Below are 114,632 nucleotides of genomic sequence, written 5' to 3' on the forward strand. Positions count from 1 at the left end.
ATGCCGCGCCGGTACGCCGACTACCTGGCCGCCGACGGCTTCACCGCGCTGAACACGGTGTCGACCATCAGCTCCTTCCTGCTCGGCCTGTCGATCCTGCCGTTCCTCTACAACGTCTGGAAGACGGCCAAGTACGGCAAGCCGGTCGGCGTGGACGACCCGTGGGGCTACGGCCGCTCGCTGGAGTGGGCGACTTCCTGCCCGCCGCCCCGGCACAACTTCCTCACCCTGCCGCGGATCCGCAGCGAATCCCCGGCGTTCGACCTGCACCACCCTGAGATCGCCGCGCTCGAACAGCTTGAGCACGCCGGTCACGGCACCGCCGTCGCGGGCAGCAAGGAGGCCGGCAAGTGAAGATTCAGGGTCGGATGTTCATCTGGCTGAGCGTCTTCATCCTGATCATGGCCATCGTGTATGGCGTGTGGTCGAAGGAGCCGGCCGGTACCACCGCGCTCTTCCTGGCCTTCGGCCTGAGCGTCATGATCGGCTTCTACCTGGGCTTCACCGCCCGGCGGGTCGACGCGGGCGCCCAGGACGACAAGGAGGCCGATGTCGCGGACGACGCGGGCGAGCTGGGCTTCTTCAGCCCGCACAGCTGGCAGCCGCTCATGCTGGGCTTCGGCGGCGCCGTCGCCTTCCTCAGCATCGCGGTCGGCTGGTGGCTGATCTACTTCGCCGCCCCGTTCATCGTGGTCGGCATCTTCGGCTGGGTGTTCGAGTACTACCACGGTGAGAACCGCACCCAGTAGGACGCGCAGCGACGCGCCGGGAGCCCGGACCCCCATCAGGAGGGTCCGGGCTCCCGGCTTTTCCGGCTGCTCCGGCGTGTCCTTCGCGCGCCCGTCGCCCGTCCTTCCTCTGGCGCAGCGTCGTTCGCTCGTAAGGGTTAGCTGCCATGCCAGTGAGCTCTTCATCTCATAGCGTGATCATATGAACCACACTCCGCGGACCCGCACCGTCGTCAGCTGCGCGCTGCTGGTGACCGCCCTCGGCGCGGGCGTCACCGCTTGCGGTTCGGACGGCAACCCCCTGTCGGCCAGGCCGTACGACGCAGCGGGCCTGATCTCCTTCAACGGCCCCACCGAAGCGGGGAAGCGGGCCGACCCGGACAAACCCCTTGAGGTGACCGCCAACAGCGACGAGGGCCGTATCACGGACGTCACCGCCCAGGACTCCACAGGGCGCCATGTGGCGGGCGAACTCGCCGCCGACGGCAGCCGCTGGCACAGCACCTCCCCGCTGGCCGCCAACGCCCACTACACGGTCACGGTGAGCACCGAGGACGAGGACGGCGCGCCCGGCCGCAAGGTCCTCACGTTCGACACCAGCCAGCCCACCAGCAAGCAGCGCCTGAACGTCACGTTCGGGCCGGAGAAGGGCACCTACGGCGTCGGACAGCCGATCACCGCCCAACTCGACCACGAGGTCAAGGACAAGGCGCAGCGCGCCGTCGTCGAGCAGGCCCTCCGGGTGGACTCCACGCCGGCCGTGCAGGGCGCCTGGCACTGGGTCGACAACAAGGAGCTCCACTACCGGCCCAAGGACTACTGGCCCGCTCACGCCACCATCCAGGTGCACAGCAACCTGGAGGGCGTCAAGATCGGCGACCGGCTGTGGGGCGGCGCGGCCAAGCCGCTGAAGATCACCACCGGTGACAGGATCGAGGCCGTCACGGACGCCGCCACCCACCAGATGACGGTCTACAAGAACGGCCAGGAGATCAACCAGATCCCCGTCACCACGGGCAAGCCCGGCTTCGAGACCCGCAACGGCGTCAAGGTCGTCCTGGCCAAGCAGTACTTCGTACGCATGCGCGGCACCACGGTCGGCATCGCCGAGGGCAGCGCCGACTCCTACGACCTGCCGGTCTACTACGCCACGCGGGTCACCTGGTCCGGCGAGTACGTCCACGCCGCCCCCTGGTCGGTGGGCTCCCAGGGGTACGCCAACGTCAGCCACGGCTGCACCGGTATGAGCACCTCCAACGCCGAGTGGTTCTTCGACACCGTCCGCGAGGGCGACATCGTCAAGGTCGTCAACTCCAACGGCGACGAGATGGAGCCCTTCGGCAACGGCTTCGGCGACTGGAACGTCGACTGGCAGAAGTGGCGCCAGGGCAGCGCCCTCTTCAACGGCAAACCGGACGGCCCGGCCCCGGGGGACGCGCTACGCGTCCAGCCGGCGGCGGCGTGATGAAGGGGCGCGGGGAACTGCGCGAGGAGGACCCACCGGCCCCCGCTCGCCCACGAACCCGGCGCCCCGCCCGGCGACAGGGCCTAGGCGCCCACCAGGCGCCGCTGACGCAGCAGGGAGGCCAGCGCGGAGGCGAACTCCACCGGATCCACCGGCAGGGTGACGGCCGCGTCGGCCCGGCTCCACGTGGCCAGCCACGCGTCCTGCGGCCGCCCCATGAGCAGCAGCACCGGCGGGCAGTTGAACACCTCGTCCTTGATCTGCCGGCACACCCCCATGCCGCCCATCGGCACGGCCTCGCCGTCGAGCACGCAGACGTCGATGCCGCCCTTGTCCAGCTCCCGCAGCACCGCCTGCGGAGTCGCGCACTCCACGAACTCGACGAGGGGGACGTCGGGCGCCGGCCGACGCCCGGCGGCCAGCCGTACTTGCTCGCGGGTGTTGGAGTCGTCGCTGTAGACCAGCACCGTGGCGGTCGGCTGCATTGTTCCTCCGAGACGTCAGCGTCGTACGGACAGGACGGGCGGGCCCGTTCCGGCGGATGTTACTCCCGCGATCGTCCCCATGAACACCACGTCAACACCGGTCCTGCGGGTGGCAACACTCCGAACGGCACCCCCCGGAGTGAGCGCGAGATAAGCGACCGACATAATGTCGGTCGTGGCGACAGCAACGACAGTAGAAACCGGGCACGCGCACCCGTCGGTCAACCGGCCGAACCTCACCAGCGTCGGAACCATCATCTGGCTGAGTTCCGAGCTGATGTTCTTCGCGGCCCTCTTCGCGATGTACTTCACCCTCCGGTCGGTGACCGGACCGGCTCACTGGAAGGAGATGGCGGAGGCACTCAACGTGCCCTTCTCCGCCACGAACACCACGATCCTGGTGCTCTCCTCCCTCACCTGTCAGCTCGGCGTGTTCGCGGCCGAGCGCGGCGATGTGAAGAAGCTCCGTGGCTGGTTCATCCTCACCTTCATCATGGGTGCGATCTTCATCGGCGGTCAGATCTACGAGTACACGGAGCTGGTGAAGAAGGACGGCATCTCGCTGTCCTCCGACCCGTACGGCTCGGTGTTCTACCTGACCACCGGCTTCCACGGCCTGCACGTGACGGGCGGTCTCATCGCCTTCCTGCTGGTCCTCGGCCGCACCTACATGGCCAAGAGGTTCACCCACGAGCAGGCGACCGCCGCCATCGTCGTGTCCTACTACTGGCACTTCGTCGATGTCGTCTGGATCGGCCTCTTCGCCACGATCTACCTGATCAAGTAGCCGGGACCGCTCCCGCACATCCAGAAGCACCGACGCAGAAGATCCTGACACCGGGGTAATCCGTGAAAAAGCTCTCCGCACGACGACGCCATCCGCTGGCGGCGGTCGTCGTCCTACTCCTCGCGCTGGCGGCCACTGGGGGGCTGTACGCCGCGTTCGCGCCCGCGGGCAAGGCACAGGCCGATGAAACCTCCCAGTCCCTGACCATCAAGGAGGGCCAGAAGCTCTACAAGGTCGGCTGCGCCAGCTGCCACGGTGCCGGTGGCCAGGGTTCCTCCGACGGCCCGAGCCTCGTCGGCGTGGGCGCCGCGGCGGTCGACTTCCAGGTCGGCACCGGCCGCATGCCCGCCGCGACCTCGCAGGGCGCCCAGGTCCCGCGCAAGAAGAACATCTACTCGCAGGCCCAGATCGACCAGCTCGCCGCGTACGTCGCGTCGCTGGGCGCCGGCCCGACCGTGCCCACGAAGGAGCAGTACGGTCCCGCGGGCGCGGACATCGCCAAGGGCGGCGAGCTGTTCCGCACCAACTGCGCGCAGTGCCACAACTTCACCGGCAAGGGCGGTGCCCTGACCAAGGGCAAGTTCGCGCCGAGCCTGGAGGGTGTCGCTCCGAAGCACATCTACGAGGCCATGCAGACGGGCCCGCAGAACATGCCGTCCTTCCCCGACACCACGCTGTCGGAGAAGAACAAGAAGGACATCATCGCGTACCTCAACGCGGTCAACGGCGACAAGACCGAGAACCCGGGTGGTCTGGAGCTGGGCGGCCTCGGGCCGGTCAGTGAGGGTCTGTTCGGCTGGATCTTCGGCCTCGGCACGCTCATCGTGGTCGCCGTCTGGGTCGCCGCTCGGACCGCAAAGGCCAAGAAGTCATGAGTAGCCAAGACATTCCAGAAGAGAACCTGCCCGCTGAGCAGGACCACGCGCACGGCGCGGTAGGGATCGCGGACGAGGAGAACCCGTTCGCGGACCCGGGGCTGCCGCCGCACGAGCACCGTATCCAGGACATCGACGAGCGGGCCGCCAAGCGGTCCGAGCGCGTGGTGGCCCTGCTGTTCACGGTGTCGATGCTGGCCACCATCGGCTTCATCGTCGCGTACCTGGCCATCCCGACCGACAAGCAGATCTTCGTCTTCCCGATCGGGCACATCAGCGCGATGAACTTCGCGCTCGGTCTGACCCTCGGTGTGGCGCTGTTCTGCATCGGCGTGGGCGCGGTCCACTGGGCCCGCACCCTGATGTCCGACGTGGAGATCGCCGACGACCGTCACCCGATCGAGGCTCCCTCCGACGTCCGGGCCAAGGTCCACGACGACTTCCGCCAGGGCGCCAAGGAGTCGGCGATCGGCCGCCGCAAGCTGATCCGCAACACGATGTTCGGCGCGCTGGCCCTGGTGCCGCTCTCCGGTGTCATGCTGCTCGGCGGTCTCGGCCCGGCGCCGGGGACCAAGCTCCGCCACACCATGTGGGCCAAGGGCAAGCGCCTGGTCAACATGAACACGAACCAGCCGCTGCGTCCCGAGGACGTCTCCGTGGGCTCGCTCACCTTCGCCAAGCCGGACGGCCTGGAGGAGCACTCCGAGGAGTTCCAGACGGAGATCGCCAAGGCCGCGCTGATGATCGTCCGGCTCCAGCCGGGCAACATCAAGGACAAGCGCGAGCTGGAGTGGTCGCACGAGGGCATCGTCGCGTACTCGAAGATCTGCACCCACGTCGGCTGCCCGATCTCCCTGTACGAGCAGCAGACGCACCACGTGCTGTGCCCGTGCCACCAGTCCACCTTCGACCTCTCCGACGGTGCCCGAGTGATCTTCGGCCCCGCCGGCCACGCCCTGCCGCAGCTGCGCATCGGTGTGGACAGTGAGGGTTACCTCCAGGCGCTCGGCGACTTCGAGGAGCCCGTCGGTCCTGCATTCTGGGAGCGCGGATGAGTACTTCAGCGAACGAGACCTCCCGCCCCCGCGGGAAGGCGCCGGCCGGCGAGCGTCTCGCCGACTGGGCCGACGGCCGGCTCGGGATCTACTCCCTGGCCAAGGCCAACATGCGCAAGATCTTCCCCGACCACTGGTCGTTCATGTTGGGTGAGGTCTGCCTCTACAGCTTCATCATCATCATCCTGACGGGTGTCTACCTGACGCTGTTCTTCCACCCGTCGATGAACGAGGTGGAGTACCACGGCTCGTACGTCCCGCTCCAGGGACAGCTGATGTCCGAGGCGTTCAGCTCGACCCTGCACATCTCCTTCGACGTGCGCGGTGGTCTGCTCATCCGGCAGATCCACCACTGGGGCGCGGTCGTCTTCATCGCCGGCATGTTCGTGCACATGATGCGCGTGTTCTTCACCGGTGCGTTCCGCAAGCCGCGTGAGGTCAACTGGCTGTTCGGCTTCCTGCTGCTCGTCCTGGGCATGTTCACCGGTTTCACCGGTTACTCGCTCCCGGACGACCTGCTCTCCGGCACCGGTGTCCGCTTCATGGAGGGCGCGATCCTGTCCGTGCCGATCGTCGGCACGTACATCTCGTTCTTCCTCTTCGGCGGCGAGTTCCCGGGCGGCGACTTCGTGGCCCGCTTCTACTCGATCCACATCCTGCTGCTGCCGGGCATCATGCTGGGCCTGGTGGTGGGCCACCTGATCCTGGTCTTCTACCACAAGCACACGCAGTTCACGGGTCCCGGCAAGACGAACAAGAACGTCGTCGGCATGCCGCTGCTGCCGGTGTACATGGCGAAGGCCGGCGGCTTCTTCTTCCTGGTCTTCGGTGTGCTCGCGGCCCTCGCGGCCATCGCGCAGATCAACCCGATCTGGGCCATCGGCCCCTACCGTCCGGACCAGGTGTCCACCGGCGCCCAGCCGGACTGGTACATGGGTATGGCCGAGGGTCTGATCCGCGCCATGCCGGGCTGGGAGATCAACTTCTGGGGCCACACGCTGGTCCTGGGCGTGTTCATCCCGCTGGTGCTGTTCGGCGTGATCCTCGGCGCGATCGCGGTGTACCCGTTCATCGAGGCCTGGGTCACCGGCGACAAGCGCGAGCACCACATCCTGGACCGCCCGCGCAACGCCCCGACCCGTACGGCGTTCGGTGTCGCCTGGCTGACCGTGTACTTCGTGATGCTGATCGGTGGTGGCAACGACATCTTCGCCACCCACTTCCACCTGTCGATCAACGCGGTCACCTGGTTCGTCCGGATCGCCTACTTCGTGGCTCCGGTCATCGCGTTCATCGTCACCAAGCGGATCTGCCTGGGCCTCCAGCGCCGCGACCGCGACAAGGTGCTGCACGGCCGCGAGACCGGCATCATCAAGCGGCTGCCGCACGGTGAGTTCATCGAGGTGCACGAGCCGCTCAGCCAGGAGCAGCTGCACACGCTCACCTCGCACGAGCAGTACCAGCCGGCCGAGATCGGTCCGGCGGTCGACGAGAACGGGGTCGAGCGCAAGATCCCGGCCTCGGAGAAGCTGCGGGCGAAGCTGTCCAACGCCTACTTCGGCGAGGACAACCAGATCCCGAAGCCGACCGTCGATGAGTACAAGGAGATCACGAGCGGCCACGGCCACCACTGATCCCCGCGTCGCCACGCCACGCTGAAGGGCCCCGTCCGGGTTACGGACGGGGCCCTTCGCCGTGCCGCCCGGCTGGATAGGGTGGTGTCGACGTAGCAGGAACCTGTTCAAGGAGCGGCTGATGAGCGCTGTGACCCCCGCTGGAGGCGACACCGCGGCGGGCCGCTCCTGGCCCGCCCTGCTGAACGGTCTGCTGGACGGCCGGGACCTGAGCGCCGACGACACCGCGTGGGCGATGGACCTGATCATGCGCGGGGAGGCGACCGACGCGCAGATCGCGGGCTTCATGGTGGCGCTGCGGGCCAAGGGCGAGACGGTCCAGGAGATCACCGGACTGGTCCGGACGATGTACGCGCACGCGAACGTCATCGAGGTGCCCGGCCCGGCCGTCGACATCGTCGGCACCGGCGGCGACGGTGCCAAGACGGTGAACATCTCCACCATGTCCTCGATCGTCGTCGCGGGCGCGGGGGCGAAGGTCGTCAAGCACGGCAACCGCGCCGCGTCCTCCGCCTCCGGCTCCTCCGACGTCCTGGAGAAGCTGGGCATCAACCTCAACCTGACCCCGCAGCGGGTGGCCGAGGTGGCCGAGGAGGCCGGCATCACCATCTGCTTCGCGGTGCGGTTCCACCCTTCCCTGCGTCATGTCGCCGCCGCACGCGGCCAGTTGGGCATCCGGACCACCTTCAACGTGCTGGGCCCGCTGACCAACCCCGCGCAGGTGCGGTCGCAGGCCGTCGGTGTCGCGGATCCCCGCATGGCGCCGATCGTCGCCGGCGTCCTCGCCGAGCGCGGCAACTCCGCGCTGGTCTTCCGGGGCGACGACGGCCTGGACGAGCTGACCGTCACCGCCCCCTCCCGGGTGTGGGTGGTGCGGGACGGCAAGGTCACGGAGGAGGTCTTCGACCCGCGGGACGTCGGCATCGACCTCGTCCCCGTGGACGCCCTGCGCGGAGCCGACGCCTCCTACAACGCCGGGGTCGCCCGCCGGCTGCTGGACGGCGAGAGGGGGGCCGTACGGGACGCCGTCCTGCTGAACTCGGCGGCGGCGCTGGTGGCCCTGGAGCCGACGGACGCGCCGCTCACCGAGCAGATCCGCGCGGGCATGGCGCGGGCCGCGGAGTCGATCGACTCGGGCGCGGCCAGACGCACCCTGGACCGCTGGGTCGCCGTCAGCAACGCCTAGGCGCGTGTCCGGCCGTTCGCGCGGCAGACGCGCATGGCCGGACATGCCCCAGTGCCCGGGAGTCGTCCCGCGATCCGGACACGGGTTGCGGGACGACGATCACTTCAGTACGTTCCTTTACCAGGTCATGAGTGACAGTCATGAGGCCCCGGCCGACTGTCCGGCAACCCTCCGTCCGTGGCGGGGTGCCCCGGGTGAAGACCAGGTCGTACGGCAGCAAGGCCTACGGCAAGCGCGGACCCCTCGCATACCAGGGGTCCTGGTCGTCCGAGGGAGTCCTCCGTGAGCAAGCGAATGCGTTAGGGCCGCAGAGCCCCGCCTCCGCACAGCCCTTCGCAGCCCTGTTCTGCACTTCTCCGCATTCCTGTCACGGGAGTTCCGCCATGTCTGTCTCCACCGCTGCCGCCGACCAGTCTGTTTGCACCCCTCTGCCCGTTCTGGGGCGAGATGTCACCGTCCCGCTGGTCACCGGCGGCGAAGTCAGCTACGCCGCCCTGGACTACGCGGCCAGCGCCCCCGCCCTCCAGCGCGTCTGGGACGACGTCGCCGCGTACGCCCCGTACTACGGCAGTGTCCACCGCGGCGCCGGCTACCTCTCCCAGCTCTCCACCGACCTGTTCGAGAACGCCCGCAGGACGGTCGCCGACTTCCTCGGCTGCCGCCCGGCCGACCAGGTGGTCTTCACCCGTTCGACCACCGACTCCCTCAACCTGCTGGCCCGGGCGATCCCGGCCGGCTGCCAGGTCTTCGTCTTCGAGACCGAGCACCACGCCTCCTTGCTGCCCTGGCAGGACGCACGGGTCACCTACCTCGACGCCCCGCGCACCCCGCGGCAGGCCGTGGAGACCCTGGAGCGGGCCCTGGCCGGCCGGGACCCCTACGGCCCGGCCCTGGTCTGCGTCACCGGCGCCTCCAACGTCACCGGCGAGCTGTGGCCGGTGCGCGAACTGGCCGCCGCCGCGCACGCCCACGGCGCCCGCATCGTCCTGGACGCCGCCCAGCTCGCCCCGCACCACCCGGTGGACCTCCGTGACCTGGACGTGGACTGGGTCGCCTTCTCCGGCCACAAGCTGTACGCCCCCTTCGGCTCCGGCGTCCTGGCCGGCCGCGCCGACTGGCTCCAGCAGGCCGAGCCGTACCTCGCGGGCGGCGGTGCCAGCCGGAAGGTCACCCGGCGCCAGGACGGCGGCGTGGCCGTCGAGTGGCACGAGACCGCGGCCCGGCACGAGGCCGGCTCACCGAACGTCATCGGCGCCTACGCCATCGCCTCCGCATGCAAGGCCCTCACCGAGGCCGGCTGGGACACCCTCGTCGCCCGCGAACAGCACCTGATCGCCAAGGTCCGCGAGGGCCTGGCCGAGGTGCCCGAGGTGCGCGTGCTGTCCCTCTTCGGCGACGACGCCCCGCGCGTCGGCGTCATCTCCTTCGTCGTCGAGGGCTGGAACAGCTCGCACTTCGCCGCCGCGCTCTCCGCCGAGTACGGCATCGGCGTCCGCGACGGCCTCTTCTGCGCCCACCCCCTGGTCCGCACCCTGCTCGGCAGCGACCCGCAGACCCAGGGCGAGTGCGGCGCCCCCGAGGCGGCCCCGGGCGAGAAGTCCCTCAACGCCATCCGCGTCAGCTTCGGCGCGGGCACCCCGGACGAGCACGTGGAGCGTTTCGTCAACGCCGTCAGGGAACTGGTGGCGCAGGGCGCGAAGTGGCAGTACCGCACGGAGGACGGCCGCTGCGTGCCGGCGGTCTGACGGCGCTATAACCTCCCCTTGACACCACGTCGGACAGGGGGAGCCCGTCAGTGCAGCCGCTGCGCGCCACAGACCCGCGCCACATCGGCCCGTACACCGCCACGCACAGGCTGGGCGCGGGCGGCATGGGCGAGGTCTACCTCGCCGAGTCGCGCACCGGGCTGCGGCTCGCGGTGAAGGTCGTACGGGCCGAGCACGCCGAGGACCGCACCTTCCGCGCCCGCTTCCGCCACGAGGTCCGCGCCGCCCAGACCGTCGGCGGCGCGGGCACCTACACCGCGCGGGTCGTGGACGCCGACACCGAGGCCGAACGGCCCTGGATGGCGACGGAGTTCGTGTCCGGACCGAACCTGCGGGACGCGGTGCTCGACCACGGAGCGCTGCCGCGCCCGGCGGTCCGGATCCTCGCCGCCGCGCTCGGCGAGGCGCTGACGGCCATCCACGCCAGGGGGCTGGTCCACCGGGACCTGAAGCCGTCGAACATCCTGCTGGGTCCGGACGGGCCCCGGGTCATCGACTTCGGGATCGTCCGGGCGCTGGAGGCCACCTCGCTGACCCGCACCGGTGCGGTGGTCGGCTCGGTCGGCTACGTCTCGCCGGAGCAGATCCGCAACGGCGGCCAGGTCGGCCCGCCCAGCGACGTCTTCTCGCTCGGCGCGGTCCTCGCGTACGCGGCGGCCGGCCGTGAGCCGTTCGGCGAGGGCCAGGACTCGGTGGTCCTGCTGCGCATCCTCACCCGCGACTTCGACCTGTCCGGCGTGCCGGAGGACATCCGCGCGCTGGTGACGGCCTGTCTGCGCGAGGACCCGCTGGAGCGTCCGGAGCCGGCCGAGGTGGTGGCGAGCGCCGGGTTCGCCCCGGACACCCTGCGCGCCGCCGTCCGCCCGGGCTGGTACGGCCCCGCGACCCGGCCCCGCCCCACCCCGGACGACCGCCCCAGCGGCGTCGAGTACCTGACCCCACACCCCACCACCGACGCGCCCGCCCCCGCCCCCGCCACCCCGGCCGGCGCTGAGGCCCCGGCTACCCGTGCCACCCCGACCGGCCCGGCGACCGTGGCTGCGAACGACCAGGCGACGCGTCCCACTCCGGCCGGCCCGGCACTGGCAGCCGCCGCCGGGAACCCCGGTGGCCCGGGGGTCGAGGCGACCCGGGGCGACTCGGCCGACCGTGCCACCCCGCTCGGCTCGGTGGCTCCCGCGGCCCCGGAGGACTCCGCCACCCCCGGCACGCACGGCGACTCGGCAGTGGCAGCCACCCGGCAGGGCCCGCCGACCGCTGCGGCCGGGAACGGCTCCGCCGGCCCCGCCACCTCCGGCGACTCGGTCCGGACGGCCGCTCCCACCGACTCGGCGGCGGGGTCCCTCACGGACTCGACTGGAACGGCCACCCCCACGGACTCGACCAGGACGGCCGCCCCCACGGACTCGACCAGGACGGTCACCTCCACCGGCTCGGACACCGTCATCGGCTCCACCGCCCCCGGCCGCCGCTCGGGTGCCGTGGCTCCCGGGCGGCGGCGGCTTCTGAAGGTTCTCGCCGGGGGAGCCGTCGCCGTGGCCGGGGTGGGGGTCGGCGGCCGGCTGTGGGGGTACGGGTTCGGTACCGGGAGCAGTGGCGGCAGCGACCGCTCACCAACCCCGTCCGCCGACCGCACGAACGGGGCGGCGGCGGTGCTGCGCTGGCAGTACGACCTCGGCGGCATCGGCGGCCTGGACGGGGCCTGCTGCGCGCTCTCCCCGGACGGTTCGGTCGTCTACGCGGGCACCTCCGGCGGCGTGCTGCACGCGATCTCCCGGGACGGCTCCAAGCGCTGGAAGGTCCGGCTCGGCGACGACGTCTCCACGCCCGTGGCCACCCGGGACGCCGTGTACTGCGTGGTGGGCCTGCACTCCGAGGACTCGCGCCGGCTGGCCGCGGTGAGCCCGTCCGGCAGCCTGCTGTGGACCCGCACCCTCGGTGACCAGCGGTACGACGTCCCCGTCCTGCTCGGCCAGGACGTCCTCGTCTCCGTCGGCGGCACGAGCACGGGCGGGCTGCGCCGCTACGCCTCCGACGGCAGCGAGAAGTGGACCGCCAAGACCCTGGCCGGCCCCACCGGCACCCCGCTCGTCTCGGGCGGGACCGTCTTCACGGGCAGCTACGGCGACTTCCTGCTGGCGCTGGACGCGCGGGACGGCTCGCGGAAGTGGCAGGTGTCCGGGGGTACCGACGCCACCGCGCTCGTTCTCGTGGGCACCACCCTGTTCACGGACTCCGCCGCCGAACTCCAGGGCTTCCGCGTCACGGACGGCCGGCGGCTGTGGCGCAAGGAGGACGACGGAGGCGTCCTGACCGGGGGCAGCCGTACGCTGGCCGTCGGCACCGAACAGGGGGGCGTGTACGCCGTCCGGGCGGCCGACGGCTCCCGTGCCTGGACGTACGGCTTCGAGGGCGGCTCGGCCTACCCCCGCGCGGTGGTGGCCGGCGACACCGTGTACGCGCATGCGGGCGAGAAGGTGTGCGCGCTGGACCTGAACGGGCGGAGGCGCTGGAACGCGGTCCTGGGCCGGGACGCGGGCGACGACCAGCACACCCCGGTCGCGCGCGGCGGCCGGCTCTACGTCCCCTCGGGCAGCGGGATCGCCGCGGTGGACGTGAGCGCGTAGCCGTCCCCGGTCGTCCCTAGTTGTCGAGGCCGATCGCGAACGCGGCCTCCAGGTCGTGCTGGGAGTAGGTGCGGAACGCGACGTGCGTGTCCGTGGCCTCCACCCCGGGGATCTTGCTGATCCGCCCCGGGATGATCTCGGCGAGATCCTCGTGCTCCCGCACCCGGACCATCGCGATCAGGTCGTACGTACCGGTGACGGAGAACACCTCGCTCACCGAATCCAGCGAAGCGATCCGCTCCGCGATCTCGGGGATCCGGTCCACGCTGGTCTTGATCAGGACGATCGCGGTGATCACGGCTGTCTCTCTCCCTCGGTGACCGGAGCTGGGGCGGCTTTCACTCTAGTCCCACGGCCGTAACGCACCCACGCGTAACCGAAGCCCAGCCCGAACCCCACCAGGTGCGCCAGGTACGCCACCCCGGGACCGTCGGAGGCCTGCCCCGCCGCCAGCCACTGCAGGGCCGCCCAGGACGGCAGCACCACCCAGGCCGGGAAGCGCAGCGGCAGGAAGAACAGGAACGGCAGGAGACTGGTCACACGGGCGCGGGGGAAAAGGTAGAGGAACGCTCCGAGGACCGCCGAGACCGCCCCGGAGGCGCCGACCAGCGACTGCTCGGAGGCCGCGTTGGCCGCCGCGTACCCCAGCAGGGCGAGATAGCCGCAGCCGACGTAGAACAGGGTGAACTCCACCCGGCCCATCCGTTCCTCGGCCATCGCCCCGAAGACGAAGAGGAAGAGCATGTTGCCGAGCAGATGCACCCAGCTGCCGTGCACGAACAGCGCGGTGGCCGGGGTGAGCGCGGCCCCGGCCGGGCCGTCGAACAGCTCGGCCGGGACCACGCCCCAGTGCCGGAAGTACGCCCGCTGCGCGGCGAGCAGCGCGTCCCCGGAGCCGTACCCGGGGACCAGCCCGGAGGCCGGGCCGAGGGCGAAGACCAGACCGCACAGGACGATGAGGCCGTACGTCATCGGTGCCGAGGTGCCCCGGACCGCTCTGAGTGCCCTGCCGGCCGCCGTGCTCCAGGTGCTGATCATGACTACAGAGCATGACGTAACGGGACGCTTGCTGACAGACCGCCTCGCCGCCGTGGACGGACGGGCGGCGGGCACCCGCCAGGCCGTAGGGTTACGGCCACACGCGTCGGGGGACGGCGCGGACCGACACGAGAAGGAAGAGAACAGTCACGATGACGGTTCCCCTGCCGACGGCCACGACACGATGGCGCTGCACCCTGTGCGGCAACCTCACGCGCTTCGACGTGACCCGCTCGTCCAAGGTCGTCGAGTACGTCCACCTCGACCTGGCGGGCGAGCCCACGGTGGAGGAGCGCGAGGTGGTCAGTGAGACCATCGAATCGGTGCGCTGCCGCTGGTGCAACGCGGTGGACCAGGTGGAACTCGTGGACAGGCCGGGCGCCGGCTCCTGAGCGGAGCGGCCCCCGGAGAGGCTTATTCCGGTATTGGGGTGTGACGGATGGTGGAGACCGCAGGCGGGGGGCCGGGCGACGGCACCGCTGAGGTGCTTGACCGTCCGCTGCCCGACGGAGTGCGCAAGCGGGTCGTACAGATCGTGTCGGACGGCTTCGGCGGGCTGACCGTGGCGGAACTGCCCGCCCAGCTCAGGCAGTACGCCCGGTTCGCCCCCAATCGCCGGGCGAAGTTCGCCGGGAACGCGATGGCGGCGGCGCTGGAGACCGACGCCCTGTTCCGGCAGCGGATCGGGGAGCGGTTCAGAGAGGCGCAGCCGGAACTCGCCGGTGCCCTCGACGCCGGCTCCCCGCCCCCGGCCGCGGACCCGCTCGACGTGGCGGCCGCGGCCTATGTGCTGCGCCCGGCGGGCTGGGTGAAGCTGGTCACCGCGGCCGGCGAGGAGGCCCAGCGCGCGCACGCCGAGCGCGCCGACGAGGAGAACCGGGCCGAGCTGGAGCGGCTGCGCGCGGAGCTGGCACAGGCCCGCGACCACACCCGCGCGGAGACCGAACGGCTGCGCACGGAGCTCGAATCGGCGAAGAAGGAAGCGGAATCGCTTCACCGCAAGCTGCGCGCCGCCCTCAGCGACGTCAAGCGGGGCGAGGCCGCGCTGCGCAAGGCGCAGGGCGAGATGGACGCCGTACGCGCCGAGACGCAGGCGCAGGTGTCGGCCGCGGAGAGCGAGTCCCGGCGGCTCAAGGCCCGCCTGGGCGAGGCCGAGGCCGCGCTGGAGGCCACCCGCCGGGCGGCCCGGGAGGGCCGCAGCGTGGAGGACATGCGGGTACGGCTGCTGCTCGACACCCTGCTGGAGGCGACCCAGGGGCTGCGGCGCGAACTGGCCCTGCCCCCGGTGTCCGTGCGCCCGGCCGAGACGGTGGACGCGGTCGAACCGGGCCGGATGACGCCGAAGGACATCGCAACGCGCGCCCTGTCGGAGAACGATCCGGCCATTCTCGATCAACTGCTCGCCCTGCCGCAGGCGCATCTGGTCGTCGACGGCTACAACGTGACCAAGACCGGCTATCCGCAGATGCCGCTGGAGAAGCAGCGGTTGCGGCTGCTGGGGCAGCTCTCCGCGCTCGCCGCGCAGACCGGGGCCGAGGTGACGTGTGTCTTCGACGGCGCGGAACTGGCCGCGCCGGTGCTGCTCGCGCCGCCGCGCGGGGTGCGGGTGCTGTTCTCCAAGCCGGGCGTCACGGCGGACGAGCTGATCCGCCAGCTGGTGCGCGCGGAGCCGCCGGGCCGTCCGGTGATCGTCGCCTCCACCGACCGCGAGGTGGCCGACGGGGTCGCGAAGGCGGGTGCCCGACCGGTGGCCTCTGCGGTGCTTCTGAAGCGACTGTCCTGAAGGTCCAACGGGCGTAGTGAATGCCCGAATTGGCCGCATCGTCACGCAACGTAGGGTCAACCCGCTCTCACTGCACGTGAGTTGTGTGCAAAGAATGCACTGTGTGACGAGATTTTTTGCTGTGGGATTTGAACTGATCACAACGAGGTCACTAGGGTCTGGGCTCGAACCTCCGAACGGGTGATCACTCACAAGAAGGAGTTCGTCCTCCGTGGCGTCCCACCGTCGACCCAAGCAGCCGAGTCGCACCCGTGTGACCGTGCTGACCACCGCAGCCGCCGCTGCCGTCGCGCTGAGCGCGAACGCCGCCAACGCCGCCCCCAGCGAGAAGCTGAGCAAGGACGAGGTGAAGGCGAAGGTCGACAAGCTCTACGAGCAGGCCGAGCAGGCGACCGAGAAGTACAACGGCGCCAAGGAGAAGCAGCAGAAGCTGCAGAAGGAAATCTCCACCATCCAGGACAACGTCGCCCGTGGCCAGGAGGAGCTCAACAAGCTGCGCGACGGCCTGGGTTCGCTGGCCACCGCCCAGTACCGCTCCGGCGGCATCGACGCCTCGGTCCAGCTCTTCCTGTCGTCCAACCCGGACGAATACCTCGACAAGGCGTCCACGCTCGACCAGTTGAGCAGCCAACAGGTCGACGCGCTGAAGAAGATCCAGGACAAACAGCGCGAACTGGCCCAGGAGCGGGCGGAGGCCACCGAGAAGCTCAAGGACCTCTCCGCCACCCGCACCGAGCTGGGCAACAAGAAGAAGGAAGTCCAGAGCAAGCTCACCGAGGCGCAGAAGCTCCTGAACTCCCTGACCGCCAAGGAGAAGGCGCAGCTCGCCGAGGAGCAGCAGCGCGCCAACCGCTCCTCCACCGAGCGCGTGGACCTCGGCGACGCCCCGCCCGCCTCCGGTCGCGCCCAGGCGGCCTTCTCCGCCGCCCAGACCCGGCTCGGCTCGCCCTACGTCTACGGCGCCACCGGCCCCTCCTCCTTCGACTGCTCGGGCCTGACCTCCTGGGCCTACGCCCAGGCCGGCGTCTCCATCCCGCGCACCTCCGAGGCGCAGGCGCAGATCGGCACGAGGATCTACAACCAGAGCGACCTCAAGGTCGGCGACCTGGTCTTCTTCTTCAACGACCTGCACCACGTCGGCCTCTACGCGGGCAACGGCCAGATCCTGCACGCCCCGCGCACCGGCACGGTCGTCCGGTACGAGTCCATGACGACCATCGGTGGCCCGTTCATGTTCGGCGTCCGGGTCTGACACCGGCGACACACCGACACGGTGGCGCCCGAACGGGCGAATCACCGGAACGCGAACTGACTCCACGCCCCGCCGTTGACCTGCGTCAGCGGCGGGGCGTCAGTCTGTGTTGACTCCGAGGTCTTTGGTCCGGGCCCGTCCGCACGGCTACTGTCTGCCGCGTTTCCCCGGCGCCGGGGCCTCCCCGTCCCCAGGCGCCGGGGAAACGGTCTGTGTCCGCCAGCAGTTAGGACTGCCGTGGGGTCCCACCGTCGCTTTGCCCCGTCCGGATTCGACCGGGGTGCCGCCGCCCTGTGCGTGCTGTCGGCCGCCGCCGCGCTGGGCGCCGTACCGGCGCAGGCGGCACCGGGCGCCGGCACCCGGGCAGAGGTGGACCGCCTGTACGAGGAGGCCGAGAAGGCGACCCAGGCCTTCGACAAGGCCGACGAGCGCGCCGGCCGGCTGCGCCGGGAGGTCCGGGACGCCCAGGACTACATCGCCCGGCAGCAGCAGCGCGTCAACGACCTGCGGGAGCAGCTCGGTTCGCTGGCCGGCGCCCAGTACCGCTCCGGTGGCATCGACCCGACGGTCGCCCTGCTCTTCTCCGCCGACCCCGACGACTACCTGGACAAGGCGTCCACGCTCGACCGCATCGGCGCCCGGCAGGCCCGCCGGCTGGGGGAGTTGCAGTCGGCGCTGCGCGACCTCGCCCAGGAGCGCGCGGAGGCGGCCGGGAAGCTCGCCGAGCTGGAGAAGAGCCGCAAGGCCGTGGCCGCGCACAAGCGGACCGTGGAGCGGAAGCTGGCCCGGGCCCGGCGGCTGATCAACGCCCTGCCCGCCGCCGACCGCGCGGCCTACGACCGGGCCTCCCGTGACGGCCGCGTCGACCTGCCCGACCTGAGCGGCGTCCCGGCCCCCGACGGCCGCGCCGCGGCGGCCCTGGCCGCCGCCCGCTCCGCCCTCGGCCGGCCCTATGTGTGGGGCGCCAACGGCCCCTCCGGCTTCGACTGTTCCGGCCTGATGCAGTGGGCGTACGGGCACGCCGGGGTCCATCTGCCGCGCACCTCGCAGGAGCAGCGGTTCGCCGGCCGGCAGGTGCCGCTCTCCCAGGCCCGCCCCGGTGACCTGGTCGTCTACCGCTCCGACGCCAGCCATGTGGCGATGTACGCCGGCAACGGCCAGGTCATCCACGCCCCTTATCCCGGCGCTCCGGTGCGCTACGACCCGGTCGGGATGATGCCGGTCTCCTCGGTCACCCGGCCCTGACCGCCCTCCACGCCGTACGATCGGGAAATGGCTGGTCGCGGGCGGGCGTGGGAGATCGGGGCCGTGGGGCTCATCCTGCTGCTGCCGCTGACCGGGTGCGGCGGGCGCACGGTGACCGACTCCGCGCGGGCCGAGGTGCAGCGGGTGCTCGACCGGCGCGCGGCGGCCCTGCTCGGCCACGACGAGACGGCGTACGGCGCGACCGGCACCCGCACCGAGTACACCAGGCTGCGCGCCCTCCCGCTGTCCTCCTGGAGCTACCGGGTCACCGCCGTGCGCCGCACCCCCTCGGGCGCCACCGCCGACGCCGACCTGCGCTACCGCGTCGCCGGCTACGACAAGGCCCCGGTCGACGCCCGCCGCACCCTCACCCTGGGCCGCGCCGCCGACGGCCACTGGTACGTCACCGCAGACGAGCCCGCCCGGAAGGCCGGGCAGCAGTTGTGGGACCAGGGGGCGGTGACCGCCGTCAGGGGCGCGCACAGCCTGGTGCTCGGCGCCGGGGGGTCCGCCGCCGACCTGAGGCCGTACGCGCGGCTGGCCGACCGGGCGGTCCCGGCCGTCTCCGGGGCGTGGGGCCGGGACTGGAGCCGCCGGATCGTCGTCCTCGTCCCCCCGTCCCTGGAGGGCATGGCGGCGCTGCTCGGCTCGCCCGCCGCCGACTACCGGGGCATCGCGGCCGTCACCACGGGCGAGGCGGGCGGCTCCGGCCGGTCGCCGGCGGACCGGGTGCTGGTCAACCCGGAGGCGTACGCCGTGCTCGGGGACGCCGGCAAGCAGGTCGTCCTCACCCACGAGACGACCCATGTCGCCACCCGGGCGGACACCACCGCCGCCACCCCGCTGTGGCTCTCCGAGGGCTACGCCGACTGGATCGGCTATCTGGGCACCGGCCGCACCCCGGCCGAGATCGCGCCGGAACTGTCCCGGGCCGTCCAGGACGGCGAGGTGCCCGACGCGCTCCCCGGCGACGGGGACTTCGCCTTCACCCGCGAGCCGACCCGGCTGGCGCAGGCCTACGAGGGCGGCTGGCTGGCCTGCCGGATGATCGCCGAGCGGTGGGGCACGGACCGGCTCGCCGCCTTCTACCGGGCCGTCGGCGCCCACGGGAAGCGGTCGGGCGCGGTGCGGCAGGCACTGGAGAAGGTGCTCGGGACGACCCCGGAGGAGTTCACCGCGCGCTGGCGGGACTACATCACGAACCGGCTCGGCTGAGCTCGGCGGTCTGCCCGGCGCGGCCCGCTCGATCAGGCACGGCACCCGGCGGCGGACGGCGGCCGTCCGGCTGCCCCCGGCCGCCCGGCCTCAGGAGGACACCGGGGTCCCCGCCGGGCGGGTGGCCTGAGGCGGGAAGGGGGCGGTGGCGCGGGGCGGGGCGGTCGCGCGCCACAGCCGGCGGGCCGCCGTGACCGTGGCCGCGACCAGCAGGCCGTTGCGGACCACCAGGAGCGTGACGCCGTACCAGTCGCTCGTCACCACGTGCGAGAAGCCCAGCGGGAACTCCAGGACCGTCACGAGGGACGCGAGGAGGCAGAGCAGCGCGGGCGGTCCCATGCGGCTCGCCCGGTACGACAGGCACACGGCGGCCAGGCCGATCAGCCACACCAGGTACTGCGGGCTGATCACCCTGCTGGTCACCGTGAACAGCAGGACCGCCGTCAGGGCCGCGTCGGCGAGGGTGTGCGGCGCGAACCGGGTCGCGCGCAGCCGCCACAGCAGCAGCCAGCCGAACGCGGCCCCGGTCAGCGCCAGCGCGGCCGTGCTGACCTGGTCGACGTGCGGGCCCAGGAACTCGATCGAGCCGTAGTTCAGCAGCACCTCGCCCCGCCAGCCGAAGTGCCGGGCCACATGGAAGACCAGGGCGCCCAGCGACTCCACCTCGGTGCCCCGGTCCCGCTGGAAGGTCAGGAACGCGAAGGCGCCCGGCATGGACACCGTGAACAGCAGCGCGAGACCCGCCGCGGTCACCGCCGCCGACGCCCACGCCCGCCGCCGTACGGCACCGACCAGCAGCAGCGCCGGCCACACCTTCAACAGGGCCCCGAGGGCCGTCAGGGCGCCCATCACCCGCGGGTGCCGGGTGCCGGCCAGCAGCGCCGCCACGGCCACCGCGGTCACCATCACGTCGTAGCGGGCGTACACCGTCGGCCCGAGCAGCGGCACGCCCGCCACCCACGCCCAGGCCCCGCGCGGCGACCGGTCCGGCCGTGCGCCCGCGTACCGCAGCAGGGCCAGCACCACGGCGTCGGCGAGGCAGGCCAGCACGAAGAAGGCGTGCGCGTACGACAGGAAGGGCAGGACGCCGGGGGAGAGCACGGGGAGGGCCGCGGCGGGCGGGTACTGCCAGGTCACGTCGTCCAGCGGAAACGTTCCTTGGCGCAGGACCTCGTACCAGCCGCGGTAGATCACCGACACGTCCGAGGTGACGTCCGGGCCGGGGAAGGCGAACACCCGGAACACGAACAGCAGCAGCAGCGCACGGGTGACGGCCCAGGTCGCGAGCAGCCATGCCAGGGACCGCCCGGCACCCTTCGTCTCCACCTGATCCCCCTGCCGTCCGGTTCCCGCGTCGACCGCCGTGCCGTTCGCATCGCTGCGAGCGTCCATGATGTCGTGCACACCTGTGCGCATGCCACAGGCTCGGCCGCGCCCGACCGGGAACGCCCCGTTCGGTAGGGTCGGCGGCGATGCACAAGACCCTGATCGTCACCAACGACTTCCCGCCCCGGCCGGGCGGCATCCAGGCCTTCCTGCACAACATGGCGCTGCGCCTGGACCCGGGCCGGCTGGTCGTCTACGCCTCCACCTGGAAGCGCGGCCGGGAGGGCGCCGAGGCCACCGCCGCCTTCGACGCCGAGCAGCCCTTCACCGTAGTACGCGATCGTACGACCATGCTGCTGCCCACCCCGGGAGCCACCCGGCGGGCGGTCGGGCTGCTCCGTGAGCACGGGTGCGCCTCCGTGTGGTTCGGCGCGGCGGCACCGCTGGGCCTGATGGCGCCGGCGCTGCGGAAGGCCGGCGCCGAACGGCTGGTGGCCACCACCCACGGCCACGAGGCCGGCTGGGCCCAGCTCCCCGCCGCCCGGCAACTGCTGCGCCGGATCGGCGAGTCCACGGACACGATCACCTACCTCGGCGAGTACACCCGCTCCCGGATAGCGACCGCCCTCACGCCCCAGGCGGCCTCGCGGATGGCGCAGCTGCCGCCGGGCGTGGACGAGAAGACCTTCCACCCGGGGTCCGGCGGCGACGAGGTGCGCGCCCGGCTCGGGCTCACCGACCGCCCGGTGGTCGTCTGCGTCTCCCGGCTGGTCCCGCGCAAGGGCCAGGACACCCTGATCCGGGCCATGCCCCGCATCCTGGCCGCCGAGCCGGACACCGTCCTGCTCATCGTCGGCGGCGGACCGTACGAGAAGGACCTGCGCCGCCTCGCCCACGAGACGGGGGTCGCCGGCTCGGTGCGCTTCACGGGCGCCGTGCCCTGGTCCGAGCTGCCCGCGCACTACGGCGCCGGGGACGTCTTCGCCATGCCCTGCCGCACCCGGCGCGGCGGCCTGGACGTGGAGGGCCTCGGCATCGTCTACCTGGAGGCGTCGGCGACCGGCCTGCCGGTCGTCGCGGGCGACTCGGGCGGCGCCCCGGACGCGGTCCTGGACGGCGAGACGGGCTGGGTGGTCCGGGGCGGCTCGGTGGAGCAGACCGCCGAACGGATCGTGGCGCTGCTGGCCGACGCCGAACTGCGCCGCCGCATGGGGGAGCGGGGCCGCCGGTGGGTGGAGGAGCGGTGGCGCTGGGACCTGCTGGCGGAGCGGCTGAAGGCGTTGCTCTGAACCGTGCCCGCACTCTGCCGGCACGGGCCCGGAGCACTGGGCCGGCCCGTACCCCGCGATCAGCGGGAAACCGGGCGGGCGACGTTCTCCTACGGCGCTTTCTCCGGCGGGGCGCGGCCCGGCTGGACCGCCGCCCGGAGCGCCGTCCCCCTCACGGCCCTCGCCGAACGCACCATGGCGCGGGTCCTCGCCGAGGACACCGCGCCATGAGGCACCGATCAGCTCACCGGGCGTGGACCGCCGCCCCTCACTTGGCGTAGATCGCCTCGATCTCGTCCGAGTAGTCCTTCGCCACCACGTTCCGCTTGAGCTTCAGCGACGGGGTGAGGTGGCCCGACTCCTCCGTGAACTGGGACGGCAGGATGCGGAACTTCCGCACCGACTCCGCCTTCGACACCGCGGCGTTGCCGTCGTCCACGGCCGCCTGGACCGCCGCGAGCAGATCCGGGTCGTCCTTCAGCGACGCCGCGGTGGAGCCCGCCGGCTTGCCGTGCTCGGCGCACCAGCGGCCCAGGAACTCCTCGTCGATGGTGACCAGCGCGCCCACGAACGGCCGCCCGTCGCCCACCACCATGCACTCCGCGACCAGCGCGTGCGCCCGGATCCGGTCCTCGATCACCGCCGGGGCCACGTTCTTGCCGCCCGCCGTGACGATGATCTCCTTCTTCCGGCCGGTGATCCGCAGATAGCCGTCCTCGTCGAGGGTGCCGATGTCCCCGGTGTGGAACCAGCCGTCGGCCAGCGCCTCCGCCGTCGCGCCGGGGTTGTTCCAGTACTCCTTGAACAGGTGCTCGCCGTGCAGCAGCACCTCGCCGTCGTCCGCGATCCGCACCACCGAGCCGGGCAGCGGCTGCCCGACCGTGCCGATCTTCTGCCGGTCCCACGGGTTGAACGCGGTCGCCGCGCAGGACTCGGTCAGGCCGTAGCCCTCCAGCACCGTGAAGCCGATGCCCCGGAAGAAGTGCCCGAGCCGCTCGCCCAGCGGGGCGCCGCCGGAGATGGCGTACTCGCCCCGCCCGCCCAGGACCGCGCGCAGCTTGCTGTAGACCAGCTTGTCGAAGACCTTGTGCTTGAGCTTCAGGCCGAACGACGGGCCCGACGGGCTGTCCAGCGCCTTGCTGTAGGCGATCGCGGTGTCCGCCGCCTTGTCGAAGATCGCGCCCTTGCCGTCCGCCTGCGCCTTGGCCCGCGCCGAGTTGTAGACCTTCTCGAACACCCGCGGCACGCCGAGGATCAGCGTCGGCCGGAACGCGGCCAGTTCGTCGGTGAGGTTCTTGATGTCCGGGACGCAGCCCAGCTTGATCGGCGCCATCATCGGCGCCACCTGCACCAGCCGCCCGAAGACGTGCGCGAGCGGCAGGAAGAGCAGGACGGAACACTCACCGGTGCGGAACAGCGGGCGCAGCCGCTCCACGACGTTCCCGCACTCGGCGAAGAAGCTGCGGTGGGTCAGGACACAGCCCTTGGGACGCCCGGTCGTGCCGCTGGTGTAGACGATGGTCGCCGGGTCGTCGGCCTTGGCGAGGGAGCTGCGCTCCTCCACCGTCGCGTCCGACACGTCCTGCCCGAGCCGGCCCAGCTCCGCGACGCCCCCGGCCTCGATCTGCCAGACGTGCTTCAGCGCGGGCAGCGACTCGCGCACCGTCTCCACGGCCGCCACGTGGTTGTCGAGCTCCACGACGCAGGCGGTGGCGCCCGAGTCGGACAGGATCCACTGCACCTGCTCCGGCGAGCTGGTCTCGTACACCGGCACGGTGATCGCGCCCGCGCTCCAGATCGCGAAGTCCAGCAGTGTCCACTCGTAGCGCGTCCGCGACATCAGGCCCACCCGGTCGCCCGGCTGCACGCCGGAGGCGATGAGACCCTTGGCGGCGGCGCGCACCTCGGCCAGGAACTCCCGGGCGGTCACGTCCTGCCAGGCATCCCCCACCTTGCGGGCGATCACGGCGACGTCGGGATGCTGCGCGGCGTTTCTGCGGACGATGTCGGTCAGATTCCCGTCCGCGGGGACCTCGTACAAAGCCGGAAGGCTGAACTCGCGCAAGACTGCTGCTCCTCATAGGGCGCCGGCGCCACGACGTTGTGCGATGCGACGGTGCGGTCCAAGGCTCGGGCAAGTGCTCCGGAACAACATGAGGATTCACATGTTGAAATCCTGAGCACGACTGGACTGCCCGGACGTTACCCGCCGGTATGGCGTCTACGACAGGGGGTCCCGGCGAGATGTTCGCTGCGTCACACACCTGGGTGTTCCTTCGCGCACAGTAGTCCACGGCCGAACCGACCGGCGAGTAACCGCAGGCCGGACCGGCACTGTTCACCTGGACCGCACACGCCTACGCTTGATCGCCATGGCATCCACACGTTCCGGCTCCCGGCGGACGCGCGTCCATGTGGTCAGCGACGTGCACGGCAACGCCCGCGACCTGGCCCGGGCCGGCGACGGTGCCGACGCCCTGGTCTGCCTCGGCGACCTCGTCCTCTTCCTCGACTACGCCGACCACGCGCGCGGGATCTTCCCCGACCTGTTCGGCAAGGAGAACGCCGACCGCATCGTCGAACTGCGCACCGCCCGCCGCTTCGAGGAGGCCCGCGCCTTCGGCGCCCGGCTGTGGGCCGGGATCGGCGCCGACCGGGCCACGGCCATCGAGAAGGCCGTGCGCAAGCAGTACGCCGAGCTGTTCGCCGCGTTCCCCACCCCGACGTACGCCACCTACGGAAACGTCGACATGCCGACGCTCTGGCCGGAGTACGCCGGGCCCGGCACCACCGTCCTCGACGGCCAGCGGGTGGAGATCGGCGGGTGGACCTTCGGCTTCGTCGGCGGCGGCCTGCGCACCCCGATGCGGACCCCGTACGAGATCAGCGACGAGGAGTACGCGGCGAAGATCGAGGCCGTCGGCGAGGTCGACGTCCTGTGCACCCACATCCCGCCGGAGGTGCCCGAACTGGTCTACGACACCGTGGCCCGCCGCTTCGAGCGGGGCAGCCGGGCCCTGCTGGACGCCATCCGCCGCACCCGGCCCCGGTACGCCCTGTTCGGGCACGTGCACCAGCCGCTGGTACGCCGGATGCGGATCGGCGCCACCGAGTGCGTGAACGTGGGGCACTTCGCCGGGACCGGCACGCCCTGGGCACTCGAATGGTGAGGCCCGGCGGGCGCGGTGAAGGCGGCGGGCCGGCGGCGCGGTAGCCTTCACGCTGCACACACGTGCGCAGCCCGGCGCACACGAACCTCTCCCACTTGGCCCGCATCTGGAGGAGCCACGGCGATGGCGGAACACACCAGTTCGAGCATCACGATCGAGGCCGCTCCGGCCGACGTCATGGCGGTGATCGCCGACTTCGCGCGCTACCCGGACTGGACCGGTGAGGTGAAAGAGGCGGACGTGCTCGCCACGGACGAGCGGGGCCGCGCCGAACAGGTCCGCCTCGTCATGGACGCCGGCGCCATCAAGGACGACCAGACCCTCGCCTACACCTGGACCGGCGAGCACGAGGTCTCCTGGACCCTCGTCAAGTCCCAGATGCTGCGTTCCCTCGACGGCTCCTACCTCCTGAAGCCGGCTGGCGCGGGCGCCACCGAGGTCACCTACCAGCTCACGGTCGACGTCAAGATCCCCATGCTGGGCATGATCAAGCGCAAGGCGGAGAAGGTCATCATCGACCGGGCACTGGCGGGTCTGAAGAAGAGGGTCGAGTCGGGGGAGAAGTAGACACCTCCCTCCACCCCCCGCGCACGGCGGTACCGTTCACCGTCATGCGCACCATCCTGATCACGGGCCCCGGCGGCAGCGGTCGTACGACCGTGGCCGCCGCCACCGCGCTCGAAGCCGCCCGCGAGGGCCACCGCACCCTCCTGCTGAGCGCCGACCGCACGGACACCCCCGGCAGCGCCCTGGGCACCGCGACAGGACCGGTCCCCACCGAGGTCGCCCCGCGCCTCAGCGCCTGGCGGCCCGACGCCGCCGAACGCTTCCGCCAGGACCTCACCGCCTTCCAGACCCGCGCCGCGAACGTCCTCGACCTCCTCGGCGCCGCCCGCCTGGACGCCGAGGAGGTCACCCCGCTGCCCGGCGCGGAGGAACTGTCCTTCCTGCGCGCGCTGCGGGACGCGGCCCTGTCCGAGCGGTACGACCTCCTCGTCGTCGACCTCCCGCCCCTCCCGCAGGCCCTCGCCCTGCTCGCCCTGCCCGAGGAACTGCGCCGCTACCTGCGCCGCCTCCTGCCGCCCGAACGGCAGGCCGCCCGCGCCCTGCGCCCGGTCCTCGGCCGGCTCGCCGGCGTCCCCATGCCCGCCGACTGGCTCTACGAGACGGCGGCCCGCTGGGACGTCGAACTGGCCGCCGTCGAGGCCGTCCTCACCGACCGGAACACCGCCGTACGCCTGGTCGCCGAACCCGGCCCGGCCGGCGCCGACGCCGTCCGCACCGCCACCCTCGGCCTCGCCCTGCGCGCCCTGCGCACCGAGTCCCTGATCGCCAACCGCGCCCTGCCCGAGACCGCCCCCGACAGCTGGCTCTCCTCGCTGCTGGCCCAGCAGCGCAAGACGCTCGCCGACTGGCAGGAGTCGTACGACGTCCACCCCGTCCCGCACCTCGGCCACGACCCGCACGGCCCGGACGACCTCACCGCCCTCGCCGTGCCCGGCGTCAACCCGGCGACCACCCCGGTCGGGTGGCCCGTCACCGACCGGCTCGCCGAGGACGGCGTGCTGGTCTGGCACCTCCCGCTGCCCGGCGCGATACGGGACGAGCTGGACCTCATCCGGCGCGGCGACGAACTCCTGATCACCGCGGGCCCGTTCCGCCGGATCGTTCCCCTGCCCTCCGCCCTGCGCCGGTGCACCGTCGCCGGCGCCGGACTCCGGGACGGCGAGCTGTGCATCCGGTTCGCCCCGGACCCGGATCTGTGGCCCGCCGCCGGACGGTGAACGGGCACGCCCGTTCGGGTAACGTCGTAAGGGCGAACCGGAGTCAGGAGCCGCCATGAGCGAAGAGCGTCCCGCACCCGACCCTTCCCCGGAGGAGCCGGCGAAGGCGACCGACGCCGACGCCTGGGCCACGGCCGCCGCCGAGGACCTCGCCGCCGAGCAGGCCCGCCGTCGCGCCGAGTACGGCCGGCCGCCGGGCTCGGCGGCCGAGGAACTGAAGAAGCTCGTGGACACGGTGGCCGACAAGCTGGCCGGCCTCCAGTCACCGCTCCTCGGCGGCCTCGCCGGACCAGCCGCCCAGCAGGTGGTGCGGCAGGTCGTCCAGCAGGCGAAGGCCGCCGTCGAGCCCGTCATGGACCGCAACCCGGACGTCTTCGACCACCTGGCCGCGGCCGGCGGCGAACTGCTCGCCGCCTACCGCTCCGCCGTCCAGGCCCAGGAGCGCCGCTGGACCACCGGCACGGCCGACCCGGCGCGGGACCGGAAGGACCCGCGCGACCCGGGCGAGGGCACCGGCCCAGGAGAACGCATCGACCTGGACTGAAACCCTCGCACGGCAGGGCCTCGGGTACGGTTGGCCGTAGCGGGGCTCGACCGAAACTGAGGGATTCATGGGACTCACCATCGGCGTCGACATCGGCGGCACGAAGATCGCGGCCGGCGTGGTCGACGAGGAAGGCAACATCCTCTCGACCTTCAAGGTGCCGACCCCCACCACGCCCGAGGCCATCGTGGACGCCATCGCCTCGGCGGTGGAGGGCGCGCGCGCCGGGCACGAGATCGTCGGCGTGGGTATCGGCGCGGCCGGTTACGTCAACCGGCAGCGCTCCACGGTGTACTTCGCGCCGAACATCGACTGGCGCAACGAGCCGCTCAAGGAGAAGGTCGAGGCACGCACCGGCCTCCCGGTCGTGGTCGAGAACGACGCCAACGCCGCCGCCTGGGGCGAGTACAAGTTCGGTGCGGGCAAGGGCCACCGCAACGTCATCTGCATCACGCTCGGCACCGGCCTCGGCGGCGGCATCATCATCGGCAACAAGCTGCGCCGCGGCCACTTCGGCGTGGCCGCCGAGTTCGGCCACATCCGGATGGTGCCGGACGGCCTGCTGTGCGGCTGCGGCTCGCAGGGCTGCTGGGAGCAGTACGCCTCCGGCCGTGCCCTGGTCCGCTACGCCAAGCAGCGCGCCAACGCCACCCCGGAGAACGCCGAGCTGCTGCTCTCGCTGGGCGACGGCACCCCGGAGGGCATCGAGGGCAAGCACATCTCCATGGCCGCCCGCCAGGGCGACCCCGTCGCCGTCGACTCCTACCGCGAGCTGGCCCGCTGGGCCGGCGCCGGCCTCGCCGACCTGGCCTCCCTCTTCGACCCGTCCGCCTTCATCGTCGGCGGTGGCCTGTCCGACGAGGGCGAGCTGGTCCTCGACCCCATCCGCAAGTCCTACAAGCGCTGGCTGGTCGGCGGCAACTGGCGTCCGGTCGCCGATGTGATCGCGGCCCAGCTGGGCAACAAGGCGGGCATGGTGGGCGCGGCGGACCTGGCCCGGGAGCCCGACCCGATCATGTAGTGCCCGAAGGGGCGCGGGGAACGGAACGACCAGCCGCAACGATGCCGGCGGTCGCCCACCGTCCTCGCGCCCCGGCCCATGGGGCGTACATTGATCCACATGGCGCTGCTCCCCAACTCCGCAACAGAGCCCGACGGTTCCGCGGTCATCCGCGTCCTGAGCTACAACATCCGCTCGATGCGCGACGACACGGACGCTCTGGCGAGGATCATCACCGCCTGCGCCCCCGACCTGGTCCTCCTCCAGGAGGCCCCCCGCTTCTTCCGCTGGCGCAAGAAGCTGGCGCGGCTCGCCGCGGCCTCCGGCCAGGTCATCCTCACCGGCGGCGCCACGGCGGCGGGACCGGCGATCCTGTGCTCCCTGCGCGCCACCGTCGAGCGCACGGAGGACGTCCTCCTGCCGCTCACCCCCGGCCTCCACCGGCGCGGCTTCGCCACGGCGGTGGTCCGCTTCGGCGCCGCCCGCCTCGGCGTGCTGAGCTGCCATCTGTCGCTCCAGCCGGACGAGCGCCACGAGCAGGGCGGCCTGCTCCTCGACCGCCTCGCCGCACTCGGTGCCGAGCACGCCGTCGCGGGCGGCGACCTCAACGAGGGCCCCGGCGGCCGTACCTTCCGCCGGCTCGCCGAAACCCTCCAGGACTGCCGTGCGACCGCTCCCTGGGGCGGCGAGTTCACCTCCACGCCCGCCCACCCCCACCAGCGCATCGACGCGGTCTTCGCGACCAAGGGCATCGAGGTGCTGGGCTGCGGGGTGCCCCTGGACCAGCCGGGCGTGCGCGAGACGGACCTGAGGGCGGCCACGGACCACCTCCCGGTCCTGGCCGCCCTCAGAATCCCGGCCTGAGCCTCGGGTCGCGGCGTGAGCCCTCGGGTCCTGGCGTGAGCCCCTGGTCCCGGCGTGTGCCTTCCGGCCCCGGTGTGGGCCTTCCCGACCCCGGTGTGAGCCCTCTGGTCCCGGCGTGAGCCCTCGGGTCCTGGCCTGAGCCCTCTGGTCCCGGCGTGAGGGGCCCGGCCTAGGCCTCAGATCCCGGCCTGAGCCTCCGGTCCCGCCCTGAACCGGCTCAGACCACCGCGCCGCGCCCCGGGTCGTCGTCCTCCTCGTCGTCCGTCCGCATCCGCGTCACCAGCGTCACGAAGCCGCCGAGGAAGCCGCCGATGCCGAGGGTCGCCAGCCACCAGGTCATGTCCCAGCCGAGCAGCACCGCCAGCAGGAGCAGGACCGGGCCGCCGACCACGCCGAGCCAGGCGAACCTGGCGGTCGTGTCCGTGGTCGGCAGCGGGGGCGGCTCCGGCGGCACGAAGTGGCCCTCGTCGTCCTCGTCGAAGTCGTCGTCGGACGGCTCGGGCGCCGTGTAGTCCCGTGGGCCGATAGCTGGCGCGAAGGAGACCGAGCCGCCCAGCGGCCGGGCGGGCTGCCGGTCCGCGGAGTCCTCCGGGTCGCCGCGGGACTCGCCCTCCTGGTCCTTCGCCGCGTTCTTCTCCAGCAGCGCGAGATCCTCGACCGGCTTGAAGGGCCGGGCTCCCGGCGGGTCCGGCGGCTCGTCGCCGTACCCGGCGACGATGGCGCGCCAGGCGGCGTCCTCGTCGAACGGCACCTCCTGCCCGTCCGGTTCGCGGGCCTCGTGACCGCCCTGGCCCTCGCGGTCCTCGCGGTCCTCGCGGCCCTCGCGGCCCTCGCGGCCCTCGCGGTCGGAGTCGTGCTCAGCCAACTGCGGCCGTCCCTTCCTTGCCGACACTGGGTGCGAGCCGGCCGATGAAGGCGAGGCTCTCCTCGAAGATCCGGTCCGCGTCGTTGTCCAACGTCGCCACGTGGTAGCTGTGTTCCAGCACGATCTCCGTGACGTCCGTGGCCGACACCCGGCTCAGCACCCGCGCCGAGTCGGCCGCCGGGACGACATGGTCCCGGGCGCTGCGCAGCAGCAGCAACGGCTGGGTGACCTGGGGCAGCTCGCCGTCCAGCCGGCGCAGGAACACCCGCAGGGAGTGCGCCGCGTGCAGCGGCACCCGGTCGTAGCCCAGCTCGGCCGCGCCCTCCTTCGCGATGTCGCTGGCGATGCCCTTCGTCGTCCGCACCAGGTGCCGGGCCACCGGAAGGGCGTACGCCGACAGGCCGTGCACCTTGTTGGCCGGGTTGACGACCACCGCGCCCGCGACCCGCTCGCCGTGCCGGGCCGCGAGCCTCAGGGCCAGCGCACCGCCCATCGACAGACCCGCGACGAACACCCGGGAGCAGCGCTCGGCGAGCAACCGCAGTTCGCGGTCCACCTGCGCGTACCAGTCCTGCCAGGTGGTGAGCTGCATGTCCTCCCAACGGGTGCCGTGGCCGGGCAGCAGCGGCAGGGAGACGGTCAGGCCGTGGGCCGCGTGGTGCTCCGCCCAGGGGCGCAGCGACTGGGGCGAGCCGGTGAAGCCGTGGCAGAGGAGAACCCCCACCTCACCGCCCTCGTGGCGGTACGGCTCGGCTCCGGGGAGAACTGGCATGTGCTTCACCGTACGCGACCGCACTGACACCGACCAGGGTCGTCGGGCTCATTGGCGGTCCTCCGGGTTAAGGTCTCCTCGACGGAAACAGGAGGCACACGGGTGTTGTACGGCGCGATGAAGGTCGCCATCGGGGGGCCGCTGAAGGTCGCCTTCAGGCCATGGGTGGAGGGCCTGGAGAACGTTCCGGCCACGGGCCCGGCCATCCTGGCCAGTAATCACCTGTCCTTCTCGGACTCGTTCTTCCTGCCGGTGGTGCTGGACCGCAAGGTCACCTTCATCGCCAAGGCGGAGTACTTCACCACCCCGGGTGTGAAGGGCCGGCTCACCGCCGCCTTCTTCAAGGGTGTCGGCCAGCTCCCGGTGGACCGCTCCGGGGCGCGGGGCGCCGGTGAGGCGGCGATCAGGAGCGGCATAGAGGTGCTGGAGCGCGGCGAGCTCTTCGGCATCTACCCGGAGGGCACCCGTTCGCCCGACGGGCGGCTGTACCGGGGCAAGCCCGGCGGCCTCGCGCGCGTGGCCCTCGCCACCGGCGCGCCCGTCATCCCCGTGGCCATGATCGACACGGAGAAGATCCAGCCGCCCGGCCAGGTCCTGCCGAAGCTGATGCGGCCCGGCATCCGCATAGGCAAGCCCCTGGACTTCAGCCGGTACCAGGGCATGGAGCACGACCGGTTCGTGCTGCGGGCGCTGACCGACGAGGTCATGTACGAGATCATGAAGCTCTCCGGCCAGGAGTACGTGGACATCTACGCGACCGCCGCCAAGCGGCAGATCGCGGAGGCGGCGAAGGCGGCGAAGGACGCGGAGAGGGCCGAGAAGGCGGCGAAGGCCGCCAAGGAGGCGGAGAAGGCCGGCAAGGAGCAGGCCGAGCCCTAGACGGGCACAACGGGGAGCCGGGGGGAACCGGGGGAGATGCCCAAGCGTGAGCGCGTCATGCGCATGTCGGTCGAGCTGCCGCTGTGGCGGGCGCTCGCCGGCTACCGCGTCCTGACCATGCTGTACGCGATCGGCCTGTGCGCCACCGCGTACGACCACTTCAGGCGGCCCTGGGTCGCCGTCGCCTACTACGCCGTCCTGGCCGTGTGGACCCTCGCCACCCTGCCCAAGGTGGCGGGCGCGGCGAGCTGCACCCGGCGCTTCCTGGCCGCCGACCTGACCGTCGCCCTCGTCGGCATCCTGCTCACCCCGGTCGCCGACAGCCACGAGCGGATCGCGGGCGGCGGCCCCACCCTGCCGTCGATATGGACGGCGGGCGCGGTGCTGGCCTTCGCCCTGAAGGGCGGCTGGCGCTGGGCGGCCGTCGCCTCCACGGCCGTGGCCGCCGTCAACCTGGTCGAGCGCGGCCACCCGGCCCGGGACACCGTGCACAACGTGATCCTCGTCTGGGTGGCCTCCATCGCCATCGGCTACGTGGTGGAGGTGGCCCGTGCCTCCGAGCGCACCCTCGCCCGCGCGCTGGAGATCGAGGCCGCCACCCGGGAGCGGGAGCGGCTGGCCCGGGACATCCACGACAGCGTGCTCCAGGTGCTGGCGATGGTGAAGCGCCGGGGCGCGGCCCTCGGCGGCGAGGCGGCCGAACTGGGCCGGCTGGCCGGGGAGCAGGAGGTGGCGCTGCGCACGCTGGTGTCGGGCGGCCTGGTCCCGGTGTCCCGGGTCTCGGAGGACCTGGCGGCCGGCGCAGTGGTCCGCGCGGTGGAGGAGCCGGACGAGGAGGACCCGGCCGGCCCGGTCGACCTGCGCTCCCTGCTCGCCCGGTACGCGTGCGCCCGGGTCAGCCTCGCCGAGCCCGGCGCCCCGGTGCTGCTGCCCTCGGCCGCGGCCCGCGAGGTGGCCGGCGCGGTCGGGGCGGCCCTGGACAACGTGCGCCTGCACGCGGGGGCCGAGGCCCGGGCCTGGATCCTGGTGGAGGACGAGCCGGACGAGGTCGTCGTCACCGTCCGGGACGACGGCCCCGGCATCCCCGAGGGCCGGCTGGCGCAGGCCGAGGGCGAGGGCCGGCTCGGGGTGGCCCAGTCGATCCGGGGCCGGCTGCGCGACCTCGGCGGCAGCGCCGAGATCGTCTCCGTGCCCGGACAGGGCACGGAAGTGGAACTGAAGGTACCGAAGGGCGCCGTGCGGGCGCGGGGGAAGAGGGCGGAGCAGCGATGACACAGCAGGACGCGATCAAGGTCATGGTGGTGGACGACCACCCGATGTGGCGTGACGCGGTCGCCCGTGACCTGGCCGAGTCGGGCTTCGAGGTGGTCGCCACCGCCGGCGACGGCGAGCAGGCGGTACGCCGCGCCAAGGCCGCCGCCCCCGACGTCCTCGTGCTGGACCTCAACCTGCCGGCCAAGCCCGGCGTCCAGGTGTGCAAGGAACTCGTCGGCCACAACCCGGCGTTGCGCGTCCTCGTCCTCTCGGCGAGCGGTGAGCACGCGGACGTGCTGGAGGCCGTGAAGTCCGGCGCGACCGGCTACCTGCTGAAGTCGGCCTCCACCGAGGAACTGCTCGACGCGGTGCGCCGTACCGCCGTCGGCGACCCGGTGTTCACGCCGGGCCTCGCCGGGCTGGTCCTCGGCGAGTACCGGCGGCTGGCCGCCGAGCCCGCGCCCGCGCCGGACGCCGACGAGCCGGGCGCGCCCCGGCTGACGGACCGGGAGACGGAGGTGCTGCGGCTGGTGGCGAAGGGCCTGAGCTACAAGCAGATCGCCGAACGCCTCGTCATCTCCCACCGCACGGTGCAGAACCACGTGCAGAACACCCTCGGCAAGCTCCAGCTGCACAACCGGGTGGAGCTGGTGCGGTACGCGATCGAGCGCGGCCTCGACGAGGAGTAGGACCGGCGCGGCCCGCTTCCGGCCGTGCACCGGAATCACCCTTCCCGCCTCTCCCGGTGTGACCTGAATCACCATTAGCGTGACCGGGTGTCAGGGAACCGCTGCGAAGGGACATTTCCATGCGGGTCGGAGTACTGACCGGAGGCGGCGACTGCCCCGGGCTCAACGCCGTCATCCGGGGCATCGTCCGCAAGGGCGTGCAGGAGTACGGCTATGACTTCGTCGGCTTCCGGGACGGCTGGCGGGGTCCCCTCGAAGGCGACACCGTTCGTCTCGACATCCCCGCGGTGCGCGGCATCCTGCCCCGCGGCGGCACCATCCTCGGCTCCTCGCGGACCAACCCCCTCAAGGCCGACGACGGCATCCGCCGGATCAAGGACAACCTGGCCAAGCTGGACGTCCAGGCCCTCGTCGTGATCGGCGGCGAGGACACCCTGGGCGTCGCCGCGCGGCTGTCCGGCGAGTACGGGGTGCCCTGTGTCGGAGTGCCGAAGACGATAGACAACGACCTGGCGGCCACCGACTACACCTTCGGCTTCGACACCGCCGTCAACATCGCCACCGAGGCCATCGACCGGCTGCACACCACCGCCGAGTCCCACATGCGGGTCCTCGTGGTGGAGGTGATGGGCCGGCACGCCGGCTGGATCGCCCTCCACTCCGGCCTGGCCGGCGGCGCCAACGTCATCCTCATCCCCGAGCAGCGCTTCGACATCGAGCAGGTCTGCGACTGGGTGACCTCCCGGTTCCGGGCGTCGTACGCGCCGATCGTGGTCGTCGCCGAGGGCGCCGTGCCGAAGGACGGCGACATGGTGCTCAAGGACCGGTCGCTGGACTCCTTCGGGCACGTCCGGCTGTCCGGGGTGGGCGAGTGGCTGGCCAAGGAGATCGAGAGGCGCACCGGGAAGGAGGCCCGTACGACGGTCCTCGGGCACGTCCAGCGCGGCGGCACCCCGAGCGCCTTCGACCGCTGGCTCGCCACCCGCTTCGGTCTGCACGCCATCGACTGCGTCCACGACGGCGACTTCGGCACGATGGTCGCCCTGCGCGCCACCGACATCGTCCGGGTCCCCCTGGCCGAGGCGACGGCCCGGCTGAAGACGGTGGACCCGAAGCTGTACCAGGAGATCGGGGTGTTCTTCGGCTGACGGCGGCCCCCGGCGGCTACACGGTCGTGCGGCGCAGCTGACCGATCAGCTCCCGTACGACCGCCGCGCCGTTCAGGGTCAGCACCGACTCGGGGTGGAACTGCACGCCCGCGAAGCCGGGGCCCCGCAGGGCGTGCACCTCGCCGTTGGCCGCGCGGCTCACCTCGACGCCGTGCGCCGCCAGTTCGCGGGCCGCCTCCTCGTCGCACCGCGCGACGAAGCTGTTGTAGAAGCCGACCGTCTCCGGCCGCCCGAACAGGTCGATCTCCGTCTGCGCCCCCTGGTACGGCACCTCCTTGCGGACCAGCTCCAGACCGAGCTCGGCCGCGACCAGCTCATGCCCCAGGCAGACGCCCAGCACCCCGTGCCGGTGCTCACGGATCACGGTGGCCGCCAGTTCGCGCAGGAAGCGCATCTTCGGATCGGCCCCGTCACGCGGGTCACCCGGGCCGGGGCCCAGCACCACCGGCCCCCGGTGCGCGAGCACCGCCGCCCGCAGTCCCGGCTCGTCGTACCGCCGTACCGTCACCTCCAGGCCGCCCGAGCGCAGCACGTGCGCCAGCATCGCCGTGAAGGTGTCCTCGCCGTCGACCACCAGCGCGTGGCCGGCCGGCTCCGGCGTGCGCTCCTGCATCCGCAGCCAGAACGGCGCGAGTCCGGCCCGGCGCCCGTCCAGCGCGGCCCGCACCCGCGGATCGTCGGCCAGCCGCGCACGCTCCCGCTCCGCCCGCGGCCGGGACGGCCGTACCCCGAGGGCGGCCAGCACGCCCGCCGCCTTCGCGTGGGTCTCCGCGACCTCGCCCGCCGGATCGGAGCCGCGCACCAGCGTCGCCCCCACCGGGACGCGCAGCCGGCCGTCGGCACCGATGTCGGCGGTGCGGATCAGGATGGGGGAGTCGAGGGTCTGCGCGCCCCCGGAGTCCCGCCCGAGCAGGGCGAGCGCCCCGGCGTAGTACCCGCGCCCACCGGCCTCGTGCCGCTCGATCACCCGGCACGCGTTCTGTACCGGCGACCCGGTCACCGTCGCCGCGAACATGGTCTCCCGCAGCACCTCCCGCACGTCCAGCGAGGACCTGCCGCGCAGCTCGTACTCGGTGTGTGCGAGGTGAGCCATCTCCTTCAGCCGCGGGCCGACGACGACCCCGCCCATGTCGCCGACGGTGCACATCATCTTGAGCTCCTCGTCGACGACCATCGACAGCTCCTCGGTCTCCTTGCCGTCGGCGAGGAAGCCGAGCAGGTGCTCGGGGGTCGGCCCCTCGGCGGGATAGCGGTACGTCCCGCTGATCGGGTTCATCACGACGGTCCCGCCGCTCATCCGCACGTGCACCTCCGGACTCGCCCCCACCAGCGTCCGCTCCCCGGTGTGCACCACGAACGTCCAGTACGCGCCCCGCTCGCCCTCCAGCAGCCGCCGGAACAGCGCGAGCGCGTCCGCGCGGTTGAAGCCGGGGATCTCGCCCTCGTAGGTGCGCCGGATCACGAAGTTGGCGCCCTCGCCCCGCCCGATCTCCTCGCGCAGCACCCGCCCGACGGTCTCCGCGTACTCCTCGTCGCCCACGTCGAAGCCGCCGCCCTCGACCCGTACGTCGTGCGCGGGGAGCTGGGCCAGGGCCTCGTCCAGCGGCAGCGTGTGCGTCTCCTGCGGGGTCAGCACCAGCAGCGGGGTGCCGTCGTCGCGGACGTCGAAGCCGCGCTCGCGGATCTGCCGGAACGGGACCAGGGCGAGACCCTCGTCGGGCAGGTCGGCGAGCCGGTCCCGGCTGGTCACCGGGCCGAGCAGCACCTCCACCAGGTGCTCGTCACGGCCCGGGGTGCGGCGGCGGAGCAGGGCGAAGGGGCGGGGATCGGACAGCAGGTCCATGAGGTCCACGGGTCGGGCTCCTTCTGAGTCGTCTGACGGAGAGGAACGGCCCCGGACACGCCGAAGGCCGCCCCTCGGGCGGCCTTCGCGAAGTCTTGCGTACGCGCAGTCAGTGGGCCGCCGGATGAGCGGTCCACCACCAGTTCTGGGTCGAAAGCGCGAACATGCCGTGCAGCCTATCCCACGTCCGCACTGTGCACACGGTGTCTCATCAAATGAGCACCGGCAGGACCCCACGACATCACCCCGTAATGTGGAGCTCGTGACCGTGAACGCTAAGACCAGCCCGAGCGCTGGCAACACCTGGCGAAACCTGCCCGCGGCGCAGCAGCCCGAGTACCCCGACCCCGAGGCTCTGCGCGCAGTGATCGCGGACCTTGAGTCGTATCCGCCGCTCGTCTTCGCGGGCGAGTGCGACCAGCTGCGCGCCCGGATGGCGGCCGTCGCCAAGGGAGAGGCGTTCCTCCTCCAGGGCGGCGACTGCGCCGAGGCGTTCGACGCGGTGTCCGCCGACCACATCCGCAACAAGCTCAAGACGCTGCTCCAGATGGGTGCCGTCCTCACCTACGCGGCCTCCGTGCCCGTGGTCAAGGTCGGCCGGATCGCGGGCCAGTACTCCAAGCCCCGCTCCAAGCCCACCGAGACCCGCGACGGCGTGACGCTGCCGGTGTACCGGGGCGACTCCGTCAACGGCTTCGACTTCACCGAGGCCAGCCGCATCCCGGACCCGGAGCGGCTGAAGCGCATGTACCACGCGTCGGCCTCGACGCTGAACCTGGTACGCGCCTTCACCACCGGCGGTTACGCCGACCTGCGCCAGGTGCACGCCTGGAACCAGGACTTCGTGCGGACCTCGCCGTCGGGCCAGCGCTACGAGCAGCTCGCGCGCGAGATCGACAACGCGCTGAACTTCATGCGGGCCTGCGGCACCGACCCGGAGGAGTTCAAGACCGTCGAGTTCTTCTCCTCCCACGAGGCGCTGCTGCTGGACTACGAGTCCGCCCTGACCCGGGTCGACTCCCGCACCGGCAAGCTGTACGACGTCTCGGCGCACATGGTGTGGATCGGCGAGCGCACCCGGCAGCTGGACCACGCGCACATCGAGTTCGCCTCGAAGATCCGCAACCCGATCGGCATCAAGCTCGGCCCGACCACCACGGCCGAGGAGGCGCTGCGCTACATCGACCGCCTCGACCCCGAGCGGGAGCCGGGCCGGCTGACCTTCATCGTCCGCATGGGCGCCGGCCAGATCCGCGACAAGCTCCCCGAGCTGGTCGAGAAGGTCACGGCGTCCGGTGCGACGGTGGCCTGGGTGACCGACCCGATGCACGGCAACACGTTCGAGGCGGCCTCCGGGCACAAGACCCGCCGCTTCGACGACGTGCTCGACGAGGTCAAGGGCTTCTTCGAGGTCCACAAGGCGCTGGGCACCCACCCGGGCGGCATCCACGTGGAGCTGACCGGCGACGACGTCACCGAGTGCGTGGGCGGCGGCGACGAGATCTTCGTGGACGACCTGCACCAGCGCTACGAGACGGCCTGCGACCCGCGGCTGAACCGCAGCCAGTCGTTGGACCTGGCGTTCCTGGTGGCCGAGATGTACCGGGACCAGTGACCGGGGACCGGTAGCGACCGTCCGGTGACGCGGAGTCCTGGGGCGCGGATCACATCCGATCCGCGCCCCTGCCACTTTTGTGGCCACCGGGGGATGGGTAAGGTTAGGTTTGCCTCACCGGAAATGGGGTGGCAGGAACAGTGACCCCGTCGGGAGGTGAATCCGCGTGTACGTCTGCAGCTGCTTCGGTGTCACCGAGGACCAGGTCAAGCAGCACGCGGAGAACGGTGCCTGCACCCCGCGCCAGATAGCCTCGGCCTGCAAGGCGGGCACCGACTGCGGCGGCTGCGTGCGGCGCATCCAGGCGCTGCTCGGCCGTGGCGCCTGCCCCCGCCGGGAACTGATCGACCAGCGCTCCCCGGCCCTCGTACCGCTGGACGACGCCGCGTAGCGTCCGCCCCCGCGCGGGCTCAGTGGGTGGAGAAGCCGCCCGTGCCCGGCCCCGAGGAGTCGGGCTGGCTCTGCTCGATGACGGTCGACAGGTAGAGCGCCTCGCCCAGCTTGTCCACCAGTTCCAGCTGGGTGTCCAGGTAGTCGATGTGGTGCTCCTCGTCGGCCAGGATCGCCTCGAAGACGTTCGCCGACGTGATGTCGTCCTTCTCGCGCATCACCTGGACGCCCCGGCGCAGCCGGTCGATGGCCTCGATTTCGATCTGCCGGTCGGCCTGGAACATCTCGGTCACCGTCTGCCCGACCCGCACATGGAAGAGCCGCTGGTAGTTGGGCAGGCCGTCGAGGAGCAGGATGCGGTCGGTGAGGACCTCGGCGTGCCGCATCTCGTCGAACGACTCCGCGCGCGTGTACCGGGCGAGCTTCGTCCACCCCTTGTGGTCCTGGAGCTTGGCATGCAGGAAGTACTGGTTGATCGCGGTCAGCTCGGCGGTCAGCTGTTCGTTGAGCAGTTCGATGACCTCGGGGTCGCCTTGCATCGCTGTGGACTCCTTCCAGGTGGACCCGGCCGATAGCGCCGCATGATTGCACCGGTGAGGAAGATCGTCCAGTAAGTACGCACTTAGTAAGTTCGTCCCAAGTTGATGATAGTTGTCCGGTTCGGGAGTGGGTGGTCAGGGGCACTGCCCGAGGTCTGTCAGGATGGATACATGGGTCATCCGGTGGAGCGAGAGTCTGGGGCAGCGGCAGGTTCCGAGCTTCCGCCGGGTCAGCGGCTCCAGCGCGGCTGGCCGGTCACGCACTACGGGCCGGTCCCGAAGTTCCGGCCCGAGCGCTGGGAGTTCAGGGTCTTCGGCGCCACCGCCGACGGTGACAAGCACACCTGGGACCACGAGGAGTTCACGGCCCTGCCGTACACCACGGTGGTGGCCGATCTGCACTGCGTGACGAAGTTCAGCATGGTCGGCGCGGAGTGGGGCGGCATCCCGGCCCGCGCGATCGTGGACCTCGCCCCGCCGGCGCCGGACGTCACCCATGTGATGGTCTGGGCGGAGTACGGCTTCAGCTCGAACCTGCGCCTCGCGGACTTCCTCTCCGACCGCACGATCTTCGCCACCCACAAGGACGGTGAGCTGCTCACCGCCGAGCACGGCTTCCCGGTCCGGCTGATCGTGCCCCACCTGTACGCCTGGAAGGGGCCCAAATGGGTCCGGGGCGTGGAGTACATGACCGCCGACCGCCGCGGCTTCTGGGAGGAGCGCGGCTACCACAACATCGGCGATCCCTGGAAGGAGCAGCGCTACTCCTACCAGGAGGAGCCCGGGGACGGCCCCGAGCTCTGATCCCCGGCCCGCTCAGTGGTGGTACCGGTGCACCACCGCGTGGCCCTTGCCCCGACCGATCATCCACTTGTTGACCGGGGTGGTCACCATGAAGGCGATCACGAACGAGACCGCGAGCGAGATCCAGAACAGTGCGTCGCCCAGCGTGGCGTCCATCGCCGACGGCCAGACCAGGATCACCCCGTTGTCCATCAGCTCCATCACGACGATGGACAGGGTGTCCGCGGCCAGCGCCACCCGGAAGGCCGTACGGAAGTCGACGCCGGCCCGCAGGACCCCGCGCAGGGTGAGCGAGTAGCCGAAGACGAAGGCCAGGACGATCGCCAGCACCATGGTCGGCGGATTGCCCCAGCCGAAGGCCGTGCCGACGACCATGCCGAGCACCTCGCCGATGGCGCAGCCGGTGAGGCAGTGCAGGGTGGCCTGGACGGCCATGGCCCAGGTGGCGGGGGGCGCGTGGTGGTGTCCCCGGTGGTCCGTGTCGGCGGGCCCGTGGTGCTGTGCGTGTGCCGCGTGCGCCTCGTGCTGCATGACTACCCCCATGTCGGATGACGGCTCCTGCGCCCTGCGGGAACCATATACCCCGTGGGGGTATTCCCCAACGGTCAGTCGTCGCGCAGTTTCTTCAGCCGCTCCACGTCCGCCGCGTGTCCCTCCTTGCCGCCGGGCGTCTCGATGACCAGCGGTACGCCCTCGGTCGCGGGGTGGGTCATGAGCGCCCGGAACGCGTCCTCCCCGATGTGGCCGGCGCCGATGTTCTCGTGCCGGTCCTTGTGGGCGCCCACCACGTCCTTGGAGTCGTTGGCGTGGATCAGCTTCAGCCGGCCGGGGCCGACGGTGTCCACCAGCAGGTCCAGGGTCTGGTGCATGCCGTCCGGCCCGGTCAGGTCGTGCCCGGCGGCGAAGATGTGGCACGTGTCCAGGCACACGCCCAGCTTCGGATGCGCGTCCAGCGCCTCGAAGTACGGCCCGAAGTCCCAGGTCCGCGAGCACAGCGAGGCGCCCTGCCCGGCGGTCGACTCCAGCAGCAGGAACGGGTCGTCGTCGTGGGTCAGCTCGTCCAGCAGCGGCAGCAGACGCGCGCGCACCTGCTTCAGCGCGACCTCCCGCGTCCTCCCGCCGGTGGCGCTCCCGGTGTGCACCACGACACCCAGTGCCCCGATCTCCCGCCCGCGCCGCAGCGAGTGCCGCAGCGACTCGACCGACCGCTCCACGGTGGCCTCCGTGTGCGAGCCGAAGTTGATCAGGTACGGCGCGTGCACGTACGCCGGGACCGACTCCTCGGCACAGGCCGTGCGGAACGCCTCGTCCTGCCGCGGGTTCCCGGCGGGCGTGGCCCAGCCACGCGGATTGGCGACGAAGACCTGCACAGTCTCGGCCTTCAGGTCACGGGCGTACGACAGCCCGACGGAGTGGAGACCACCGGCCACGGGCACATGGCCGCCGACGGGGTTGCGGGGGAGGGGGGACTGAACGGGACTCACCCGTTCAGGGTGTCATGTCCGCCCCCGCGCCCGGACCGCGCTCCCCGGTGAGACCTGTCACCGGATGGTGATCGTGATCGTCGACCCCTTGGGCGCCTCGTCGCCGCCGTCCACCGACTGCTTCTTCACGGTGTCCCCGAACAGCCCGAGCAGCCCGCGGTCCTCCTTCACCTCGAACCCGGCGTCCTCCAGGGCCTGGTGGGCGTCGTCCACGCTGTCCCCGACCACGTCCGGGACCTCGATCATCTCCGGGCCCTTGGACAGTGTCAGCGTCACCGTGTCGCCCTCGGCCGCCTCGCGGCCGTCACCCGGGCTCTGCGCGGCGACCGCGCCCTCGTCGTACTCGGAGTTGATCCGCTCCCCGGCCACCTTCACCTTCAGCCCGGCGTCCGTCAGCTCCTGCTTCGCGCTCTCCAGGTCGTCACCGGTGACGTCCGGCACGTCGATCGGGCTGCCCTTGCTGACGATCAGCGCGATCGCCGAACCCGCGTGCCGCTCGGTGCCCGCCTCCGGTGTCGTACCGATCACCGAGCCCCTGGGGACGTCGTCGCTGAACTCCCGGGTGACCATGCCCGGCTCCAGGTCCTCCGCCTTCAGCCGCGCCCGCGCCTTGGCGAGTGACTGGCCCGCCACGTCCGGGACGTCCACCGTCTTCGGTCCCAGCGACACGGTCAGCGTCACGGAGTCGTGGTCCCGGATGCGCGCGCCGGGCGCCGGGTCGGTGTCGATCACTGTGCCGCGCTCGACCGTGTCGCTGTACGCGCGCTTGACCTGCCCGACGTCCAGCCCGGCCGACTTCAGCCGCTCCTTGGCCTGCGCCTCCGTCTTGGCCAGCAGCGGCGGCACCTTGGTGAACTGGCCGGAGTTGATGTACCAGACCCCGGCGCCCACACCGAACACCACCAGCACGGCCGCGATCACCGCCAGTACCGCGCGCCGGGGCCGCCCCGGGCGCCGGCGGGGCGGCAGCGGCGGGCTCTGGAACCGGGCGGTGCGGTCGATTGCGTCCCCAGGGGCGTCCGTGTCCTCGTCGACGGGCAGCGGACCGGATGGGGGTCCCCCCGCGCGAGCGAAGCCGAGCGCGGGGGAGGTGAGCGCGCGCGGGATCACGCTCGTGCGGTCCTCGGCGTTGTCGTGCTCGGCGGTCAGCGCCTGCGGCGGCAGCGCGTCCAGCTGCTCGTCGGTCAGCGACAGACGGGCCTCGCGCGCCTGGGCGAGCAGGGCCACGGCGTCGTGCGGCCGGATGTCCGGGGTGCGCGCGGTGGCCGACGCGACCAGCTCGTCCAGCGGGTACGGCAGGCCGGGCACGAGCTGCGAGGGCGGCGGCACGTCCTCGTGGAGGTGCTTGTAGAGCACCTGGGCCGGGGAGTCCCCGGAGTGCGGCTTGGCGCCCGTCAGCATCTCGTACAGGACCACACCGCACGCGTACACGTCGACGCGCGGGTCGGTGGCGCCCTGCTCGATCTGCTCCGGCGCGAGATAGGAGACGGTCCCGAGCACGGCGCCCGTCGTGCTGGTCACCGTGTCCACGGAGCGCACCAGCCCGAAGTCGGCGACCTTGACCCGGCCGTCGTCGCCTATCAGCACGTTCTCGGGCTTCATGTCGCGGTGCACGAACCCGGCCCGGTGCGCGGCACCGAGCGCGGCGAGCACCGGCTCCAGGATGTCCAGCGCGGCCCGCGGCTGCAGCGCGCCCCGCTCGCGCAGCACGTCCCGCAGGGTGCAGCCGGCGATGTACTCCATCGCCAGGTAGACGTACGACCCGTCGGTCCCCTGGTCGAAGACCTGCACCACGTTGGGGTGGTCCAGCCGGGCGACGGACTTGGCCTCCCGGATGAACCGCTCGACGAACGCGCCGTCGGCCGCGAGCGTCGGGTGCATCACCTTCAGCGCGAGCACACGGTCCAGGCGGGTGTCCAGGGCCCGGTAGACCGTGGCCATCCCGCCGGCCGCGATCCGCGCGTCGACGCGGTACCGGCCGTCGAGCACCTGCCCGACGAGGGGGTCCTGAAGGGTCGTATCCACGAGAGGCGAGTCTACGAGGGAGCACCGGCAGTTCCCGCGCCGAGACCGCTTTCCACCAGCACTGCAGCCGACCTGTGACGCACCCACGACGTCCCGGCCCGGAACCGCGGCACCGGTTCAGAACGCGGGACGCTCGGGATCCAGCACGGCCAGCCCCTCCGCGGGTGACGACGCCTCGGCGAGGTACCTGCGGGGAATCCGCCCGGCCAGCCGGGCCAGCCGGCCCCCCTCCACCGCGAGCTTCATGGCGGAGGCCATCAGCTCCGGCTCCTGGGCCCGGGTCACCGCGGAGGCGAGCATCACCCCCGCGCACCCCAGCTCCATCGCCAGTGCCGCGTCCGACGCCGTACCGGCGCCCGCGTCCAGGATCACCGGCACACGCGCGTGCTCCACGATGAGCTGGAAGTTGTGCGGGTTGCGGATGCCCAGCCCGGACCCGATCGGCGACCCGAGCGGCATCACCGCGGCGCACCCGACGTCCTGGAGCTTGCGCGCGAGCACCGGATCGTCGTTCGTGTACGGCAGCACCGTGAACCCGTCGTCCACCAGCGTCTCAGCCGCCTCCAGCAGCTCCACCGGGTCCGGCAGCAGCGTCCGCTCGTCGGCGATGACCTCCAGCTTCACCAGGTCCGTGCCCAGTGCCTCCCGGGCCAGCCGGGCGGTCAGCACGGCCTCGCCCGCGGTGAAACAGCCGGCAGTGTTCGGCAGCACCCGGATGCCGAGCTTCTCCAGCACCGACAGCACCGAGCCGTGCACGGAGGGGTCCACCCGGCGCATCGCGACCGTGGTCAGTTCCGTACCGGAGGCGACCAGTGCCCGCTCCAGCACGTCCAGGCTGGGCGCCCCGCCCGTGCCCATGATCAGCCGGGAGGAGAAGGTCAGGTCACTGAGGACCAGGGGATCGTCGGCCATGGCTCAGCCTCCCTGCACGGCGGTGAGCACTTCGACCCGGTCACCGTCGGCGAGCGCGGTCGTCGCCCACTGCGCGCGTGGGACGACGGTCTCGTTGACGGCGGCGGCCACCCCGCGCGGGGCGGCGGTGAGGGTCCGGACGAGGGTGTCGAGGACGGTCCCCGGGGCGATCTCCCGACGCTCCCCGTTGACGGAAATCATGACCTGGCTGTTCATGCGGGCTGCTCCAGCTCCTCCATCGTCTCCACGCGCGCGGCGTCTTCCCCGGACGCGGTGCCGAAGCGCCGCGGCGTGAACGGACGCGCCTCCTCCGGAAGCTCACCGGTGACCAGCGCGTGCGCCAGCACGTCCCCGGTGACCGGTGTGAGCAGCACCCCGTTGCGGTAGTGCCCGGTGGCCAGCAGCAGCCCGGCCAGCCCGGACGGGCCGAGCAGCGGCGCGTTGTCCGGGGAGCCGGGGCGCAGCCCGGCCCGGGTCTCGGTCAGCGGCAGCTCGGTGATGCCGGGCACCAGCTCGTGCGCGTCGCGCAGCAGCTCGTACACGCCCCCCGCGGTGACCGTCGTGTCCCAGCCCAGCTCCTCGCTGGTGGCGCCGACGACCAGCTCGCCGTTCTCCCGGGGCACCAGGTACACCTGGCTGCCCCGCACCACGGCCCGCACGGTCCGGCTCAGGAACGGCGCGTACCGCGGGGGCACGGTCAGCCGCAGCACCTGCCCCTTCACCGGCCGCACCGGAGGCAGCAGCTCGTCCGGCACGCCCGCGAGGCGCCCGCTCAGACTGCCGGCCGCGAGCACCACCCGGTCCGCGCGCAGCGCCGTGCCGTCCGCCGTGGTGACCCCGGTGGCCCGGTCCCGTACCACGTCCAGCCGCTGCGCCCACGCCCGGTGGAACACCACACCGGTCCGCTCGCACGCGGCCACCAGGGCCGCCGCCAGCCGGCGCGGGTCGATCTGGTGGTCGCCGTCGACCCGCAGCCCGCCCCGCACCCCCGGCGCCAGCATCGGCTCCAGGCGCCGGCACTCCCGCCCCGACAGCCACTCCGAGGCGAGGCCCGAGCGCCGCTGGAGCGCGTGCAGCTCGCGCAGGTGGGCACGGTCGTCGGCGTCCAGGGCGATGGCGAGGGTGCCGCAGCGGCGGTAGCCGAGGTCATGGCCGGTCAGTTCGCTCAGCTCGGCCGCGAACGCCGGGTAGCGGCGGGCCGACTCCAGGTTCAGGGCGAGCAGGGTCTCCTCGCCGTAGTGCAGTTCGGTGACCGCGGCCAGCATCCCGGCCGCGACCCGCGCGGCCCCGCCGCCGGGTTCGGGGTCCACCACGGCCGTGGCGAGCCCGCGCTGCGCCGCGCGCCAGGCCGTGACCAGGCCGATGATCCCGCCCCCGATGACGAGGACGTCGGACGTACGTGACGACATGGGCGTCCAGCCCCTCCCTTCGCCGGCATGACCCGGATCAGGTTCGTACGGTCGGAGGCCGCCAGCCTCCCTCTCAGCCCGGTGCGTCCGGGCTCCCGCGAGTGCTTGTACGGTGGCAACCCTAGCCCGCCGCCCTCCTCACCCGTAAGGGAGCCTCGTTCCATGGCCCGATCGCTCGACGGACTGATCCTCGCCCCCGTGGCGGACCAAGCCCCAGGTCAGGTGGGTACCCGCACACGGTTCGCGTACCACGAGAAGGACGGCGAGATCTGGGCCGAGTACACGGGCGGTGACGTCGTGCGCGGCCATCTGGTCGGCACCCGGGAGGGCGACCGGCTGGACTTCCGGTACGTGCAGCTCAAGACCGACGGGACGACCTCGTCGGGGCACTGCGTGTCCACGGTCGTCGAGCTGCCCGACGGGCGGGTGCGCCTGGACGAGACCTGGGAGTGGGAGTCCCAGGCCGGCTCCGGCACGAGCGTGGTGGAGCAGGTCACCGAGCCCGCGCCCTGACTGACGGATCGTCAGCGTCGATTGTCTATGGTGATCGGGTGAGCGAGCAGACAGCGCAAGAGGGCACGGCGGCGGCGCGACGCGTGGTCGTCGTCGGCGCGGGCATGGCCGGGGTGCAGACCGCGGTCGCCCTGCGGGAGCAGGGTTTCCGGGGCGACGTGACCATCATCGGCGCCGAGCCGCACCAGCCGTACGACCGGCCGCCGCTGTCGAAGGCGGTGCTGCTCGGCAAGGCCGAGGACTCCGCCTTCGAGGTGGACTTCGAGTCCCTCGCGGTCGAGCTGCGGCTCGGCTGTGAGGTGTACGGCGTACGCCCCGCCGACCACGAGCTGGACACCGAGACGGGCCCGGTGCCGTACGACGTCCTCGTCCTCGCCACCGGCGCAGAACCGGTCCGGCTGCCCGGCACCGAGGGCGTGCCCGGCGTGCATCTGCTGCGCACCCTGGACGACGCCGAACGGCTGCGCCCCGTGCTCGCCCGGCAGCACGACATCGTGGTCGTGGGCGCCGGCTGGATCGGCGCCGAGTTCGCCACCGCCGCCCGCGAGGCCGGCTGCGCGGTGACCGTGGTGGAGGCCGCCGACCATCCGCTCGCCGGCGCGCTGCCCGCCGAGGTCGCCGCGCCCATGGCCGCCTGGTACGCCGAGGCGGGCGCGGAACTGCTCACCCACGCGCGCGTGGAGCGCGTCGAGCCCGGCGAGGTGGTGCTCGCCGACGGCACCCGGCTGCCCGCGGGCGCCGTCGTCGTCGGCATCGGCGCCCGACCCGCCACCGGCTGGCTGGCCGGCTCCGGCATCGAGCTGGGCGCGCACGGCGAGGTCCTCACCGACGACCGCCTGAGCACCTCCGTGCCCGGTGTGTACGCCGTCGGCGACTGCGCCTCCTTCCCGTCGGCGCGCTACGGCGAGCGGCTCCTCGTCCACCACTGGGACAACGCCCTCCAGGGGCCCCGCACGGTCGCCGCGAACATCCTCGGCGAGACCCCGGCGGTCTACGACCCGGTGCCGTACTTCTGGTCCGAGCAGTTCGGCCGCTTCGTCCAGTACGCCGGTCACCACGCCGGGGCCGACCGCCTGGTCCGGCGCGGAGACCCGGCGGGCCCGTCCTGGACGGTCTGCTGGCTCCGCGAGGACCGCCTGGTGGCCCTGCTGGCCGTCGGCCGCCCCCGCGACCTGGCCCAGGGCCGCCGTCTGATCGAGGCGGGCCGGCGGATGGACCCCGAGGCACTGACCGACCCGGCGCGGCCCCTGAAGAACGCCACGGCCGACTAGACTCTGTCGTCCGGATCAGGCCGGCTACGAGGAGCGGTGCCACCGAGCCCACCCTCCCGCCTGGACCTGCCTGACTTCCGACTGTCAGTGGGGGATGGCAGGCTAGGAAACGTGACCGAGATTGACGCAAAGATCGATGCTCTCGTCCCCGCCTGGCTCACCCTGCCCGACATCGCCGACATGCTCGGTGTCGAGGTGACGCGTGTCCGGCAGCTGGTCAAGGAGGGCCAGCTCATCGCCGTACGCCGGGGTGAGAACAGGGCGCTGCACGTCCCCGCCGCCTTCATCGACGGGGACAAGGTCGTCAAGGGCCTGTCCGGGACCCTGACGCTCCTGCGGGACGACGGCTTCACGGTCGAAGAGATGATCGAGTGGCTCTTCACCCCCGACCCGACCCTGCCCGGCACCCCCGCGCAGGCCCTGAGCGAGAATCGCGGCACGGAGGTGAAGCGCCGCGCCCAGGCGCTCGCCGTCTGAGCCGATCCGCAGCGGGCAGGTGGCGTGCGGGCCGGACGCCCGTACGCCACCGCGCACCACCGCCAGGGACACCGACCACAGGGGGGACCCACGCATGTCCGACACCGCCCGCTTCGCGCTCGCCGACGCCCGCCTGTACCTCTGCACGGACGCCCGCAAGCGCCAGGGCGACCTGCCCGAGTTCCTGGACGCGGTCCTGGCCGGCGGTGTCGACGTCGTGCAGCTGCGGGACAAGGGCATGGAGGCCGCCGAGGAGCTGGAGCACCTGGAGGTCCTCGCCGACGCGTGCGCCCGGCACGGCAAGCTGCTCGCGGTCAACGACCGGGCCGACGTCGCCCATGCCGCCCGCGCCGATGTGCTCCACCTCGGCCAGGGCGATCTCCCGGTCCCCGCGGCCCGGGCGATACTCGGCGACCGGGTGCTGATCGGCCGCTCCACGCACGCCGAGGCGGAGGCCGCCGCTGCCGCCGTCCAGGAGGGCGTGGACTACTTCTGCACCGGTCCCTGCTGGCCCACCCCGACCAAGCCCGGCCGCCACGCCCCCGGACTGGACCTGGTCCGCTACGCGGCGGGCCTCGGCACCGACCGCCCCTGGTTCGCCATCGGCGGCATCGACCTCGGCAACCTGGACCAGGTGCTGGACGCCGGTGCCCGCCGGGTGGTCGTGGTCCGCGCGATCACCGAGGCGGACGATCCGGGCGCGGCGGCGACGGAGTTCGCGAAGCGGCTGCGGGACGCCCGCTAGAGCCGTTCTGTCCATCTGCTGGACAGGAGAGCGGCAATTCGGGCAAATTCCCGGCATCCGGTTGGGGGACCGCCCACCCCTGGCTAACCTGCCGGTATGGCCCTCGGAACCGCATCCACCAGGACTGATCGCGCACGCACCGTGCGCGACATCCTCGCCACCGGCAAGACGACGTACTCGTTCGAGTTCTCGGCGCCGAAGACCCCGAAGGGCGAGCGGAACCTGTGGAGCGCGCTCCGCCGGGTCGAGGCGGTCGCCCCCGACTTCGTCTCCGTGACCTACGGCGCCGGCGGTTCCACCCGCGCGGGCACGGTCAAGGAGACCCAGCAGATCGTCGCGGACACCACGCTGACCCCGGTCGCCCACCTCACCGCGGTCGACCACTCCATCGCCGAACTGCGCAACATCATCGGCCAGTACGCGGACGCCGGCATCCGCAACATGCTCGCCGTGCGCGGCGACCCGCCCGGCGACCCGATGGGCGAGTGGGTGCCGCACCCCCGCGGCCTGACCTACGCGGCCGAACTCGTCCGGCTCATCAAGGAGTCGGGCGACTTCTGCGTGGGCGTCGCCGCGTTCCCGGAGATGCACCCGCGCTCCGCGGACTGGGACACCGACGTCGCGCACTTCGTGGACAAGTGCCGTGCGGGCGCCGACTACGCCATCACGCAGATGTTCTTCCAGCCGGAGTCGTATCTGCGCCTGCGCGACCGCGTGGCGGCCGCGGGCTGCGAGACCCCGGTCATCCCGGAAGTCCTGCCCGTCACCAGTGTGAAGATGCTGGAACGGTTGCCGAAGCTCAGCAACGCCCATGTCCCGGACGCCCTGAAAGAGCGGATCCTCACAGCGAAGGACGATCCGGCGGCGGTACGCTCCATCGGTATCGAGTTCGCCACGGAGTTCTGCGCGCGGCTGCTGGCCGAGGGAGTGCCCGGACTGCACTTCATCACGCTCAACAACTCCACGGCGACCCTGGAAATCTACGAGAACCTGGGCCTGCACCACCCCCCGCAGGCCTAGACCGGCCGCACCGCGATACGACACACTGCGTAGCGGTCACTGGGAGAGGGGCGTACATGGGCTGGACGGTCCTCTACATCGCGTTCGGCGGCGTCGCGCTGTGGTTGCTGGGCGAGGTGCTGCTGCAGTACAAGGCGCGGCTGCGCTGGCGCCTCCTCGCCTTCGGCGGCTTCCTCGGCGTCGTGGTCGGCGTGCTGATGCCGTCCGTCATCGTGATCGGGCTGGGCGCGATCGCCTTCGCGGTCGGCCAGACCTACGTCACGCTGTCGTTCCGCCGCGGCTTCGCCTCCGGCTGGGCGGTCAAGCGGCCCGGCCCCGAGGCGGCGACCGGCAGCAAGCGGCGCCGCGGCCGGGCGGACCGGCACGCACCGGACCCGCAGGGCGCCGACCCCGAGTTCGCCCCGGCCGCCGACGACGGCGACCCCGAGCACGCCACCGGCCACGGGCCCCACGGCCAGGCGCACGGCGACTACGACGACTACGACCACGACGACGTCTTCACCCCGGCCGCCGCCCGGACGGCCGATCCCACCGCCGCCGAGACCACCGCCGTCTACGAGCCCCAGCCCCTGCCCGACGACACCGGCAACTACGGCGTCTACGGCGATCCCGCGCACGCGCACACCGCCCAGCAGGGCGACCAGCAGAGCTACGCCTACGACTACTCCGGCTACGGGCAGCAGGGTTACGACTACGACAGCGCGGCCCAGCAGGGGTACGCCAACTACTCCGACCCGTACATCGGCAGCCAGCCCTACGGCTCCTACGACCAGGGGTACGGCCAGCAGTACGAGCAGCAGCAGGGCTACGCGCAGGACCCGTACGCCACCGGCGGTTACGGCGAGACCCCGGCCGGCGGGGTGTGGGTGCCGCAGCAGCGCACCGACGAGACCTACGGCGGCGAACTCCCTCAGGAACAGCCGTATCCCCACCAGCAGGGCGGACAGCAGCCGCAGTCCGGCGCCGGGTACGACGAGCAGTACCGCTTCTGACGGTCCGGCCCCCGGCTCACCCGCTCACGGGCAGCCTGGGGGACCGCCCGGCGGGAGCCCGTTTCCCCGCAGGCCCGTCCAGTGCGAACCCGCCGTTCACAGGAGCCCGTTCACCGGGCGCCCGTTCACTGCGAGCCGCGGAACTCCGGGCCCTCCACGATCAGGCCGGCCACCAGCGCGCCCGACATGCCGGCGTGCGGGAGGCCGCCCCCCGGGTGCGACCAGCCGCCGACGGCGAACAGGCCGGGCAGCGCCGTGGAGTTGGCCGGATACAGCACTCCCTCCGGCGCGGCCAGCGCGGGCGGCGGCACGGCACCGCCCACGGCTCCCGTCTCCCGCTCGGTGTCCAGCGGTGTGCGGACCTCGCGCCACAGCACCCGCTCGCGCAGCCCCGGCACGGCCCGCTCGGCGGCGGCGACCATCCGGTCCGCGAAGGCGTCGGCGGCACCGGGCGCCGCCCAGTCGTACTCCGTCGCCGACGGCACCGTCGCCGTCAGCACCACGCTCTCGTGCTCCCCGTCGGGACGCAGGGCGGGGTCGTCCGGCCGGTCGACGACGGTCGTGGGCAGGTCGGGCAGCACACCGTGCCGGAACAGATCCAGATCGCCCTCGTCGTCGGCCGCGTGCACCACCGTGCGGTGCACCGCGCCGGGCTCCCGTGCCCCGCGCAGCGCCAGGCACACGACCACCCGGCCCGGATACCGGTCCTCCGGCTCCGGTTCGACGGCCTCGGCCCCGTACACCTGCCGGCCCGTCAGGTCGCGCAGTCTCCACGGGCCCTGGCCGACCACGAAGTCCGCCTCGGCCACCGTGCCCTCCCCGGAGCCGAGCCCCTGGGAGGCGGCCAGCTCCACCCCGGCCGCGCGGCCGTCCTTCTCCAGGATCCGGGTGACCTCGGCGCCGAAGACGAACTCGACCCGCCGTTTCCGGCACCGCTCGTACACCGCTCGCGCCAGCTCGCGGATGCCGCCGCGCACGTACCAGGTGCCGAAGGCGTGCTCCATGTAGGGCAGCACGGCCGCGCTCGCCGGGGCGGTGCCCGGGTCGACGCCGTACGCGAGCGCGTACCCGTCCAGCAACTGTGCCAGCCGGGCGTCGCGCAGTTCCCGCCTGCCGATGTCGAACAGCTTGACCACGCGGCGCCTGCCCAGCAGCCGCTTGTACGTGGTGCCCGGATACGGCTCCTTGTCGGCCAGCACCTGCCAGTTGGGCCACAGCGGCTCCTCCAGCAGCGGCCTGCGGGTGCGGTCCCATGCCTCGCGGGCCCGCACCAGGAAGTCGCCCCAGCGCTCGCCCGCCCCCGAGCCCAGCGCCTCGTCCAGCGCCGCGACGACGCCCGCGCGGGAGGCGTTGGGCAGGGACACCTGCGTGCCGTCCGCGAAGACGTGCCGCGAGGACGGGTCGACCTGGACCAGCTCGACGAGGTCCTCCAGCGGTTCCTTGCCGGTCTTGATGAACAGGTCGCGGTACACGGCGGGCAGTGTCAGCAGTCCCGGGCCCGTGTCGAAGCGGAACCCGTCCCGCTCGAACCGGCGCACCCCGCCGCCGTACGTCTCCGTCCGTTCGTACACCGTCACCCGGTGGCCCGCGACGGCCAGCCGGGCGGCAGCCGCCATCGCGCCCATCCCGGCGCCGATCACCGCAATCCGTGCCATGCCCGTGACTTTATCGACCGCCACTGACACCCCGGCCGCCGGGCGGCTCCCGTGCAGGTCAGGGGGCCCGTGAGGCGAGGCGCCGCTCCTCCCGGCGCTGGGCCCGGCGACGCAGGAAGCGGCGGATGCGCGAGACGAGGAACAGCAGGGTCAACAGCCCGCCGGCGAGCAGGACGGCCGCGACGACCGCCGCCGCCTCCGGATGGAACACCGCGAAGGTGACGATGCCCCCGACCCCGAGATCCTCGGCGAGGCTCAACGCGATGTTGCTGAACGGCTCGGGCGAGGTGTTGACCGCCATCCGCGTCCCGGCCTTCACGGCGTGGCTCGCCAGCGCCGTCGAACCGCCGATCAGGCCGGCCGCCACATCGGAGAGCGAGCCGCTCTGCCCGGCGAGCAGCGCCCCGACCCAGGCACCGGCGAGCGGCCGGACCACCGTGTGCACGGAGTCCCACAGCGAGTCGACGTAGGGGATCTTGTCGGCGGCGGCCTCGCACAGGAACAGCACACCCGCGACGATCAGCACCTCGGGGCGCTGCAACGTCTGCGGGACGTCGTCGGCGACCCCGGTCGCACCGAAGAGGCCGAGCAGCAGCACCACCGCGTAGGCGTTGACGCCGCTGGCCCAGCCGCTCGTGAAGACCAGAGGGAGTACGGACACGGACGCGATCGTAGCCAGGCGGCGGACCGCGGGCGTGGGCACGCGCGCGGACGGCTGAGTACGCGTACTCAGACGGCCAGATGAGTACGCGCGCGGATGGGCCGGGACCGGCGCGGACGGAAGAGTGGAGGCACGGCAGAGGGGCGCGGCCCGGCACCGCCGACACGGGGCGGCGGAACGGCGCCCGCCCCCTGGCCGCTCCTTCCGCCGATCCGTCGGCGGAAGCGAGACACGGGGGCCTCGGGGGAAGACCACCACGGGGGTCCGCGACGGGGGAGCCCGTACGGGAGTACGGGAGGGAAGTACGGGGGAGCACCGGGGGAGCCACCGGGAGGAACGGGGGAGAACGGGGGAATCCCGGTGGCGGCACGGGGGAGGGGAAGGCGCCGGTCCACAGTGGACCGGCGCCTTCCGCTCACCCCTCTCAGGCCGTGTGTGCCTTCCTGACCGTGTGCGCCCGCTTCAGACCTTGCCGCTGACCCGCCCCTGGAGCAGCCGGGACAGGGCCGCGTGCACGTCGTCCAGGGAGCGCTCCGGCTGGAACGACTTCCAGTCCAGCGCGGCCACCAGGACCATGCCGACCAGTGCCGCCGCCGTCAGCTGGACGTCGATCTCGTCGCTGAACTCGCCGGCCGCGACACCTTCGCGCAGCACCCCCTCCACCACCGCGACCGCCTCCTGCCGCACCACCATCAAGGTGGACTGCCAGGCCCGGTTGGTGCGCCACAGCTCGGCCACGTACAGCTGGGTGAAGGCCGGGTAGCGGTCGATGAAGACCAGGCCCGCGCGGATCATCGCGTCCAGCGCGTCCACCTTGCCGCGGCCCTCGCGCGCCGCCTGCTCGGCCGCTTCCTTCAGGGAGGCGGTGAGCAGGCCGACGCCGTGCCTGAGCAGCTCCTCGAAGAGAACGGACTTGCTCGCGAAGTTGTAGTAGACCGTGCCCTTCGCGACCCCGGCCCGCTCGGCGATCTCGTCCACCGTGGTCGCGGAGAAGCCCTGCTCGGCGATGAGCGTGACGGCCGCCTCGTAGAGCTTCTGCCGGGTGGCCTCGCGGCGCGTGCTGCCGCCGGCCTTGGCGCTGCTGCTTTCCATGGCCCCGATTCTCACAGGTACGCGCGCGTGCGGGCGCTCGCCCTGGATCACAGGGTCAGCTCCGGGTGCAGCCGGGCCGGCGTCCACACCTGGCGGCGGCGGGCCGCGAGGGCGGTCAGCGCGAGGGCACCGGCGGTGAACCCGGCGAGCACACCGCACGCCAGCCAGACCGGGCCGAGCCCGCCGCCCGTGATCAGCCGGCGCAGCGCCTCCACGATGTAGCTCATCGGCAGGAACGGGTGGATCGCGTTGAAGAAGCCCGGGCTGGTCTGGACGGGATAGGTGCCGCCCGCCGACGTGAGCTGGAGCATCAGCAGCGCGAGCACGAGGATCCGGCCGGCCGCGCCGAAGCGGGCGTTCAGCCACTGCACGATCGCCGCGAAGCAGGCCGTGACCAGGAGCAGGAAGCCGATCGTGCCGGCCGCCCGCAGCATCCGCAGGCCGACCGCCCAGTGCAGCACGGCCATCAGGGCGGCCACCTGGAGCACGCCCACCGCGGCCACCGGGAGCCAGCCGGCCACCGCGATCCGCCAGGCGGGGGCACCGGCCGCGAGGGCGCGCCGGTTGAGCGGCGGGATCAGCATGTAGGCCACCATCGCGCCGACCCACAGCGACAGCGGGATGAAGTAGGGGGCGAAACCGGTGCCGTAGTTCGGCGCCCTGTGCAGGTCGTGCGAGGCGAGCTGGACCGGGTCGGCCATCACGCCGGTGCGCCGGTCGCGGTCCTGCTTGTCGTAGTCCGGGATCTTCTTCGCGCCCGAGTGCAGTCCGCCGGCGAGCTTCCCCGAGCCGTCGGAGAGCTTGTACAGGCCGCCGTTGAGGGTCTCGGCGCCCGACTTCGCGGTGCCGATGCCCTTGTCCAGGGCGACCGCGCCCGTGTGGGCGGTGCCCAGTCCGGTGTGCAGCTTCTCGGCACCGGCGGCGACCTGGTGCGCCCCGGTGTTCAGCTTGTCGATCTTCTTGACGGCGTCCTCGACGTCCTCGGACAGGTGCGGTGCGCGCTCGGCGAGGGCGTCGGCCTGCTTCTGGAGGGTGCCCAGGTTGTCCCGCATCGTCTTCAGGTCGCCGTCCTGGTCCGCGATCAGCGTGTTGAGGTCGTCGGCGACGGTGGCCACCTCGGCGGCGGCCGTCCTGGCCCGCTTCAGCTCGGGGCAGGCCGGGTCGGGGACCGTCGCGCTCTCGCAGCGCGCCTTGTAGACCTCGTCCAGGACGGCGGAGGAGGCGTGCGCGGTCTTCGCGGCACCCGGCGCCAGCTTCACCAGCACGTCCAGGTTGTCCTTGACCGCCTTGGCCGAGTCGGAGACCAGCCGTGCGGTGTCCCCGATGGTCTTCTCGTTGTTCTTCAGGAACGGGCCCGCCTGGGCGTAGACGCCGTCGACCTTGTCGGCGAGCGCCTGGGTGCCGTCGGCCACCTGGCGCGAGCCCTCCTGGAGGTCGCCCGAGCCGGTGTCGAGCTTCTCCAGCCCCTTGGCCAGCTTCCCGCTGCCGCCCTTGGCGTCCTTCAGCCCGTCAGCGAGGTCCTTGGAGCCCTTCTCCGCCTTCCCGATCCCGCTGTTCAGCTTGTCGGCGCCCTGCGCGGCCGTGACGGTCTTGTCGTGGATGTCGGAGAAGGACACGAAGATCTTGTCCAGGAAGCTCCGGGAGGCCTTGGTGGAGGCGGCCGTGCGCACCTCGTTGAAGACCGTGCGGGAGATCTGGCCGACGATGTAGTTGTTCGCGTCGTTGGTGCGCACCTGAAGGGCGCCGGTCTCCGGGGAGTCGCCGGAACTGGACGCGATCCGGCTGCTGAAGTCGGACGGCATGGTCAGCGAGAGGTAGTAGGTGCCGTCCTCGACGCCCGCGCGGGCCTCCTCGTCACTCACCTCGTGCCACTCGAAGGTCCGGCTGTCGCGCAGTCCGTCGACGATGTCGTCACCGGCGGTGATCTTCTTGCCGCCCGCCGTGGCGCCCTTGTCGTCGTTCACCAGGGCCACCGGGATGCGGTCCAGCCGGCCGTACGGGTCCCAGAACGACCACAGGTACAGGGCGCCGTACAGCAGGGGCAGCACGAGCAGCGCGACGAGGGCGGCCCTGGGGAGCTTCCCGCGCCCGAAGCGCCTCAGCTCAAGCGCGGCCAGCCTCGGTGAGCGCATCACCGGCGTCCTCCTTCTCCGGCTCGGAGCCCTCCGGCCCGGCGTTCCTCGGCCCGTTCTTCCTGGGCCCCTTCTTCTCCGGCCCGTTGTTCTTCGGCCCCTTGCTCTTCGGCTCGGTCTTCCCCGGCTCGGTCGGCACGGTGACGCAGTCCGCGGGAGCGGTACGGCACACGGCCAGGACCGTCGTGCCCGCGCGCGTGAGCGACCGCAACAGGTCCCAGATCTCGGCGCGTTCGGCGTCCGAGAGCTTCATGTCGACGTCGTCCACCCCGAGCAGCCGGGGCCGGCCGAGCAGGGCCAGCGCGAGGGACAGGCGCAACTCCTGCGGCCGTTCCAGGTCGCGTACGGCCGTCCGGGAGCCCTTCGGGAGCGTCTCCAGGTCGAGTCCGGCGGCGGCCAGGGCCGCGTCGACCCGCAGCCGCGCCTCGTACGCGCGCTGGGCGCGGGGGTGCAGCAGGTGGCGCAGGGAGTCGCCGAACCTGCGCTGCAGCAGGGCCCGTTCGCGCAGGTGCTCCCCGACGGTGAGGGCCGGCTCCAGGTCGGTCACGCCGGTCACGTTCGCCACCGCGCTGACACGGCGCAGGGCCGCCATCTGACGGGGGAGTTTGAACCCGGCGACGGTGGCCACTCCTTCGGTGGGCTTCATCCGTCCCGTGAGTGCGAGCAGCAGACACGTGCGGCCGGAGCCGGACGGTCCCTCGATGGCGATCAGCGAGCCGGGCTCCGCGTCCAGGGTGACACCGCGGAAGACCCACCCCCGCGGCCCTCTGATCCCGAGCGCCTCGGCCCTGACATCGGCGCCGGCCGTGCCGCCCGCGTCGAGGGGTCCGCCCGCGTCGACGGGTCCGTCCGTGCCGACCGTTCCGTGTGCGTCGTCCACAAGCCCCCCTGCGGGCGTAGGCCGTAATTGAACTGACTGGTCAGTGCAAAAATACGCCCGAACCTACGATCGAGGCAAAAGCCCAGGTCAGAACGGATTGTCAGTGGCATACCGCACGATGGGCACATACGGCATTCGTGCCGTCACCCAGACGACAGGAGGTTCGTCATGGCCCACTCGTCCGCAGCCGCCGCCCGTCGGCGCCGCGCCACCGGCCCTGCCCCCTCACTGACCGGCCCGGCGAGCGATGTGCACCCCGTGCTCCGCCGGGCCACGGCCCCGCCCGCCGCCCTCGACCTGCTCGCCCAGGCCCGTGCCGGACTGGAGGAGGCCACCGTCCTGGACACGCCGAACGAGCGCTATGCGACGGCCCACCTCGCCGCCCTGCGCACCGCCGCCGCCGTGCTCGCCGCCCGGGGCCGGCCCGAGACCTCCCCGCGCCGCCGGGCCCGGATCCGCAGCGCCTGGGAGGTGCTGCCCGAGATCGCCCCGGAACTGACCGAGTGGAGCGCGCTGTTCGCCTCCGGCGCCGCGCGCCGCGCCCGCGCCGAGGCGGGCATCCAGGGAGCGGCCGGGCAGCGGGACGCCGACGACCTGATACGCGACGTGGAGATGTTCCTCCGCATCGTGGAGCGGATGCTGGTCCTCCAGCCGGTCCTGCCCCAGCCCCGCCAGGACCCCGCCGCCGTCGACGGTGACACCGGCACCGGCACCGGCGGGGATCGTCCGGGGAGGGGAGGCGGTCCGAGGAGGGGGGCTGGTCCGGGAGGTGATCTGCCGGACGCGGGCTGACCGCGGGCCCCCCGCCGGGGAGGCGCGCGGGGTCGGCGCCGTCGCGGTGACCAGGCACGGCGTGGAGGCAATAGGGTGGACATCGCCTGAAGTCCCGCCCCGCCGAGGAGTCAACTGCCGTGTCGGACCCGATGCGCCCGCCCGTCTCCCACCACCACCCCCAGACGACGTCGCTGCGCTCCGACCCCTCCCGTCCTCGCGCCTCTCTCCGTACGGCCGTGGTCTGGGAGGTGTTGCAGGACGCCCTGGACCGCCGGGTCAAGGCCGCGGGCCGGGACTCGCTGGACGTCCTGGACACCGGAGGCGGCAGCGGCGGGTTCGCCGTGCCCCTCGCCCGCCTCGGACACCGCGTCACGGTGGTCGACCCCAGCCCCAACGCCCTGTTCGCGCTGGAGCGCCGCGCCGCCGAGGCCGGTGTCGCCGACCGGATCAGGGGCGTCCAGGGCGACGCGCACGGCCTGTTCGACGTGGTCGAGCGCGGCGGCTACGACGCCGTCCTGTGCCACGGCGTCCTGGAATACGTCGACGACCCGGCCGAGGGCATCCGCAACGCGGTCGCCGCGCTGCGCACCGAGGGCGTCCTCAGCCTGCTCGCGGCCGGTCTCGGCGGTGCCGTGCTCGCCCGCGCCCTGGCCGGCCACTTCACCGAGGCCCGGCAGGCGCTCCAGGACCCCGACGGCCGCTGGGGCGCCGGCGACCCGATGCCCCGTCGCTTCACCGCCGAGCAGCTCACCGCGCTGGTGGAGGGCGCGGGTCTGCGGGTCGGCGCGGTGCACGGCGTGCGCGTCTTCGCCGACCTGGTGCCCGGGGTCCTGGTGGACACCGAGCCCGGTGCCCTCGACGCACTGGTGCAGCTGGAGGCCGCGGCGGCCGAACTGCCCGCGTTCCACTCCGTCGCCACCCAGCTCCATGTGCTCGGTGAGACCACCGGCGTCCACGAGGTCTGAGATCACCACCGGCTCGGCAGCGCATCACCGGGACCGGGGCGCACACGCGGGACGAGCCGCTGATCAGCGCCTCGGGCGCGCATGGAGTACGCCACAAGCCCCCCGATCGAGGGGTTTGCGCCGTATGATCGAGGTAGACCGTCCGGCATGACGGGTCGGCCGCCGGGGAATGGAAGCCTCAGCGAGTCGGACGGCCATGACGGGCTCCGGTTGGCCAATTGGCGTAGAGGGGCGGGTTTCACGGGGGCGATTCCCTGCCTATCCTGAAGGGACCCCCCGGGTCGCCCCCGGCGACTGCACGATGAGGAGGACTCCGTGCCGCTCTCTGAGCACGAGCAGCGAATGCTTGAGCAGATGGAGCGAGCGCTGTACGCCGAAGACCCCAAGTTCGCGTCGGCGCTTGAGGGAAACGGGCTGCGGACGTACACCCGGCGGCGGGTCTACCAGGCGGTCGCAGGCTTCCTCGCGGGTATCGCGCTCCTCATGGCCGGAATGGTCGCGCAGCTGATCTGGGTCAGCGTGGTGGGTTTCCTCGTCATGCTGGGGTGTGCCGTGCTCGCCGTCACCGGCTGGCGCAAGGCACCGAAGCCGGGTGAGCAGCCCCCGGGCACCCCGCGCCGCCAGGCGCGGCCGAAGCGCTCCATGATGGACCGGATCGAGCAGCGCTGGCAGCGCCGCCGGGACGAACAGGGTCACTGACCGCGCCGCGCCTCCACGGCGCCGGACCCGCAGACATACGTGAGGGGCGGCCACCAGCCGGTGGCCGCCCCTCACGCGTACTCGGCCGCCGCCACGGTGCGCTCGCCCCCGCGGCCGCTCAGCCCACTGAGACGCGCCCCTCGAAGTGAGGCCACGCTGCCGTGCGCAGCACACCGCGCCGCGCTACCGCTGAGCCACGCCGCCCACGCTGCGCGCGGTCAGCCGTGCGGCGGTCGGCCGTGCGGCGTGCAGTCGGCCGTGCTGGGGGCGCCGGCGCCGCGTACGTACAGCCCCGCGCCGCCGGCGTCACCCTGGTCAAGGCGCCGCCCGTACTCACCCGCGCTGTCCGGACGGTCGGCGTAGTGTCGGGCGAGCCGCCGCGAGGCGGGTGCGCAGGGTTGACCAGTGGGCCGACAGCGCCCAGAGCACCCGGACCGAGGAGCGGGGCAGGAACCGCGCCCGCAGCCGGGTCCCGGTGCTCACCGTGGCCCGCAGCCCCTCGATCACCCGGCGCGCGTCCTGTGCCGTCCCCGCGGCCGGGCGCGGGGCGGGCGCGTACAGCACCTGCTCCACCGCGTCCGCCACCCGGTGCACGGCGGCCCCGGTCGCCGTGTCGAGATGGCCGAGCCGGACGATCCGGTCGGCGGCCTTGCGCGGAGTCAGCGACTCGTCCGGCGAGATGCCGTGGTCCCAGGCGCTGTCGGTCAGCTCCTGCCAGGCCGCCAGGGTGTGCGCCGCCGCGCCCCCCGCCGTCCGCGCGTGCCCGCCCAGCCGGCGCCCGCGCATCCGCTCCCGCCACAGCAGCGGCGACAGCGGAACCGCCAGGACCAGCAGCGCGCCCAGCCCGATCAGCGGCCACCACCACCAGCCGTCGCCGCCGCCCTCGTGGTGCGGGACCGCCGCAGCGGACGGGCTGCCGCAGGCCTGGAGCTTGCGCAGCTCACCGGCGCAGCTCTCGCTCGGCGAGGCCGCCGCCGAGGGCGCCGAGGACGCGCCTTTGGACGGCAGCGCCTCGTCCGGCATGGAGCTGCCGGGCGTGTCCGACTGGGTGTACGACGGTGTGGTGCCCCGGGTGGGGGTCGGCTCGAAGCGGGTCCAGCCCACGCCCTCGAAGTACAGCTCGGGCCACGCGTGCGCGTCCTTCTGGCTCACCGCGACCGTGCCGTCGGCCTGCGGGGTGCCGGGCGCGAAGCCCACCGCGACCCGGGCCGGGATGCCCAGGGTGCGGGCCATCGCGGCCATCGCGAAGGAGAAGTGGACGCAGAATCCCTGCTTCTTCTTCAGGAAGTTCGCTATGGCGCCGGGACCGCGGCCCACCTCCACCGAGGTGTCGTACTGGAAGCCGCCGTTGACCGCGAACCAGTCCTGGAGCTTCACGGCCTCCTCGTAGTGACTGCTCGCGCCCGCCGTGATCTCCCGCGCGGTGCGGGCCACCACCTTCGGCAGCGAGGACGGCACCTTGGTGTACTCCCGCCGCAGGGCGGCCGGCGGCTGCGGCGCGGCGGCGAGCTGTTCCGCCGTCGGCCGCACGTCCAGGCTGGTCACCTGGTAGGTCTCGCCGCGCGTGGTCTGGCCGCGGTCGCCGACGAGGGTCATCCCGACGGGCTCGTACCGCCACCGGCCGCTGATCGTCACATCGCTCGGCGGGTAGGGCATCGGCAGCCAGTCCTGCGCGTACCAGTCCGCCGCGGTGACGGACGTCGTCACCTTGCCGCGCTCGATGTCCGAGCCGAGGCCGATGGGCGTGGGGAGCTTGTCCGGCACGCCGACGACGTGCCGCTGGGCCGGTTTCCAGGTGGTGCCGTCGAAGTCGTCCAGGGAGACGATCCGCAGGTACAGGTCGGAGATGTCGTTCGAGTCCGTCCGCAGCGTCAGCACCTGGCGGTCGTCGTTCGTGTTCAGGTTGTCGCGCAGGGACACCAGCGGGTTGACCGCCGAGATCGTGCCGCCGTTGCCGCCTCCCACCCCCACGCCGGTGCCCGCGGCCCCCAGCAGGCCGCCGTTGATCGTGGGCAGGGCGAGCGGCACCACCAGGGCCACGCCGAGCGCGACCGCGCCGATCCGGCGTCCGGTGCGCACCGGCGCCACGGCGCCCTCCGGGCCGCCCGGGGTGCGGGGCGCGCCGCCGAAGACGCGACCCCACTGGGCGAGCCGGTCCCGGCCCTCGGCGAGCAGCAGCATCAGATAGCCGGCCGCGGACACCAGGAACCACAGCCAGCCCGCGCCGCCCCCGGACAGGCCCGCGGCCACCGAGTACAGCGCGAGCAGCGGCAGGCCGGCCGGGGCCGCGCTGCGCAGGGTCACCGCGAGCGTGTCCACCAGCAGGCCGATCAGCAGCGCGCCGCCGATCAGCATCAGCTTGATGCCGTCGGTGACCGGTGCCGGTGTCGCGTACCGGCTGACGTCGTCCGTGCCCTGCTGGAGCAGGTCGGCGAAGTAGCGGAAGGTGTCCGGGCCGGGGATCAGCCCGATGAGCGCGTGCCCCCGGGCGAAGACCAGGGTCAGCAGCATCAGGGTGACCAGCGCCTGCGCCGCCACGGTCAGCGTCCGGCCCAGCGGCACCCGCCGGGCCGCCGCGCCCACCCCGGTCTGGATGGCCACCAGTGGGACCAGTTGCAGCAGCCAGGTCGGCTCGGTGACCAGCGGCAGCAGCGAGCAGGAGGCCATCAGGGTGGCCGCCGCCGCGTACAGGGCCAGTCGTGCCCGCCCGCTCATCCCCGCGCCTCCCCGGTCACGGCGGTCAGTCCGGAGCGCTCCCGGTCCGCCTGCCGCCACAGTTCGTCCGCCGAGGCGCCGCGCGGCACGCTCAGCGCCGTCCAGCCCGCCTCGCGCAGCATCCGCAGCCGCTCCTCGTGCCGGTCGCCGGGGCGGGGCACGTCGGTCGCCTCCCGGGTCCAGGTGTCGGGGTCCAGTACGAAGGCGACGGCGCCGCCGCTGCGCCGGCTCATCTTGGCGACCGTCGTGGCCTGCTCCTCGTCCAGGTCGCCGAGGAAGGCGATCAGCAGCCCCTCGTTGCCGCCGCGCAGCACGTCGTACGCCCGGGACAGCCCGGTGCCGTCGGAGTGGTCGATCACCGCGAGGGTGTCCATCATCAGTCCGGCCGCGTCCGCCGTCTCCTGGCCGGTGCCCGCGAACCCGTCGGCGCCCTCGCCGGGCACCGCGCTGCCGCTGTCGGTCAGCAGCCGTACCGAGAAGCCGCGTTCCAGCATGTGCACCAGCACGGAGGCGGCACCGGAGACGGCCCACTCGAAGGCCGAGTCCGGGCCCGCGCCCTCGTAGGCGCCGCCGCGGGTGTCCAGGAGCACGGTGCACCGGGAGCGCCGGGGCTGCTCCTCGCGGCGCACCATCAGCTCGCCGTAGCGGGCGGTGGACCGCCAGTGCACCCGGCGCAGGTCGTCGCCGTAGCGGTAGCCGCGCGGGATGACGTCGTCCTCGCCGGCGAGGGCCAGCGAGCGCTGCCGTCCGTCGCCGTACCCCTTGGCCTCGCCGCCGAAGCGGACCGGGGAGAGCGGCTCCACGCGCGGGATGACCGTCAGGGTGTCGTACGTCGAGAAGGAGCGGGTCAGCTCGCACATGCCGAAGGGGTCGGTGAGCCGCAGCTGGAGCGGGCCGAGCGGATATCGGCCCCGCAGGTCGGAGCGGACCCGGTAGGACACCTCGCGGCGGCCGCCCGGCTCGACCCGGTCCAGCACGAAGCGGGGCCGGGGCCCGAGGACGTACGGCACCCGGTCCTGGAGCATCAGCAGGCCGGTGGGCAGCCGGGAGACGTTGTCCATGCGCAGGTGCACCCGCGCCTCGCTGCCGGCGGGGACGCGCGCGGGGGCGAGGCGGCGGTTCGCGGCCACCCGGTAGCGCGTGCGGTACAGCACGGCCGCGCAGATCAGGGGCAGGACCGCGAGCAGCAGGCCGACCCGCAGCAGCTCGCTCAGGCCCAGCACGAACGAGCAGATCGCGGCGGCGATCCCGGCCGCGAGGAAGGAGCGGCCCCGGGTGGTGAGGCCCGCCAGGGCCGTACGGATCCCGCCCGCCTCCCCGCGGTCGGCCTCCGCCTGACCCGCCCCCCAGGACGTCATCACAGACTCCGCGGGGGCTGCTGGGGATAGGCCGGGACGTTGCGGCCCAGGCCGCCGAAGCCGTTCTGCGGGACCGGGGTCTGGGCGGTGGGCACCGGGGTGTGCTGGAGGATCTCCAGCACCACCTGCTCGGCCGTGCGGCGGTTCAGCTGAGCCTGCGCCGTGGGCAGCAGACGGTGGGCGAGGACGGCGACGGCGAGGGCCTGGACGTCGTCCGGCAGCGCGTACTCCCGGCCGGCGAGGGCCGCGGACGCCTTGGCCGCGCGCAGCAGGTGGAGCGTCGCGCGCGGGGATGCGCCGAGTCTGAGGTCGGGGTGGGCACGGGTGGCGGCGACCAGTTCGACCGCGTAGCGCCGGACCGGCTCGGCGACGTGCACCCCGCGCACCGCCTCGATCAGCTTCACGATCTCGTGCGCGTGCGCCACCGGCTGGAGGTCGTCCAGGGGGCTGACCCCGCCGTGGATGTCGAGCATCTGCAGCTCGGCCTCCACGCTCGGGTAGCCGACGGAGACGCGGGCCATGAAGCGGTCGCGCTGGGCCTCGGGCAGCGGGTAGGTGCCCTCCATCTCGACCGGGTTCTGGGTGGCCACCACCATGAAGGGGCTGGGCAGTTCGTACGTCTGCCCGTCGATGGTGACCTGCCGCTCCTCCATCGACTCCAGCAGCGCGGACTGGGTCTTGGGCGAGGCGCGGTTGATCTCGTCGCCGATCACGATCTGCGCGAAGATGGCGCCCGGCTTGAACTCGAAGTCCCGGCGCTGCTGGTCCCAGATGGACACACCGGTGATGTCCGAGGGCAGCAGGTCCGGTGTGAACTGGATGCGCCGCACCGAGCAGTCGATGGACCGCGCCAGCGCCTTGGCGAGCATCGTCTTGCCCACCCCGGGGACGTCCTCGATCAGCAGGTGGCCCTCCGCGAGCAGCACGGTCAGCGCGAGTCGTACGACCTCGGGCTTGCCCTCGATCACGCCCTCCACCGAACCGCGCACCCGCTCCACCGTGGCGGTCAGCTCAGTGAGGCTCGCTCGATCGTCATAGGTCGTCACCCGGCCCTCCTCGGCCCGTTCATTCCGGGCCGACGCTCTCGTGCGAAACCGGCCCACCCCGAAACACGGACACCACGCGGGAAAAGTTCCGCGTGACGTCACACCCCGCATTCTTGCTGCCGTTACCGATTCGTGTCACTCGCCTGTGGACAACTGCCCGCGCGATGCCGGTCTTACGACCTTTCGACCGCATTTTCGATACAGAACGGCGGGATGTGTTCCGGGGCGATGGGCCGGCACCCCGGTTCAGGCCGGGTCGACCTCGCGCAGCAGACCGGTGCGCACGTCGAAGACGAAGCCGCGGACGTCGTCGGTGTGCAGCAGGAACGGCGAGGTGCGCACCCGCTGCATGGACTGGCGCACGTCCTGGTCCACGTCGTGGAAGGACTCCACGGCCCAGGACGGCCGCTGGCCGACCTCCATCTCCAGCTCGCTGCGGAAGTCCTCGGTGAGGGCCTCCAGGCCGCAGCCGGTGTGGTGGATGAGCACGATGCTGCGGGTGCCGAGCTTGCGCTGGCTGATGGTCAGCGACCGGATGACGTCGTCGGTGACCACACCGCCCGCGTTGCGGATCGTGTGGCAGTCGCCGAGCTGCAGGCCGAGGGCCTTGTGCAGGTCGAGGCGGGCGTCCATGCACGCGACGACGGCGACGTGGAGAACGGGGCTGGCGTCCATGCCGGGGTCCGTGAACGCTTCGGCGTACCGCCGGTTGGCCTCCACGAGGCGGTCGGTCACGGTCTCGCCGGCTGGTATGGCGCCTTCGGGTCCAGTGGGCACTGCTGCTGAAGTCGTCATGCTGACGACGTTACTGGTCACGCGAGGTTCCGGCTTGCTGTGAGGGGGGACAAAAATCGTCATCGTGGCGTGTTGTGAGCTAACCCACACGGAGGGCAAACCCGACCGGACGGATGAATCCCTTCGAATGACCGCACCGGTCCGCGCGCGGTGCGCGACGCGCAGGCCGGTTGATTGACCGCGAGACAGGGTGGACTAAAGTGGCGCGAAGCGGGAGGCGTGGCTCTTCCTGCTGGTGAAACCCCCGGAGACCCCGGCACGCGCCCGGACCGTCTCCCCACGCGCGCGGCGCGTACGTACGGCTCGGCCTCCTCCCGCTCCCGGTCGGCTGACGCTTCCGGCGCCGGCAGGCCGCACCTTCACGAGCTGGCGGGGACCCGAGGCAGTGCGTATCCTGCGCCGGATCCTGAGAGGCCCCCTTGAGCCAGAGTCGACACGTCCCGGTGATGCTCCAGCGGTGCCTGGACCTGCTGGCGCCCGCCCTGGAGCAGCCGGGCGCGGTGGTCGTCGACTGCACCCTCGGCCTCGGCGGGCACAGCGAGGCGCTGCTCGGCCGGTTCCCCGAGGCGCGGCTGATCGGCCTCGACCGGGACAAGGAGGCGCTGCGGCTGTCCGGCGAGCGGCTGGCTTCCTACGGGGACCGCGCCACCCTCGTGCACGCCGTGTACGACGAGCTGCCCGAGGTGCTGGACCGGCTCGGCATCGCGCGCGTGCAGGGCGTGCTGTTCGACCTCGGCGTCTCCTCCATGCAGCTCGACGAGGCCGACCGGGGCTTCGCCTACGCGCAGGACGCGCCCCTGGACATGCGCATGGACCAGACGACCGGGATCAGCGCCGCCGAGGTCCTCAACACCTACCCGGCCGGCGAACTCGTGCGGATCCTGCGGGCGTACGGCGAGGAGAAGCAGGCCAAGCGGATCGTCGCCGCCATCGTCCGGGAGCGCGAGAAGGAGCCGTTCAGCAACAGCGCGCGGCTCGTGGAACTCATCCGGGACGCGCTGCCACAGGCCGCCAAGCGCACCGGCGGCAATCCGGCCAAGCGCACCTTCCAGGCGCTGCGCATCGAGGTCAACGGCGAACTGTCGGTCCTGGAGCGGGCGATCCCGGCCGCCGTGAAGGCCCTGGACGTCGGTGGGCGCATCGCCGTGCTGTCGTACCACTCGCTCGAAGACCGACTCGTCAAGCAGGTGTTCGCGGCCGGGGCCGCCACCACCGCCCCGCCGGGGCTGCCCGTCGTGCCCGAGCGGTACCAGCCGCGGCTCAAGCTGCTCACCCGTGGTGCCGAACTTCCCACCGAGGAAGAGATCGCCGAGAACCGCCGGGCCGCACCGGCCAGACTGCGGGGTGCCGAGCGCATCCGGGAGGACGTCGAGTGAGCGAGACGGGTCGGAAGGGTTCCCCCGTGCCTCGGGGGAGCGGTGTCCCGCACGCACCGGGGGAGCAGTGAGCAGGAAACCCGAGCTGAAGGGGAGGGCCGCCCGGCTCGCCCGGCTCCTCCCGGCCGGCCGCGCCCAGGCGGCCCGCACCCCGTTCGTCCTGCTCGTCGTCGTGCTCCTCGGTGGCGGCCTCATCGGGCTGCTGGTGCTGAACTCCGCGCTCAGCGAAGGCTCGTTCGAACTCGCCGACCTGGAGAAGCAGACGAAGAACCTCACCGACCAGGAGCAGGCCCTCCAGCGGGACATCGACGCCTACTCGTCCCCGGACGCCCTGCAGCGCCGCGCCCGCCAACTCGGCATGGTCCCCGGCGGCGACCCGGCCTTCCTCGGCCCCGACGGCACCGTCAAGGGCGTCCCCGGCGTCGCCGCCCCCGAGCCCGCCGCCCTCACGGCCCCGGCCGGCCCCGGGCCCCTCACCCCGGCCGGCGCCATCTCCACGGCCCCGCCCGCCGCCCCGGCCCCCACCGTGCCGCCGCGGCCCCCGAGCGACCCGGCGGCCGCGCCCCCCGCGCCGCCCGCCACCCTCCAGCCCATCCCCACCCCGACCCCCGGCAGGTGACGGAAGTGTCCGACAGGGAACCGCCGCGCCGCCGCGTGCCCGCGCCCGCCAAGCCTCCCCGGCCGCGGGGTGCCGTCCGGCGGCAGCCCGGGCCCGGTGCCCGGCCGGTCCGCCGCTCCGGCGGGGCCCGGCCCCCGGTGTCGCGCCCCCTCCGGCTCGGCAGCCCCCGGCCCCGGCTGCGCCTGGTCAGCCTCGCCCTGACCCTGGTGCTGCTCGCCTTCGTGGTGCGGCTGCTCCAGGTCCAGGCCGTCGACGCGAGCTCCTACACGGCACGGGCCGAGCAGAACCGGTACGTGGTGCACACGCTGGCCGCCGAGCGCGGCGAGATCACCGACCGCAACGGCGTCGCCCTCGCCGTCAGCGAGGACGCGTACGACATCACGGCCGACCCGACGATGTTCAGCCGCGCACAGCTGAAGATCTCCGACGGCCCCGAGAAGGCCGCCGCGCTGCTCGCCCCGATCCTCGGCCAGGACCAGGCCGCGCTCGTCAGGAAACTGCGCCCCGCGAACAAGAACTCCCGCTACACCCGGCTCGCCGCCCGGCAGACGCCGCAGGTCTGGAAGCAGATCAAGGACCTGAAGACCGCGCTCACCAACAAGTCGGAGACCGACCACACCACCGTCAACGTGCTGGCCGGTGTCTTCGCGGACCCCAGCAGCCAGCGCGTGTACCCCAACGGCGACCTGGCCGCCGGGATACTGGGCTGGGTCAACGCCGACGGCCGGGGCGGCGGCGGCATCGAGCAGGAGCTGGACAAGCAGCTCTCCGGGAAGGACGGCAAGGTCCGCTACGCCCAGGCCGGCGGGCGCCAGGTGCCGACGGCCGGGTCCACCGAGACCCCCGCCGTGCCCGGCTCCGACGTCGAGCTGACCATCGACCGCGACATCCAGTGGGCCGCGCAGGACGCGATCAGCGAGCAGGTGAGGAAGTCCAAGGCGGACCGGGGGTACGTCGTCGTCCAGGACACCCGGACCGGCCAGATCCTCGCCATGGCCAACTCGCCCGGCTTCGACCCCAACGACCTGTCGAAGGCCGACGGCGACGCCATGGGCAACGCGGCCGTCCAGGACGCCTACGAGCCCGGTTCCACGGCGAAGGTGATGTCGATGGCGGCCGTGCTGGAGCGGAAGGTAGCGACCCCGCTCACCCATGTCGTCGTACCCAACCGGCTGCACCGCGGCGACCGGCTCTTCCAGGACGACGTCGACCACGCCACCTGGTACCTGACCCTCAACGGCGTGCTCGCCAAGTCCAGCAACATCGGCACCATCCTGGCCACCGGCGAACTCGGCGGGACCCAGCCCGAGGCCAACAAGGTCCTCTACTCGTACCTGCGCAAGTTCGGCATCGGCAGCCCCACCGGTCTCGGCTTCCCCGGCGAGACCGCCGGCATCCTCGCGCCGCCGCAGAAGTGGTCCACCTCGCAGCAGTACACGATTCCCTTCGGTCAGGGCTTCTCCATCAACGCGATGCAGGCCGCCTCCGTGTACTCGACCATCGCCAACGGCGGCGTCCGCGTCCAGCCGACCCTGGTGCGCGGTACCAAGGGCGCCGACGGCCGCTTCGACCCCGCGCCGAAGCCCGAGCAGACACGGGTCGTCAGCGAGAAGACCGCCAAGAGCCTCGCGCAGATGCTGGAGTCCGTCGTGGACGACGGGCAGGGCACCGGCATCAAGGCCCGCATCCCCGGGTACCGGGTCGCGGGCAAGACCGGCACCGCCAACCGCGTGGATCCGGTCACCGGCCGCTACCGCGGCTACACGTCGTCCTTCGCCGGCTTCGCCCCCGCCGACAACCCCCGGATCACCGTCTACTGCGCCATCCAGAACGCCACCTCGGGCAGCTACTTCGGCGGCCAGATCTGCGCCCCCATCTACAAGCAGGTGATGGAGTTCGCCCTGAAGACCCTCCAGGTCCCGCCGACCGGCGCGAAGGCCGCCAACCTGCCCGTCGACTACAAGCCCTGATCAGCACCTCGGAAACACCAGGAACCAGCTCGTGACAACGATCACCCCGGACCCCGGGAACCAAGGCGCCCACATGCCCTCACTTCGCTCCGGAGCGGGTACGCCCGGTACGCTCACCGCCGTGCCACACGCTGATCAGTCCCCCATCACCCAGAAGGGTCAACCCGTGACGTATCCGGGACTGCCCCGGCCGACGACGCTCCCCGCCACACCCCTCGCGGAGCTCGCCGGCCAGCTGGGTGTCACCGCGCCGGAAGCCGCCGCCGAGGTCACGGGGATCACCCACGACTCGCGCGCGGTCCGCCCCGGTGACCTGTACGCCGCCCTCCCGGGCGCCCGGCTGCACGGCGCCGACTTCGTCACCCAGGCCGCGAGCCTGGGCGCCGTGGCCGTGCTCACCGACCCCACGGGCGCCGAGCGCGCCGCCGCGTCCGGGCTGCCCGTCCTGGTGGTCGAGGACCCGCGCGGGCGGATGGGAGAGCTGGCGGCCACGATCTACCGCCACCCGGGCCGCGACCTGCTCCAGATCGGCATCACCGGCACCTCCGGCAAGACCACCACCGCCTACCTGGTGGAGGGCGGCCTGAAGACCGTCCGTTCGACCGGTCTCATCGGCACCGTCGAGATCCGCATCGGCGACGAGCGCATCAAGTCCGAGCGCACCACGCCCGAAGCCACCGACCTCCAGGCCCTGTTCGCCGTCATGCGCGAAGGGGGCGTCGAGGCCGTCGCCATGGAGGTCTCCAGCCACGCCCTGGTCCTCGGCCGGGTCGACGGCTGCGTCTTCGACATCGCCGTCTTCACCAACCTCAGCCCGGAACACATGGAGTTCCACTCCGACATGGAGGACTACTTCCGGGCCAAGGCGCAGCTGTTCACGCCGGAACGCAGCGCATTCGGCGTGGTCAACGCCGACGACGAGTACGGCCGCCGGCTCGCGAAGGAGGCGACCGTGCCGGTCGTCACCTACTCCGCCGAGGGCCACCCCGACGCCGACTGGCGCGCCCAGGACGTCCAGGTCGGTCCCATGGACTCGACGTTCACCGTCCTCGGCCCGAACGGCGAGCGCGTGCACGCGAAGTCGCCGCTGCCGGGCCCCTTCAACGTGGCGAACACCCTCGCCGCCATCGTCGCCCTCGCCGCGGCCGGCCTCGACCCGCAGACCGCCGCCGACGGCATCGCCGCCGTCCCGGGCGTCCCGGGCCGCCTGGAGCGCGTCGACGCCGGGCAGCCCTACCTGGCGGTGGTCGACTACGCCCACAAGACCGACGCCGTCGAGTCGGTGCTCAAGGCGCTGCGCAAGGTCACCAAGGGCCGGCTGCACGTCGTCCTCGGCTGCGGCGGCGACCGCGACCGGACCAAGCGCGCTCCGATGGGCGCCGCCGTGGCCCGGCTCGCCGACACGGCCGTGCTGACCTCCGACAACCCCCGCTCCGAGGATCCCCTCGCGATCCTCGCGACCATGCTCCAGGGCGCGGCCTCCGTGCCCGCGCACGAGCGCGGCGAGGTCCTCCTCTTCGAGGACCGGGCCGCCGCCGTCGCCGCCGCCGTGGGCCGCGCCCAGGCCGGCGACACCGTGCTGGTCGCGGGCAAGGGCCACGAGCAGGGCCAGGACATCGCCGGCGTGGTCCGTCCCTTCGACGACCGCCAGGTGCTCCGCGAAGCCATCCAGAAGACCCAGGGATGAAAATCCAGAAGACCCAGGGGATGAACTTGTGATCGCCCTCTCCCTCGCCGAGATCGCAGCAGTCGTCGGCGGGCAGACGCACGACATACCGGATCCGTCCGTACAGGTCACGGGGCCGGTCGTCCGGGACTCCCGCGAGGTGGTGCCCGGCAGCCTGTTCGCCGCCTTCGTCGGCGAGCGCGTGGACGGCCACGACTACGCCCGGGCGGTGACCGAGGCGGGCGCGGTGGCCGTGCTGGCCTCCCGCCCGGTCGGCGTCCCCGCGATCGTCGTCGAGGACGTCCAGACGGCCCTCGGCGCTCTCGCCCGGCACGTCGTACGCCGGCTCGGCGCGACCCTCGTCGCCCTGACCGGCTCGGCCGGCAAGACCAGCACCAAGGACCTCATCGCCCAGGTGCTGCGGCGCAAGGCACCGACGGTGTTCACGCCCGGCTCGCTCAACAACGAGATCGGGCTGCCGCTGACCGCCCTGTCCGCCACCGAGGAGACACGGTTCCTCGTGCTGGAGATGGGCGCCCGGGGCATCGGGCACATCCGCTACCTCACCGGCCTCACCCCGCCGAGGATCGGCCTGGTGCTCAACGTCGGCAGCGCCCACATCGGCGAGTTCGGCGGACGTGAGCAGATCGCCCAGGCCAAGGGCGAACTCGTGGAGGCGCTTCCCCCGGCGGAGGAGGGCGGCGTGGCGATCCTCAACGCCGACGACCCGCTGGTGCGGGCCATGGCCTCCCGTACCAAGGCGAAGGTGGTCCTTTTCGGAGAGTCGGCCGAAGCGGACGTACGGGCCGAGAACGTACGACTCACGGACAGCGGACAGCCCTCCTTCAGGCTTCACACACCCTCCGGTGCAAGTGATCTGACGATGCGCCTGTACGGTGAGCACCACGTGTCGAACGCGCTCGCCGCGGCCGCCGTCGCCCATGAGCTGGGCATGTCCGCGGAAGAGATCGCCACCGCGCTCTCCGAGGCGGGCTCCCTCTCCCGCTGGCGCATGGAGGTCACCGAGCGCCCGGACGGCGTGACCATCGTCAACGACGCCTACAACGCCAACCCCGAGTCCATGCGGGCCGCCCTCAGGGCGCTCGCGGCCATGGGCAAGGGGTGCCGCACGTGGGCGGTGCTCGGCAAGATGGCCGAGCTGGGGGACGAGGCGCTCGCCGAGCACGACGCCGTCGGACGGCTCGCCGTCCGGCTCAACGTCAGCAAGCTCGTCGCCGTCGGGGGGATTGAGGCCTCCTGGCTGCAATTGGGCGCATATAACGAGGGTTCGTGGGGTGAGGAGTCGGTGCACGTGTCCGACGCACAGGCGGCGATCGACCTGTTGCGCAGCGAGTTGCGCCCGGGGGACGTCGTGCTCGTGAAGGCGTCCCGTTCGGTGGGTCTGGAGAGCGTCGCCCAGGCGCTCGTCGAGACCGGTGCCGAGGGTGAGGTTGCCGCCCGATGATGAAGCAGATCCTGTTCTCAGGAGTCATTGGCCTCTTCCTGACGCTGGTCGGCACCCCGCTGCTGATCAAGCTCCTCGCCCGCAAGGGCTACGGCCAGTACATCCGTGACGACGGCCCGCGCGAGCACGCCAGCAAGCGCGGTACGCCGACCATGGGCGGTATCGCCTTCATCCTGGCGACGATCGCCGCGTACTTCCTGAGCAAGCTCATCACCGGTTACCCGCCCACCTACTCCGGGCTGCTGGTCCTCGGCCTGATGTTCGGCATGGGCCTGGTCGGCTTCCTCGACGACTACATCAAGATCGTCAAGCGTCGCTCGCTGGGCCTGCGGGCCAAGGCCAAGATGGCCGGCCAGCTGATCGTCGGCATCGCCTTCGCCGTGCTGTCGCTGCAGTTCTCCGACGCCCGCGGCAACACCCCGGCCTCCACCAAGCTGTCGTTCATCACCGACTTCGGCTGGTCCATCGGCCCGGTGCTGTTCGTCGTCTGGGCCCTGTTCATGATCCTCGCCATGTCGAACGGCGTGAACCTCACCGACGGTCTGGACGGTCTGGCCACCGGCGCCTCCGTGCTCGTCTTCGGCGCCTACACGTTCATCGGCGTCTGGCAGTTCCAGGAGTCCTGCGCCAACGCGCAGACCCTCACCAACCCCGGCGCCTGCTACGAGGTGCGCGACCCGCTGGACCTGGCCGTGGTCGCCTCCGCGCTGATGGGTGCCTGCCTCGGCTTCCTGTGGTGGAACACCTCGCCGGCGAAGATCTTCATGGGCGACACCGGCTCGCTCGCCCTCGGCGGTGTCCTCACCGGCCTGGCCATCCTCTCCCGCACGGAGCTGCTGGTGGCCATCATGGGCGGTCTGTTCGTCCTCATCACCATGTCGGTCGTCATCCAGGTCGGCTCCTTCCGGCTCACCGGCAAGCGCGTCTTCCGGATGGCACCGCTCCAGCACCACTTCGAACTCAAGGGCTGGTCCGAAGTCCTGGTGGTGGTCCGGTTCTGGATCATCCAGGGCATCTGCGTGATCGTCGGACTGGGCCTCTTCTACGCGGGATGGGCAGCGGACAAGTGACCTCCTCGGTGCCTTCTGGGCCTTCCGACTTCCAGGGCAAGCGCGTCACCGTCGCCGGGCTCGGCGTCTCCGGCGTCCCGGCGGCGAAAGTGCTGCACGCGCGCGGGGCGGTCGTCACGGTCGTCAACGACGGCGACGACGCACGCGCGCGGGAACAGGCCGCGGAGCTGGAGGCGCTCGGCATCACCGTGCGCCTCGGCGACGGCGAGATCCTGCCGGAGGGCACCGAGCTGATCGTCACCGCGCCGGGCTGGAAGCCCGACAAGCCGCTGTTCCTCGCCGCGGAGAAGGCCGGCGTGCCGGTCTGGGGCGACGTGGAGCTGGCCTGGCGGCTGCGCGGCCCCCACGCGGCCCCGTGGCTGGCCGTGACGGGCACCAACGGCAAGACCACGACCGTCCAGATGCTCGCCTCCATCCTGAAGGCGGCGGGCCTGCGCACGGCCGCCGTGGGCAACATCGGCGTCTCCCTGCTGGACGCGGTCCTCGGCGAGGAGCGGTACGACGTGCTCGCCGTCGAGCTGTCCAGCTACCAGCTCCACTGGGCGCCCTCCCTGCGGGCGCACTCCGCGGTGGTCCTCAACCTCGCCCCGGACCATCTCGACTGGCACGGCTCCATGGAGGCGTACGCGCGCGACAAGGGCCGCATCTACGAGGGCAACAAGGTCGCCTGCGTCTACAACGTCGCCGACAAGGCCACCGAGGACCTCGTGCGCGAGGCCGACGTCGAAGAGGGCTGCCGGGCCATCGGATTCACCCTCGGCACGCCCGGGCCCTCCCAACTCGGCGTCGTGGACGGCATCCTGGTCGACCGTGCCTTCGTCGAGAACCGGCACGAGAACGCGCAGGAGTTGGCCGAGGTCTCCGACGTCGACCCGCCCGCGCCGCACAACATCGCCAACGCCCTTGCCGCCGCGGCCCTCGCCCGCGCCTTCGGAGTGCCCGCGAGCGCCGTACGGGACGGCCTGCGGGCCTTCCGCCCGGACGCCCACCGCATCGCGCACGTCGCCGACATCGACGGGGTGGCGTACGTGGACGACTCCAAGGCGACCAACACCCACGCCGCGGAAGCGTCATTGGCGTCATATGAACCGATCGTATGGATCGCGGGCGGTCTGGCGAAGGGCGCGACCTTCGACGAGCTGGTCGCCAGGTCGGCGAAGCGGCTGCGCGGTGTCGTCCTGATCGGTGCCGACCGCGCCCTGATCCGGGACGCCCTCGCGCGACACGCGCCGGAAGTACCCGTGGTCGACCTCGACCGGACCGACACTGGGGCGATGCTCCAGGCGGTGACGGAAGCGAAGCGGCTGGCTCAGCCCGGCGACACGGTGCTGCTGGCCCCGGCCTGTGCCTCCATGGACATGTTCACCAACTACAACCAGCGCGGTGACGCGTTCGCGGCGGCGGTCCGCGAACTCGGCGCCTGACCCCGGCCGCCTGCCGGGCGGATCTTGGGAGGGACGCGTGGGACGGTCGACGTTCAGCGGAGGCGCCGATGCCCAGTAGCCGTACCGGCCGGCCACCCGTGCAGCGGGCGTCCCGGCGCCCGCGGTCCACCGTTCCCCGGCCCCCGCGCGAGAACCCCGTACAACGGCTCTACACGCGGGCGCGCAGGGCCTGGGACCGGCCGCTGACCGCCTACTACCTGATCGTCGGCGGCAGTGTGCTGATCACCGTGCTGGGCCTGGTGATGGTCTACTCGGCCTCCCAGATCACCGCGCTCCAGCTCTCGCTGCCCGGGTCGTACTTCTTCCGCAAGCAGTTCCTCGCCGCACTCATCGGCGGCGCACTGCTGTTCGCCGCCTCCCGCATGCCGGTGAAACTGCACCGGGCGCTGGCCTACCCGATCCTCGCCGGCGCCGTCTTCCTGATGGCCCTGGTGCAGGTGCCCGGGATAGGGATGGCGGTCAACGGCAACCAGAACTGGATCTCCCTCGGCGGCTCCTTCCAGATCCAGCCCAGCGAGTTCGGCAAGCTGGCCCTGGTGCTGTGGGGCGCGGACCTGATCGCCCGCAAGCAGGAGAGGAAGCTGCTGACCCAGTGGAAGCACATGCTGGTGCCGCTGGTCCCGGTCGCGTTCCTGCTGCTCGGGCTGATCATGCTCGGCGGTGACATGGGCACCGCGATCATCCTCACGGCGATCCTCTTCGGCCTGCTCTGGCTGGCGGGCGCGCCGACCCGGCTGTTCGCGGGCGTGCTGTCCGTCGCCGGCCTGATCGGTGTGACGCTCATCAAGACGAGCCCCAACCGGATGGCCCGCCTCGCCTGCATCGGTGCCACCGAGCCCAAGGCCGGGGTCGCCGACTGCTGGCAGGCCGTGCACGGCATCTACGCGCTGGCCTCCGGCGGACTCTTCGGCTCCGGACTCGGCGCGAGTGTGGAAAAATGGGGCCAACTCCCGGAAGCCCACACCGACTTCATCTTCGCCGTCACCGGTGAGGAACTGGGCCTGGCGGGGACACTGTCGGTGCTCGCCCTGTTCGCGGCTCTAGGCTATGCGGGTATCCGCGTGGCCGGACGCACGGAGGACCCCTTCGTGAGGTACGCCGCGGGAGGCGTGACCACCTGGATCACCGCCCAGGCGGTGATCAACATCGGTGCGGTGCTCGGTCTGCTGCCGATCGCCGGTGTCCCCCTCCCGCTGTTCTCCTACGGAGGGTCCGCCCTGCTGCCGACCATGTTCGCCATCGGGCTGCTGATCGCCTTCGCGCGCGACGAGCCCGCTGCGCGGGCAGCGCTTGCGATGCGGCAACCTCGCTTTGGTAGAAAGCGGGCGGGAGGCTCCGGTGCCGAGCGGGGGCCTCGGAGATGGAACACGATGCGACGGCGTGCCTCGGCGGCGCGTTCGTCCGGAGAGCGGTGAATTTCGGTGCATGTCGTACTCGCCGGTGGAGGGACCGCCGGCCACATCGAGCCCGCGCTCGCCCTCGCGGACGCCCTGCGCAGGCAGGACCCGACCGTGGGGATCACGGCCCTGGGCACGGAGCGCGGCCTGGAGACCCGGCTCGTCCCGGAGCGCGGCTACGAGCTCGCGCTGATCCCGGCGGTGCCGCTGCCGCGCAAGCCCACCCCCGAGCTGATCACCGTCCCGGGCCGGCTGCGCGGCACGATCAAGGCCGCCGAGCAGATCCTGGAGCGCACCAAGGCGGACTGCGTGGTCGGCTTCGGCGGCTACGTCGCCCTGCCCGGCTATCTGGCCGCCAAGCGCCTCGGCGTGCCGATCGTGATCCACGAGGCCAACGCCCGACCGGGCCTGGCCAACAAGATCGGCTCGCGGTACGCGGCCCGGGTCGCCGTCTCCACCCCGGACAGCAAGCTGCGTGACGCCCGCTACATCGGCATCCCGCTGCGCCGCTCCATCGCCACGCTGGACCGCGCCGCCGTACGGCCCGAGGCCCGCCACCGCTTCGGCCTCGACCCCAACCTGCCCACGCTGCTCGTCTCCGGCGGCTCGCAGGGTGCCCGGCGGCTGAACGAGGTGACGCAGGCGGTCGCCCCGTGGCTCCAGCAGGCCGGTATCCAGATCCTGCACGCGGTCGGCCCGAAGAACGAACTGCCGCAGGTCCACCAGATGCCGGGAATGCCCCCCTATATCCCGGTAAGTTACCTGGACCGGATGGACCTCGCGTACGCGGCGGCCGACATGATGCTCTGCCGCGCGGGCGCGATGACCGTCGCCGAACTCTCCGCCGTCGGACTCCCGGCCGCCTACGTCCCGCTGCCCATCGGCAACGGCGAACAGCGGCTCAACGCCCAGCCGGTGGTCAAGGCCGGCGGCGGGCTCCTGGTCGACGACGCGGACCTGACCCCCGAGTGGGTGCAGCAGAACGTGCTGCCCGTGCTCGCCGACCCGCACCGGCTGTACGAGATGTCCCGCGCGGCGAGCGAGTTCGGCCGCCGGGACGCCGACGACCTGCTCGTCGGCATGGTGTACGAGGCGATCGCCTCGCGCCGGTAGGACCGTATGACGAAAGGGCAGTGAGCAGCGTGGCCGGACCCTCCACCGCCGAGCGCGGTGAACGCCAGCAGGAGTCGTCCGGCCCGCCGCCCGCCCGAGGGCTCCATCGGCGGCGCCTTCGTGCGATCGTCGCCCTCGTCGCCCTCCTCGTGCTCCTCGGGGGCGGTTCCGCCTGGGCGCTGTACGGCTCCACATGGCTGCGCGTCGAGCACGTCTCGGTGTCGGGCACGCGTGTGCTGACCCCGGCCGAGGTGCGTGAGGCGGCGGCCGTGCCGGTCGGAAAACCGATGATTTCCGCCGACACGGGTGCGATCGCAGCCCGACTTCGCCGGAAATTGCCCCGAATTGACACCGTAGACGTGGTTCGTTCCTGGCCGCATGGAATCGGCCTGGAAGTGATTGAGCGCACTCCGGTGCTGTTGATCCGAAAGGGCGCGAACTTCGTCGAGGTCGATGACGACGGTGTCCGGTTCGCCACGGTCGCGCAGGCGCCGGACGGCGTTCCGACGCTGGAGCTGTCCGCTTCCCGGACGGGTCCGGGTGCCGCCAGCTTCCGGCGCTTCGGCGCCGACCGGCTGGTGCGCGAGGCGGTCCGGGTCGCGGGGGACCTGCCGGCCGCCGTGGCGAAGACCGCCCGGTCCGTCCGCGTGCGCACCTACGACGACATCTCGCTGGAGTTGGCCGACGGCCGCACCGTCGCGTGGGGCAGCGACGAACAGGGCCGCGCCAAGGCACGGGCCCTCACGGCTCTCATGAAAGCATCTCCCGGCGCGCGGCACTTCGATGTCAGCGTCCCCATCGCCCCTGCGTCATCGGGGAGTTGACGCACATCAGCGCAGGCCAGCACCCTGGTTGGGCACTGCTACGGCTGATCACATAGGGTGAAAAGAAAAACGGGAGGTTCGGCGTGTTCGTTGAACGGGCGCCACTTGTCGACTTAGTGTCCTGTTCAGAAGACTCCAGGGAACAGACACACTGGTAACCCTAAACTTCAGGGTTAGGGTTCGGGTCGGCGCTACGGACCGTCCCATTCGGCATCCGTCGTCCCGGCGCGGGGCACCGCACGGCGGCGACAACGTAATTCGAGGCGAGAGGCCTTCGACGTGGCAGCACCGCAGAACTACCTCGCAGTCATCAAGGTCATCGGTGTCGGCGGCGGTGGTGTCAATGCCATCAACCGGATGATCGAGGTCGGTCTCAAGGGCGTCGAGTTCATCGCCATCAACACCGACGCACAGGCGCTGTTGATGAGCGACGCCGACGTCAAGCTCGACGTCGGCCGCGAACTCACCCGCGGACTCGGCGCCGGAGCCAACCCGGCCGTCGGCCGCAAGGCCGCCGAGGACCACCGCGAGGAGATCGAGGAGGTCCTCAAGGGGGCCGACATGGTCTTCGTGACGGCCGGTGAAGGCGGCGGCACCGGCACCGGCGGCGCGCCCGTCGTGGCCAACATCGCGCGCTCGCTCGGCGCCCTCACCATCGGCGTGGTCACCCGCCCGTTCACCTTCGAGGGACGGCGCCGCGCGAACCAGGCCGAGGACGGCATCGCCGAACTCCGCGAAGAGGTCGACACCCTCATCGTCATCCCGAACGACCGGCTGCTGTCCATCTCGGACCGCCAGGTCTCGGTCCTGGACGCCTTCAAGTCCGCTGACCAGGTCCTGCTCTCCGGTGTTCAGGGCATCACCGACCTCATCACCACCCCCGGCCTGATCAACCTCGACTTCGCCGACGTCAAGTCGGTCATGTCCGAGGCCGGTTCGGCCCTCATGGGCATCGGCTCGGCCCGCGGCGACGACCGCGCGGTGGCCGCGGCCGAGATGGCGATCTCCTCGCCGCTGCTGGAGGCGTCCATCGACGGCGCCCGGGGCGTGCTGCTCTCCATCTCCGGCGGCTCCGACCTCGGCCTGTTCGAGATCAACGAGGCCGCCCAGCTGGTCAGCGAGGCCGCCCACCCCGAGGCCAACATCATCTTCGGCGCGGTCATCGACGACGCCCTCGGCGACGAGGTCCGGGTCACCGTGATCGCGGCCGGCTTCGACGGCGGTCAGCCCCCGGCCCGCCGGGACAACGTCCTCGGCACGGCCTCCGCCGGCTCCGCCCCCGCCCGCCGCGAGGAGCCCGCTCCGGCCCGGCCGAGCGAGCCGAGCCGTCCGTCCTTCGGCTCGCTGGGCAGCGTCAAGCCGAAGGAGGAGCCGGAGCCGGCGCCCGAGCCGGTGGCCGAGATCCCGGTCGCCCCGCCGGTGACGCCGGCGCCCCGGACCTACTCGGACAGCGCGGCCGAGGAGCTGGACGTCCCGGACTTCCTCAAGTGATAGGACAGCGCGAGAGCGTGAGCGGCGCGCACTTCGCCTTCACCGACCGGTGGGGCGGGGTGAGCGCCGCTCCGTATGAGGAGCTGAACCTCGGCGGCGCGGTCGGCGACGCGCCCGAGGCGGTACGGGGCAACCGGGAGCTGGCGGCCAAGTCGCTGGGCCTGGACCCCGGCCGGGTCGTCTGGATGAACCAGGTGCACGGCGCCGACGTCGCCGTGGTGGACGAGCCGTGGGGCGAGAAGCCGGTGCCGGAGGTCGACGCGATCGTCACCGCCCGGCGCGGGCTCGCCCTCGCCGTCCTCACCGCCGACTGCGTGCCGGTGCTGCTGGCCGACCCCGTCGCCGGGATCGTCGCGGCGGCCCACGCCGGCCGGCCCGGCATGGTCAAGGGGGTCGTCCCCGCCGCCGTACGCGCCATGGTCGGACTCGGTGCCGAGGCGCGCCGGATCGTCGCCCGCACCGGCCCGTCCGTGTGCGGCCGGTGCTACGAGGTGCCGGAGGCGATGCGCGCCGAGGTGGCCGCCGTCGTGCCGGCGGCGCACGCCGAAACGAGCTGGGGCACGCCGGCGCTCGACGTGAGCGCCGGGGTGCACGCGCAGCTCGACCGGCTCGGGGTGTGCGACCGGGCGCAGGCGCCGGTGTGCACGCTGGAGTCGGACGACCACTTCTCGTACCGCCGCGACCGCGCCACCGGGCGGCTCGCGGGCTATGTCTGGCTGGACTGATGGGGCATGACGGACCGTAAGACCGAACTCGCCGCGAACCTGGCGAAGGTGGAGGAGCGCATCGCCGCCGCGTGCGCGGCGGCCGGGCGCGCGCGGGAGGAGGTGACCCTGATCGTGGTCACCAAGACCTACCCGGCGAGCGATGTGCGGATCCTGTCGGAACTCGGTGTGCGCCATGTCGCCGAGAACCGCGACCAGGACGCGGCCCCGAAGGCAGCGGCTTGCGCGGATCTGCCCCTGAAGTGGCACTTTGTCGGTCAGTTGCAGACCAACAAGGTGCGTTCCGTGGTCGGTTACGCCGATGTCGTGCAGTCCGTCGACCGTTCCCGGCTCGTCGCCGCGCTGTCGAAGGAGGCGGTGCGGGCGGAGCGCGAGGTGGGCTGTCTCATCCAGGTCGCGTTCGACGCCGGCGCGAGCGGCAGGGGCGACCGCGGTGGCGTGGCCCCGGAAGGAATCGAAGAGTTGGCCGACCTCGTCGCCGAGGCGCCCGGGCTGCGGCTCGACGGACTGATGACCGTCGCTCCGCTCACCGGGGAGTACGCGGGACGCGAACAGGCGGCGTTCGAGCGCCTGGTGGTTTTGTCGACTGACCTGCGCCGAGCCCATCCGGCTGCAACCATGGTGTCGGCAGGGATGAGCGCGGACCTCGAACAGGCCGTGGCCGCCGGGGCGACACATGTGCGCGTCGGCACCGCGGTACTCGGAGTCCGCCCCAGGCTCGGGTAACGTCGCCAGGAAGTCGGACCACAGCAGAAAATATGGTCAGTGCGCGCCAAGGCGGGCACAACGACCACGTGGATCGCGGGCATTTGGCAGTCGTCAGTCGATCCACCACAGAGCGGAGGACTCAGAGCATGGCCGGCGCGATGCGCAAGATGGCGGTCTACCTCGGCCTCGTGGAGGACGATGGGTACGACGGCCGCGGATTCGACCCCGACGACGACTTCGAGCCCGAGTTGGACCCGGAGCCCGAGCGGGACCATCGACGGCACGAGCCGTCGCACCAGTCGCACGGTGCACATCAGTCCCAAAGGGACGAAGAGGTGCGAATCGTACAACCGCCCGCGCCTCGCGAACCGGTGGCCCGTTCGACTTCGCTCGCCGCGGAATCCGGACGCCCGGCGCGGATCGCGCCCGTGGCATCCATCACACAAGAACGTCAGTCCCTGGAGAAGAACGCGCCGGTGATCATGCCCAAGGTCGTGTCGGAACGAGAGCCTTACCGGATCACCACGCTTCACCCGCGGACCTACAACGAGGCCCGTACCATCGGGGAACACTTCCGTGAGGGCACCCCGGTGATCATGAATCTGACTGAGATGGATGACACAGACGCCAAGCGACTTGTCGACTTTGCGGCCGGTTTGGTGTTTGGTCTTCACGGCAGCATCGAGCGGGTGACGCAGAAGGTGTTCCTGTTGTCTCCTGCTAACGTCGATGTCACGGCGGAGGACAAGGCCCGCATCGCAGAGGGCGGGTTCTTCAACCAGAGCTGAGACGTATGACCGGATCGAAGCACGGAAGAGCACGGAACAGGGGAGAGGGAACCACAGGCCATGAGCGTGTTCGCGCAGGTGATCTACATCGCGCTGATGGTGTTCCTCGTCGTGCTCATCTTCCGGCTGGTCATGGACTACGTTTTCCAGTTCGCCCGCTCGTGGCAACCCGGCAAGGCGATGGTGGTCGTACTGGAGGCCACCTACACTGTCACCGATCCACCGCTGAAGCTTCTGCGGCGGTTCATCCCGCCGCTGCGTCTCGGGGGCGTGGCGCTCGACCTGTCCTTCTTCGTACTGATGATCATCGTCTACATTCTCATCTCCATCGCGCAGAGCTTCGTGAGATGAGGGTGGGGACGATCCGGTCTTGCCGACTGCCGATGACTACGTTGAGGTGAAGAGATGCCGTTGACCCCCGAGGACGTGCGGAACAAGCAGTTCACGACCGTCCGCCTCCGAGAAGGCTATGACGAGGACGAGGTCGATGCCTTCCTCGACGAGGTCGAAGCCGAACTGACCCGTCTGCTCCGCGAGAACGAGGACCTGCGCGCCAAGCTGGCCGCGGCCACCCGCGCCGCCGCGCAGAACCAGCAGAACGCGCGCAAGCCCCCGGAGCAGGACCAGCAGCAGCACCAGCAGCAGGGCATGCGGGGTCCCGGCGCTCCGGTGCCCGCCGGGATATCGGGCCCGCCGCAGCAGCAGATGGGTGGCCCCATGGGTGGTCCGCCCCAGCTGCCGAGCGGTGCCCCGCAGCTGCCCGCCGGCCCCGGCGGTCAGGGCGGCCCGCAGGGTCCCGGCCCGATGGGCCAGGGTCCGATGGGTCAGGGTCCGATGGGCGGCCAGCCGCCCATGCAGCAGCAGATGGGCGGCCCGATGGGCGGTCCCATGGGTGGCCCCATGGGCGGTCCGATGGGCGGCCCCGGTCAGGGCCCCGGTGGCGACAGCGCCGCCCGTGTCCTCTCGCTGGCCCAGCAGACCGCCGACCAGGCGATCGCCGAGGCCCGCTCCGAGGCCAACAAGATCGTCGGCGAGGCCCGCAGCCGCGCCGAGGGTCTGGAGCGTGACGCCCGTGCCAAGGCCGACGCCCTGGAGCGGGACGCGCAGGAGAAGCACCGCGTCGCCATGGGCTCCCTGGAGTCCGCCCGCGCGACGCTGGAGCGCAAGGTCGAGGACCTGCGCGGCTTCGAGCGCGAGTACCGCACGCGCCTGAAGTCGTACCTGGAGTCGCAGCTCCGTCAGCTGGAGACGCAGGCCGACGACTCGCTGGCCCCGCCGCGCACCCCGGCCACCGCGTCCCTGCCGCCGTCCCCGGCGCCCTCCATGGCCCCGGCCGGCGCCGGCGCCCCGTCCTACGGCGGCAACCAGACGATGGGCGGCAACCCCTCGCCGTCCGGCCCGTCCTACGGCGGTCAGCAGCAGATGACCCCGGCCATGACCCAGCCCATGGCCCCGGTCCGCCCGCAGGGCCCGTCCCCGATGGGTCAGGCTCCCTCGCCGATGCGTGGGTTCCTGATCGACGAGGACGACAACTGAGCACCGGGCACCAGTACGACAACGGCGTCGGCAGCGTCTGATAGGGCGGGCCCCCTGGACTTCGGTCCTGGGGGCCCGCCCTTTTCACGCGGGTTGCGTGCGGACGGAACCGTGCAGGAAGGGCCCGGCCTCCCCGAGGGAGGCCGGGCCCTTCGCGGACCGCTCGGCGCTTACGCCTTGCGCAGCCGGAACGTGAGGGACAGCCCCTCGTCGGTGAACGGCTCGCCGAAGCTGTCGTCGGCCTCGCCCTGCCCGAAGTCGGTCGACAGGACCTCGTCGGCGATCAGCCCCGCGTGCTCGGCGAGGGCCGCCACCACGGCCGGGTCCGTGGAGGTCCAGCGCAGCGCGATCCGGTCGGCGACGTCCAGCCCGCTGTTCTTGCGGGCCTCCTGGATCAGCCGGATCGCGTCACGGGCCAGGCCCGCCTGCCGCAGCTCCTCGGTGATCTCCAGGTCCAGCGCCACCGTGGCGCCCGAGTCGGAGGCCACCGACCAGCCCTCGCGCGGGGTCTCCGTGATGATCACCTCATCGGGGGCGAGGGTGACCGTCTCACCGTCGACCTCCACGGAGGCCGTGCCCTCACGCAGGGCGAGGGACAGCGCGGCGGCGTCGGCGGCGGCGATCGCCTTCGCCACGTCCTGCACCCGCTTGCCGAACCGCTTGCCGAGCGCCCGGAAGTTGGCCTTCGCGGTCGTGTCGACCAGGCTGCCGCCGACCTCGCTGAGCGACGCCAGTCCCTCGACGTTCAGCTCCTCCGTGATCTGCGCGTGCAGCTCCCGGTCCAGGGCCTCGAACCCGGCCGCCGCGATCAGCGCCCGGGACAGCGGCTGACGCGTCTTGACACCGGACTCCGCGCGCGTGGCGCGGCCCAGCTCCACCAGCCGGCGGACGAGGACCATCTGCTTCGACAGCTCCGGGTCGATCGCCGACAGGTCCGCCTCCGGCCAGGTGGCCAGGTGCACGGACTCCGGCGCGCCCGGGGTGACCGGAACGACCAGGTCCTGCCACACCCGCTCGGTGATGAACGGGGTGATCGGCGCCATCAGCTTGGTGACCGTCTCCAGCACCTCGTGCAGCGTGCGCAGCGCGGCCTTGTCGCCCTGCCAGAAGCGGCGGCGGGAACGGCGGACGTACCAGTTCGACAGGTCGTCGACGAACGCGGACAGCAGCTTGCCGGCGCGCTGGGTGTCGTACGCCTCCAGCGCCTGCGTCACCTGGTCGGTGAGCGCGTGCAGCTCGGAGAGCAGCCAGCGGTCCAGCACCGGACGCTCGGCCGGCGCCGGGTCCGCCGCGGACGGCGCCCAGTTCGACGTACGGGCGTACAGGGCCTGGAAGGCGACCGTGTTCCAGTAGGTCAGCAGCGTCTTGCGGACGACCTCCTGGATGGTGCCGTGGCCCACCCGGCGGGCGGCCCACGGGGAGCCGCCGGCCGCCATGAACCAGCGCACCGCGTCCGCGCCGTGCTGGTCCATGAGCGGGATCGGCTGCAGGATGTTGCCCAGGTGCTTGGACATCTTGCGGCCGTCCTCGGCCAGGATGTGGCCCAGGCATACGACGTTCTCGTACGACGACTTGTCGAAGACGAGCGTGCCGACGGCCATCAGCGTGTAGAACCAGCCACGGGTCTGGTCGATCGCCTCGGAGATGAACTGCGCCGGGTACCGGCTCTCGAACAGCTCCTTGTTCTTGTACGGGTAGCCCCACTGCGCGAACGGCATCGAGCCCGAGTCGTACCAGGCGTCGATGACCTCCGGCACGCGCGTGGCCGTCGCGCCGCAGCCCTCGTGCGGGCAGGCGAAGGTGACCTCGTCGATGTACGGGCGGTGCGGGTCGAGGCCCGACTGGTCGGTGCCGGTCAGCTCGCTCAGCTCGGTGAGGGAGCCGACACAGGTGAGGTGCTCCTCCTCGCAGCGCCAGATCGGCAGCGGGGTGCCCCAGTAGCGGTTGCGGGACAGCGCCCAGTCGATGTTGTTGTTCAGCCAGTCGCCGTACCGGCCGTGCTTGACCGTCTCCGGGAACCAGTTGGTCTTCTCGTTCTCCTGGATGAGCCGGTCCTTGATGGCCGTCGTGCGGATGTACCAGGAGGGCTGCGCGTAGTAGAGCAGCGCGGTGTGGCAGCGCCAGCAGTGCGGGTAGCTGTGTTCGTACGGCAGGTGCTTGAACAGCAGGCCGCGCTGGTTCAGGTCGTCGGTGAGCTTTTCGTCCGCCTTCTTGAAGAAGACGCCGCCGACCAGCGGGACGCCCTCGTCGAAGGTGCCGTCCGGGCGGACCGGGTTCACGACCGGCAGGCCGTAGGAGCGGCAGACCTTGAGGTCGTCCTCACCGAAGGCCGGGGACTGGTGCACCAGACCCGTACCGTCGTCGGTGGTGACGTACTCGGCGTTCACGACGAAGTGCGCCGGCTCCGGGAACTCCACCAGCTCGAACGGACGTTGATACGTCCAGCGCTCCATCTCGGCGCCGGTGAAGGTCTGGCCCGTGGTCTCCCAGCCCTCGCCGAGCGCCTTGGCGACGAGCGGCTCGGCGACGACGAGCTTCTCCTCGCCGTCGGTGGCGACCACGTAGGTCACCTCCGGGTGCGCGGCGACCGCCGTGTTGGACACCAGGGTCCAGGGGGTCGTCGTCCACACCAGGAGCGCCGCCTGGCCGGCGAGCGGACCGGAGGTGAGCGGGAAACGGACGTACACCGACGGGTCGACGACCGTCTCGTAGCCCTGTGCCAGCTCGTGGTCGGACAGGCCGGTGCCGCAGCGCGGGCACCAGGGGGCGACCCGGTAGTCCTGGGTGAGGAGACCCTTGTCGAAGATCTGCTTCAGCGACCACCACACCGACTGCACGTAGTCGGGGTCCATGGTCCGGTAGGCGTCGTCCAGGTCGACCCAGTAGCCCATGCGGGTCGTCAGCTCGGTGAACGCGTCGGTGTGCCGGGTCACGGACTCGCGGCACTTGGCGTTGAACTCGGCGATGCCGTACGCCTCGATGTCCGGCTTGCCGGAGAAGCCCAGCTCCTTCTCGACGGCCAGCTCGACGGGCAGGCCGTGGCAGTCCCAGCCGGCCTTGCGGGCCACGTGGTAGCCGCGCATGGTGCGGAAGCGGGGGAAGACGTCCTTGAAGACGCGGGCCTCGATGTGGTGGGCGCCGGGCATGCCGTTCGCGGTGGGCGGGCCCTCGTAGAACACCCATTCCGGGCGGCCCTCGGACTGCTCCAGGCTCTTGGCGAAGATCTTCTGCTCGCGCCAGAAGTCGAGCACGGCGTGCTCAAGAGCGGGCAGGTCGACCTGTGCGGGCACCTGGCGGTACGTCGGCGCTGTCATCTGCGAGCATCCTCCAACGGACTTGCTGCCTTCCGTCGGAGGGACGAGAGCCTTCGTTCCTGTCTACGCCGTGTGCGGCGCGCTCCCGCGGTACCACCCTCCTTGGCTCTCCGCCGCGTCGTACGCGCCGGTGAGCCCCCTCATTGGGGTCGCGAAGCCGGTTCTACTCGCCGCCGCCCTGCGGCTGCGGCTTTCTTCCGGCGGCTCCGGGGTGATCTTCACGTCGCGCTCGCCCCCGGGCTCACACCGTCCCCGGGTCGCTCTGGGCTGCGTACGCCGCTACTCGTCCCCATCCACGCTTCTCGCTCCGCCCAGTGTACGGCTCCGCGCGGACAGCGGCGGACCGGTTTTCCGCGCGGCGGGAGCGGGGCCCGCCGGCCGGGCCGTATGACCCGAATGGCGAGGGGAGCGGGCGCCGGGGTCGGTGCGGGTCCGGTCCGGCGGATTACCCGGCGGGGAGCTGGGCACAACGGATGCATGCCCGTGGCTCGGGGGTGCGGGCGGGCGAATCGGGCGGTGTGCCCCGTTGCCGCGGGACTCAAGTCGATTTATCGTCCCAGCACGATTCGCGTGCAAGATCACAATATGTGAAGGGGCCGCGGCCATGGTGGCGAAGAAGACCGCCGTACAGCAGCCGGCGACCGGGAAGACCGGCGCGAGGCCTGCCACCACGAAGACGGCCCCGGGCAGGACGGCCGCCACGAAGACGGCTGCCAGGAATCCGGTGGCCGAGAAGGCGGCGCCCGTCAGGGCGACTGCCACGAAGAGCGCTGCGAAGACCGGTGCCACGAAGGCCGCTGCCGCGAAGGCGGTGGCTGCCAAGGGGGTCGTCGGCACGGAACCGGCCGCTCCGGGGAAGATCGCGAAGAAGACGGCTGAGAAGAAGACGGGCGAGGAGAAGGCTGCCGAGAAGAAGGCCGCTGGGAAGAAGACCGCTGCGAGGAAGGCGGCGGTGAAGGAAACTGCCGACAAAGCGGCCGTGAAGGAGGTCGTGGGCACCAAGGCGGTCGCCAAGAAGTCGGCCACCAGGGTGACGGCGGCTGACAGGACGGCCGCCGGCAGGACGGTCAACAAGAAGCCGGCCGCGAAGGAGGCCGTGAAGGAGGCGGCCGGGAAGACGGCCGTGACGGAGAAGGCCGCGCTGAAGAAGACGGCCACGAAGAGGTCGGCCGCCCGGCAGACGCCCGCGGCGGAGAAGTCGGCGATGAGGGAAACGGCCGCCAAGAAGGCGGCGGCCGAGGAAACGGCCGGCAAGGAAACGGCCGCCGAAGAGGCGGTCGGGAAGAAGGCCGTCGCCAAGAAGGCCGCCCCCCGGAAGGCCGCCGCCGACAAGGCCGCGGTGAAGGAGACGGCTGACAAGAGCACGACCAAGGACGCGGGCGCGGCGCGGGCCGCGAAGCAGACGGGAGCCACGACGGTGGTTGCGAAGAAGACTCCTGGCACGGCCACGGCGGAACAGACCGCCGTTCCCAAGGCGCGGCTCGGCGCGGTGGAGCCCGGCGAACTGGCGGTACGCCCCGGCGAGGATCCCTGGACCGCGGAAGAGGTCGACGAGGCCCGCGCGGAGCTGCAGTCCGAGCTGGAGCGGCTGCGGGAGGAGATCAGCTCGTCCGAGGCGTCCCTGGTCGGCCTGATGCGGGACTCCGGGGACGGCGCCGGCGACGACCAGGCCGACACGGGCACCAAGAACATCACGCGCGAGCACGAGCTGGCGCTGGCCGCCAACGCGCGCGAGATGCTCACCCAGACCGAGCGCGCCCTGGAACGGCTCGACGCGGGCACCTACGGCCTGTGCGAGAACTGCGGCAACCCCATCGGGAAGGCCCGGATGCAGGCGTTTCCGAGGGCCACGCTGTGCGTGGAGTGCAAGCAGAAGCAGGAACGCCGCTCCTGAGCGTGAGGGGCCCTCAAGGCGTGCCGTAGTCTCGTCCTCAGTCAGGCACCTAGGTTGAGGGACTCACGTGGCAGAGGCGGAGCGGATCATCGGTACGCCGGACACCCCGGACGACGGCGGCGAGCACACGGCGGCGGCCGGAGCACCCGCCGGCACCGGCGCGGCCGGTGCGCCCGGGCAGGCCGGCGCGTCCGGCGCGGGCGAGCAGGGGACCACGGCGGGGCGGACCGGCCGCGGGCGCCGGATCGCCGTGCTGTTCGCGGTGGCCGCGTTCGCGTACGCCCTCGACCTGATCAGCAAGATGCTCGTCGTGTCCCGCCTGGAGGGGCACGCGCCCATCCAGGTGGTCGGGGACCTGCTGGAGCTGCACGCGATCCGGAACCCGGGTGCCGCCTTCGGGTTCGGCGCGGCCTTCACGGTGATCTTCACTCTGATCGCCGCGGCCGTGATCGTCGTGATCATCCGCCTGGCCCGCAAGCTGTACAGCTTCCCCTGGGCGGTCGCGCTCGGCCTGCTGCTCGGCGGCGCGCTCGGCAACCTCACCGACCGGATCTTCCGGGCGCCGGGCGTCTTCGAGGGAGAGGTGGTGGACTTCATCGCGCCCAAGGGGTTCGCGGTGTTCAACCTCGCCGACTCGGCCATCGTGTGCGGCGGCATCCTGATCGTGCTGCTGTCCTTCCGCGGCCTGGACCCCGACGGCACGGTCCACAAGGACTGATCCCGGGGTCCGTCCGGGTTTTCCACAGGCTCGTGCGGAGCCGTCCGGCCCGTCCGGCATACTCGACGGGTGAGCACGATTCCCGAGATCCGTACCCTGCCCGTGCCCGACGGCCTGGAGGGCGAGCGTGTCGACGCCGCCATCTCCCGGATGTTCGGCTTCTCCCGCACGAAGGCGGCGGAGCTGGCCGCGGCCGGCAAGGTCCAGGTCGACGGCGCGGTGGTCGGCAAGTCCGAGCGGGTGCGCGGCGGCGCCTGGCTGGAGGTCGAGATGCCGCAGGCGCCCGCGCCGGTGCAGGTGGTCGCCGAGCCGGTCGAGGGCATGGAGATCGTGCACGACGACGATGACGTGGTCGTGATCGTCAAGCCGGTCGGCGTGGCCGCGCACCCGTCGCCGGGCTGGTCCGGCCCGACCGTGATCGGCGGTCTCGCCGCCGCCGGGTACCGGATCTCCACCTCCGGCGCCGCCGAGCGCCAGGGCATCGTGCACCGCCTGGACGTCGGCACGTCGGGCCTGATGGTGGTCGCCAAGTCGGAGTACGCGTACACGTCGCTCAAGCGCCAGTTCAAGGAACGCACGGTCGACAAGCGCTACCACACCCTGGTCCAGGGCCACCCGGACCCGACGAGCGGGACCATCGACGCCCCGATCGGCCGCCACCCGAACCACGACTACAAGTGGGCGGTCACGGCCGACGGCAAGCCCTCCGTGACCCACTACGACCTGATCGAGGCGTTCCGTGCCGCCTCTCTGCTGGACGTCAAGCTGGAGACGGGCCGCACCCACCAGATCCGCGTCCACATGGCCGCCCACCGCCACCCGTGCGTCGGCGACCTCACCTACGGCGCCGACCCCACCCTCGCCAAGCGGCTGCGCCTGACCCGCCAGTGGCTGCACGCCGTTCGCCTCGGCTTCGAGCACCCCGGCGACGGCTCCTGGGTGGAGTTCGAGAGCGACTACCCCGAGGACCTGCAGAAGGCCCTCGACCAGGTCCGGGAGGAGACATGGGCGTGAGCCCCGCCTACAGCGTCCGGGTCGCCGAGGACCCCGCCGACCGCGAGGCCTGCTTCGCGGTCCGCAAGGAGGTCTTCGTGGCCGAGCAGGGCGTGGCCGAGGACATCGAGTACGACGCCTACGACGCCGTGGCCGTCCATGTGCTGGCGGTCCGCGAGGACGGGGTGCCGCTGGGCACCGGGCGCCTGCTGCACGGCGAGGCGGCGGCCGCCAAGACCGGCGGGGACCCGGCGGTGGGCTCGCTGGGCCGGCTCGCCGTCTCCCGGGCGGCCCGTGGGCTCGGCGTCGGCGCGGCCCTGGTGCGCGCCATCGAGGACGCGGCCCGCGCGCGTGGCCTCACGGCCGTGGACCTGCACGCGCAGACCCACGCCCTGGGTTTCTACGAGCGGCTCGGCTACGAGGCGTACGGCCCCGAGTTCCCGGACGCGGGCATACCGCACCGGGCGATGCGCCGGGCCCTGTAGCCGGGTGAGCCGCCGTCGGCCGCGCGGCTCCCGCCGGGGTGCGCGGCCGTCCAGGCATCGGTACGCCGGGCCGCGGGCGTCATGGCAGGCTTGAGGTCTGCCGTGTGATCGTCGACTCCCGGAGCGCCGTCCGTGGACCAGCTGGCTCTGTTGTTCGTACTGCTGCTCGGCGCCCTGGTGAGCGTCCCGGTGGGGGACCGGTTCGGGGTGCCGGCGCCGGTGCTGATGACCCTGTTCGGCGGGGTCCTGGCCGTGGCCGAATTCGTGCCCAACGTGAACATCCCGCCGGACCTGATCCTGCCCGGGCTGCTGCCACCGCTGCTCTACGCCGCCGTACGCCGGACCTCCTGGCGGCAGTTCGCGGCCAACCTCCGGCCGATCTTCCTGCTGGCCGTGGCCCTGGTGTTCGTCACGACGGTGTGCGTCGCGTTCGTCGCCAACGCCATCGTGCCGGGACTGCCGATCGCCGCCGCCGTCGCGCTGGGCGCCCTGATCGCGCCGCCCGACCCGGTCGCCGCGACCAGCGTCGCAGGACAGCTCGGGCTGCCGCGCCGCCTGGTGTCGATCCTGGAGGGCGAGGGCCTGTTCAACGACGTCACCGCCATCGTGCTGTACCACGTGGCCATCGCCGCGGCCGTGAGCGGTACGTTCTCGCCCTGGCGGGCGGGTCTCGACCTGGTGCTGTCCGCCGTCGTCGCGGTGGCCGCCGGTCTGGCGCTGGGCTGGGGCGCGAACAAGCTGATGGACCTGCTCGGCGATCCCACCCTGCAGATCGGCATGACCCTGCTGGTGCCGTACGCCTCCTACGTGCTCGCCGAGAAGCTGCACGGCTCCGGGGTGCTCGCGGTGCTCACCACCGCGCTGTTCCTCGCCGAGTACGCCACCGACGCCGACGACGTGATGACCCGGCTCGCCGGCCACACCTTCTGGGACATCATCGACACGCTCGTCACCGGCGTCGCCTTCGGACTCATCGGACTGGAGCTGCACAACGCCATCCGCACGGCCCAGGGGCGGTGGGGCGAGATGCTCGGCTGGGCGGCGGCCGTCGTGGGCGTGGTGGTCGTCGTACGGCTGCTGTGGCTGCTGCCGGCGACCTGGCTGACCAAACGGCTGCACGCCCGCCGGGACTACGACGAGGAGATCCCGGTGAGCTGGCGGGAGACCGTCGTGATGTGGTGGTCCGGGATGCGGGGCGTGGCCTCGGTGGCGCTGGCGCTGGCCGTGCCGCTCAGGACGGACGCCGGGGCGCCGTTCCCCGACCGGGACGAGATGGTCTTCATCGCCTTCGGGGTGATCGTCGCCACGCTGGTCGTGCAGGGGCTGACGCTGCCGTGGCTGGTGAAGCGGCTCGGGGTGCGGGCCGACTCCGAGCGGGAGAAGGAGTTCGAGAAGGAACTGGCGGTGCGGGCGGCGAGGGCCGCGAAGCGGCGGCTGCGGGAGATCGAGCAGGTGGAGGAGCTGCCCGAGGAGCTCTCCGAGCAGATGCTGCGGCGGGCCTTCGACATCGGGATCCGGATCAGCCCGGACATGGGGGAGGAGGAGCGGCGGGAGGCCCATCACCAGCGGGCCAAGCGGCTGAAGCGGGTGCGGCGCATCCAGAACGAGATGCTGAGCGCGGCGCGCCACGAGGTACTGGCGGCGCGGAGCGAGCCGGGGGCGGACCCGGAGATCGTGGACCGGGTGCTTCGGCATCTCGACGTGCGGAGCCTGCGGTGAGCGCCGCGCACAAGCCCCCGGGCGGGCGCTGTTCCTGAGCTCCATCGCCGCCTACCGGGGCTCGGGCACGGGTGCGTACGCGGCGGCCCAGGCCGGTCTGCATCCGTACGCCCACGACCTGGCCCGGGAGTTGGGCTCGCGCGGCATCACCGTGCACGTGGTCGCCCCCGGCCGCGAGCCGTCGGCCACGTCACCTCGCGGATCGTCCAGGCGAGCGGAGGTGCCGAACGGGGCCGTCGAGCGGCGCGGGCGGCGGGTTCCGGCCGGTGACGGGTGGGTACCGGCCGGTGCCCGGTCAGCCCCGGCCGGTGCGCGGGAACTCGTAGGCCCTGCGCAGGGACGCGCGGTCCGGGGACGGGACACGGGACGGCGGCAGCACCGAGTCCGCGGTGTTCACCCGGGGCAGTGCGTAGGGGTGTTCCGCCGACAGCCAGCTGATCATCTGCTCGCGGACCGCGACCCGCACGGTCCAGATGTCGTCGGCGTCCTTCGCCGTCACCAGCGCGCGCACCTGGATGGTGTTCGGCGTGGTGTCCGTCACCTGGAGGTTGCACGCACGGCCGTCCCAGGCCGGGCACGCGCGCAGGATGTCCCGCAGCTTCTCGCGCATCGCCTCGATCGGCGCGCTGTGGTCGAGATGCCAGTAGACGATCCCGGTCATCTGCGGGGTGCCACGGGACCAGTTCTCGAAGGGTTTGGAGGTGAAGTACGACACCGGCATGGTGATCCGGCGCTCGTCCCAGGTCCGTACCGTCAGGAAGGTGAGGGTGATCTCCTCGACCGTGCCCCACTCGCCGTCGACCACGACGGTGTCGCCGATGCGCACCATGTCGCCGAAGGCGATCTGCAGCCCGGCGAACATGTTGGAAAGTGTCGACTGGGCGGCGACACCGGCGATGGCGGCGATGATGCCCGCCGAGGCCAGCAGGGAGGCGCCCGCCGCGCGCATCGCCGGGAACGTCAGCAGCATCGACGAGACGGCCACGACGATGACGATCGCGGACACCACCCGCATGATGAGCTCCACCTGTGTGCGCACCCGGCGCACCCGGGCCGCGTCGCGATGGACGCGGGCGTAGCGGGAGTAGGTGGTCTCCACGATCGCCGCGGCGATCCGGATCACCAGCCAGGCGACCGATCCGATCAGCACCAGCGTCAGTGTCCGTCCGATGCCGACCTGGTGCCGCTCCAGCAGCTTCGCCTGGTCGTACGAGCCGCGCAGCAGAGCGGTGCACAGCACGAGCTGGTAGGGGATGCGGGCACGGCGCAGCAGCCCCCACAGGGGGGTGTCGTGGTCGCGTTCGTCGGCCTTGCACAGCAGCCGGTCGGTGCCCCAGCCGATGGCCAGGGTCAGCAGCACCGTGCCGCCGAGCACGATCAGGGGGCGGAGTACGTTCTCCATGCCTCCGCTCCTAACCGGCGGGCGCAGGGCATGAACATGTGAGTTCGGCGCGTTCCTGGGTACGGCGGCACCGGCACTGCCGTGGCCGGCTGGCACCATGGCCTCATGAACATCATGCTCTTTCACTCGACCTACGGGCTCAGGCCCGCGGTGCGCGAGGCCGCGGACCGGCTGCGCGCGGCGGGCCACGAGGTGTGGACGCCGGACCTCTTCGAGGGGCGTACGTTCGACACCGTCGAGGACGGCATGGAGTTCAAGGAGCGGATCGGCAAGGAGGAGCTGCTCAAGCGGGCCGTGCTGGCGGCGGCGCCGTACTCGGACCGCGGGCTGGTGTACGCGGGGTTCTCGCTCGGCGCCTCCGTCGCCCAGACCCTGGCCCTCGGCGACGACAAGGCGCGCGGGCTGCTGCTCCTGCACGGCACGTCGGACATCGCGCCGAACGCGCACGTGGACGAGCTGCCGGTCCAGCTGCACGTGGCCGAACCGGATCCGTTCGAGACGGACGACTGGCTGAGCGCCTGGTACCTGCAGATGGGCCGGGCGGGCGCCGATGTGGAGGTCTACCGGTACGCCGGGGCCGGGCACCTCTACACCGACCCCGAGCTGCCGGACTACGACGCGGAGGCCGCCGAGGCCACCTGGCGGGTGGCGCTCGGCTTCCTCGAATCGCTGGGCTGAGCGGTCGCCCCGGGGTGATCACACCGGGTCGTAGGTCCGCTCGACCTTCTGTGTGCCGCTGCGGGTGCGGTAGGAACGCACCCAGGTGGAGGTGGCGTTCGCGTCGGTGCGGTCGGACAGCACGTAGTAGTCCATCTGCGCGCGGTCGGCTGTGATGTCGAGCACGCCGTAGCCGTGCCGGTCGGTGTCCACCCAGTGGACGTGCCGGTTGGCGGCCTTGATGACCGGCGCGGCGACCGCCGAGACCGTGCCCTCGGGGACCTTCACGATGTCGTCCAGGTTGTCGGAGGTCACCGAGGTCACCACGAACTCGGTGGCCGCCGACGCGGACAGCGGGTAGGTGCCCGCGTCCACCGGGACGTCGTTGGCCCACGCCATGTGGATGTCACCGGTCAGGAAGACGGTGTTGCCGATGGCGTTGGAGCGCAGGTGGGTCAGCAGTTCGCGGCGGTCGTCGGTGTAGCCGTCCCACTGGTCGGTGTTGGCGGCGATGCCCTCCTGCGGCAGTCCGAGCAGCTTGGCGAGCGGCTTGAACAGGTCGGCGGAGAGGGAGCCGAAGGAGAACGGCGAGATCATCACCGAGTTGCCGACCAGCCGCCACCTGGTGTCGGAGGCCTTCAGACCGGCCTTCAGCCAGTCGAGCTGGGCGCGCCCGGTGAGCGTGCGGTCCGGGTCGTCCACCGAGCCGCTGGCCGTGGACGCCTGCTGGGAGCGGAAGGAGCGCAGGTCCAGCAGGGAGAGGTCGGCGAGCTTGCCGAAGCGCAGCCGGCGGTAGGTGGTGCCCGCGACGGCCGGGCGGACCGGCATCCACTCGAAGTACGCCTGCTTCGCGGCGGCCTGACGGGCCGCCCAGGTGCCCTCGGCGCCCTCGGTGTGGTTGACGGCGCCGCCCGACCAGGCGTTGTCGGCGAACTCGTGGTCGTCCCAGATCGCGACGACCGGCGCCTTCAGGTGCAGGGCCTGGAGGTCGGGGTCGGTCTTGTACTTGGCGTGCCGGATCCGGTAGTCGGCGAGGGTGAGGATCTCGTTGGCCGGCGCGTGCGGGCGTACGACCTCGCCCCGGGTCCCGTACTCGCCGGACTTGTACTCGTAGATGTAGTCGCCGAGGTGGAGCCAGGCATCGAGGTCGTTGCGGGCCGCGAGGTGGCGGTAGGCGGAGAAGTAGCCGGCCTCCCAGTTGGCGCAGGAGACCACGCCGAAGCGCAGGGAGGAGACGTCGGCGTCCGCCGCCGGCGCGGTGCGGGTGCGCGCCACCGGGGAAGCGGTGCCGCCGGCCGAGAAGCGGAACCAGTAGTCGGTGGCCGGCTCCAGGCCGCGGATGTCGGCCTTCACGGTGTGGTCGGAGGCGGCCGTCGCGGTGGTGGAGCCCTTGGAGACGATGCTGGTGAACGCCTTGTCCCTGGCGACGATCCAGCTGACCTCGGTGTCCGGGCCGAGCCCCGAACCCGGTATCGCCTCCGGGACCGGGGTCACCCGGGTCCACAGCAGCACACCGTCGGGCAGCGGGTCGCCGGACGCGACACCGTGCAGGAAGGCGGGGGCGTCCGTGGCGGCGCGGGCCGACGCGGCGGCGGCCAGCGGGCCGGCCAGGACAGCGGTCGCCGCCGCGGCCTTGACGACCGAACGGCGGCGGGGCGAAAGCGAACCGAGGTTCTGGGAGGCCTCGGACGATCTGTATCGACTGGTCACGGACGATCAGGTTACTGATCGGTACGCGCGAGAGCGGGCGAACTCGCAAAAGTTCGCCCGCTCTTTGACTGCTGGTCGGCTCAGCCCTTGAGGGCCGCGTCCAGCGCGGTGTTGAACTCGGCGACCGACATGGGCGCGTTCTTGCCGTCGGAGCCCGTCAGGGTCTTGCCGTCCATCTTCAGGGTCGGGGTGCCCGAGATGCCGTCCTTGTCGAAGAGCTTGGACTCCTCCAGCGCCCACCTGTCGTAGGTGCCGTCCTTCACGGCCTTCTGGAACGCCGCGTTGCCCTTCAGTGCGGGGACCGTGTCAGCGATCTTGATCAGGTAGCTGTCGTCCTTGAACTTGTCGGTGGTCTCCTCGGGGTGCCACTTCTTGGAGTACATCGCGGTCTTGTACTCCAGGAAGGCCTCGGGGCTGACGTCGAGCGCGGCGCCCAGGGCGCTGAGCGCGTTCTTGGAGCCCTCGCCGGTCAGGTTCTTGTCGAGGAAGGTGGCACCGACGTACTGGATCTTGAACTTGCCGGCGTCGAGGTCCTTCTTGACGGTCGGGCCGACCACCTGCTCGAACTCGGCGCAGACCGGGCAGCGCGGGTCCTCGTACATCACCAGGGTCTTCTTGGCGCTGCTCTTGCCGAGGACGATCGTCGTGCCGTCCGTGCCCGAGGTGTTGGCCGGCTCGACGAGCTTGTCGTCCTTCGCGGCCTCCCAGTAGGCGGGCTTGTTGTTCTGCACGACGGCGTAGCCGATGCCGCCGGCCGCGGCCAGGACGGCCACGACCGAGGCGGCCACGATGAGCTGCCGCCGGGCCTTGTCGCGCTTGGCCTGCCGCTCGCGCTCCTGGCGCAGCCGCTCCCGGGCCGCCGTCTTCGCCGCCTGGCTGTTCCGCTTGCTCATATTGGTGATCTCCATGTGGGACGCGCGCACGTCGTACGCGGAATACGTGTGGGGGACTGGTCGTGCTCAGGCGAATGCCGGGGAGCACGGCGGTCCACGCCGTCCCAGGGAGTGCGTGAGGAGCCGGTCGCGGGCGGCGGCGCGGCGCGGGGCCGGGCGGGGCAGCCGGCGGGCCGGCAGCGGCCGTGCGGCGACCGCGGCCACCGCCAGCAGCAGCGGCCGGAACGTGGTGGCGGCGACCGCCCGCAGCAACTGGGTCAGCGCCCGCTCGCCCCGGCGCAGCCAGGCGGCGGCGAGCAGCCCCACGCCGATGTGCGCGGCGAGCAGCAGCCAGGCGGTGGCCGGGCCGGCGTGGGCGAGCAGCGCCCCGGAATGGCCGGGGCCGCCGGCCATCTGGGTCAGCGGGGTGCCCACCCGGCCCTCGCACAGCACGTCCAGGCCGACCGCGCGCAGCGGACCGGCGACCGGGCCGCCCGCGCGGCCGTAGCAGGCGTGCTGGCCGGTGGTGAACACCGTGTCGGCGGTCAGCTCCAGCGGGATCAGCAGGGCCGCGATCCGGCCGAAGCCGCGTTCACGGCCCGCCAGCGCGTACGCGGTGACGAACACCCCGGCGGCGACCGCGCCCACGGTCGCGGGCGGCAGCGGAGCACGGGACAGCAGCACGTGCGACGCGGTGCTGAGCGTCACGACGAAGGCCGTGAACAGCGCCGCGCGCACGGCTCTGAGCTGGGTCCCGGATATGTCCATAGCGAAAGGAGAGTCTGTCACGTGGGCCGGTAAGGGACCCCTAAAGGGTGCCTGTGAATCCGTGAAGGTTACAGCCCCGGAATCCGGCCGTTGCGGAACAGGTCGACGAAGATCTGGTGGTCGGCACGCGCGCGTGCGCCGTAGCTGTGCGCGAAGTCCACCAGCAGGGGCGCGAAGCCCTCCTCGTCGGCCGCGAGCGCCGCGTCGATGGCCCGCTCGGTGGAGAACGGCACCAGGGACTCGCCGGAGGTGTCGTCCGCCGCCGCGTGCATGGTCGCGGTGGCCCGGCCCAGGTCGGCGACGACGGCCGCGATCTCCTCCGGGTCGTCGATGTCGTCCCAGTCCAGGTCCACGGCGTACGGCGAGACCTCGGCGACCAGCTGGCCGGCGCCGTCCAGCTCGGTCCAGCCGAGCCACGGGTCGGCGTGCGCCTGGAGGGCGCGCTGGGAGATCACCGTGCGGTGGCCCTCGTGCCGGAAGTAGTCCGCGATGGCCGGATCCGTGATGTGCCGGGAGACGGCCGGGGTCTGGGCCTGCTTGATGTAGATCACGACATCGTTCTCCAGGGCGTCGCTGTGGCCCTCCAGGAGGATGTTGTACGACGGCAGGCCGGCGGAGCCGATGCCGATGCCCCGGCGGCCCACGACGTCCTTCACCCGGTACGAGTCCGGGCGGGCCAGGGAGGAGTCCGGCAGCGTCTCCAGATAGCCGTCGAAGGCCGCCAGGACCTTGTAGCGGGTCGCCGCGTCCAGCTCGATGGAGCCGCCGCCCGGTGCGAAGCGGCGCTCGAAGTCGCGGATCTCGGTCATCGAGTCCAGCAGGCCGAAGCGGGTCAGCGAGCGGGCGTCACGCAGCGCGTCCAGCAGCGGACCCTGCGCGGTGTCCAGCGTGAACGGCGGCACCTCGTCCCGCTTGGCCCCCGTGGCCAGGGCGTGGACGCGCTCGCGGTAGGCGGTGGCGTAGACCGTGACCAGCTCGGTGATCTGCGCGTCGCTGAGGGCCTTCGCGTACCCGATGAGCGCGACCGACGCCGAGAAGCGCTTCAGGTCCCACGTGAACGGGCCGACGTAGGCCTCGTCGAAGTCGTTGACGTTGAAGACCAGGCGGCCGTTGGAGTCCATGTACGTGCCGAAGTTCTCGGCGTGCAGATCGCCGTGGATCCACACGCGCGAGGTGCGCTCGTCCAGGTACGGGCCGCCGCGCTTCTCGGCGTCGAGGTCGTGGTAGAAGAGGGCCGCCGTGCCCCGGTAGAAGGCGAAGGCCGAGGCCGCCATCTTCCGGAACTTCACCCGGAACGCGGCCGGGTCGGCGGCCAGGAGCCGGCCGAAGGCGGTGTCGAAGACGGCGAGGATCTCCTCGCCGCGCTGCTCCTCGTCGAGCTGGGGGACCGACATCGCGGGGTGCCTCCTGGTGCGTGACCTGTACGACAGCGTTTCTGCCGTACCCAACGCACGAAGGTACGCGGGAGTGCCCGCCGTCACCCGGCCACCACCCCACATCGGGGGCGCTTCGCGCCAAGTCTTCATCTCGTTGTCAGTGCCGCGGCATAGACTTCGACGCTGACCCCAGAACTGTCCGCCAGCCCGTCGCCGAGTGCCCGCCCGTCACCCGACCACCGCCCCTCAACGAGGCGCTTCGCGCCGCAGTGTTTTCCCGGAGGCCTCACCGTGTCAAAGCCGCCCTTCACGCACCTGCACGTCCACACCCAGTACTCGCTGCTGGACGGTGCCGCGCGGCTGAAGGACATGTTCAACGCGTGCAACGAGATGGGCATGACGCACATCGCCATGTCCGACCACGGCAACCTCCACGGGGCGTACGACTTCTTCCATTCCGCGAAGAAGGCCGGAATCACCCCGATCATCGGGATCGAGGCGTACGTCGCCCCCGAGTCCCGGCGGAACAAGCGCAAGATCCTCTGGGGCCAGCCGCACCAGAAGAGGGACGACATCTCCGGTTCGGGTGGTTACACCCACAAGACGATGTGGGCCGTGGACAAGACCGGCCTGCACAACCTGTTCCGGCTCTCCTCCGACGCCTACGCCGAGGGCTGGCTGCAGAAGTGGCCCCGGATGGACAAGGAGACCATCGCCCAGTGGTCCGAGGGCATCGTCGCCTCCACCGGCTGCCCCTCGGGCGAGGTGCAGACCCGGCTGCGCCTCGGCCACTTCGACGAGGCGCTCAAGGCCGCCGCCGACTACCAGGACATCTTCGGCAAGGACAGGTACTTCCTGGAGCTGATGGACCACGGCATCGAGATCGAGCGCCGGGTCCGTGACGGCCTGCTGGAGATCGGCAAGAAGCTCGGCATCCCGCCGCTGGTCACCAACGACTCGCACTACACGTACGCGCACGAGGCGGGCGCCCACGACGCCCTGCTGTGCATCCAGACCGGCAAGAACCTGTCCGACCCCGACCGCTTCAAGTTCGACGGCACCGGCTACTACCTGAAGTCCACGGACGAGATGTACGCCATCGACTCCTCGGACGCCTGGCAGGAGGGGTGCGCCAACACGCTCCTCGTCGCCGAGATGGTGGACACCACCGGCATGTTCGAGAAGCGCGACCTCATGCCCAAGTTCGACATCCCCGAGGGCTACACCGAGGTCACCTGGTTCCAGGAGGAGGTCCGCCGCGGCATGGAGCGCCGCTTCCCGGGCGGCGTCCCCGAGGACCGCCAGAAGCAGGCCGAGTACGAGATGGACGTCATCATCCAGATGGGGTTCCCGGGCTACTTCCTCGTGGTCGCCGACTTCATCATGTGGGCCAAGCGCCAGGGCATCGCGGTCGGCCCCGGCCGGGGCTCCGCGGCCGGCTCGATCGTCGCCTACGCGCTCGGCATCACCGACCTCGACCCGATCCCGCACGGCCTGATCTTCGAGCGGTTCCTCAACCCCGAGCGCATCTCCATGCCCGATGTCGACATCGACTTCGACGAGCGCCGGCGCGTCGAGGTGATCCGGTACGTGACGGAGAAGTACGGCGCCGACAAGGTCGCCATGATCGGCACCTACGGCACCATCAAGGCCAAGAACGCGATCAAGGACTCCGCGCGCGTGCTCGGCTACCCGTACGCGATGGGCGACCGGATCACCAAGGCCATGCCCGCCGATGTCCTCGGCAAGGGCATCCCGCTGTCCGGCATCACCGACCCCAGCCACCCGCGATACTCGGAGGCGGGCGAGGTCCGGGGGATGTACGAGAACGAGCCGGACGTGAAGAAGGTCATCGACACCGCGCGCGGTGTGGAGGGCCTGGTCCGGCAGATGGGCGTGCACGCAGCCGGTGTGATCATGTCCAGCGAGACCATCACCGAGCACGTCCCGGTCTGGGTGAGGCACACCGACGGCGTGACCATCACCCAGTGGGACTACCCGAGCTGTGAGTCGCTCGGCCTGCTGAAGATGGACTTCCTCGGCCTGCGCAACCTCACGATCATGGACGACGCCGTCAAGATGGTGAAGGCCAACAAGGGGATCGACATCGACCTCCTGAGCCTCCCGCTCGACGACCCCACGACCTTCGAACTGCTCCAGCGCGGCGACACCCTCGGCGTCTTCCAGTTCGACGGCGGCCCCATGCGGTCGCTGCTGCGGCTGATGAAGCCGGACAACTTCGAAGACATCTCCGCCGTGTCGGCCCTGTACCGCCCGGGCCCGATGGGCATGAACTCCCACACGAACTACGCCCTGCGCAAGAACGGGCAGCAGGAGATCACGCCGATCCACCCCGAGCTGGAGGCGCCGCTCAAGGAGGTCCTGGACGTCACCTACGGCCTGATCGTCTACCAGGAGCAGGTGCAGAAGGCCGCCCAGATCATCGCGGGCTACTCGCTCGGCGAGGCCGACATCCTCCGTCGCGTGATGGGCAAGAAGAAGCCGGAGGAACTGGAGAAGAACTTCGTCATCTTCCAGGCCGGCGCCCGCAAGAACGGCTACAGCGACGAGGCCATCCAGGCGCTCTGGGACGTGCTGGTCCCGTTCGCCGGCTACGCCTTCAACAAGGCGCACTCCGCCGCGTACGGCCTGGTGTCGTACTGGACGGCGTACCTGAAGGCGAACCACCCCGCCGAGTACATGGCCGCCCTGCTCACCTCGGTCAAGGACGACAAGGACAAGTCCGCGGTCTACCTCAACGAGTGCCGGCGCATGGGCATCCGGGTGCTTCCGCCGAACGTCAACGAGTCCGAGGCCAACTTCGCCGCCCAGGGCGACGACGTGATCCTCTTCGGCCTGTCCGCCGTCCGCAACGTCGGCACCAACGTGGTCGAGTCGATCATCAAGTGCCGCAAGGCGAAGGGGAAGTACGCCTCCTTCCCCGACTACCTCGACAAGGTCGACGCGGTGGTCTGCAACAAGCGCACCACCGAATCGCTGATCAAGGCCGGCGCCTTCGACTCGATGGGCCACACCCGCAAGGGCCTCATGGCCCAGTACGAGCCGATGATCGACAACGTGGTCGCGGTCAAGCGCAAGGAGGCCGAGGGCCAGTTCGACCTCTTCGGCGGGATGGGCGAGGAGACCAGCGACCAGCCCGGCTTCGGCCTCGACGTGGAGTTCACCGACGACGAGTGGGACAAGACCTACCTGCTCGCCCAGGAGCGGGAGATGCTCGGTCTGTACGTCTCCGACCACCCGCTCTTCGGCCTGGAGCACGTGCTCTCCGACAAGGCGGACGCGGGCATCGCCCAGCTCACCGGCGGTGACTACGCGGACGGCTCGGTGGTGACCATCGGCGGCATCATCTCCGGCCTCCAGCGCAAGATGACCAAGCAGGGCAACGCCTGGGCCATCGCCACCGTCGAGGACCTGGCGGGCTCCATCGAGTGCATGTTCTTCCCGGCCACCTACCAGCTGGTGTCCACCCAACTCGTCGAGGACGCCGTGGTGTTCGTCAAGGGCCGCCTCGACAAGCGCGAGGACGTGCCCCGGCTGGTCGCCATGGAACTGATGGTCCCGGACCTGTCCAACGCGGGCACGAACGCGCCCGTCGTGCTCACCATCCCGGCCGTGAAGGTGACCCCGCCGATGGTCAGCCGCCTGGGCGAGATCCTCAGCCACCACAAGGGCGACAGCGAGGTCCGGATCAAGCTCCAGGGCCCGCGCAAGACCACCGTGCTCCGCCTGGACCGGCACCGGGTCAAGCCCGACCCGGCGCTGTTCGGCGATCTGAAGGTGCTGCTCGGCCCGTCCTGCCTGGCCGGCTGAGGCCCGGCGGAGGGCGTCGGGAAGGGCGTCGAGGAGGCGTGAACGCGAAGGGGCGCACCCTTGACGGGTGCGCCCCTCACCTGTGCCCGGGCTTCAACTGCCCTTTAGTTGTGGCCGAAGCTCTTCTGCTTCTTGCGCGCGGCCTCCGAAGGGCTGCCCGGGGCGTGCGCCATGGGCGGCTCGTGCTCCTCCGCCTGCGGACGCTGCGCGTGCTCGGACTGCGGAGCGCGGTTCTGCGGGCCGGACTGCTTGCGGTTCTTGTTCTTGGCCATGGTGATGCCTCCTGTGGGGGATCTAGGGGCCAGGGCCGGGACCAGATTCACATACGCTGACATCAAGCGCATGTCGGATAATTACCGTGTGTGACAGGGGTGGTGAGCGCACCGGAGCCGCAAACGCCACGCCGAAGATCGAGTTCGGGCCGTTAACCCCCGCGTGGTCGGGCAGACTCGAAGGAAGTCCGAAGCAAAACCTCCCGGGAAGAGGGTGAGTCGCGTGGACCGCTGCATCGTCCTGGTGGACGCCGGGTATCTGCTGGGAGCCGCCGCCAGCCTCCTCGCCGGTGAGCCCTCGCGGTCCCGGATCACCGTCGACCACGCCGCGCTGATCCAGGCGCTGCGGGAACGCGCGGAGTCCGAGACCGAGCGCCCCCTGTTGCGCATCTACTGGTTCGACGGCGCCCCCGACCGGGTCCCCCAGCCGGAGCACCGCCGGCTGCGCGTCATGCCCCGGGTCACCGTTCGCCTGGGCGCCCTCACCCGCAGTGACGGACGCTGGGCCCAGAAGGGCGTCGACGCCGCCATGCACGCGGAACTGACCGAGCTGGCCCGCAACCGCGCCTGCTCCGACGTCGTCCTCGTCACCGGCGACGGCGATCTGCTGCCCGGCATGATGGCCGCCAAGGAGCACGGCGTCGCCGTCCACCTGTGGGCCGTCCAGGCCGCCGACGGCGACTACAACCAGTCCGAGGACCTGGTCGCCGAGGCGGACGAGCGGCGCGTGCTGGACCGTGCCTGGATCACCCAGGCCGTCCGCGCCAAGGAGCTGACCGGCGTCTGTGCCCCGCCGCCCGCGCCCCGCCCCGAGATCGCCGCGATCCTCTCCGCGCCGCTGCCCGAGTCCGCCCTCGGCACCGCGGCCGAGCGGCCCGCCGAACAGCCCGCCCACCCGCCGGCCGCCGCCGTGGCCGAGAACGGCTCCCAGGAGCGGGTGACCGCCTCCAAGGGCGTCCCGACCCCCAAGGACCTGGCCGCTCTGCGCGCACCCGGTACCCAGTCCGTCCAGCACCCGGCGACCGCGACCCTGCGCTGGTCCTCCGACAAAGGCTGGGTCGACCGGCCCGGGGTGGTCGCCGAGCCCCCCGAGGCCGCCTCCATGCCGACGCTGGCCCAGCTCACCACCGCCGAGCAGCGGTGGGCCGACCGGGAGGAGGACATCACCACCGTCGGCGGTGACCCGTACGAGGTCGGGCAGGTCTTCGCCCGCCGCTGGATGTCCCGGCTCGGCGACCAGAGCCATCTGCAGCGGCTGTCGCAGATGTACCCGCGCATCCCGCACCGGATCGACGGGGAGCTGCTGCGGTACGCGGCCCGGTTCGGGCTGCTCGCCCACAAGGACGACCAGATCGACGAGCACGACCGTTACGCCATTCGGGCGGGGTTCTGGCGGGAGATCGACGTCCCGGCGGCGGCCGAACAGCACGCGCCCGCCGCCGACTGAACGCCCGGAGCCGCCCCCAAGGGCGAGTAAAGGCCCCCGACCCCGTAGGCTCGTCCCTTGTGAGTACGCGCGCGGGACAGGCACTTCGGTACGACGAGGTCGTACGCGTGCGCGGGCTCGGCAAGACCTACCCGGCCGTCAAGGGCCGGCGGGGCGCCCCGGGCACCCCCGAGGTGCGGGCCACCGACGGGGTCGAACTGGACGTGCGGCGCGGCGAGGTCTTCGGACTGCTCGGCCCCAACGGCGCCGGCAAGTCCACCCTCGTACGGCAGCTCACCGGGCTGCTGCGGCCGGACACCGGCAGCGTCGAGATACTCGGCCACGACATCGTGCGCCACCCCGAGCGGGCCGCCCGGCTCCTCGCCTACCTGGGCCAGGAGTCCACCGCCCTGGACGAGCTGACCGTCTCCCTCGCCGCCGAGACCACCGGGCGCCTGCGCGGCCTGGACGTCCGGCGGGCACGGGCCGAGCGGGACGCCGTCCTGGAGGAACTGGGGCTGACCCCGATCGCCGGACGGGCGCTGAAGAAGCTGTCCGGCGGGCAGCGGCGGCTCGCCTGCTTCGCCACCGCGCTCGTCGGGGAACGGCCGCTGCTCGTGCTGGACGAGCCGACCACCGGCATGGACCCGGTGGCCCGGCGCGCGGTCTGGGCGGCCGTGGACCGGCGGCGGGCCGAGCGCGGCACGACCGTGCTGCTGGTCACCCACAACGTCATCGAGGCCGAGACGGTCCTGGACCGGGTCGCCGTGCTCGACCAGGGCCGGGTCATCGCCTGCGACACCCCCGCCGGACTCAAGGCGCGGGTCGCCGGCGAGGTACGGGTGGAGCTGGTGTGGCGGGAGCGGGCGCCGCTGGAGGTGCCCGAGGTCGCCGCGCTGCACGAGCGGGCCGTGGAGTCCGGCCGGCGCTGGACGCTCCGGCTCGCACCCGAGGAGGCCCGCGCCGTCGTCGCCACGGTGACCGGCGGTGCCGCCTTCGCCGCCCTGGACGACTTCACGCTCGCCACGCCCAGCCTGGAGGACGTCTACCTGGCGCTGGGCGGCGCGGCCCGGCAGGGGCTGGTGAAGACGTGAGCGCGCCGGCCGTGGAATGCGTGGAGGTCTGCGCGACCGCCGGGGTGGACAGGCCCGCCGTGGCGACTGCCGCAGGGAAGAGGAGCAGCCCGTCGTGAGTGTCGTACCCGCCGAGGTTCTGCCGGGCGGTGCCCGGGCCGTACCGGACACGGCGGCCGGCGCGGCCGAGCTCGGGCCGTCCGCGCGGCTGTGGCCGTCGCTGGTGGCCGTCTACCGGGCGCAGCTCTCCCGGGCCCGGGTGGCGCGGATCCCGCTGCTGTTCGTGGCCACCTTCCAGTCCATCGGCATCGCCGTGATGATGCGCGGTGTCGTCGACAGCGGCCACGAGGCCCAGTCCGTGGTGGCCGGGTCCTCCGTGCTGGTCGTCGCGTACGTCGCGCTGAACCTGCTGTCGCAGTACTTCGGGCAGCTGCGGGCCAGCGGCGGGCTCGACCACTACGCCACGCTGCCGGTGCCGCCGGCGGCCGTGGTGCTGGGCGCGGCGGCGGCGTACGCCTCCTTCACCGTCCCGGGGACCCTGGTGACGGCCGTCTTCGGCTGTGTGCTGTTCGGGCTGCCGCTGTCCAACCTGTGGATCCTGGTGGCCGTCATCCCACTCGCCGGGGCCGCGCTGGCCGGGCTGGGCGCCGCCTGCGGGCTGCTCGCGCCCCGGCCGGAGCTGGCCACGCTGCTCGGACAGCTCGGCATGTCGGCCGCGCTGCTGCTGGGCGTGCTGCCGGCCGACCGGATGCCGGAGATCGTACGGCTGGCCCGTGATCTGCTGCCGTCGACCTATGGCGTGGAGGCGTACGCGCGGACCTTCGGGGCGGACCCCGACTGGGCCGTCGTCCTCGCTGACCTGGGTGTGTGCGCGGGTGTCGGGGTGGTCTCGCTGGCCGTGGCGGCCTGGGCGTACCGCAGGGCCGCCGTCCGGTGACGCGGCCCACAGCCCGAGCTGGCACGATAGTCGGGTGACCGCACCGCTGACTCCGCCTCCTCCGCCGCACGAGAACTCCCCGCACCAGGTCTGGCAGGCACCGCCGCCCGCAGGGGCGCCGGGCGCGGGCGCGTACGAACAGGACGGCCCCGGGATGAAGACGGAACTGCGGGAGGCCGCCGTGATCACGGTGGCGCTGGCGCTCGGCGGGGTACTGCTGGGGCTGCTGTGGTGGTGGCTGGCGCCGCACGTGCCGCTGATCGGTGCCGAGGTCGACAAGAACTGGGTCGTCTACGTGAAGGACACCGAGGGCGAGCAGGCGGTCGGGGTGGACGGAACGTTCATCCTGCTGGGGCTCGCCTTCGGGCTGGTCAGCGCCGTGGTGGTGTTCCTGCTGCGGCGGCGCGGGGGTGTGCCGCTCGTGGTGGCCCTCTGCCTCGGCGGGCTGCTCGGGTCGCTGCTGGCCTGGCGGCTCGGGGTGTGGCTGGGGCCCGAGTCGGACGTGCTCGCGCACGCGCAGGCCGTGGGCAAGGGCGTGACGTTCTCCGCGCCGCTGAAGCTGTCGGCGAAGGGGGCGTTGCTGGCGTGGCCGTTGGCGGGGTTGCTGGTGCATATCGGACTGACCGCGCTGTTCGGGCCGCGCGACCCCGAGCTGCCGTACGGCGAGAGGCCGTGACGGACGCCGTGGAGTGAGGTGCCGTGGCGGAGGCGCCGTGACGGACGCCGTGGAGTGAGGTGCCGTGGCGGGCGAGCCCGTCAGCCGCGTCCGATCGGCGCCAGCACCGCCTCCGTCAGCTTCGCCAGGTCCCCCGGCGCCAGCTCGACCTCCAGGCCCCGGCGGCCCGCCGAGACGCAGATCGTCGCGTGGGACTCCGCCGAGTCGTCGATGACCGTCGGGAGCTTCTTGCGCTGGCCGAGCGGCGAGATGCCGCCGCGGACGTAGCCCGTGGTGCGTTCGGCGAGGGCCGGGTCGGCCATGGTCGCCCGCTTGCCGCCCACCGCCGCCGCCAGGGCCTTCAGATCCAGCGAGCCGGCCACCGGGACCACACCGACCACCAGGGAGCCGTCGACGTCGGCCACCAGGGTCTTGAAGACACGTTCGGGGGAGACGCCCATCGCCTCCGCCGCCTCCTCGCCGTAGGAGGGGTGGGACGGGTCGTGGTCGTAGGCGTGGACCGTGAAGTCCACGCCCGCCGCCGTCAGGGCCACCGTCGCGGGCGTCCCCCCGGACTGCTGCTTCTTCGACTTCTTCGCCATCAGGGTGTCGTGCTTCCCTCAGTTCAGACTCGTCGGCGTCCGCGTCAGCTCGAACGCGGGCAACGACGGCAGACTACGGATGATGGACGTCTCCGCGCGAAGGAGTTTCAGCTCGTCCCGGAGCCGGGAGGCGGTGTCCGGGGCCTGGAGCAGCCGCTGCTTGGTCGGCGTGTCGTGCACCATCGCGGCGGCCACCAGGTACGACACCACGCCCGGGTCGTCGGGCAGGTCGGCACCGGTGGACAGCGAGCGCTCGCGGGCCCCCGCCAGACGCTTCTGGTACTGGCGGAAGGAGCGCAGGACGCCCTCCGCCAGCGCGCCGGCCTCGTCCCCGGGCTCCTCCGGCAGCTCCTCCAGCTCGGCGGTCAGGAACGGCCCGGACGCGTCCACGGACAGCAGGCGGACACGCGTCGTACCGGTCGCCAGGACCTCGAAGGTGCCGTCGGACCGCTCCCGGATGGTCGCCGCGTCTGCCACACAGCCCACCCCGTGGAAGGCCTTGAGCGGGTCGGGGCCGAAGCCGGCGGCCGGGCCCCGGTCCGGCTGGGCCGTGGGGTCCGGCATGCCCGGGGCGCTCGGCGCGACCTCGTGGCCGTCGCGGATGGCGACGACCGCGAAGTGGCGCGGCTCCTCCTCGGGAGTCTTCAACAGCGCGCGCATCATGGCGCGATAGCGCTCCTCGAAGACGTTCAGCGGCAGCACGAGCCCCGGGAACAGCACCGAGTTCAGCGGAAAGAGCGGGAGACGGACGGTGGTCACGGCGCCCCAGCCTAGTGGTCGGCGGCGCGGGCGTGTCCGCCGTGCTCGCGGAGGGGGTCCCGGGACGCCGTCAGCAGCCCGGCCGGGGCGGGCCGCGGGAGCGCCGTCTCCAGGTGTTCGCGCACACGCAGGAAGTGGCCGAGCGGGTCGTCCGAGATCCGGTCCCAGGGGAAGGAGGTGGCGTAGGGGCCGATCAGGCGCAGCTGGGTGCGGGCGTCCTCCCAGCGGTCCAGCCGCAGCAGGACGTACAGCAGTTTGTTGCGGACCTCGGCGGGCCACGGGTCGGCCGCCGGGAAACGCCCGGACAGCTCGATGGCGCGGTCGGCCGCCGCGTCCAGCCGGGCGCGCGGCACCTCGGGGTCGCAGTCGTCGGTCAGACAGCCGAAGGCCGCCCGGGCGGGCAGCGCCTGGACGAGCGAGTCGGCCGGGGCGTCCTGCGCGGCGCGCTCGGCGAAGTCGAAGCACGCCCGGTGCGAGCCATGGGGACTGTGGGGCGTGTCTCCCCACTGGGCGCAGCAGAAGGCGGCCAGGTAGCGCAGGGCGGCCACATGGCAGCCGTAGTGGTGCGGGGCGCGCCGGACGGCCGCCTCCCACAGCTCCTCGAAGTAGCGGTGCCCGGCCCGCGAGCCGCGCGCGTGGTCGAGCGCGATCCGCCAGGGCACCGGGTCACGGTCGTCGGCGCGGGCGGCGGCGGTGATGAGCGGGCTCACCTCGCGCAGCAGCTCGGCCCGGGCGGGCGAGGGCCAGGCGCGGTCCACCGCCAGCTGGGCCCCGAGCAGCAGCACGCCGGGGTCGTCCGGGGCGGCGGTGCGCCACTCCTCGTACCACTCGGGGCGCGAGCGGGCGAAGGCGGTCAGGCGCCGTACGTACCGGTCCCGGTTCTCCCACTCGGTCGCGGTGCGGGTGGCGGCGAGCAGGCCGGCCGCGGCGGCGTACTCGCCCCGGCCGGCCGCTACCAGCGCGGGCGAGAGACGGTCGTCGGGCGCGTCGAGCACGGCCTCGTCCCCGGCCGGCGGTCGGCCGGCCGGGCGCGCGGAGCGTTTGGTCATCCGGGTGGGGCGGATGAACGAGGGCAGCAGAGCCATGGTCCGACCATTGAAAGTCCGCAGGTCGCGGCGGCGCCAGAGGGCCTGGGCAAGTCATGGAAAGTTGTACGTGCGAGAGTCAAGGAGCGGTAAAGGGTGAATGTGCATGTTGTGCGGGGTGTGTGCGTGAAGGGCAGATTCCGTCAGCATTGATGGATGGCGCCTGACGGCTCGCGCCGGCCGCGCGCCGCGTTCCGTCGATGTCGCCGTGTTCCGTCGGTCTGGCAGTGTTCCGTCGGCTCCGCCGTGTTCCGTCAGCTCCGCCGCAGCAGCCGGGTCGCGCCCGCCGCCACCGTCGTCGCCAGGACCCAGCCGATCAGGATCAGCGCCGCCGCCAGCCACTGCCAGCCGCCGCGCAGCTGCCACTGGCCGGCCTGGCCCAGGTCGATCACCGGCAGCAGCAGGTCGAGCGTGAACAGCGCGGGGCTCCACACCGGGTGGCCGCCGGAGCTGACCGGCGGGTGGTCCGCGCGGGCGAAGGCGAGCGTGCCCGCCGCCCACAGCACCGTCATCCACACCGCGGCCCGGCCCGGGCGGTAGCCGTAGGCGACCGTCCAGTCCTGGAGGTAACCCCAGAACTTGCCGGCCAGCGGCAGCGTCTCGCGCCGCCGGCGCTGCTTGGCGAGCAGCACCTCGCGCGCGTCCTCGTCCTCCCCGGCCGCGCGCAGCACCGCCGCCAGCCGCTCGTAGGGCTCCGGGGCGTACTCGGCGGTGGCCGCCGCCACCCACTCCAGGCGCTGGGTCAGCGGGAACGGGCCCTGCGGCACCAGGCTCTCGTAGCTGAACCCGCCCATGTGCAGATTGCCCGCGTCCGGCCAGCTGCTCGCCCGGTCCACCAGGTTCACCACCCGCGCGCCGGACAGCACCACCTTGCCGCGCTCCGGTTTGTCCCCGAGGAAGCGCAGCTCCGGTGTCTGCACCCGGCGCAGCGACAACTCCTGGTCGTCGGTGAAGGCGAACCGGGCCCGCTCCAGGTCGACGGCGTCCCCGAACCGCCCGTCGTCCAGACGCACCCCGCCCCGGGACTCGAAGCGCTGGATGCGCGTCCCGCGCGCGGGTGTCGTGCCGCTGAGCAGCGGGTTGCCCACGCCGGCCGGGGTCAGGTACAGGGTCCGCTCGACCGTCAGCTGGGGGGCGTTCAGGGCGAACCGGGCGTAGGGGTTGGCGAGCCTGGCACCGCGCAGGCTGAGCGAGACGCCGATCTGGGCGCCGCGCAGGCTGAACTCGCCGTGCGACTCCAGCATCTCCGCCTGGAGGTCCTGGCCGACGGTCAGCCCGTCGGCCGCGATCGACCGCCCGCCGCGGTCCCGGTACGCGACCGCCTGGTTGAGCAGCAGATCGGTGCCGATGTGCGCGTCCGTCAGCCGGACCCCGTTCTGGAAGCGGCAGCGCGGCAGATGCAGATCACCCTCCGTGTGCACGCGGGCGGCCTCCAGGCGCGGCACCGCGCAGTCCACCAGGCGCAGGGTCGTGAACCGGGCCTCCGGCAGCCGGATCTCCTCGTCGAAACGGCAGCCGCGCAGCTCCACGTACGGCGTGACCTGGCCGCCCGCCAGGTCCAGCGGGTCGGTGACGCGCACGCCGACGAGCTTGAGCGCGGACACCCGGCCGGCGAGCGCCGGCGGGCCGTCGAGGAGCAGCCAGCAGACGATACGCGCCCGTACGGTCCGTTCCGGACCCCAGGGATGCCCGCCGTGCGGATCGTCCACCGTGAAGTCGCCGCTGCTCAGGTCGTACACGCTGCCGTTGCGGAAGGCCTGCCACATGCCCGCCTCGGTCGCGGTCAGGTCGTCCGGCAGGTCCCCCGTGCGGATGCCGGCTCCCTCGCTCACCGTTCTCCTCTTCTCTCCTCTTCCGGTTCGCTGGTTTTCGTACAGCCGTTCATGCCCTCTGTGACCGCCGGGACACCACCCGTGAAGGTGATCTTCCGGGTTCCGGCCACCCTCTGTACCAGTCATCGGCCCACGTCTGTACCGGCCATTGACCCACGGTCTGTATCAGCCATTGATACGCGCGGACGACTGCCGACGGCGGTCTGAGAGAATTGGGACTGTGATTTCCCGAATCGATCTGCGCGGCGACGCCCTTCCCGAGGGCCCCGCCCTGCGCGACCTGCTGCCCCGAGCCGACTTCGACGTTCAGGCCGCCCTGGAGAAGGTGCGCCCGATCTGCGAGGCCGTGCATCATCGTGGCGACGCGGCGCTGATCGACTTCGCCGAGAAGTTCGACGGAGTACGGCTGGAAACCGTCCGTGTCCCGGCCCAGGCACTCACCGACGCGCTCGCCGGGCTCGACCCGGCCGTGCGCGCCGCCCTGGAGGAGTCCATCCGGCGGGCCCGGCTGGTCCACCGCGAGCAGCGCCGTACGACCCACACCACGCAGGTCGTGCCCGGCGGCTCGGTGACCGAGAAATGGGTTCCGGTCGAGCGCGTAGGGCTGTACGCGCCCGGCGGCCGCTCGGTCTACCCGTCCTCCGTGGTGATGAACGTGGTGCCCGCCCAGGAGGCCGGCGTCGAGTCCATCGCGCTCGCCTCACCGGCCCAGGCCGAGTTCGGCGGGCTGCCGCACCCGACGATCCTCGCCGCCTGCGCCCTGCTCGGCGTGGACGAGGTGTACGCGGCCGGCGGCGCCACCGCCGTCGCGATGTTCGCGTACGGCACGGAGTCCTGCCCGCCCGCCAACATGGTCACCGGACCCGGCAACATCTGGGTCGCCGCCGCCAAGCGCTACTTCACCGGCAAGATCGGCATCGACGCCGAGGCCGGCCCGACCGAGATCGCGATCCTCGCCGACGCCGGAGCCGACCCGGTGCACGTGGCCTCCGACCTGATCAGCCAGGCCGAGCACGACCCGCTGGCGGCGGCCGTCCTGGTCACGGACTCCGTCGAGCTGGCGGACGCGGTCGAGAAGGAACTGGAGCCGCAGGTCGCGGCCACCAAGCACATCGAGGACCGGATCGTGCCCGCGCTGAAGGGCAAGCAGTCCGCCATCGTGCTGGTCGACGGCATCGCCGAGGGCCTGCGGGTCGTCGACGCGTACGGCGCCGAGCACCTGGAGATCCAGACCGCCGACGCGGCGGCGGTCGCCGACCGTGTCCGCAACGCCGGCGCGATCTTCATCGGCCCCTGGGCCCCCGTCTCGCTCGGCGACTACGCCGCCGGGTCCAACCACGTGCTGCCCACCGGCGGCTGCGCCTGCCACTCCTCCGGGCTGTCCGTCCAGTCCTTCCTGCGCGGCATCCACATCGTGGACTACACGAGGGACGCGCTCGCCGAGGTCGCCCACCACGTGGTGACGCTGGCGGAGGCGGAGGACCTGCCGGCGCACGGCGCGGCGGTCAAGGCGAGGTTCGGCTGGAAGGTACCCGAGAGCAAGTGAGCGACGTGCGGATCGACGATCTCCCCGTACGGGACGAGCTGCGTGGCAAGTCCCCCTACGGCGCGCCCCAGCTGGACGTCCCCGTACGGCTGAACACCAACGAGAACCCCTACCCGCTGCCCGAGCCGCTGGTCGAGCGGATCGCGGAGCGGGTGCGGGAGGCCGCCCGCGGCCTGAACCGCTACCCGGACCGGGACGCGGTCCAGCTGCGCACCGAGCTGGCCAAGTACCTGACGAGGACCGGGAAGTACCCGCTCGGCGTCGAGAACGTGTGGGCCGCCAACGGCTCCAACGAGGTCATCCAGCAGCTGTTGCAGACCTTCGGCGGGCCGGGCCGTACGGCGATCGGCTTCGAGCCGTCGTACTCGATGCACGCGCTCATCGCGCGCGGCACCGGCACCGGCTGGATCTCCGGCCCCCGGCGCGAGGACTTCACGATCGACCGGGCCGCCGCCGAGCAGGCGATCGCCGAGCACAAGCCGGACGTCGTCTTCATCACCACCCCCAACAACCCCACCGGCAACGCGGTCCCGCCGGAGACCGTCCTCGCGCTGTACGAGGCGGCCCAGGCGGCCAAGCCGTCCATGGTGGTCGTGGACGAGGCGTACATCGAGTTCAGTCACGGCGACTCGCTGCTGCCGCTGCTCCAGGGCCGCCCGCACCTGGTGATCTCCCGGACGATGTCCAAGGCGTTCGGCGCGGCCGGCCTGCGCCTCGGCTACCTGGCCGCGCACCCGGCGGTCGTGGACGCCGTCCAGCTCGTCCGGCTGCCGTACCACCTGTCGGCGATCACCCAGGCGACCGCCCTGGCCGCGCTGGAGCACACCGACACGCTGCTCGGGTACGTCGAGCAGCTCAAGGCGGAGCGGGACCGGCTGGTCGCCGAGCTGCGCGCGATCGGCTACGAGGTGGTCGAGTCCGACGCGAACTTCGTGCAGTTCGGCCGGTTCGCCAGCGCCCACGAGGCCTGGCGGAAG

103 protein-coding genes, 2 pseudogenes and 2 riboswitches (1 of these 107 running past the window's edge) are annotated in these 114,632 nt (G+C 72.0%); of the genes and pseudogenes, 69 read left to right on the forward strand and 36 right to left on the reverse strand.

Features of this window, described 5'->3' with window-relative positions; translation table 11 throughout:
• The 3 genes and pseudogenes from ACH4LD_RS16285 to ACH4LD_RS16295 form a co-directional block, all read left to right on the forward strand.
• Positions 1-354 (forward strand): annotated as a pseudogene (locus tag ACH4LD_RS16285) (cytochrome ubiquinol oxidase subunit I); the annotation flags it as partial.
• Positions 351-749: a cytochrome c oxidase subunit 4 gene (locus tag ACH4LD_RS16290; RefSeq protein WP_030641899.1), complete on the forward strand. Its 399-nt coding sequence runs from the start codon at positions 351-353 to the stop codon at positions 747-749. The pseudogene ACH4LD_RS16285 and the gene ACH4LD_RS16290, both read left to right, overlap by 4 nt.
• 181 nt (positions 750-930) lie before the next feature.
• Complete coding sequence (locus tag ACH4LD_RS16295) at positions 931-2,193, forward strand: Ig-like domain-containing protein (RefSeq protein WP_398058615.1); 1,263 nt, start codon at positions 931-933, stop codon at positions 2,191-2,193.
• A gap of 83 nt (positions 2,194-2,276) precedes the next feature.
• Here the strand turns inward: ACH4LD_RS16295 and ACH4LD_RS16300 are convergent, their stop codons facing one another.
• Positions 2,277-2,678 (reverse strand): two-component system response regulator, encoded by a 402-nt coding sequence (locus tag ACH4LD_RS16300; RefSeq protein WP_030641905.1) that lies wholly within the window; start codon positions 2,676-2,678, stop codon positions 2,277-2,279.
• A gap of 166 nt (positions 2,679-2,844) precedes the next feature.
• Between ACH4LD_RS16300 and ACH4LD_RS16305 the strand changes: the two genes are divergently transcribed.
• The 7 genes from ACH4LD_RS16305 to ACH4LD_RS16335 all read left to right on the forward strand — a co-directional run bounded on the left by ACH4LD_RS16305 (position 2,845) and on the right by ACH4LD_RS16335 (position 12,608).
• Positions 2,845-3,465 carry a heme-copper oxidase subunit III gene (locus ACH4LD_RS16305; RefSeq protein ID WP_014672235.1) on the forward strand — a complete coding sequence of 207 codons (621 nt, stop codon included), beginning with the start codon at positions 2,845-2,847 and terminating at the stop codon, positions 3,463-3,465.
• Positions 3,466-3,527: 62 nt separating this feature from the next.
• Positions 3,528-4,340 (forward strand): c-type cytochrome, encoded by an 813-nt coding sequence (locus tag ACH4LD_RS16310; RefSeq protein ID WP_398058614.1) that lies wholly within the window; start codon positions 3,528-3,530, stop codon positions 4,338-4,340.
• Positions 4,337-5,395, forward strand: coding sequence for a ubiquinol-cytochrome c reductase iron-sulfur subunit (locus tag ACH4LD_RS16315; protein ID WP_103815348.1), 1,059 nt, complete (start codon positions 4,337-4,339; stop codon positions 5,393-5,395). The genes ACH4LD_RS16310 and ACH4LD_RS16315 overlap by 4 nt, the downstream gene beginning before the upstream one ends.
• A complete protein-coding gene (locus ACH4LD_RS16320) occupies positions 5,392-7,029 on the forward strand; it encodes a cytochrome bc complex cytochrome b subunit (RefSeq protein ID WP_132783834.1) in 1,638 nt (545 codons plus the stop codon). The genes ACH4LD_RS16315 and ACH4LD_RS16320 overlap by 4 nt, the downstream gene beginning before the upstream one ends.
• 121 nt (positions 7,030-7,150) lie before the next feature.
• Positions 7,151-8,215, forward strand: a complete 1,065-nt coding sequence (gene trpD / locus ACH4LD_RS16325) for an anthranilate phosphoribosyltransferase (protein ID WP_132783835.1) — start codon at positions 7,151-7,153, stop codon at positions 8,213-8,215.
• 123 nt (positions 8,216-8,338) lie between these two features.
• A riboswitch (SAM riboswitch) is annotated at positions 8,339-8,456 on the forward strand.
• A gap of 142 nt (positions 8,457-8,598) precedes the next feature.
• A complete protein-coding gene (locus ACH4LD_RS16330; protein ID WP_398058613.1) occupies positions 8,599-9,960 on the forward strand; it encodes an aminotransferase class V-fold PLP-dependent enzyme in 1,362 nt (453 codons plus the stop codon).
• A 50-nt stretch (positions 9,961-10,010) separates the two neighbouring features.
• Positions 10,011-12,608 carry a PQQ-binding-like beta-propeller repeat protein gene (locus tag ACH4LD_RS16335; protein WP_398058612.1) on the forward strand — a complete coding sequence of 866 codons (2,598 nt, stop codon included), beginning with the start codon at positions 10,011-10,013 and terminating at the stop codon, positions 12,606-12,608.
• Between the two features lie 16 nt (positions 12,609-12,624).
• Here ACH4LD_RS16335 and ACH4LD_RS16340 read toward each other — a convergent pair whose 3' ends face one another.
• On the reverse strand, positions 12,625-12,906 hold the full coding sequence (locus tag ACH4LD_RS16340; protein WP_014672228.1) for an Lrp/AsnC family transcriptional regulator: 282 nt from the start codon (positions 12,904-12,906) through the stop codon (positions 12,625-12,627).
• A complete protein-coding gene (locus ACH4LD_RS16345) occupies positions 12,903-13,646 on the reverse strand; it encodes a rhomboid family intramembrane serine protease (RefSeq protein ID WP_398058611.1) in 744 nt (247 codons plus the stop codon). Before ACH4LD_RS16345 ends, ACH4LD_RS16340 begins: the two co-directional genes overlap by 4 nt.
• Before the next feature lie 152 nt (positions 13,647-13,798).
• Here ACH4LD_RS16345 and ACH4LD_RS16350 point away from each other — a divergent pair, with 152 nt between their 5' ends.
• The 5 genes from ACH4LD_RS16350 (at position 13,799) to ACH4LD_RS16370 (ending at position 19,141) form a co-directional block, all read left to right on the forward strand.
• Positions 13,799-14,038 carry a hypothetical protein gene (locus ACH4LD_RS16350; protein WP_014672226.1) on the forward strand — a complete coding sequence of 80 codons (240 nt, stop codon included), beginning with the start codon at positions 13,799-13,801 and terminating at the stop codon, positions 14,036-14,038.
• Between the two features lie 47 nt (positions 14,039-14,085).
• A complete protein-coding gene (locus ACH4LD_RS16355) occupies positions 14,086-15,429 on the forward strand; it encodes an NYN domain-containing protein (RefSeq protein ID WP_398058610.1) in 1,344 nt (447 codons plus the stop codon).
• Positions 15,430-15,640: 211 nt separating this feature from the next.
• Entirely contained in the window at positions 15,641-16,681 is a 1,041-nt protein-coding gene (locus ACH4LD_RS16360; protein WP_398058609.1) for an NlpC/P60 family protein, read from the forward strand.
• Positions 16,682-16,918: 237 nt separating this feature from the next.
• Positions 16,919-17,926 carry an NlpC/P60 family protein gene (locus ACH4LD_RS16365; RefSeq protein WP_398058608.1) on the forward strand — a complete coding sequence of 336 codons (1,008 nt, stop codon included), beginning with the start codon at positions 16,919-16,921 and terminating at the stop codon, positions 17,924-17,926.
• Positions 17,927-17,953: 27 nt separating this feature from the next.
• Positions 17,954-19,141: a hypothetical protein gene (locus ACH4LD_RS16370; RefSeq protein WP_398058607.1), complete on the forward strand. Its 1,188-nt coding sequence runs from the start codon at positions 17,954-17,956 to the stop codon at positions 19,139-19,141.
• A 90-nt stretch (positions 19,142-19,231) separates the two neighbouring features.
• On the opposite strand, the gene ACH4LD_RS16375 is transcribed toward ACH4LD_RS16370, so the two are convergent.
• A complete protein-coding gene (locus ACH4LD_RS16375) occupies positions 19,232-20,467 on the reverse strand; it encodes a glycosyltransferase 87 family protein (protein ID WP_398058621.1) in 1,236 nt (411 codons plus the stop codon).
• Positions 20,468-20,613: 146 nt separating this feature from the next.
• Here ACH4LD_RS16375 and ACH4LD_RS16380 point away from each other — a divergent pair, with 146 nt between their 5' ends.
• Positions 20,614-21,756: a glycosyltransferase family 4 protein gene (locus ACH4LD_RS16380; RefSeq protein WP_398058606.1), complete on the forward strand. Its 1,143-nt coding sequence runs from the start codon at positions 20,614-20,616 to the stop codon at positions 21,754-21,756.
• Positions 21,757-21,759: 3 nt separating this feature from the next.
• Positions 21,760-21,966 carry a hypothetical protein gene (locus ACH4LD_RS16385; protein WP_398058605.1) on the forward strand — a complete coding sequence of 69 codons (207 nt, stop codon included), beginning with the start codon at positions 21,760-21,762 and terminating at the stop codon, positions 21,964-21,966.
• A gap of 37 nt (positions 21,967-22,003) precedes the next feature.
• Here ACH4LD_RS16385 and ACH4LD_RS16390 read toward each other — a convergent pair whose 3' ends face one another.
• Entirely contained in the window at positions 22,004-23,800 is a 1,797-nt protein-coding gene (locus ACH4LD_RS16390) for an AMP-dependent synthetase/ligase (RefSeq protein ID WP_398058604.1), read from the reverse strand.
• Between the two features lie 307 nt (positions 23,801-24,107).
• Between ACH4LD_RS16390 and ACH4LD_RS16395 the strand changes: the two genes are divergently transcribed.
• The 6 genes from ACH4LD_RS16395 (at position 24,108) to ACH4LD_RS16420 (ending at position 29,097) form a co-directional block, all read left to right on the forward strand.
• Positions 24,108-24,905 (forward strand): metallophosphoesterase, encoded by a 798-nt coding sequence (locus ACH4LD_RS16395; RefSeq protein ID WP_398058603.1) that lies wholly within the window; start codon positions 24,108-24,110, stop codon positions 24,903-24,905.
• A 123-nt stretch (positions 24,906-25,028) separates the two neighbouring features.
• Entirely contained in the window at positions 25,029-25,472 is a 444-nt protein-coding gene (locus tag ACH4LD_RS16400) for an SRPBCC family protein (protein WP_132783843.1), read from the forward strand.
• Positions 25,473-25,516: 44 nt separating this feature from the next.
• Complete coding sequence (locus ACH4LD_RS16405) at positions 25,517-26,689, forward strand: ArsA family ATPase (protein ID WP_398058602.1); 1,173 nt, start codon at positions 25,517-25,519, stop codon at positions 26,687-26,689.
• A 55-nt stretch (positions 26,690-26,744) separates the two neighbouring features.
• A complete protein-coding gene (locus tag ACH4LD_RS16410) occupies positions 26,745-27,233 on the forward strand; it encodes a DUF5304 domain-containing protein (protein ID WP_132783845.1) in 489 nt (162 codons plus the stop codon).
• Positions 27,234-27,300: 67 nt separating this feature from the next.
• Positions 27,301-28,254 carry an ROK family glucokinase gene (locus tag ACH4LD_RS16415; RefSeq protein ID WP_014672213.1) on the forward strand — a complete coding sequence of 318 codons (954 nt, stop codon included), beginning with the start codon at positions 27,301-27,303 and terminating at the stop codon, positions 28,252-28,254.
• 99 nt (positions 28,255-28,353) lie between these two features.
• On the forward strand, positions 28,354-29,097 hold the full coding sequence (locus ACH4LD_RS16420) for an endonuclease/exonuclease/phosphatase family protein (protein ID WP_398058600.1): 744 nt from the start codon (positions 28,354-28,356) through the stop codon (positions 29,095-29,097).
• A 217-nt stretch (positions 29,098-29,314) separates the two neighbouring features.
• On the opposite strand, the gene ACH4LD_RS16425 is transcribed toward ACH4LD_RS16420, so the two are convergent.
• A complete protein-coding gene (locus ACH4LD_RS16425) occupies positions 29,315-29,962 on the reverse strand; it encodes a hypothetical protein (RefSeq protein WP_398058599.1) in 648 nt (215 codons plus the stop codon).
• Positions 29,955-30,734, reverse strand: a complete 780-nt coding sequence (locus ACH4LD_RS16430; RefSeq protein WP_398058598.1) for an alpha/beta hydrolase — start codon at positions 30,732-30,734, stop codon at positions 29,955-29,957. The genes ACH4LD_RS16425 and ACH4LD_RS16430 overlap by 8 nt, the downstream gene beginning before the upstream one ends.
• A gap of 105 nt (positions 30,735-30,839) precedes the next feature.
• Here ACH4LD_RS16430 and ACH4LD_RS16435 point away from each other — a divergent pair, with 105 nt between their 5' ends.
• The 4 genes from ACH4LD_RS16435 to ACH4LD_RS16450 all read left to right on the forward strand — a co-directional run bounded on the left by ACH4LD_RS16435 (position 30,840) and on the right by ACH4LD_RS16450 (position 34,704).
• A complete protein-coding gene (locus ACH4LD_RS16435) occupies positions 30,840-31,613 on the forward strand; it encodes a lysophospholipid acyltransferase family protein (protein WP_398058620.1) in 774 nt (257 codons plus the stop codon).
• 36 nt (positions 31,614-31,649) lie between these two features.
• Positions 31,650-32,885, forward strand: a complete 1,236-nt coding sequence (macS, locus tag ACH4LD_RS16440) for a MacS family sensor histidine kinase (protein WP_398058597.1) — start codon at positions 31,650-31,652, stop codon at positions 32,883-32,885.
• Positions 32,882-33,556 (forward strand): response regulator, encoded by a 675-nt coding sequence (locus tag ACH4LD_RS16445; RefSeq protein ID WP_398058596.1) that lies wholly within the window; start codon positions 32,882-32,884, stop codon positions 33,554-33,556. The genes macS and ACH4LD_RS16445 overlap by 4 nt, the downstream gene beginning before the upstream one ends.
• Positions 33,557-33,675: 119 nt before the next feature.
• Complete coding sequence (locus ACH4LD_RS16450) at positions 33,676-34,704, forward strand: 6-phosphofructokinase (protein WP_398058594.1); 1,029 nt, start codon at positions 33,676-33,678, stop codon at positions 34,702-34,704.
• A gap of 16 nt (positions 34,705-34,720) precedes the next feature.
• Here ACH4LD_RS16450 and ACH4LD_RS16455 read toward each other — a convergent pair whose 3' ends face one another.
• Positions 34,721-36,577 carry an anthranilate synthase family protein gene (locus tag ACH4LD_RS16455; protein ID WP_398058593.1) on the reverse strand — a complete coding sequence of 619 codons (1,857 nt, stop codon included), beginning with the start codon at positions 36,575-36,577 and terminating at the stop codon, positions 34,721-34,723.
• Between the two features lie 100 nt (positions 36,578-36,677).
• The gene (locus tag ACH4LD_RS16460) at positions 36,678-36,734 is read right to left on the reverse strand and encodes a trp operon leader peptide (RefSeq protein WP_078912442.1); all 57 of its coding nucleotides are present in this window, start codon (positions 36,732-36,734) and stop codon (positions 36,678-36,680) included.
• 96 nt (positions 36,735-36,830) lie between these two features.
• On the opposite strand from ACH4LD_RS16460, the gene ACH4LD_RS16465 reads away from it, so the two are divergent.
• Both ACH4LD_RS16465 and ACH4LD_RS16470 read left to right on the forward strand, forming a co-directional pair.
• A complete protein-coding gene (locus ACH4LD_RS16465; RefSeq protein WP_132783854.1) occupies positions 36,831-38,183 on the forward strand; it encodes a class II 3-deoxy-7-phosphoheptulonate synthase in 1,353 nt (450 codons plus the stop codon).
• Positions 38,184-38,349: 166 nt separating this feature from the next.
• On the forward strand, positions 38,350-38,574 hold the full coding sequence (locus ACH4LD_RS16470) for a (2Fe-2S)-binding protein (protein ID WP_132783855.1): 225 nt from the start codon (positions 38,350-38,352) through the stop codon (positions 38,572-38,574).
• 19 nt (positions 38,575-38,593) lie between these two features.
• Here the strand turns inward: ACH4LD_RS16470 and bfr are convergent, their stop codons facing one another.
• Positions 38,594-39,112, reverse strand: coding sequence for a bacterioferritin (gene bfr, locus ACH4LD_RS16475; protein WP_398058592.1), 519 nt, complete (start codon positions 39,110-39,112; stop codon positions 38,594-38,596).
• A gap of 171 nt (positions 39,113-39,283) precedes the next feature.
• Between bfr and ACH4LD_RS16480 the strand changes: the two genes are divergently transcribed.
• Positions 39,284-39,916, forward strand: coding sequence for a sulfite oxidase-like oxidoreductase (locus ACH4LD_RS16480; protein WP_132783856.1), 633 nt, complete (start codon positions 39,284-39,286; stop codon positions 39,914-39,916).
• 12 nt (positions 39,917-39,928) lie between these two features.
• Here the strand turns inward: ACH4LD_RS16480 and ACH4LD_RS16485 are convergent, their stop codons facing one another.
• The 6 genes from ACH4LD_RS16485 to thiO all read right to left on the reverse strand — a co-directional run bounded on the left by ACH4LD_RS16485 (position 39,929) and on the right by thiO (position 45,746).
• Complete coding sequence (locus tag ACH4LD_RS16485) at positions 39,929-40,447, reverse strand: DUF4396 domain-containing protein (protein WP_398058619.1); 519 nt, start codon at positions 40,445-40,447, stop codon at positions 39,929-39,931.
• Positions 40,448-40,521: 74 nt separating this feature from the next.
• Positions 40,522-41,400, reverse strand: a complete 879-nt coding sequence (locus ACH4LD_RS16490) for a deoxyribonuclease IV (RefSeq protein ID WP_398058591.1) — start codon at positions 41,398-41,400, stop codon at positions 40,522-40,524.
• A 57-nt stretch (positions 41,401-41,457) separates the two neighbouring features.
• Positions 41,458-43,425, reverse strand: coding sequence for a Stk1 family PASTA domain-containing Ser/Thr kinase (pknB, locus tag ACH4LD_RS16495; protein ID WP_398058590.1), 1,968 nt, complete (start codon positions 43,423-43,425; stop codon positions 41,458-41,460).
• Positions 43,426-43,542: 117 nt separating this feature from the next.
• Positions 43,543-44,337, reverse strand: a complete 795-nt coding sequence (locus tag ACH4LD_RS16500; RefSeq protein WP_398058589.1) for a thiazole synthase — start codon at positions 44,335-44,337, stop codon at positions 43,543-43,545.
• A 3-nt stretch (positions 44,338-44,340) separates the two neighbouring features.
• Positions 44,341-44,553 carry a sulfur carrier protein ThiS gene (gene thiS / locus ACH4LD_RS16505; RefSeq protein ID WP_398058588.1) on the reverse strand — a complete coding sequence of 71 codons (213 nt, stop codon included), beginning with the start codon at positions 44,551-44,553 and terminating at the stop codon, positions 44,341-44,343.
• Positions 44,550-45,746 (reverse strand): glycine oxidase ThiO, encoded by a 1,197-nt coding sequence (gene thiO / locus ACH4LD_RS16510; RefSeq protein WP_398058587.1) that lies wholly within the window; start codon positions 45,744-45,746, stop codon positions 44,550-44,552. The genes thiS and thiO overlap by 4 nt, the downstream gene beginning before the upstream one ends.
• Positions 45,744-45,855, reverse strand: a riboswitch (TPP riboswitch). Its footprint overlaps the gene before it by 3 nt.
• 53 nt (positions 45,856-45,908) lie before the next feature.
• Here thiO and ACH4LD_RS16515 point away from each other — a divergent pair.
• From ACH4LD_RS16515 to ACH4LD_RS16540, 6 genes are all read left to right on the forward strand, one after another.
• On the forward strand, positions 45,909-46,259 hold the full coding sequence (locus ACH4LD_RS16515) for a hypothetical protein (protein WP_398058586.1): 351 nt from the start codon (positions 45,909-45,911) through the stop codon (positions 46,257-46,259).
• A 38-nt stretch (positions 46,260-46,297) separates the two neighbouring features.
• Positions 46,298-47,530, forward strand: coding sequence for an FAD-dependent oxidoreductase (locus tag ACH4LD_RS16520; RefSeq protein WP_132783862.1), 1,233 nt, complete (start codon positions 46,298-46,300; stop codon positions 47,528-47,530).
• A 111-nt stretch (positions 47,531-47,641) separates the two neighbouring features.
• Positions 47,642-48,007, forward strand: coding sequence for an Rv2175c family DNA-binding protein (locus ACH4LD_RS16525; RefSeq protein WP_058080226.1), 366 nt, complete (start codon positions 47,642-47,644; stop codon positions 48,005-48,007).
• A 94-nt stretch (positions 48,008-48,101) separates the two neighbouring features.
• Positions 48,102-48,752 (forward strand): thiamine phosphate synthase, encoded by a 651-nt coding sequence (gene thiE, locus ACH4LD_RS16530; protein WP_398058585.1) that lies wholly within the window; start codon positions 48,102-48,104, stop codon positions 48,750-48,752.
• 96 nt (positions 48,753-48,848) lie between these two features.
• Complete coding sequence (gene metF, locus ACH4LD_RS16535; RefSeq protein ID WP_103815280.1) at positions 48,849-49,772, forward strand: methylenetetrahydrofolate reductase [NAD(P)H]; 924 nt, start codon at positions 48,849-48,851, stop codon at positions 49,770-49,772.
• 56 nt (positions 49,773-49,828) lie between these two features.
• Positions 49,829-50,764, forward strand: coding sequence for a hypothetical protein (locus ACH4LD_RS16540; protein ID WP_398058584.1), 936 nt, complete (start codon positions 49,829-49,831; stop codon positions 50,762-50,764).
• A 125-nt stretch (positions 50,765-50,889) separates the two neighbouring features.
• Here ACH4LD_RS16540 and ACH4LD_RS16545 read toward each other — a convergent pair whose 3' ends face one another.
• From ACH4LD_RS16545 to ACH4LD_RS16565, 5 genes are all read right to left on the reverse strand, one after another.
• Positions 50,890-52,419 (reverse strand): phytoene desaturase family protein, encoded by a 1,530-nt coding sequence (locus ACH4LD_RS16545; protein WP_398058583.1) that lies wholly within the window; start codon positions 52,417-52,419, stop codon positions 50,890-50,892.
• A 58-nt stretch (positions 52,420-52,477) separates the two neighbouring features.
• On the reverse strand, positions 52,478-53,080 hold the full coding sequence (locus ACH4LD_RS16550) for a DUF4126 domain-containing protein (protein ID WP_398058582.1): 603 nt from the start codon (positions 53,078-53,080) through the stop codon (positions 52,478-52,480).
• A gap of 462 nt (positions 53,081-53,542) precedes the next feature.
• Entirely contained in the window at positions 53,543-54,172 is a 630-nt protein-coding gene (locus ACH4LD_RS16555) for a TetR/AcrR family transcriptional regulator (RefSeq protein ID WP_103815274.1), read from the reverse strand.
• 47 nt (positions 54,173-54,219) lie between these two features.
• A complete protein-coding gene (locus tag ACH4LD_RS16560; protein ID WP_398058581.1) occupies positions 54,220-56,304 on the reverse strand; it encodes a YhgE/Pip family protein in 2,085 nt (694 codons plus the stop codon).
• Entirely contained in the window at positions 56,276-57,184 is a 909-nt protein-coding gene (locus ACH4LD_RS16565) for an ATP-binding cassette domain-containing protein (protein ID WP_398058580.1), read from the reverse strand. Before ACH4LD_RS16565 ends, ACH4LD_RS16560 begins: the two co-directional genes overlap by 29 nt.
• 168 nt (positions 57,185-57,352) lie before the next feature.
• Between ACH4LD_RS16565 and ACH4LD_RS16570 the strand changes: the two genes are divergently transcribed.
• The 3 genes from ACH4LD_RS16570 to ACH4LD_RS16580 all read left to right on the forward strand — a co-directional run bounded on the left by ACH4LD_RS16570 (position 57,353) and on the right by ACH4LD_RS16580 (position 59,622).
• Complete coding sequence (locus ACH4LD_RS16570) at positions 57,353-57,976, forward strand: SAV_6107 family HEPN domain-containing protein (RefSeq protein ID WP_398058579.1); 624 nt, start codon at positions 57,353-57,355, stop codon at positions 57,974-57,976.
• A gap of 119 nt (positions 57,977-58,095) precedes the next feature.
• Entirely contained in the window at positions 58,096-58,923 is an 828-nt protein-coding gene (locus ACH4LD_RS16575; protein ID WP_165951537.1) for a methyltransferase, read from the forward strand.
• Between the two features lie 315 nt (positions 58,924-59,238).
• Positions 59,239-59,622, forward strand: coding sequence for a DUF3040 domain-containing protein (locus ACH4LD_RS16580; RefSeq protein ID WP_103815266.1), 384 nt, complete (start codon positions 59,239-59,241; stop codon positions 59,620-59,622).
• 333 nt (positions 59,623-59,955) lie between these two features.
• Here ACH4LD_RS16580 and ACH4LD_RS16585 read toward each other — a convergent pair whose 3' ends face one another.
• The 4 genes from ACH4LD_RS16585 to ACH4LD_RS16600 form a co-directional block, all read right to left on the reverse strand.
• Complete coding sequence (locus tag ACH4LD_RS16585; RefSeq protein WP_398058578.1) at positions 59,956-62,337, reverse strand: DUF3488 and DUF4129 domain-containing transglutaminase family protein; 2,382 nt, start codon at positions 62,335-62,337, stop codon at positions 59,956-59,958.
• The gene (locus tag ACH4LD_RS16590) at positions 62,334-63,695 is read right to left on the reverse strand and encodes a DUF58 domain-containing protein (RefSeq protein ID WP_132783871.1); all 1,362 of its coding nucleotides are present in this window, start codon (positions 63,693-63,695) and stop codon (positions 62,334-62,336) included. The genes ACH4LD_RS16585 and ACH4LD_RS16590 overlap by 4 nt, the downstream gene beginning before the upstream one ends.
• Positions 63,695-64,741: an AAA family ATPase gene (locus ACH4LD_RS16595; RefSeq protein WP_132783872.1), complete on the reverse strand. Its 1,047-nt coding sequence runs from the start codon at positions 64,739-64,741 to the stop codon at positions 63,695-63,697. Before ACH4LD_RS16595 ends, ACH4LD_RS16590 begins: the two co-directional genes overlap by 1 nt.
• A 246-nt stretch (positions 64,742-64,987) precedes the next feature.
• Positions 64,988-65,536, reverse strand: coding sequence for a carbonic anhydrase (locus ACH4LD_RS16600; RefSeq protein ID WP_132783873.1), 549 nt, complete (start codon positions 65,534-65,536; stop codon positions 64,988-64,990).
• Positions 65,537-65,955: 419 nt separating this feature from the next.
• Between ACH4LD_RS16600 and rsmH the strand changes: the two genes are divergently transcribed.
• The 16 genes from rsmH to ACH4LD_RS16680 all read left to right on the forward strand — a co-directional run bounded on the left by rsmH (position 65,956) and on the right by ACH4LD_RS16680 (position 83,729).
• Positions 65,956-66,912, forward strand: coding sequence for a 16S rRNA (cytosine(1402)-N(4))-methyltransferase RsmH (rsmH, locus tag ACH4LD_RS16605; RefSeq protein WP_398058577.1), 957 nt, complete (start codon positions 65,956-65,958; stop codon positions 66,910-66,912).
• Positions 66,913-66,979: 67 nt separating this feature from the next.
• On the forward strand, positions 66,980-67,531 hold the full coding sequence (locus ACH4LD_RS16610) for a septum formation initiator family protein (RefSeq protein ID WP_398058576.1): 552 nt from the start codon (positions 66,980-66,982) through the stop codon (positions 67,529-67,531).
• 5 nt (positions 67,532-67,536) lie between these two features.
• A complete protein-coding gene (locus ACH4LD_RS16615) occupies positions 67,537-69,501 on the forward strand; it encodes a peptidoglycan D,D-transpeptidase FtsI family protein (RefSeq protein WP_398058575.1) in 1,965 nt (654 codons plus the stop codon).
• Between the two features lie 31 nt (positions 69,502-69,532).
• Positions 69,533-71,188, forward strand: a complete 1,656-nt coding sequence (locus ACH4LD_RS16620) for a UDP-N-acetylmuramoyl-L-alanyl-D-glutamate--2,6-diaminopimelate ligase (protein WP_398058574.1) — start codon at positions 69,533-69,535, stop codon at positions 71,186-71,188.
• A gap of 28 nt (positions 71,189-71,216) precedes the next feature.
• Entirely contained in the window at positions 71,217-72,632 is a 1,416-nt protein-coding gene (gene murF, locus ACH4LD_RS16625) for a UDP-N-acetylmuramoyl-tripeptide--D-alanyl-D-alanine ligase (RefSeq protein ID WP_398058573.1), read from the forward strand.
• On the forward strand, positions 72,632-73,702 hold the full coding sequence (gene mraY / locus ACH4LD_RS16630) for a phospho-N-acetylmuramoyl-pentapeptide-transferase (protein WP_132784195.1): 1,071 nt from the start codon (positions 72,632-72,634) through the stop codon (positions 73,700-73,702). The genes murF and mraY overlap by 1 nt, the downstream gene beginning before the upstream one ends.
• Positions 73,684-75,126 (forward strand): UDP-N-acetylmuramoyl-L-alanine--D-glutamate ligase, encoded by a 1,443-nt coding sequence (gene murD, locus ACH4LD_RS16635; RefSeq protein WP_398058572.1) that lies wholly within the window; start codon positions 73,684-73,686, stop codon positions 75,124-75,126. Before mraY ends, murD begins: the two co-directional genes overlap by 19 nt.
• 68 nt (positions 75,127-75,194) lie before the next feature.
• Complete coding sequence (ftsW, locus tag ACH4LD_RS16640; RefSeq protein ID WP_132783878.1) at positions 75,195-76,562, forward strand: putative lipid II flippase FtsW; 1,368 nt, start codon at positions 75,195-75,197, stop codon at positions 76,560-76,562.
• Positions 76,563-76,568: 6 nt separating this feature from the next.
• Positions 76,569-77,657: an undecaprenyldiphospho-muramoylpentapeptide beta-N-acetylglucosaminyltransferase gene (gene murG / locus ACH4LD_RS16645; protein WP_014672168.1), complete on the forward strand. Its 1,089-nt coding sequence runs from the start codon at positions 76,569-76,571 to the stop codon at positions 77,655-77,657.
• A 29-nt stretch (positions 77,658-77,686) separates the two neighbouring features.
• On the forward strand, positions 77,687-78,481 hold the full coding sequence (locus ACH4LD_RS16650; protein ID WP_398058618.1) for a cell division protein FtsQ/DivIB: 795 nt from the start codon (positions 77,687-77,689) through the stop codon (positions 78,479-78,481).
• Positions 78,482-78,760: 279 nt separating this feature from the next.
• The gene (ftsZ, locus tag ACH4LD_RS16655) at positions 78,761-79,972 is read left to right on the forward strand and encodes a cell division protein FtsZ (protein WP_103815240.1); all 1,212 of its coding nucleotides are present in this window, start codon (positions 78,761-78,763) and stop codon (positions 79,970-79,972) included.
• Positions 79,969-80,697, forward strand: a complete 729-nt coding sequence (pgeF, locus tag ACH4LD_RS16660; protein WP_398058571.1) for a peptidoglycan editing factor PgeF — start codon at positions 79,969-79,971, stop codon at positions 80,695-80,697. Before ftsZ ends, pgeF begins: the two co-directional genes overlap by 4 nt.
• A 6-nt stretch (positions 80,698-80,703) precedes the next feature.
• Entirely contained in the window at positions 80,704-81,423 is a 720-nt protein-coding gene (locus ACH4LD_RS16665; protein ID WP_132783881.1) for a YggS family pyridoxal phosphate-dependent enzyme, read from the forward strand.
• Positions 81,424-81,551: 128 nt separating this feature from the next.
• Positions 81,552-82,193, forward strand: coding sequence for a cell division protein SepF (locus ACH4LD_RS16670; RefSeq protein WP_030642042.1), 642 nt, complete (start codon positions 81,552-81,554; stop codon positions 82,191-82,193).
• 60 nt (positions 82,194-82,253) lie between these two features.
• On the forward strand, positions 82,254-82,544 hold the full coding sequence (locus ACH4LD_RS16675; RefSeq protein ID WP_059248823.1) for a YggT family protein: 291 nt from the start codon (positions 82,254-82,256) through the stop codon (positions 82,542-82,544).
• Between the two features lie 54 nt (positions 82,545-82,598).
• Complete coding sequence (locus ACH4LD_RS16680; protein ID WP_181140583.1) at positions 82,599-83,729, forward strand: DivIVA domain-containing protein; 1,131 nt, start codon at positions 82,599-82,601, stop codon at positions 83,727-83,729.
• 170 nt (positions 83,730-83,899) lie between these two features.
• On the opposite strand, the gene ileS is transcribed toward ACH4LD_RS16680, so the two are convergent.
• Positions 83,900-87,043, reverse strand: a complete 3,144-nt coding sequence (ileS, locus tag ACH4LD_RS16685; RefSeq protein ID WP_398058570.1) for an isoleucine--tRNA ligase — start codon at positions 87,041-87,043, stop codon at positions 83,900-83,902.
• Between the two features lie 604 nt (positions 87,044-87,647).
• On the opposite strand from ileS, the gene ACH4LD_RS16690 reads away from it, so the two are divergent.
• The 6 genes and pseudogenes from ACH4LD_RS16690 to ACH4LD_RS16715 form a co-directional block, all read left to right on the forward strand.
• Positions 87,648-88,937: a histone H1-like repetitive region-containing protein gene (locus tag ACH4LD_RS16690; protein ID WP_398058569.1), complete on the forward strand. Its 1,290-nt coding sequence runs from the start codon at positions 87,648-87,650 to the stop codon at positions 88,935-88,937.
• A gap of 67 nt (positions 88,938-89,004) precedes the next feature.
• Positions 89,005-89,655 carry a signal peptidase II gene (lspA, locus tag ACH4LD_RS16695; protein WP_398058568.1) on the forward strand — a complete coding sequence of 217 codons (651 nt, stop codon included), beginning with the start codon at positions 89,005-89,007 and terminating at the stop codon, positions 89,653-89,655.
• Positions 89,656-89,724: 69 nt separating this feature from the next.
• Positions 89,725-90,669, forward strand: a complete 945-nt coding sequence (locus tag ACH4LD_RS16700) for an RluA family pseudouridine synthase (protein ID WP_059248819.1) — start codon at positions 89,725-89,727, stop codon at positions 90,667-90,669.
• Positions 90,660-91,133: a GNAT family N-acetyltransferase gene (locus tag ACH4LD_RS16705; RefSeq protein WP_132783887.1), complete on the forward strand. Its 474-nt coding sequence runs from the start codon at positions 90,660-90,662 to the stop codon at positions 91,131-91,133. Before ACH4LD_RS16700 ends, ACH4LD_RS16705 begins: the two co-directional genes overlap by 10 nt.
• Before the next feature lie 132 nt (positions 91,134-91,265).
• The gene (locus ACH4LD_RS16710; RefSeq protein ID WP_398058567.1) at positions 91,266-92,852 is read left to right on the forward strand and encodes a Na+/H+ antiporter; all 1,587 of its coding nucleotides are present in this window, start codon (positions 91,266-91,268) and stop codon (positions 92,850-92,852) included.
• A pseudogene (locus ACH4LD_RS16715) lies at positions 92,851-93,122 on the forward strand (SDR family NAD(P)-dependent oxidoreductase); the annotation flags it as partial. The gene ACH4LD_RS16710 and the pseudogene ACH4LD_RS16715, both read left to right, overlap by 2 nt.
• A 25-nt stretch (positions 93,123-93,147) precedes the next feature.
• Here the strand turns inward: ACH4LD_RS16715 and ACH4LD_RS16720 are convergent.
• Positions 93,148-94,254 carry a mechanosensitive ion channel domain-containing protein gene (locus ACH4LD_RS16720; RefSeq protein ID WP_132783889.1) on the reverse strand — a complete coding sequence of 369 codons (1,107 nt, stop codon included), beginning with the start codon at positions 94,252-94,254 and terminating at the stop codon, positions 93,148-93,150.
• A gap of 105 nt (positions 94,255-94,359) precedes the next feature.
• Between ACH4LD_RS16720 and ACH4LD_RS16725 the strand changes: the two genes are divergently transcribed.
• Positions 94,360-94,932, forward strand: a complete 573-nt coding sequence (locus ACH4LD_RS16725; RefSeq protein ID WP_103815220.1) for a dienelactone hydrolase family protein — start codon at positions 94,360-94,362, stop codon at positions 94,930-94,932.
• Positions 94,933-94,950: 18 nt separating this feature from the next.
• Here ACH4LD_RS16725 and ACH4LD_RS16730 read toward each other — a convergent pair whose 3' ends face one another.
• The 4 genes from ACH4LD_RS16730 to ACH4LD_RS16745 all read right to left on the reverse strand — a co-directional run bounded on the left by ACH4LD_RS16730 (position 94,951) and on the right by ACH4LD_RS16745 (position 99,655).
• The gene (locus ACH4LD_RS16730) at positions 94,951-96,621 is read right to left on the reverse strand and encodes an alkaline phosphatase D family protein (RefSeq protein ID WP_398058566.1); all 1,671 of its coding nucleotides are present in this window, start codon (positions 96,619-96,621) and stop codon (positions 94,951-94,953) included.
• A gap of 80 nt (positions 96,622-96,701) precedes the next feature.
• Positions 96,702-97,514 (reverse strand): DsbA family protein, encoded by an 813-nt coding sequence (locus ACH4LD_RS16735; protein ID WP_398058565.1) that lies wholly within the window; start codon positions 97,512-97,514, stop codon positions 96,702-96,704.
• A 66-nt stretch (positions 97,515-97,580) separates the two neighbouring features.
• The gene (locus ACH4LD_RS16740) at positions 97,581-98,261 is read right to left on the reverse strand and encodes a hypothetical protein (RefSeq protein ID WP_132783892.1); all 681 of its coding nucleotides are present in this window, start codon (positions 98,259-98,261) and stop codon (positions 97,581-97,583) included.
• 68 nt (positions 98,262-98,329) lie between these two features.
• Entirely contained in the window at positions 98,330-99,655 is a 1,326-nt protein-coding gene (locus ACH4LD_RS16745; protein ID WP_398058564.1) for a DUF2252 domain-containing protein, read from the reverse strand.
• Positions 99,656-99,928: 273 nt separating this feature from the next.
• Between ACH4LD_RS16745 and dnaE the strand changes: the two genes are divergently transcribed.
• Positions 99,929-103,468 carry a DNA polymerase III subunit alpha gene (gene dnaE, locus ACH4LD_RS16750; RefSeq protein WP_398058563.1) on the forward strand — a complete coding sequence of 1,180 codons (3,540 nt, stop codon included), beginning with the start codon at positions 99,929-99,931 and terminating at the stop codon, positions 103,466-103,468.
• 104 nt (positions 103,469-103,572) lie between these two features.
• Here dnaE and ACH4LD_RS16755 read toward each other — a convergent pair whose 3' ends face one another.
• The gene (locus tag ACH4LD_RS16755) at positions 103,573-103,740 is read right to left on the reverse strand and encodes a hypothetical protein (RefSeq protein ID WP_165951540.1); all 168 of its coding nucleotides are present in this window, start codon (positions 103,738-103,740) and stop codon (positions 103,573-103,575) included.
• 223 nt (positions 103,741-103,963) lie between these two features.
• Between ACH4LD_RS16755 and ACH4LD_RS16760 the strand changes: the two genes are divergently transcribed.
• From ACH4LD_RS16760 to ACH4LD_RS16775, 4 genes are all read left to right on the forward strand, one after another.
• The gene (locus ACH4LD_RS16760) at positions 103,964-105,187 is read left to right on the forward strand and encodes an NYN domain-containing protein (RefSeq protein ID WP_398058562.1); all 1,224 of its coding nucleotides are present in this window, start codon (positions 103,964-103,966) and stop codon (positions 105,185-105,187) included.
• A gap of 59 nt (positions 105,188-105,246) precedes the next feature.
• Positions 105,247-106,260: an ABC transporter ATP-binding protein gene (locus ACH4LD_RS16765; RefSeq protein WP_132783896.1), complete on the forward strand. Its 1,014-nt coding sequence runs from the start codon at positions 105,247-105,249 to the stop codon at positions 106,258-106,260.
• Between the two features lie 94 nt (positions 106,261-106,354).
• Positions 106,355-107,176 (forward strand): ABC transporter permease, encoded by an 822-nt coding sequence (locus ACH4LD_RS16770; protein ID WP_103815205.1) that lies wholly within the window; start codon positions 106,355-106,357, stop codon positions 107,174-107,176.
• A gap of 34 nt (positions 107,177-107,210) precedes the next feature.
• On the forward strand, positions 107,211-107,852 hold the full coding sequence (locus tag ACH4LD_RS16775; RefSeq protein ID WP_132783898.1) for an AAA family ATPase: 642 nt from the start codon (positions 107,211-107,213) through the stop codon (positions 107,850-107,852).
• 80 nt (positions 107,853-107,932) lie between these two features.
• On the opposite strand, the gene ybaK is transcribed toward ACH4LD_RS16775, so the two are convergent.
• From ybaK to ACH4LD_RS16795, 4 genes are all read right to left on the reverse strand, one after another.
• Positions 107,933-108,433, reverse strand: a complete 501-nt coding sequence (ybaK, locus tag ACH4LD_RS16780) for a Cys-tRNA(Pro) deacylase (RefSeq protein WP_398058561.1) — start codon at positions 108,431-108,433, stop codon at positions 107,933-107,935.
• A gap of 18 nt (positions 108,434-108,451) precedes the next feature.
• Positions 108,452-109,192, reverse strand: coding sequence for an LON peptidase substrate-binding domain-containing protein (locus ACH4LD_RS16785; RefSeq protein ID WP_398058560.1), 741 nt, complete (start codon positions 109,190-109,192; stop codon positions 108,452-108,454).
• Between the two features lie 11 nt (positions 109,193-109,203).
• Positions 109,204-110,277 carry a hypothetical protein gene (locus ACH4LD_RS16790; protein WP_398058559.1) on the reverse strand — a complete coding sequence of 358 codons (1,074 nt, stop codon included), beginning with the start codon at positions 110,275-110,277 and terminating at the stop codon, positions 109,204-109,206.
• 254 nt (positions 110,278-110,531) lie between these two features.
• Positions 110,532-112,109 (reverse strand): oxidoreductase, encoded by a 1,578-nt coding sequence (locus ACH4LD_RS16795; RefSeq protein ID WP_398058558.1) that lies wholly within the window; start codon positions 112,107-112,109, stop codon positions 110,532-110,534.
• Between the two features lie 220 nt (positions 112,110-112,329).
• On the opposite strand from ACH4LD_RS16795, the gene hisD reads away from it, so the two are divergent.
• The gene (hisD, locus tag ACH4LD_RS16800; protein ID WP_398058557.1) at positions 112,330-113,655 is read left to right on the forward strand and encodes a histidinol dehydrogenase; all 1,326 of its coding nucleotides are present in this window, start codon (positions 112,330-112,332) and stop codon (positions 113,653-113,655) included.
• On the forward strand, positions 113,652-114,632 hold the 5' portion of the coding sequence (locus tag ACH4LD_RS16805; RefSeq protein WP_398058556.1) for a histidinol-phosphate transaminase. 126 nt of this gene lie beyond the right edge of the window; 981 of the gene's 1,107 nt are visible here — the first part of the coding sequence; its start codon is at positions 113,652-113,654; its stop codon lies beyond the right edge, outside the window. The genes hisD and ACH4LD_RS16805 overlap by 4 nt, the downstream gene beginning before the upstream one ends.

Source organism: Streptomyces sp. NPDC017676, from assembly GCF_044329325.1.
GTDB lineage: Bacteria > Actinomycetota > Actinomycetes > Streptomycetales > Streptomycetaceae > Streptomyces.

Bases quoted from the DNA above. Each gene is read 5' to 3' on its own strand.
- thiE (WP_398058585.1), top strand. From the start codon at position 48,102: ATGTCCGACACCGCCCGCTTCGCGCTCGCCGACGCCCGCCTGTACCTC.
- ACH4LD_RS16450 (WP_398058594.1), top strand. From the start codon at position 33,676: ATGCGGGTCGGAGTACTGACCGGAGGCGGCGACTGCCCCGGGCTCAAC.
- ACH4LD_RS16345 (WP_398058611.1), bottom strand. From the start codon at position 13,646: ATGATCAGCACCTGGAGCACGGCGGCCGGCAGGGCACTCAGAGCGGTC.
- ybaK (WP_398058561.1), bottom strand. From the start codon at position 108,433: ATGGCGAAGAAGTCGAAGAAGCAGCAGTCCGGGGGGACGCCCGCGACG.
- ACH4LD_RS16370 (WP_398058607.1), top strand. From the start codon at position 17,954: ATGGCTGGTCGCGGGCGGGCGTGGGAGATCGGGGCCGTGGGGCTCATC.
- ACH4LD_RS16380 (WP_398058606.1), top strand. From the start codon at position 20,614: ATGCACAAGACCCTGATCGTCACCAACGACTTCCCGCCCCGGCCGGGC.
- ACH4LD_RS16410 (WP_132783845.1), top strand. From the start codon at position 26,745: ATGAGCGAAGAGCGTCCCGCACCCGACCCTTCCCCGGAGGAGCCGGCG.
- macS (WP_398058597.1), top strand. From the start codon at position 31,650: ATGCCCAAGCGTGAGCGCGTCATGCGCATGTCGGTCGAGCTGCCGCTG.
- ACH4LD_RS16740 (WP_132783892.1), bottom strand. From the start codon at position 98,261: ATGGACATATCCGGGACCCAGCTCAGAGCCGTGCGCGCGGCGCTGTTC.
- bfr (WP_398058592.1), bottom strand. From the start codon at position 39,112: ATGCAAGGCGACCCCGAGGTCATCGAACTGCTCAACGAACAGCTGACC.
- ACH4LD_RS16400 (WP_132783843.1), top strand. From the start codon at position 25,029: ATGGCGGAACACACCAGTTCGAGCATCACGATCGAGGCCGCTCCGGCC.
- mraY (WP_132784195.1), top strand. From the start codon at position 72,632: ATGAAGCAGATCCTGTTCTCAGGAGTCATTGGCCTCTTCCTGACGCTG.
- ACH4LD_RS16745 (WP_398058564.1), bottom strand. From the start codon at position 99,655: ATGTCGGTCCCCCAGCTCGACGAGGAGCAGCGCGGCGAGGAGATCCTC.
- ACH4LD_RS16320 (WP_132783834.1), top strand. From the start codon at position 5,392: ATGAGTACTTCAGCGAACGAGACCTCCCGCCCCCGCGGGAAGGCGCCG.
- ACH4LD_RS16585 (WP_398058578.1), bottom strand. From the start codon at position 62,337: ATGAGCGGGCGGGCACGACTGGCCCTGTACGCGGCGGCGGCCACCCTG.
- ACH4LD_RS16590 (WP_132783871.1), bottom strand. From the start codon at position 63,695: ATGACGTCCTGGGGGGCGGGTCAGGCGGAGGCCGACCGCGGGGAGGCG.
- ACH4LD_RS16600 (WP_132783873.1), bottom strand. From the start codon at position 65,536: ATGACGACTTCAGCAGCAGTGCCCACTGGACCCGAAGGCGCCATACCA.
- ACH4LD_RS16300 (WP_030641905.1), bottom strand. From the start codon at position 2,678: ATGCAGCCGACCGCCACGGTGCTGGTCTACAGCGACGACTCCAACACC.
- ileS (WP_398058570.1), bottom strand. From the start codon at position 87,043: ATGACAGCGCCGACGTACCGCCAGGTGCCCGCACAGGTCGACCTGCCC.
- ACH4LD_RS16555 (WP_103815274.1), bottom strand. From the start codon at position 54,172: ATGGAAAGCAGCAGCGCCAAGGCCGGCGGCAGCACGCGCCGCGAGGCC.
- ACH4LD_RS16405 (WP_398058602.1), top strand. From the start codon at position 25,517: ATGCGCACCATCCTGATCACGGGCCCCGGCGGCAGCGGTCGTACGACC.
- ACH4LD_RS16665 (WP_132783881.1), top strand. From the start codon at position 80,704: ATGACGGACCGTAAGACCGAACTCGCCGCGAACCTGGCGAAGGTGGAG.
- ACH4LD_RS16675 (WP_059248823.1), top strand. From the start codon at position 82,254: ATGAGCGTGTTCGCGCAGGTGATCTACATCGCGCTGATGGTGTTCCTC.
- ACH4LD_RS16295 (WP_398058615.1), top strand. From the start codon at position 931: ATGAACCACACTCCGCGGACCCGCACCGTCGTCAGCTGCGCGCTGCTG.
- ACH4LD_RS16350 (WP_014672226.1), top strand. From the start codon at position 13,799: ATGACGGTTCCCCTGCCGACGGCCACGACACGATGGCGCTGCACCCTG.
- ACH4LD_RS16560 (WP_398058581.1), bottom strand. From the start codon at position 56,304: ATGCGCTCACCGAGGCTGGCCGCGCTTGAGCTGAGGCGCTTCGGGCGC.
- murD (WP_398058572.1), top strand. From the start codon at position 73,684: ATGGGCAGCGGACAAGTGACCTCCTCGGTGCCTTCTGGGCCTTCCGAC.
- ACH4LD_RS16480 (WP_132783856.1), top strand. From the start codon at position 39,284: ATGGGTCATCCGGTGGAGCGAGAGTCTGGGGCAGCGGCAGGTTCCGAG.
- ACH4LD_RS16570 (WP_398058579.1), top strand. From the start codon at position 57,353: ATGGCCCACTCGTCCGCAGCCGCCGCCCGTCGGCGCCGCGCCACCGGC.
- ACH4LD_RS16515 (WP_398058586.1), top strand. From the start codon at position 45,909: ATGGCCCGATCGCTCGACGGACTGATCCTCGCCCCCGTGGCGGACCAA.
- ACH4LD_RS16445 (WP_398058596.1), top strand. From the start codon at position 32,882: ATGACACAGCAGGACGCGATCAAGGTCATGGTGGTGGACGACCACCCG.
- trpD (WP_132783835.1), top strand. From the start codon at position 7,151: ATGAGCGCTGTGACCCCCGCTGGAGGCGACACCGCGGCGGGCCGCTCC.
- ACH4LD_RS16680 (WP_181140583.1), top strand. From the start codon at position 82,599: ATGCCGTTGACCCCCGAGGACGTGCGGAACAAGCAGTTCACGACCGTC.
- ACH4LD_RS16305 (WP_014672235.1), top strand. From the start codon at position 2,845: ATGTCGGTCGTGGCGACAGCAACGACAGTAGAAACCGGGCACGCGCAC.
- ACH4LD_RS16735 (WP_398058565.1), bottom strand. From the start codon at position 97,514: ATGAGCAAGCGGAACAGCCAGGCGGCGAAGACGGCGGCCCGGGAGCGG.
- ACH4LD_RS16415 (WP_014672213.1), top strand. From the start codon at position 27,301: ATGGGACTCACCATCGGCGTCGACATCGGCGGCACGAAGATCGCGGCC.
- ACH4LD_RS16540 (WP_398058584.1), top strand. From the start codon at position 49,829: ATGGGCTGGACGGTCCTCTACATCGCGTTCGGCGGCGTCGCGCTGTGG.
- ACH4LD_RS16670 (WP_030642042.1), top strand. From the start codon at position 81,552: ATGGCCGGCGCGATGCGCAAGATGGCGGTCTACCTCGGCCTCGTGGAG.
- ACH4LD_RS16430 (WP_398058598.1), bottom strand. From the start codon at position 30,734: ATGCCAGTTCTCCCCGGAGCCGAGCCGTACCGCCACGAGGGCGGTGAG.
- metF (WP_103815280.1), top strand. From the start codon at position 48,849: ATGGCCCTCGGAACCGCATCCACCAGGACTGATCGCGCACGCACCGTG.
- ACH4LD_RS16790 (WP_398058559.1), bottom strand. From the start codon at position 110,277: ATGGCTCTGCTGCCCTCGTTCATCCGCCCCACCCGGATGACCAAACGC.
- thiO (WP_398058587.1), bottom strand. From the start codon at position 45,746: ATGTCGTCACGTACGTCCGACGTCCTCGTCATCGGGGGCGGGATCATC.
- ACH4LD_RS16755 (WP_165951540.1), bottom strand. From the start codon at position 103,740: ATGGCCAAGAACAAGAACCGCAAGCAGTCCGGCCCGCAGAACCGCGCT.
- ACH4LD_RS16485 (WP_398058619.1), bottom strand. From the start codon at position 40,447: ATGCAGCACGAGGCGCACGCGGCACACGCACAGCACCACGGGCCCGCC.
- ACH4LD_RS16720 (WP_132783889.1), bottom strand. From the start codon at position 94,254: ATGGAGAACGTACTCCGCCCCCTGATCGTGCTCGGCGGCACGGTGCTG.
- ACH4LD_RS16330 (WP_398058613.1), top strand. From the start codon at position 8,599: ATGTCTGTCTCCACCGCTGCCGCCGACCAGTCTGTTTGCACCCCTCTG.
- ftsW (WP_132783878.1), top strand. From the start codon at position 75,195: ATGCCCAGTAGCCGTACCGGCCGGCCACCCGTGCAGCGGGCGTCCCGG.
- ACH4LD_RS16315 (WP_103815348.1), top strand. From the start codon at position 4,337: ATGAGTAGCCAAGACATTCCAGAAGAGAACCTGCCCGCTGAGCAGGAC.
- thiS (WP_398058588.1), bottom strand. From the start codon at position 44,553: ATGAACAGCCAGGTCATGATTTCCGTCAACGGGGAGCGTCGGGAGATC.
- ACH4LD_RS16420 (WP_398058600.1), top strand. From the start codon at position 28,354: ATGGCGCTGCTCCCCAACTCCGCAACAGAGCCCGACGGTTCCGCGGTC.
- ACH4LD_RS16395 (WP_398058603.1), top strand. From the start codon at position 24,108: ATGGCATCCACACGTTCCGGCTCCCGGCGGACGCGCGTCCATGTGGTC.
- ACH4LD_RS16500 (WP_398058589.1), bottom strand. From the start codon at position 44,337: ATGGCCGACGATCCCCTGGTCCTCAGTGACCTGACCTTCTCCTCCCGG.
- ACH4LD_RS16725 (WP_103815220.1), top strand. From the start codon at position 94,360: ATGAACATCATGCTCTTTCACTCGACCTACGGGCTCAGGCCCGCGGTG.
- ACH4LD_RS16355 (WP_398058610.1), top strand. From the start codon at position 14,086: ATGGTGGAGACCGCAGGCGGGGGGCCGGGCGACGGCACCGCTGAGGTG.
- ACH4LD_RS16545 (WP_398058583.1), bottom strand. From the start codon at position 52,419: ATGGCACGGATTGCGGTGATCGGCGCCGGGATGGGCGCGATGGCGGCT.
- ACH4LD_RS16690 (WP_398058569.1), top strand. From the start codon at position 87,648: ATGGTGGCGAAGAAGACCGCCGTACAGCAGCCGGCGACCGGGAAGACC.
- ACH4LD_RS16705 (WP_132783887.1), top strand. From the start codon at position 90,660: ATGGGCGTGAGCCCCGCCTACAGCGTCCGGGTCGCCGAGGACCCCGCC.